Raw genomic sequence first — 115,343 nt, 5'->3', positions numbered from 1 at the left:
TTTTCGTTCCAGTTCGTGTGACGGACGGCGCCGCCTGTTCTTTAATAAGCTGCGGAGAAGCGGCTTGAGCTGGAGAAGAGGAAACACCGCTTAAAATCGTGATCGATAGCGCACCGGTCATAACATATGACATTGTTTTCTTCTTCATAATCCTTCCTCCTGTGTATTTCCTTTACTAGATAATTTCATTTTACCCGAGAATTATGTCGAGTACATGTCAAATTGATAAATTTTTTATATTTTTTCATATCCAGTCGTGAATATTTTTTTGAAAATTTGCTTGATCTTTAAAATAACATCGCTTATTGTCTAGTTAAGCGCTTTCTTTAAAATAAAAATTCAGAAAAGTAATCGCTATGATTTCAGAAGCGAAAAACGCGGCTAAAAAACTGCTGGAGCTTCCAAAAAAGCCGACAGCTGTGTTTGCGGCGACCGATCTCATTGCCATTGTATTAATCAATGAAGCGCGAAATGCCGGTGTGAAGGTTCCAGAGGATTTATCGGTTATCGGGTTTGACAATACGATTTATGCGGAAATATCAGATCCGGGCTTAACAACGATAGAGCAGCCCATTACGGAGCTTGCTAATTATTCATTTGATCAGCTTTTGCAGTTAATTGAGCAGCCTGATCGAATCGGCCATCGCATCATGCTGTCGCCGACATTAATTGAAAGAGGATCTGTTCAAAAAGCATAGACAAACGAGCTCAATCTAAATAAAAGCACGGACTTTTCTTTCTTGAAAAGTCCGTGCTTTTTTGAATAAAAAGCGGTCTGGATTATTTATATACCTTCTCCTGGTTTTCAATCGGTGAAAATTATTTATCGCCAGCCGGTGCTGTCGGTTTGCCAAAGGGCATTTGCGCCATAAGCTTCCAATCTTCCGGAACGCACCACTCAACCGCTGCTTTTTCATCGATTAACGGACTATAGTGCTGAAATTTTGTTACATTTAGAAACATAGTTTAAAAAAATAATTTAAATAAATAAAGTTACTATGTTTTAAAAAGTGGAAAGATATCATTTTCTTTTGAAATGATGTATACTAAAAATATACAAATGAGGTGATCGAGTATGAATCTTTGTCCGAAAGTTGAAAAAGCGATGCAGCTTTTAGGAAAACGCTGGACAGGTCTTGTCATTAAGCAGCTTCTTGAAGGCCCGCAGCGTTTTTCTGAAATTAAAGCTGGATTTCCGATCAGCGGCAAGCTGTTGACAGAAAGACTGAAAGAGTTGGAAGACGAAGGCATTGTCACAAGAAAAGTATATGCAGAAGTGCCCGTCCGGGTTGAATATACGTTGACTGAAAAAGGAAGTGCGCTGAAAGCGGTCATTAGTGAAATAGAACATTGGGCGTCTGACTGGATGGAAGTCGAAGAACAAGTGCAATAATTGAGACCTTTGTCTCGTTTTAGCTGGCAGCATGGCGGGAATGGGACAGATAATATGATTAAAGGAGAAACAATATGTCCCGTGAACAGCAAAAACTGCTTGAAGTCATGCAGGAAGCATATTTGCATGGTGAACAACGAGATACAGAATTAACAGCATTATTGACGCTTATTACCGAGAAATTGTCATCAGTCGTGAAGCCCGAGTAAGCAGGAGAGAGAACTCCTGCTTTTTGTTTTGGCAAAAAGAGAAGAAATGTGTAGAATAAAGAGGGTGCATTAAATCGGAATTGTTTTGATTTAAGGGAGGTTTGAAATGATGAAGACAGAACTTTATATTATTGGCGGTTTTCTCGGCAGCGGGAAAACAACTTTATTGCTTCAATTACTGGAGCAGGAAAAAAAAGCCGGCCGAAAAGTGGCTGTATTAATGAATGAAATTGGTGCCATGTCCGTCGATTCAGCCCTGCTTGGGGAAGATACAGCAGTGCGTGATATGCTGAATGGCTGCATTTGCTGCACGATTAAAGATGAAATCGAAGTTGAGCTGCTGACGCTTTATAAAGATCACCGGCCGGACGTTATTTATATTGAAACGACAGGCGCTGCGCATCCGATGGAAGTGCTGGATGCATGCATGTCGCCGGTTATTGCCATGCAAATTGATGTAAAAGGTATTTTAACACTTGTTGACTGCGCCCGCTGGATGGAACGAAACCGTCTGCCAATCGCGCATCGGAAGCTGATGGAAGACCAGGCGCGCTGGAGTGATGTTGTCGCACTCACGAAAACAGATCTCGTGACTGAAGAAGCATTGGCTGAGATTAAACAAGATATTCGGTCGCTTAATGAAAAAGTGGATATTCGTGAAATGAAGTATGGGAAAATAGAAGGCGGCGCCATGTTTGGCGGCGGCAGCCGGTCGGAAGAAGGGCACCACGTCCACCAGCACTTGCACGTTAGAACATTTGCCTATGAGTTTGTTAATCATGTGCCGCGCGCTGCCTTTATAAAGTGGGTCGAGCAGCTGCCAGATTCGGTGCTGCGGATAAAAGGATTTGTGAAATTTGAAGACACTGGTGAACGGCCTGAGCTGTTTCAATATGCATACGGTGTCCCATTTTTTCAGCCGCAGCCGATGAAGCGGCGGGCGGTCATCGTTGTCATCGGGGATGGGCTTGATAAAGAAGCCTTGCGAAATGGATTAAACAAGCTGGAAGGAGTTTTTTAAAAAAGCCGGTTCGCGTATGAACGCGAACCGGCTTTTCGTTAGACAGGGAGACTTTTCAAGTAGTCGCGCACTTCTTCCGGGGACTTGGCATTGGCGCTATGCAAATGCGCGAGTTTTTCACCGTCTTGAAATAGGAGCAGGCTTGGTATGCCCATCACGTCATATTTTTGCGCTGCATCAGGGAAATCATCACGGTTCAATTCAAACCATCGATACTGTCCGTAATCAGCGATAATGTCATCGATAAACATATCCATTCTTGTACAGTCCGGGCACCAGCCGGCGTAAAATTTAATGATGACCGGCTCACTTCCGGCAATGATTTCTTCAAATTGTTCATTCGTTTTGATCGCTTCCATGTTACAACTTCCTTTCTATAATAGCCTGTCCACGTATTTTATCATGATCACGCACAGATTTCTCGTTTCTGAATCGTTTGGCTGTTGTAGAATCATATAATAACGTTATAATAAGAATCGGTCTATTTTTAGGAGAAAGAGGAATTTACATGAATTCTCAACAACAATCAAGCCGCATTGATTACGGGTTGATGTTAATTTTGTTTATGCTGTTTGTTGTCAGCTGTGTCGCGATTTACAGTGCACAGACGACCGGTCAATATGGTACAAACTTTGTCATCCGGCAAGTTGTCTGGTATGTGGTTGGAATTGGCATTATTACTTTATTTATCCGCTTTGATTCAGATCAATTTCATGGCATGTCTTGGTATTTGTACGGCATTGGGATCTTTCTGCTTGTTTTTTTAATTATTGCACCGTCATCCATTGCGCCGACAATTAATGGCGCAAAAAGCTGGTATCGGTTTCCCGGAATAGGACAAATCCAGCCATCCGAGTTTTTTAAAATTTTTCTTGTTTTAACGCTGTCTCGGATTATGGTGAATCACCATTTGAAAAATCCGATTAAAACGATTCAAAGTGATTTACTTCTTCTGGTAAAGCTTGGAGCCACAACTGGAGTGCCGCTTCTCTTAATTATGCAGCAGCCGGATCTCGGTACGTCGCTCGTGTTAATTTCCATTTTGCTCGGGATGATTTTTGTCTCTGGTATCACCTGGAAAATTTTGCTTCCGCTGTTTGGTAGTGCATCGGCGCTCATTGCGCTTATTTTTTACATGGTTTTGTGGCACCCGGCCATTCTCGAAAAATACTTGGGCGTGAAGCAGTATCAGTTCGGTCGTATATACTCCTGGCTGGACCCTTACAATTATGAAAGCTCGACTGGCTTCCATTTAACAAGGTCGCTCCTTGCGATTGGTTCCGGACAGACAATGGGCAAAGGATTTGGTTATAGGGAAGTCTATCTCCCTGAAAGCCATACTGACTTTATTTTTAGTATTATCGGAGAAGAGTATGGATTCATTGGCGCATCGATCGTCGTCAGTCTCTTTTTTGTGCTGATCTACCACATTACAAAACTCTCATTAACGACAAAAGTACCTTATTATTCTTACATGTGTGCGGGTGTGATTGCGATGATTACTTTTCACGCGTTTCAAAACATCGGCATGACGATTGGCCTTCTGCCGATTACTGGGATTCCGCTTCCGTTTATCAGCTACGGGGGCAGCTCGCTGATGGGGAATATGCTGGCGCTGGCACTTGTTTTTTCGATTACGTACAATGAACGTCACTATATGTTTTCATCTGATCAATCGTAACCCGCTCATGCAGCGGGTTTTTTGTCTTTTTGTTACTATGGTAACAGTCTATAATGAAAATACGGAATTGAAAGGGAGGACACGTATGAAATGGGCCTTGAAATCTGGTATTCGGCGCCAGTATTTGCTTTTATCACTATCTATTTTATTTGTTTTAACAGCGGCAGGGGTGGGTGCCTTTGTTTATATGAAACAGTCACAAGAAGAATTGATGTCAAAGCGAGAAGCGTTATATGATAAGCAGGTGAAATTGGAGACACTGCGGGATTCGCTAAATGATATGTTTTTTCGGGCAAGAGGGTATGTGGCTTTTCGCAATAATGAAGAGCTTGAGCAGGTGTATATAGATATTAAACAAGTAAACGATGCACTCACTGAATTAAAAAACATTCATTTAAATGTGGAAGAAAAACAATTAACACAAGAGCTTACTGAATTTATGGCTGCCTATGAAAATGAATCACTGCCTGCTGTGATTGAAATGGTAGAAAGAGATGATTACGAGGCACTTCGCGTGTTTTCCGACAATGGCATAACCGATTCCGTGAATCGTTTTATGACTTATGCAAAGCAATACAAAACAGATATAGATGACGATCTGGAAGCGTTGTCGAAAGAAACGCTTCAGCAGGCCAATCAATTCACACTGGTGATGATTGTCTTTATCTTTCTATTATTCTTGTTTATTTCCTATTTAATTTGGCGCATGATGAAAGAGATTGTAAGACCGCTTGAACATATGAGAAAAGTGGCGGATGATTTCACGTCCGGAAAAAACTTTTCCTTGCTGCCGGTCAATCGAAATGATGAGATAGGTGTGTTGTTTTCTTCGTTCGGGTCCATGATCCGGACTATAAGAGAAAAAGAAGAGGAATTAATGGCGCAAAATGAAGAGCTTATTATGCAGCAGCAAGAATTGCAGGAGCATCAAACGAAAATTGAAGATTCGCTTCGTGAAACAAAACAAACGAAAGAACGGCTGGAGCGCTACAACGAGTTAAATCATGTTCTTTCCTTTTCGCTTAACAAGCAGGAGCTTGCGGACAGTGTGCTGGAGTATTTAGATAATGTCTATCAGCTGGACCTGGGGATGTTTTGGCTTCGGGATAGTGGAGAGCATGCACTTAAAGGCATGACGACAACGATGTTTGAGGAGTTTTCAGCCAGCCGGACGGAATATATAGACCAGCGTTTAAAGGAAAAACCGTTCTTTGCGTTAACAAGAGAAGCCCTTCATGAAAAAGGACTTGCTTCGGAAACCGTCTACGTAAATGACTATTTTGCAGGCGTGCACAATGCAGACGGACAAATGGCCGCTTTATTCGGCGGTTCAAGAATTGGGCGTGCTTTTTCCTTGGAAGAGCAGAAAGACTTGCTTGGTTTGTTAAATCGAATTTATTTAGCGATTGAACGCATTCAGTTATATGATCGTAATGTAGGGGAACGGATATTAAATGAACGGATTGTGAACAACATTAACGAGGGCATTCAATTTGTTGGGATCGATGGCATGATGCTGCAGCGAAATGAAGCGCTTTGCTCGATTCTTAATTGCGGCAATGTGCCGCTTGATGCAGCGGTCGAAAAAGAACAGTGGATTGATCGGCTGGCCAGTCAAACCGATGATCCGCCAAAAATGAGAGAATTTTTGGAAAAATGTATATCTAAACATGAGCACGGTGTCTATGAATATCGGTATAGAGTTTTAGAACCTTCAGAACAGGTCATTGATGTATACAGTGCCCCGGTTTTAATTGAAGGAGAAAAGACGGGAACTATTTTTGTTCATCGTGATATTACGAAAGAATATGAAGTGGATCAAATGAAAACGGAGCTGGTCAGCACTGTCAGCCATGAACTCCGCACACCCCTTTCAAGTGTTCTCGGTTTTACAGAACTGCTGCTTCATAAGCAGTTAAAGCCGGAAAAACAAAAAAAATACTTAGAAACGATTTACAAAGAAGCGAAAAGACTGACAAACTTAATCAATGACTTCCTTGATTTACAGCGAATGGAGGCGGGCAGTCAAGCTTATCAAATGGAAGAATTGCAGATCAATGAGATAGCGGTTGAAGCTGTAGCCCGTTTCCGTTTAGAAAGCAGTCACCCGATTGTCGTAGTAGATGAAGCGGCAAATGTCCGGGTTGAAGGTGATAAAGAGCGTCTCGCCCAAGTGCTGACCAATCTTCTTGGCAACGCAATGAAGTTTTCACCAGATGGCGGCCATGTGACGGTGACTCTTTCAAATGAAGAGAATGAGGTCATTGTATCAATACAGGATGAAGGTATTGGTATTCCAGCCGAAGCTTTACCGAAGCTGTTTAATAAATTCCAGCGCATTGATAATAGCGCACGCAGAAAAATTGGCGGAACAGGGCTGGGGCTGGCGATTTGCCGCGAGATTATCGAAAGGCACAATGGAATGATTACAATCGAGTCAGAAGAGGGAAAAGGAACAACAGTCCGTTTTTCATTGCCGATTCTTTCATCAGGAAAGAGCCGGGTGATTCGTGAGGAAGGAAGAGAAAACAGTCCGTCTGTTATGATAGTTGAGGATGATGTGAGCCTGGCTCTTCTTTTATCAGAAGAGCTAAAAATGAATGGCTTTACGGTTATCTATCACTTGAATCCGTCAGAAGCCTTTGAAGAAGCAAAACGAACGCGGCTTGTGGGCATTGTCATTGATATAATGCTCGGTGACGATTTGAATGGATGGGATTTAGTAGGACTTTTAAAAGAAGAAAAAGAAACCAGGGACATTCCGATCATTATTTCTTCTGCACTTGACCAGAGCGAAGAAGCAGAAAAACTAAATCAAATTGATCATTATTTAACGAAACCGTATCCGCCTAACCAGTTGTCCGAAGCCGTCCTTGGGTTTTTAACTGAGCCAATGCAGCAGGGTATTATTTTCTATCCGGAGAGAGGTTCTGATTAAATGCAAATAAATAAAAAGTGGATGATACTGCCGGGCATCCTTCTTCTGCTTTTCCTGCCCCGAATGATATGGGAGCTTAGCGATACAAGAGAAGAAAAAGTTGTCATTTTAGATAAGACGGTTCCCACGGATAACAAGAGAGAGCACCGGGCCCTCGCCTGGGTGCTAAAGCATTTGCGCTTTGACACTTTTGGCGGGGAGAACGACTATTATGGCTACTTTCCCGAAAAAGAAATAAAAGAAAGAGCGCTGCCTGAAAGCCTTCAAGACGCCGACGTTATTTATGTAGCCGACACATACGGTGTGTACGACAAGAATGAAGATTTAGTGTATGGCGGCCTCCAAATGAAAGAGTGGGAAGCGATCAAGCAGCAAACAGCCGATCATTCGACGACGCTTGTGATGGAATTCAATACATTCGCTTCTCCGACAAAAGCGGATGTAAAAAACAACATGGCTTCTTTTCTTCATACAAAGCCAACTGGCTGGACCGGCCGTGTTTTTAAGGATTTGAACAGAGAAAACGAGGAGCTGGCCAGTGTATTACCGCTTTATGAATCTGGCGGGGAAAAATGGGCGTTTCAAGGAGCCGGTTTTGTTCTCGTAAACGAAGAAAAAGAAAAAGTGATTGTGCTTTCAGATGAAGCGGGAGAGGTAAACGATACGCAATTAACGATGAATTTTACGGAGGAAGGAAAACGCATAACGGGTCTTGATAAAGGAGCCCCGTACACGTATTGGTTTGATATAACCATACCGGACAACGAAAATGATATTCTAGCAAACTACCAATGGGATTTATCAGAAAAGGGAAAAGCGGCAGTAGAAAAAGAAGGCATTCCGCTGTCATTCCCGGCGGTGATTCACCATTCCTATGAACAGTCCGATTTATTTTATTTCGCAGGAGATTTTGCGGATACAGCAGAAGTCTCTTTCGTTTATAAATATGCCGGTTTTGCTTCTATGCGTGCGCTGATTACACCATCCTCTCTTTATCCGGAGCAGGCATTTTTCTGGAAAACGTATGTGCCGCTTATGAAAGGCGTATTGGCTATGGAGAAAAGGGCAGAAAAAGAAGCGGCGGCAGTTCCGGTGGAAGAGAAAAACGGCCTTTCTTACACAGCACGTTTAAATGGCGATCGGTTTGATGTGTTTGAAGACGGCAAATGGAAAACGATAACGGCCAAAGGCGTAAACATCGGTATGGGCAAGCCGGGCGCTTTTCCGGGAGAAGCCGCCATTTCAGAATCGGAGTACTATGACTGGCTGATCCAGATAGGTGAAATGAATGCCAATGTAATTCGCGTTTATACAATTCATCCACCCGGTTTTTACAACGCATTAAAGAGATATAATGAGGAACACGACAAGCCGATTTATGTGCTGCATGGTGTCTGGGTCGACGAAGAGCCTTTAGAGGAAACTCTTGATGCGTTCACGCCAGAAATTACGGAGGAGTTTCAGTCTGAAATGAAACGAGTTGCCGATGTGATTCACGGCAATGGGGATATTGAACAGCGAACAGGTCATGCGTCAGGTGTGTACCGGGCGGATATATCGCCTTATGTGATCGGATGGGTGCTCGGAATCGAATGGTATCCGTATATGGTTGATAATATGAAAACAAAATATGCGGGCCTTGCTCAATACGAAGGGGAGTTTGTCCGGACAGAACAAGCCGAACCGATGGAAATTTGGCTGGCCGAACAAATGGATTCAATGATGAAATACGAGGCCGATACGTACAAGTGGACAAGGCCGATGAGCTTTACAAACTGGGTAACGACGGATTTGCTGGAACACCCTGCTGAGCCGCAGGAGCAGGAAGATTTAGTATCAGTTAATCCGAATACGATCAAGCCGAAAAGGGATACCGAGATGTTTGCTTCTTACCATGTGTATCCGTATTATCCTGACTTTTTAAATTTAGAAGAAAAGTATTTAACATACAAAGATTCACGCGGTGAAAACAACAGCTATGCCGGATACTTGCATGATCTTCGCGCAGCGCATAACATGCCGGTGCTGATTGCAGAGTTTGGCATCCCTGCTTCCCGCGGCATGACCCATCGAAATGCGTTCGGCTTAAATCAAGGCTTTATGAGCGAAAAGCAGCAGGGTGAAGGACTGATTCACCTGTATGATGATATTTTAGCGGAAAAGATGATGGGTGGTCTTGTATTTACATGGCAGGATGAGTGGTTTAAGCGAACATGGAACACAATGGATCTCGATGATCCGGACCGGCGTCCATTTTGGTCAAATGCCCAGACGAATGAGCAGCAGTTTGGCTTGATGAGCTTTGACCGGCTGCTTGTGAAAACAGACGGAAACGTCAACGACTGGGAAGAGGTTAAGCCGTTCTATGAGAAGGAAGATAATCTTTATGTGACGCACGATGAACGCTACCTTTATATCCGATCGAAAGAAGTGAATGGGCGGATGCCAACACTTTATTTTGATGTTCATCCGACTATCGGAAGCAAGAAGTTTGGCGATCTATCGTTCCAGTCAAACGAACCGGAATTTGTTCTATCATTCGACAGCCGGGAAAAAGGAACACTGCAGGTCGATGCCTATTATGATACTTTTATGTATCAGTACGGATTTAGTGTACCAATGTTAAAACCAGCGCCGCAAAGACCGATGAATAACAGCGGCAAGCTAAACCCGATCCGATTGGCGTTAAATAAAGAAATTACCCGTCCTGATACAGGGGAAGTGCTGCCGTTTGATTACTATGAAACAGGTGTTATGCGGTTTGGCAACAGTAATCCAAAATCACCTGATTATGACTCTCTAGCTGATTATTATGTCGACCAAAAATCAGGAAACATTGAAATCCGTATTCCATGGCTGTTATTGAATGTGAAAGATCCAAGCAGCTTAAAAGCTACAGGGGATATTTTCAAAGAAGGAATGGAAGCAGAAGAAACAATTGAAGGTATTGGCATTGCAGCTTCTTTTGCAGGAGAATTCACAGTGCCCGATTCCTCAGAGAACGCTATTCCAGAGATGAATATGTACGAATGGGAATCATGGGAAAATGAGACCTTATCAAGGGAACGGCTGAAGCCATCGTACTACATGCTTCAAAAGCGCTTCGAACAAGAAGATTAATAACTAGAAAAACGGACAGCTCCTCAACAGAGCTGTCCGTTTTTTAGTCAAGAATGCTTTGAACAAGTGACATTAATTCAATCGGGCTAAAGGGCTTTGCCATAAAATAATCGGCTCCGCGCGACATCGCCAGTTCCCGGTCTGCTTCCTGGGCTTTAGCCGTTAACATTAAAACGGGTGTGGAAACTCCGTTTTTGCGAATGGTTTCCAGCACTTCCATTCCTGTAAAGTGTGGCATCATGTAATCCAGGATGATCAAGTCATGTGCTTGTGTCTGAATATGATGCAATGCTTCTTGTCCGTCTTCTGCTTCTGTAATGTCAAAATCGTCTTCCAGTGTATCCACAATTAGCATGCGTAAAATTTCTTCATCATCCGCTACTAAAATCTTTTTCAATTCAGCCCACCTCCATGTGGTTTAAGTTGAGATTCCTTTTCGTTTCATATCGCCCCAATGCTGCTTCTTTCGGAAAGCCGCAAAAATGCCCTGGATCCGCCAAATGACCATAAGCGGCCGGTACCAAAATGTCTCTGTCAGCGCCCAGCCGTATAACCGAACCAAATGAGAAACTTTTGGATATTTATGAAGCGTCAATTCTTCCAAAAGTACGGCAAGCGCAGAAATAAGAGACCCGTAAAAAATAGTCACTAAAAACAGAAGGCCGGCAATTTTCGGATCAATCAGTGAAAAAAAGAAGCCGCCGAAAATAATAAAATAACCGCAAAACTCAAAAATGGCCCCAAGCAATTCAACGAATAAAAAATAAGGCATCGATACCAGCCCGATCGATCCATAGGAAGGATTGAGCATCATTTTTTTATGCGTCCAGAGCGTTTCAGACAGACCGCGCTGCCAGCGGATGCGCTGCGACCGTAAAACCTCGAGCGATTCCGGTGCTTCTGTCCAGCAAACAGGGTCCGGTATGTACTCAATTCGCTGCTTTGATTTTTCTTCTTTCAGCAATCTGTGCAGACGAACAACAAGTTCCATGTCTTCGCCAACTGTTTTCTTATTGTAGCCGCCGGCGCGGATGACCCGCTCTTTATGAAAAACACCGAAAGCACCGGAAACAATCAGCAAAATGTTCAGCCGGCTTAGCGCCAGCCGGCCAATCAAAAAGGCACGGAAATACTCAATAATCTGCATAAGGACAAGCGGATGACTTGGCAGATTAATCGTTTCCACTTTACTTCTTGAAATGGTCGATCCGTTTGCAATCCGCACAGAACCACCTGTTACAATAACCTGGCCATCTGATTCAATAATCGGCTTCATTGTTTTTAAAAGCGCATCATTTTCAAGGATTGAATCGCCGTCAATGGCGCAAAAGTAAGGGTACGATGATAGATTAATGCCTGCATTCAGTGCATCTGCTTTTCCGCCATTGGCCTTTTTGATAAGGCGGATATAGGGGAAAACAGACGATTGGTAAATGGCTTTAATATCAGCAGTCTGCAAATAAGTTCGGACAGCATAGGGAATCTCTATCATTTGAAATTCCTCAATCATCCGAGCTGAAGTTTGATCCTTGGACCCATCATCAATCACAATAATCTCTTTTTCAGGATATTCAAGAGCGAGCAGGGAGCGCACTGTACTGACAACCCCGACTTCTTCATTATAAGCAGGAACAAGCACGGAGACGGGAAATGTCCGGTCGTTTCCTGCTATGTCCTCTGTTGCTTCATGGGGATCTAATTCACTTTCACGATACACTTTCCGAAAGGCCAGTAAAAAAAGAGTAATATAACTTAAGCTGGAAAACAGCATATAAGCAATAATTACATAAGAAAGAACAAGGAAAAATACATTCATTAATTGGCACCCCCCGGTCGATAGATCTGCCACTGTGCAGCCATATCCCGCCCGTAACGATCAGAGTGGTTTTCGGACAAATGAGCAAGAATGACATCGCCATCTGAAAAGTGGGTAAATGCTTCAGCCGCAGAATAACGGACCCACCAAACAGAATCTCCCAGCAGCGTGCTCAATATTTTTTTATAGCGGGAAAACTGCAAAATGCCAGCTATACGTGCAGCAAACATGCGCTCCGTCCAAATCGATGATTCAAAAAAGGGTGCAAGCAAATCAGGATCTGACATATACTCCAGCCGGAACAGCGTTTTGAGAGCTTGAATCCTTGTCTCAGCATGAGAACTTTCCAGCTCTTTTTCAACAGCTGGGAGAAAAGACATGGCACCGGACTGTCCGATAAAGACAAGTGCAGCATATTTCAATGTCACATCTGTGCCGTCAAGAGCAGACTGGATTTCCTTCACGGTGCCTTCTTTCTGCAAGCGGTTAAAGACATCGACATACAGCCGGATTGGCACATTTGGAAACCGGCTTAACTCTTTACTAACCTTTGTTTCATCTAGTGAAGCAAGCGTCCGAATGAGCTGCTGTGTTTCAACGTCTAGTTTATTGGCAGCGGTAAGCCGCTCGAATAAAACAGGAGACAGGGAAGCCATATGGAAATCTTCAATGTAATGCAGTGTGTTTATTCGTCTCGCCCAATTACGCTGGCCAAGTATTCGGCTGTAGGGTTCTGTTAAAAATTCTTCAGACAATTGTTTGACTAAAGGTGAAATATTCGCTTCTTTTGTGAACGCAACATAGCCATTTAATAATCGTTCCAATACGACTGCCTGATGTCGGGTAGACCGGATGGCATATAGAAAGCGCACGTCGGAAGGTTCGATAATATAGGAACTGAAAGGTTCGGTTAAATGGTTATACTGGCTTTCTATTTCTTCTTCATAGCGCTGCCGCTTTTTTTTGCGAATGACTAGATAGAAAAGAAGCGCAATTTGGAAAAGAAAAAGAAACGCGATCATCAGAAGAAAAAAATAAATGGTCATTTAAACATCCTCTTTGTGAGGCGCTGCACCCGCGCGACAACTTCCTGCGGATGAAATGGCTTTACAATATAATCATCAGCTCCACTTTTTAAAGCCAATACAATATCCGCTTCATTTGTCCGTGCCGTCAACATCGATACGACAATGTTGTCATCCGGAAATTGTTTGCGAATATTGGTAAGCACTTCCATACCATCCATTTTTGGCATAATGCCGTCTAAAAGAATCATGTAATTTTCATCCGACTTGTACCAGTCGGACTCTAAAAAGGAGATGCCATCCGGGTACTCATGAATCACGACATCAATTTCATTCGGTTTCCAGCCTGAGAATTGTTTCGACAACATTTTTCGCACGAGCAAATCGTCATCGACAATCATAATATTCAAATGGCGCTTTACATCACCGCTGTCGATTTCGTATATAACCGACTGATTCCGGCCATTTCGCTTTGCTTTATACAGTGCTTGGTCCGCTTCATTTAAAACCGTCGCTTCATTAATGCGATATTCGGACGCTCCCGCAGAAAACGTTACAGAAAACGGGTCAAAGGGCGGCACAGTAAAAGTAATCTCAGCCATTTTTGAGCGAATCCGCTCAATTAAAACGACAGCCTCTTGCGGCGTTGTATCAACGAGAATTAAAGCGAATTCTTCTCCGCCATACCGAAAGAAATAATCGGTTTCCCGTTTCATTTTTAAAACAAGCGAGCTGAAGATCCGGAGAACGTCATCGCCGGCAGGATGCCCATACCGATCGTTCACTTTTTTAAAGTAATCCAAATCCAGCATGACAAGCGTATAGGTGTGCCGCTTTCGTTCGGCTAAAGAAGACATTTGTGAAAGAGTTTGCGTGAATTGCCGCCGATTTCCTGCACCGGTTAGTTCATCTGTTAAGGCAGACTGCCAAATCGCAAATTTATTTTTCAGCCGGTTTAAAATGTACGGAACAAAAACTGTTATATCAAGCGGCTTTGGAATAAAATCCATGGCGCCCATTTCAAGCGCCCGTATTTGATTTTCAATTTTTCCGTCAACACTAATCAATGTAACAGGTACATACCGGCTTCTGGCAATATCACCGATTTGTGTTAATATATCAAAGCCGCTCATATCCGGCAGCTGCACATCCACAATGACCATATGAGGCTGAAGGGTGTAAAACAACTCTACGCCCCGTTTGCCGGTCAACGCAATGACCACTTGAACCCCATTTTCTTCGAGTGTTTCTTTTATGAATGAAGCAAACTCTACATCATCGTCAATCACTAAAATAAAAGAGCTGTTTTCTTCAATCGAAACAGGGACTTCCTCAATCTGCTCCACTTCTAAAATAGCAGCGTCTTCTTCTTCACGAAAAAAATTTCGCATCAGCAAAATAAAGTTTTTTAACGAACGAACTGAAATTAAGATATTGCTTGTTTCAGAAAGGTTTTCCAGCTGCGTGGTACAAAAAGAAGACATCTCGTTCATTCCGATTGTACCGGCGGTTCCTTTCATCGTATGTAAAAAGCGGTACAAATCCCGTTCTTGGATATGCTCCTGATCAAACCAGCTGGAAAAATCCTTTTCCATCCGCTTAGAAAGCATTGCTCGGTAATCATTTCGAGACATAATAAGTCAATCCCCTCAAAAGTAGTGAAAAGGTTCTATTTTTATTCTATCCTATTATACTATATGTAGCACTACGTCGAACACATTGAACATGATTCGTTTGAATAAGAAAAAGATCGGGAAATGTGTTAAAAAATGAACAGAAAACAAAGGAGACGAAAACATGAGCTCAATCGGTACAGCAATCATTGGATATGGTTTTTCAGGCTCTACTTTTCATGCGCCTTTTTTAGACGAGATGGAGGAGTTTACCGTTGTATGCGTTCTGTCTTCTAATGAAGAAAAAGTGAAAAAGGATTTGCCGAATGCCGATGTGGCAGGGGAAATAGAGGATATCATGGCGCGGACAGATGTAGAGCTGGTCGTTGTGACGACCCCGAGCAGCCTGCATTTTGATCTGGCGAAAAAAGCACTTGAAGCAGGGAAACATGTCATTGTGGAAAAACCGATGGTACCGACATTAAAGGAAGCAGAGGAACTTGCAGCCTGCGCAAAAGAACACAACGTGGTGCTGAGCGTTTTTCAAAACCGTCGTTATGACGGAAACTTTTTAACGGTTAAAAAGTTAATGGATGAAGGAAGGCTTGGCGACATTTATGTGTATGAAGCACATTACGACCGCTTTGAACCAATCATCTCAAATGGCTGGCGAGAGGAAAACAAACCTGCTTCCGGAATCCTTTACGATCTCGGCGCTCATTTAATCGACCAGGCATTGTCATTGTTCGGTATGCCGGACAGTATCACAGCGGACATCCAAAAGCAGCGTCCGAATGCAGTGGTTGATGATTATTTTCATCTTATCCTCGCATATGGATCCAAACGGGTGATTTTGCATAGTAGCATGATCACTTTTGAACAAGGATCGAAATACAAAGTACACGGCACCCTCGGCACGTTTATGAAAAAAGGAGAAGACCCGCAGGAGGATGAATTGTTAGAAGGGCGTCGGCCGGATGGCGCCGATTGGGGCATGGATCCACTTGATCAATATGGAACGCTTTATACGAGCAGCGGAAGCGAAAAAATCGTGACCCTTCCAGGCGATTACCGTCATTACTATAAAGGTATCTATGAATGTGTTCGCCATGGGAAGCCGTGCCCGGTGGCAGGCGAAGAAGGAGTCATGACGATTCGGATCATTGAGGCGGCTCTCGCAAGCAGCCGGGAAAAGCGGACAATTGAAATATAAGAAGGAAAGGTGTCTCTTATGAGGAGACATCTTTTTTATCGATTTTGGGCGAGAAGACTCCCGCCTCAGGGAATGAAAAAGGCTTTGCCCGATGAGCAGGCACGCACCAGAACCATTGAGGTGCCGGCTGCGACAAAGTATCGGAAAGAAGGGAAAAAAGAGAGAATGCACGAGCAAACATTCAAGATTCATAGATCGAATAACAGCCGCTCCAGGCTGCCTTTTGTTTGTGAAAAAGAGAGCAATCGTTTGCGCGAAAAATCCGCATAACTCTTTGTATATACAAGGAAAACAAATACTGTCATAACAGTAATGAAAGGCTTTACAAAAAAATGTGCAAACGATTTCTTAAAAAGTGTTGACGTTTGCATGAAAGCGGTGTTATAGTATGTTCAGAAGTTGAAAACGGTTACCGCTTTCAACCTAAATAAAAGACTGCAAAGGGGTAGATGACGTGTTTAAGAAGAAAGCATTTTTACTTTCATCCGCATTGTTTTTAGGTCTTGCTGGCTGTTCAACAGCTGAAAAAGAAGAAGAATCATCAGGCGGTTCAGGCGGCGGCAGCGGCGACAAAACAGTGGTTGATGTTTTTCAATTTAAAGTCGAGTTCAAAGAACAGTTTGAAGAAATTGCAAAACAATATGAAGAAGAAAATCCGGATGTAGATATTAACGTGGAAACAGTCGGAGGCGGTAACGATTACGCATCAGCTCTAAAAGCGAAATTCTCATCTGGTGATGAGCCGGCGATTTTTAACATTGGCGGTCCAACGGCTGTTGCAGAATACCGTGATCGTTTAACAGATGTGAGCGATACAAAAGCGGCTGGCGCAGCGCTTGAAGGAACACTTGACACAGTAAAGGATGGCGAAGAAGTATTAGGTCTTCCATTTAACCAAGAAGGTTACGGATTCGTTTACAATAAAACAGTCTTTGAAAAAGCGGGCGTTGACCCAGAATCCATTCAGTCGATTGAAGATTTAACAAAAGCGGCCCAAACGATTGACAGCAAAAAGGACGAGCTTGGTCTTGACGGTGTCTTCGCGATGGCAGCAAAAGAAAAATGGGTAGACGGAAACCACGGTTCCAATGCATTTACATCGGCTGACTTCAATGATAGCGCTTTAGATGCTTATAACTCCAAAGAACTTCCATTTACAAAAGCAGATCAATTCAAAACATATATTGATCTTCAAAACAAATACTCTGTGCAGCCGGTTGTAAGCCTTGACTACTCACAGCAAGTGGAAGAGTTATTCTCAACAGGACGCGTAGCAATGATCCAGCAAGGGAACTGGGTATACCCAACAATTGAGCAAATGGATCCTGAGCTTGCCAAAAACGTAGGCATCATGCCAATTCCGGTTGACGGTGAAATGAAAATGCCGGTTGGTGTTCCGCAGTACTGGACAGTTAATGCAAAAGCAGACGAAGCAGAACAAGAAGCAGCAAAAGCATTCTTAGATTGGTTGTACACATCAGACGCTGGGAAAGAAGCAGTTTTGACACAGTTCAAATTTATCCCTGCTTACGACGGCTACGACACAGATAAAATCTCTGATCCGTTGTCTAAAACAATTTACGAATACGCACAAGAAGGCAACACACGCGGCTGGACATTCCTTGGCTATCCAACTGGATGGGGCGATGTGCTAGGCGCAAACTTGCAGAAGTACCTTGCAGGTGAAGCATCATGGGATGAAGCGATTCAAGCATCAAAAGACGAATGGGCGAAACTTGCCAAGTAACCAACGAGCCATCTGAAAACGGAAAAGATAACAGGCTCTATCACGCTGTTATCTTTTTCTTTACACAAATTCACCTGAAATGAGGTTTTACAGGAATGAAAAATAAAGATCTTTCCTTCTGGCTTTTTCTCGCACCCGTATTATTCGCTCTCGGAACCGTCGTTCTCCTTCCCCTTCTATATGGCATTTATTACTCATTTACCGATTGGAATGGAGTCAGCTACACTCAGTTTCTCGGACTTGACAACTATGTAACCTTATTAAAAGATGAAGGGTTCCGGGACGCGCTTTGGTTTACCGTGAAATTCTCGGTTGCATCGGTTATTGTCGTCAACATTTTAGGGCTTGCACTAGCAATGCTCGTCACATCAAAAATTAAATCACGCAACCTGCTTCGGACGGTTTTCTTTATGCCGAACTTGATCGGTGGTTTAATTCTCGGGTTTATCTGGCAGTTTATTTTCACAAAAGTATTTGACTCAATCGGCCGCGCAACAGGCATTGAATGGATGCAAGGCTGGCTGTCTGATTCTGCAACAGGTTTCTGGGGCATGGTCATTCTCATGAGCTGGCAAATGGCTGGGTACATTATGGTTATTTACATCGCTTATTTGGAAAATGTACCAGGCGACTTGTTGGAAGCAGCGGAAATTGACGGTGCGAATCCGTGGCAGAAATTCCGTAACATTACCTTCCCGCTTGTAATGCCCGCATTCACTGTCAGTATGTTCTTGACGCTTTCCGGCGCATTTAAAATTTACGACCAAAACTTGTCACTCACAAATGGAGGTCCATTTAACTCAACGAAAATGGTCGCGATGGACATTGTCGATACAGCATTTAAATTCAATATGATGGCAACTGCGCAGGCAAAAGCCGTTATCTTCTTTATCATCGTGGCGATTATTTCATTAACACAAGTATACATTAACAAAAAACGGGAGGTGGAGATGTAATGGAAAAGAAAAAATCCAGACAGCGATTAATCATCGAGGTTTTAGGGATTCTCTTCGGTCTTCTCTGGCTCTCCCCATTTTATTTGATGATTGTCAATGCCTTTAAAACAAAATTAGAAATTTTCCAAAATACATTAAAGCTGCCAGCAGAATGGACAGTTGATAACTTCACGCAGGCGTTTGAAGAACTTGCCTTCTTGCAGACATTTATGAATTCACTTTTCATGTCTGTCGCCAGTATTGTGATTATCCTCTTTTTCTCGGCGATGGCAGCTTATGCATTGTCACGTAATGGAAGCAAGCTGTCTGGAGCAATTTTCTTCCTCTTTGTTGCTGCGATGCTGATTCCGTTTCAATCCGTTATGATTCCGCTCGTTGCTCTGTTCGGGAAAGCGGATGCGCTAAATTTTTACGGATTGATTTTTATGTATCTTGGATTTGGGTGCAGCTTGTCCATTTTCTTATACCACGGGGCATTAAAAGGGATTTCAAAGTCGCTTGATGAGGCTGCAACAATCGATGGCTGTAACCGATTCCAGGTATTTTGGTACATTATTCTGCCAATGCTGAAGCCGATTTCAATTACGGTTGCAATCTTGAATATTATCTGGATTTGGAACGATTATCTCCTGCCATCACTTGTGATTAGCGGTGCAGGCACTGATACGATTCCATTGAAATTATTCCTATTCTTCGGCCAGTATACGAAACAATGGCATTTGGCGCTTGCCGGATTAACCATTTCGATTATCCCAGTAATCATTGCGTACTTGTTTGCCCAAAAACAAATCATTAAAGGGGTATCTGATGGCGCGGTAAAATAAGAAATGCGCAAGGTGCCTGCTTATCGGCGACAAGCATAAGAGGAGCACTGGCGGAGGCGCTTTTTGCCTTCAGAAGGGCTTGGCTTATGACCTCGAGCCGATGGCGCCTGAAGCTGGACACTGTCCAAGGAAATATACTTTCTTATTTTTTGAAAAATGGCACTATAAACAAGAAAAGGGAGGAACCGGTCATGGCTGTAACAATTAAAGATGTCGCAAAAAAGGCGCAGGTTGCACCGTCGACCGTCTCCCGTGTAATTGCGGATCATCCAAAAATCACACAGGAAACGAAAGAAAAAGTAAGAAAAGTGATGCAGGAACTTGGCTATCACCCGAACTTGCTGGCCAGAAAGCTTGTGACACAGTCTTCACAAACCATTGGCATTATCCGAAAAACATCATCAAAGCATTCACTTTCTGATCCGTTTTTTCCGGCAGCGCTTCAAGGCATGAGTGATTTGCTGCACCAGAAAGAGTACAGTATTTTAATGACGAGCGGCGAGTCGGATGAAGATATTTACCGTGAAGTGGTCAATATGGTTCAAGGGAAAAGCGTCGACGGCATGATCATGCTTTATTCGCAGGATGATGACCCAGTACTGCGGCTGCTCTTGGATCAGAAATTTCCATTTGTGATGATTGGCAAACCGACGGATCATATAGATAAAGTGATGTATGTGGATAATGATAACGTCAAGGCAGCGCGCAATATTACTGAATATTTAATCCGGGCTGGTCACGAGCATATCGCGTATGTCGGAGGCGATCCGAGGTTTGAAGTGCACAAAGATCGTGAACAAGGATATAAACAGGCGTTAAAGCTTGCGAATATTCAGTCAAAAATGCTTTTCCGGAAAGAAATATCCAGAGATACGGCCAGTGAAACGATTGCGGAGATGATGAACATGTCTCCACGGCCGACGGCGATTGTCACAACAGATGAATTAATGGCTATGAGCCTGCTATCCGCCTTGTACGAGCGAGGGATCCGTGTACCTGATGATATGGCGATTACAACGTTTATGGATTCAATGTTATCTGAGCTTTCAAGTCCGCCGATGACAACGGTTGATATTCATGCGTTTCAGCTTGGTTTTGAGGCAGCAAAAACGCTTGTTGATCTTTTAGAAAATCCAAGTATGATGAAGCGGAATATTCTTGTTCCGACATCCATTGTCGAACGGGAGTCATGCAAAAAAAACAAAGAGGAATGAGGCGATTATTATGAATATTACAGTATGGAACGAATTTCGTCATGAAAAAAAGAATGAAACGGTTAAGGACATTTATCCGGACGGTATTCATGAAGTCATTGCCGGTTTTCTAAAAGAAGAAGGCCGGACTGTTAAAACAGCGACATTGGATGAAGCGGAACACGGGTTGACGGATGACGTATTAAATAATACAGATGTACTTCTCTGGTGGGGGCACGTTGCACATGAAGAAGTTGACGATGAAATTGTAAAAAAAGTACAACAGCGTGTGCTCGATGGAATGGGATTAATCGTTCTTCATTCCGGTCATTTTTCTAAAATATTCAAAACAATGATGGGTACGTCATGTGACTTGAAATGGCGCGAAGCAGGCGAAAAAGAGCGCCTATGGGTCATTGATCCTGCGCACCCGATTGCAGAAGGCATCGGCGAATATTTTGAACTCGAGCATGAAGAAATGTACGGCGAGCATTTTGATATTCCGGCACCGGATGAGCTTGTCTTTATGAGCTGGTTTGAAGGTGGCGAAGTATTCCGCAGCGGCGTAACATACAAACGCGGAAACGGTAAAATCTTTTATTTCCGCCCTGGACATGAAACACACCCTACATACTATAACGAAAACGTCCAGAAAGTGATTCGAAACGCAGTAAAATGGGCCGCGCCTGTGAAACGGGAGCGTCCTGTATACGGAAACGCACAACCAATTGAAACGTTAAAAGGAGAATAAATAAAATGACAAGAATTAAAGTAGGTATTATTGGATGCGGAAGCATCGCAAAGCACCGTCACATTCCTGAATATGCAATGAACGACAATGTAGATATCGTCGCTTTTTGTGATATTATTGCAGCGCGTGCGCATGCCTTTGCGGATCAATACAATGCAAAAGCGTATGTCGATTACACTGAACTTTTAGAAAATGAAGAGATCGATGCAGTGAGTGTATGCACACCAAACTCTCTTCATGCACCGGTTTCCATTGCCGCACTGAAAGCTGGCAAACATGTTCTTTGCGAAAAACCAATGGCCACATCAAATGAAGAAGCAGAAGCAATGATTGCAGCAGCGAATGAAAGCGGAAAAAAACTAATGATCGGCCACAATCAGCGTTTCGTTGCTTCTCACGCAAAAGCGCGCAGCATCATTGAAAGCGGCGAGCTTGGCAAAATATACAGCTTCCGCACTGCATTTGGCCACGGTGGCCCGGAACAGTGGAGTGCAGACGGAGAGCACAGCTGGTTTTTTGATAAAGAGCGTGCGTTTATTGGCGCAATGGGTGATCTTGGTGTTCATAAAACCGATTTGCTCCGCTTTTTAATCGGCGAAGAATTTGTGGAAGCAGCAGCATTCGTGGAAACATCTGCAAAAGCAAATTCCACAGTGGATGACAATGCCGTATGCATCTTAAAATCAGAAAGCGGCATTATCGGTACGCTGGCTGCAAGCTGGTCTTACAACGGCGGCGAAGACAATTCAACTGTCTTTTATGCGGAAAAAGGCATAATGCGTTTAGAAGATGACCCGGATTATTCGCTTATTATCGATTATAAAAACGGCAACAGCGAGCGCCACAGCTTAGGGGCGATCCAGTCAAACGAAGAAGACCAGCAAACAGATACACACGTTGTGGAACATTTTATTAACAGTATTGTAGAAGACAAAACCCCGCCTGTATGCGGAAATGAAGGCAAAAAATCACTCGAAGTTATTTTAGCAGCACTGGAGTCAAGTGAAACAAAACAAATCGTCCGTATTTAATCAATGAGGTGACCAACATGACAAAACTGAGAATCGGCGTTTTAGGCACAGGCGGCATTGCGACAGAACGACATATTCCCGCTTTTAAACACGTGAAAGAAGCAGAGATTACAGCCGTTATGGATGTAAATACGGAGCGGGCAAAGGAAACAGCCAAAAAATTTGGCGTCGAGCATGTGTGCACGAGTCTTGACGACATGCTTGAAAAAATTGATGCTCTTTTAATTACTACGCCAAATAAATTTCATGCACCTGCTGCTGTACAGGCACTAAATGCCGGTGTCCATGTCATGTGTGAAAAACCGATGGCATTGAATACGAAAGAATGCGAAGAGATGGTGCTTGCTGCTGAAAAGTCCGGCAAGGTACTGCTCATTGCCTACCATTGGCGCTTTATGAAAGAATCACGGGCAGCAAAGCGGCTGATTGATAGTGGTGAAATTGGCCAGCCGCTCGTTATTCGGATAAAGTCGATGCGGCGCCGGAAAGTACCGGGCTGGGGAGTTTTTACAAACCGTGACCTGCAAGGCGGGGGCGCCCTTATTGACTACGGCTGTCACTTGCTCGATTTAGCTATGTGGCTGACAGGCAGCCCGAAACCTTATGAAGTAAGCGGAACAACCTTTAACCATTTAAGTATGCAAAAAGATATGGTGAATGAATGGGGAACAATCAATCCGGCGACATTTGAAGTGGAAGACCACGCGACTGCGTTCATCCGGCTTGAAAACGGCGCAGTCGTTATGCTTGAAACGTCATGGGCGGCGAACATTCCAAAAGACGAAGAGACGATCAGCATTTCCGGTACAAAAGGTGGTATTGAGGTGTTCCCGCTTCGTGTGAATAAGGCGGAAAACGGTGTTCTGGTTAATTCCGACATTGCTTGGATTCCAGAAGAAAAACCATTTGCAATCCTGCAGGCGGAACATTTTGTTTCTTGCTGCTTTGGTGAAAGCATACCAATGTCGAGCCCGGAAGAATCCATGTATGTGTCAAGCATTATTGAATCTGTTTATGAAAGTGCTAAAATTGGAAATAGCGTTAAAATTAGATAAAAAGAAAAGCGCAAGGTGCTCGTCTTTCGGCTTAGAACAAAGTCTAAGAGTGCGGCATCACGCCGCAACGACTTTGTGACTCACATCCTGTGAGTCCTCGAGCCGATGGCGCCTGGAGCAAGACATTAAAAAAGGAGCGATTAACTTGAAACTAGGTGTATTTGCAGTTCTTTTCAGCAACAAATCATTTGAAGACATGCTTGATCATGTAAAAGCATCGGGCTTGGATGCTGTTGAAATTGGTACAGGCGGCTATCCTGGCAACGCGCATTGTCCACTTGATGAATTACTTGAAGATGAAGAGAAGAGGGCGGACTATCTTGAAGCAGTGACATCACGAGGCCTCTCGATTAGTGCATTCAGCTGTCACGGTAATCCCCTTACACCTGACAAAGTATTTGCGGAAGAATCCGATTCGGTGCTCCGCAAAACGATCAAGCTGGCATCGCTCCTCGGCGTACCGGTTGTCAACACTTTCTCTGGGACAGCGGGTGATTCTGACGATGCGAAGCAGCCGAACTGGCCGGTAGTGCCATGGCCGGCAGAATACGGCGACATCCTTTCGTGGCAATGGGAAAACAAATTAATTCCGTATTGGAAAGAAATCGGTGAGCTCGCGAAAAGCCATAATGTGAAAATCGGCCTGGAGCTGCACGGAGGCTTTCTCGTGCATACACCATATACAATGCTGAAGCTTCGCGAAGAAACGTGCGATGCTATCGGTGCCAACCTTGATCCGAGCCATATGTGGTGGCAGGGGATCGATCCGGTTGCCGCGATTAAAATTCTTGGTAAAGCGGGTGCAATTCATCATTTCCACGCGAAAGACACGTACATTGATCAGGACAATGTCAATATGTACGGCTTGACGGATATGCAGCCGTACGGAAACATACAGTCACGCGCATGGACGTTCCGCAGTGTCGGATGTGGCCACAGCCTGCAGGAATGGTCAGACATGATGAGTGCACTTCGCATGTACAACTATGACTACGTCGTCAGCATTGAGCATGAAGATGCGCTCATGTCGATTGATGAAGGTTTCAGCCGTGCAGTTAAAAACTTAAACGAAGTCCTCATTCGCGATTCTGCGGGCGAGATGTGGTGGGCGTAAAAAGAAAAGGTTCTTGTCTCAGAAATTTGAGGCAGGAACCCTTTTTAGTATCCAAATAGAAAACGCTTGCAAAGCAAAGTGAAAAAAGATAAAATAGCCATATAAATGTAATCGTTTACATTTTAAGGAGAAAAAATATGACGAAAATGAGTGATGTAGCTGAGCTTGCCGGTGTGTCAACCGCAACCGTTTCAAGAGTGCTGCGAAGTCCGGAAGAGGTAAAAGAAGCCACGCAAAAAAAGGTATACGATGCGATTCGCAAGCTCGACTATCAGCCGAACATGCTTGCCCGAAATTTACGTATCAATAAAACGGGCACGCTGCTTGTCGTAGCGCCCGATTTAAATAACCTCGTTTTTTCGGAGATGATTGCCGGAATTGATGAAGAAGCAGGGAAATGCGGCTATCAGGTGCTGCTAGGCAATGCAAATGGCGATTCAAAAAAAACAGAAGGCTACATCGATCAGCTGAAACAAAAACAGGTCGACGGTTTAATTTTGCTTTCTGTTCAGCTGGATGAAAAAGTATGGCAGGATATTGCCGACCATTATCCGGTCGTCATTGCATCTGACTATGTAGAAGGCATTCAGGTGCCGACTATTTCAATTGATAATGTGGCTTGCGGAAAACAGATAACGAACCATTTTATTCAAATGGGACATTCAAACATCGGCTTTATCGGCGGGACACTCCGGGCATCGGTCAGCCGCGACCGCTTAAATGGCTATAAGCTGGCCTTGACTGAAGCGGGAGTCACAATACAGGATTCATTTATTGAGGAAGGAGATTACTCCATTCAATCCGGCTACGATCTTTGTATGAAAATGATGAATCAGCCAAATGCGCCGACCGCTCTTTTTTGTGGAAGTGATGAAATGGCTTTTGGCGCGATCCAGGCATTGAGAGAAAACGGATACCGTGTACCGGAGGATGTGGCGGTAGCGGGTTTTGATGATATTAAGTTTTCAGCCGTTATGAACCCGGCGCTCACGACGATTGCCCAGCCGCTTCAAAAAATGGGCAAAAAAGCGATGGAAGTGCTGTATCAGCTTATCAATGGACATATGTCTTCTCAGCAGCAATATGTAATTGAAAGTGAATTTAAAATTAGGGAATCATGCGGGTATCATCAAAAATGAACCGCATTTATTCATAAAATGTAATCGATTACAAAATGGGGGGTAAGAAAAATGAAAACTATTCCAGTAGCTGTACAACTATTTACATTGCGTGAAGAAAGCGAAAAAGATTTTTCCGGAACGTTAAAAAAAGTAGCAGAGCTTGGTTATGATGGGGTTGAGTTTGCGGGATTCGGCGGATTAAGTGCACAAGAGGTAAAAGCGCTGCTTGATGAATATGGATTAAAAGCGGCTTCAAGCCATATTCCGCTTGATGACATAAAAAATAACCTTAATCAGGTCATTGAAGAACAAAAAGTGATCGGCAGCCGTTACGTTGTCTGCCCGTACCTGTTTCCTGAACAGCGCAGTGAAGCGGATTATCAGGAACTTCTTTTAACCTTAAAAGAAGCGGAGGAAGTGTGCCAAAAAGAAGGGATTACGCTTTGCTACCACAATCATGATTTTGAACTGAAAAAACTCGCAGATGGACGGACAGCGCTCCATACGATTTTAGATGAAACAAATGCGGCGGCTGAATTTGATATTTACTGGCTGACAAAAGCAGGCGAGCAGCCCGTTGACTGGATCAAGCGATACGCGGGCCGGACACCTCTTATCCACTTAAAAGACATGACAATGGACGATGAACAATTTTTCGCGGAGCTTGGGACAGGCGGCGTTAACATCGAAGCAGTGCTTGAAGCGGCGGAGCAGACAAATGTAGAATGGTGGGTCGTCGAGCAGGATGTCTCGAGACGGACACCGTTTGAAAGCATTGAAATCAGCTTGAATTATTTAAAAACAAAACTGCCGCATGTGGCTGCGAAGTAAGGAGAGAGACCGGATGACACTAAATGTTGGACTCATCGGCTGCGGCAATATAAGCGGTATTTATTTGGAAAACAGCAGGCATTACAAGTCATTTAACATAGTGGCATGTGCGGATCTTGACCGTGCGAAAGCGGAAGAAGCAGCAGCCAAGCATGGTGTGCCGAATGTGATGGAAGTTGATGAATTAATTGAGTCACCGGACATTGACATTGTCCTGAATTTAACGGTTCCGCATGCACATGCCGATGTAGCAGTCCGGGCGGTTGAACAGAAAAAACATGTCTATTCGGAAAAACCGCTCGCTATTACACTCGAAGACGGTAAACGAATCATTGAAAAAGCGGCAGAGTATAACGTGATAGCCGGGTCAGCGCCCGATACTTTTTTAGGAAGCAGCATCCAGCTCGCCGGACATTTAATAGAAGATGGAGCAATCGGCAAAATTGTTGGTGCGACCGCTTTTATGATGTCACGTGGACCAGAGTCCTGGCACCCTAATCCAGAATTTTTTTATCATGCAGGAGGCGGACCTATGTATGACATGGGACCATATTATTTAACGGCGCTTGTCAGCCTGCTCGGTCCGGTGAAGCGTCTGACCGGATCAGCCCGCATCACCTATCCGGAGCGAATGATTACGAGTGAACCGAAATACGGGGAGAAAATCGTCGTGCAGGTGCCGACGCACGTGACCGGCATTCTTGATTTTGAGCAGGGTGCCACCGCGACCATCACAACGAGTTTTGACGTCGCTGCCGCTCGTACGCCGTTTATTGAAATTTACGGGGAAGAAGGCACGATCAGTCTGCCAGACCCGAACTGCTTTCATTTGCCGGTGCTCATGAAAAAGCATGGGGAAGAGGAATGGAAAGAAATAAAACCTGAAACGAAGCTGCCAGAAAATGCGCGGGGCATTGGCCTAGCTGAAATGGCGGAAGCAATTGAATCAGGAGAAACGCCGCGTGCGAACGGTGATATGGCCTATCACGTGCTTGAAATCATGCATGGCATTCATCATTCTTCAGATTACGGGCAGCATTACCAGATGGATAGCACATGTGAAAAGCCAAACTTAGTAGAAAAATCCGCATCGTTTTAAAAATAAATGATAAACCATAAGAGTCCCTAGAGTCCCTTGCTGTGCAGGGGCTCTTTTCTGCAACTATATAAGTTGACCTGATCATTTTTTCTTCTGCCACACGGTGACTGATCAACTCCTCTAACGAGTGGCCTGCATCACAAAAAACAACTTCATAACACTTTTTACAGTTACTTTTGTGTGAGAGCCGTTTTGGCTTGCTGCTTTTGACGGGAGCCGAAATGGCAGCGGGCGCATGGCTTCGCGTTCCGTGGGGCAGGCGCTGAGCCCGCTAGTCCCACAGCAGTCTCCGCCCCGCGTCCACCGCCTCTGCGTTTTGACGGGTAAGTGGAAAGCAGAAAAGTGCTGGACTAGCAGGCTTCGGCTTAAAACGAAACGATGCCCGATTTAAAGAGCAAAACGTACGAGCTTGAACACGCACTGCTTTTCAAAAACCACTTGGTGAAGCCTGCGGGACGTACAGTGAATCGGCAGATCCCGCAGGCGCAGCTAAGGAATGCCGCACTGCCCGTGGAACGCGAAGTCCGGCCGGCTTCACCTGTCGGCTCCTGTTCAAAATCGGCAGGCATTCCTCACAAGATAGCCCAATGCCTGCGCACATAAGGAATTGATGGTCAGGATGGATTCCAAAACAAATCGGTGATCATCCCTGCACCGATACGAAACGCAATAGCCCAAACAGCCATTGTTTTCTAGAGGAAGAATCTTTATTCAACTTATATAGTCGGAAATATTCATCAAAACAACGGATCTGTCCACTTACTAATTCAAAATAGATGTGCTACTCGTTCACATCATTGTCGATTAATAAAATTTCTTTCAAATAAAGGAGAGAAAAAAATGAACCATTACAAAGCAGTCGTTGCCGGATGCGGCAGTATGGCTAATACATGGATTGACTATATAAAAACGCGTGAAAATGCAGACATTATCGCGCTTGTTGATGTGAATGTTGAAGCGGCGCAGTCTATGGCCGATCGGCAAGGGCTGGAAGTGCCGTGTTACATGGATTTATCTCAGGCACTGGCGGATACAGGCGGGAATTTGGTCATTGATGTGACCATCCCGGCTGCGCATAAGCAAGTCGTCACAACCGCTTTGCGGTCAGGGTATCATGTAATAGGGGAAAAGCCGATTGCTGAAACTCTTGAAGATGCAAAAGAAGTAGTCGAAACAGCAGAGAAAACGGGAAAGAACTATTCCATCATGCAAAATCGACGGTATACGAAGCAGATCCGGACGCTTCGGCAATTGCTGGCTGACAATAAAATTGGCAAAATTGGTTCGATTCATGCTGACTTTTTTATAGGTCCGCGTTTTGGTGGATTCCGTGAAGAGATGGACAGCCCGCTGCTCGTTGATATGGCCATTCATACGTTTGATCAGGCCCGGTTTTTAACAGGAGCGGACGGGGTGTTCGTTTATTGTCATGAATACAATCCACCGGGATCGTGGTACGAGGGAAATGCGTCAGCTATCTGCATTTTTGAAATGAGTGACGGCTCGGTGTTTTCATACCGCGGTTCATGGTGCGCAGATGGTCATAAAACATCGTGGGATGCCGATTGGCGGATTACGGGAACAAAGGGCAGCGCCATATGGGACGGAGAAACGTCACCAGTGCTGGAAATAAAAGATCCCTCAAAACCAGCAGAGTTTATTCATCCAGTGCAGATAGAAACAGCAGAGAACCTTTGGACAGGAAAGGAAGGACATGCGGGCTGCCTGGATGAAATGTTTGCAGCGCTTGAGGAAAATCGATTCGCTGAGACGGATTGCCGGGATAACATTAAAAGCATGGAAATGGTGTTTGGTGCGTTGGAAAGCGCGAAAACAGGCAAAAAAGTGATGCTTTCCCACTGAAAAGAATAGAGTTTCTCATACAGGAGCTTTTGTCGAAAATTCGGTATACTAATAGAAGAGAATCGTGAACGTCATCTGCACGATACAGATGGGGTTGCTTGTTGAAAAGAGGCAGCGGGAATGAATAACATTGAAGAAATATACGAAAGAGCTGTGATCACGGAGAGACCCGGGGCGGATGAGTCACGCCATCACTATTACGATAAAGGACAAAATCGTTACATTTCGATCCCGAAAGAAGATGTAACAAATAAAGAACAACAGCTGCTTTCTCATTTTTTTATGCCCATTGAGCGTGAGCAGCGGCAAAGCCAGCTGTCTGCCCGTGAACAGGCATGGTGGGATTTTCTCCTGAACGGCGCAGAATGCCCAGCGGTGAAGGAAGAGCGGGTGCGGTTTTTATATGTCAAGCTGTCAGAGAACGACCGCAGCGGTTTTTTTGAAGCAGTCGATACATTTTTTGATCATGCACTCCTCGTCGTTTGGACTGGAGAAAAAGACTGCATATTAATAGAAGAAGAATCCGATTACCCGATTCAAAAAGAAGATGCACAGACGTTTTTAGATGTACTTGCCGGTGACTTTTACATGGCAGGGCGGTTATTTGCCGGCCGTTTTTCAACGGTCAAAGATTCATTGAAAACTGTCTATGAGAATGAAATGGAAGCGGCTCGTAAAGCGGCGCTATTTATCCCAGGGCAAAAAGTGACAACGATCGAAATGGTAGTGCCGCATTTATTTTTATCGCAATGCGGTGAAGAACTAGGTCGTTTTTTTGCCAGAGAACAGGAATTGTTTCATGAAGATGATGATTTGCGGAACACGCTTCAATTATTTATTCAAAATCACTTAAATGTAAGTCAAACGGCCAAACAGCTGCATCTGCACCGCAACAGTCTCCAGTACCGGATCGACAAGTTTATTGACCGGACCGGCATCGATGTTCGTTCGTACGAAGGTGCGCTGCTCATTTATATGATTTGTTTAATGAGCACGAAAAAATGACAACGTGCACAATATGATAGAGTTATCTTTGTGCACCCTGTCCATTTTCATTTCCCTTGTAAGCGAATACAATGAAAATAAGAAAACGGTTACAGGAGGAATGAAAAATGGCAGAACTTCAATTAAATAATATTTATAAAGTATATGATGGAGATGTAACAGCGGTTGAGGATTTCAACCTTCACATTCAAGATAAAGAGTTTATCGTCTTTGTTGGCCCATCTGGCTGTGGGAAATCTACCACACTTCGAATGATTGCCGGTCTTGAAGAAATTTCAAAAGGTGATTTCTACATTGACGACCGCCGTGTAAATGATGTGGCACCAAAAGACCGCGATATCGCAATGGTGTTCCAGAACTACGCACTTTACCCGCACATGACAGTTTATGATAACATGGCATTCGGCTTAAAGCTTCGTAAAATGCCGAAAGAAGAAATTAAGCAGCGCGTTGATAACGCAGCTCAAATTCTTGGTTTGACAGATTATTTGAAACGGAAACCGAAAGCATTATCCGGCGGTCAGCGTCAGCGTGTTGCCCTCGGTCGTGCGATTGTCCGTGATGCAAAAGTATTCTTAATGGATGAGCCGCTTTCCAACTTGGATGCGAAACTTCGCGTACAAATGCGTTCTGAAATTATTAAACTTCATCAGCGTTTGCAGACGACGACAATTTACGTAACGCATGACCAAACGGAAGCATTGACGATGGCAACACGTATCGTTGTTATGAAAGCCGGCAAGATCATGCAGATCGGTTCACCGAAAGAAGTATACGAGAATCCAGAAAACGCGTTTGTAGCCGGCTTTATCGGTTCACCGCCAATGAACTTCTTTAACGCAGAGCTTGGCGATGGATTTGTGAAAATCGGTTCGAAATCACTTGACGTGCCAGAAGGAAAAATGCGCTACCTGCGTGACCAAGGGTATGTAGGCAAACAAATTCTTCTCGGTGTTCGGCCGGAAGATATTCATGATGAATTGATTTTCCTGGAAGCGTCCCAACATACGTCGTTTGATGCGGAAGTTTCTGTATCTGAACTTCTCGGTGCAGAAATCATGGTCTATTCTGAAATTGAAGGTCAAAGCTTTGTAGCACGCCTTGATTCACGTCTCGACATTATGGCAGGCGAAAAAATTCAGCTTGCATTCGATTTAAACAAAGCGCATTTCTTTGACGCTACATCAGAAGTGCGGATTCGCCCATAATCGATTTTAGGCAGGAAGTGACTACCGCTTCCTGCTTTTCTACTTTGGAGGATATACATATGAAAAAACAGCCGGTTTTGTTTCTCAGCCTGTTTTTATTCTTTTTTCACTCATCTGTGGCGATGACCGCTACCTTTTTACCGTCTTATTTTCAGGAAAAAGGACTGTCTGCTTCAGAAATTGGCTGGCTCATGGCCATCGGTCCGTTTACCGCCCTTTTTTCGCAGCCATTTTGGGGATATATGAGCGATAAATATAAAACGGTCAAGCGCATGGTGATGGTTTGTTCGGGCGGCTTGATTTTCATGAGTTTCTTTTTGTTTCAAGCAGACTCGTTTTGGATGCTCCTCTTTATTGCAGCGATTTTCTTTTCATTTCAGTCACCCATTGGTGCGCTTGGAGACAGTTTATCGCAAAAAACAGCCGTTCTGCACCACGTTCAATTTGGCCAGATCCGGATGTGGGGATCAGTAGGGTTTGCGTTGACATCCCTGCTCGGCGGATTTATTTTAGGACAGCTGGGTCTTGGATATTTATTTTATTTATTCCTTACATACGCCATTATAACGTTTGTTGTCATACAAAAAATTAGCGATGTAACTGCATCCGCTAAAATTATTAATATGAAAGAAGCCGCCAAAATCGTTAGCCGGCCGTCATTTTTATGGTTTTTGCTGATCATTATGCTCGTGACGATCACACACCGGGCAAATGATATGTTCATTGGTTTATATTTGACGGAACTCGGTGGCACCGAATCACAAATCGGGCTCGCCTGGTTTATGGGCGTCGCGTCGGAAGCGATGATTTTTATGTTCAGTGCCTATTGGATCCGCTGGTTTAAACGGAATATGACCTTTGTTATTATTGCGGCTGCTTTGTATGGTGTGCGCTGGATGCTGTACGCTTTGGCAACAGAGCCAATTCACATCATTTTGCTCCAGCCGCTGCATGGTTTGACGTTCGGTGTGTTTTATTTATGTACATTTCAAATTGTCACAAAAATCATGCCGGATGAATTTCTCGCGACCGGGCAAATGGTATTCATTTCCGCCTTTTTCGGCTTATCCGGTATCATTGGCTCGCTCGGAGGCGGCTGGATTATTGATTGGACAGGCGGCGCGGCCGCCATGTATCAGCTTCTTGGCTGGTTCGCATTCGCTGGCTGTATTGGGCTTGTTCTCTATGATCAATCCGGCAGAAAAAAAGATGAAGAATTATTGAAAAAAGTTTAAAAAAAACGGTTTCATTCTGAGTGAAGCGGGTAGTTAATAAGTACAGAGGCATCCAAAAGGAAGCCGCAAAGGCAAATGCAGCATCCAGATTAAGTAATCGGATGAAAAAGTTATTTAACCGCCTTTGTTCCATCAAGTTTGAAATGAATTTCAACAGCATTTCAACATTTTATGGACTGTACAGGATGAATGATTTGCTTAAAGCGGCGAAGTGTAAAAACCCGCCGACTGAATCCATTTAGCGGTTCCTGCGATTAGGCAGAGTTGACTGCTGAATAAGTAAGCAGATCTTCTCCAGCAATTCCCGCTTCACAAGGGGAATGAGAGAAGCCTATGCCGGAATCTGGCACAGGCTTTTTTCATTTTAACTGTAAGGCTGCGATAGACAACGGTTCAGGATATGCCTAAACGTTTATTTTTTTGGATGAGAGCTTTCTTTGTCCTTTTTCTTCATTTCTTTCTTGCCCTCTTTTATTTTCTTTATCTCTTCCTGGTACTCCTCCTCAACTTCAGAAGTGGAGGGGTGAAAAGGCTCTTGATTGTAGTCGATCCGCTTTCCATACCGCAGCATTTCATAAATGATAAAGCCGTTATTGGGCATACCATTTACGGTTTTCATTGGCACAATATCAAATAAAACAAAGTAAAAAGCATAAAATACAAATCGATCCCAGAACGTCCGGTACTCTTCTAATAATCCATTTGCAAGCATTGTATTAATCGTCAATGCCGCTATTGTATTGACCAAGATGGGTCCGGCATAGAGCAAGACATACGCAGCCCTTCCTTCTCTTTTTAAGGAATCATAGGAATACCAGCTAGATAAATGATAATATTTCCGGACATCAAATATACCGAGTTGAAACAACCGGGGCCCTGAACCAATTGTCACACGGGGATTTTTCACTCCAAATACAATACTTACAATCAGATAGCCCATTTCGCGTAAAAAAACGACTGTGGGTAATATGATAAATGCCGAGATGACTAATGAGAATAAGTCGGCTAAGCCGAACATCCAATTCCTCCTAAACATTATCTGCAGATGTACCCATTTAGAATGCCCGAGTTGCCGATGAACAAATCAGATTTATACAAATTAACTGGAAACAGTACAAGCGACAGAAGAAATTCGACCGCTTTTGTTGTATAGTTATTTAAAATATTACCTGCTTAGTTATCCTTTCCGAAATGAAGTAGAAAGCATATTCAAAACAAGCAAGATGAAAGTAGATGGAGGCGTTTACAAGATAATGATTGTAAATTGATGGCGGGATTCGTGGCGGAATTTTTAAGTATGATGGCTAGTTTACCCTGTTATTAGGAGTTATTCTGCCGTTATTATACTTATTCCCGCCAATATAAAAATGATTTGGAGTGGAAATGAATGGCGCATATCATAATGGATATCGGTGTTTCAAATGGCCGGCTTGTGGTAAAAAACAGCAAGAATGAAAACCTTAGAAAGTTATTGGTAAAAATGCAGCGAAAACCAATTCCAATTTCTGACATATATCGGTTTTCTTTGCATATATCTATCTGAAAAGGGAATAGTGGTATTGGATTGAAAAAATAGGATTGGAGTGAAGAATGATGAAAAAAAGAACATTAGGATTACAAGGTCTGGAAGTTTCTTCTCTTGGTTTAGGCTGCATGGGGATGTCGGATTTTTACAGTGGGCGTGATGATGAGGAATCAATCAAAACCATTAAGCATGCATTGGAGCTTGGTGTGACTTTTTTGGATACAGCTGATATGTACGGAGTCGGACAAAACGAAGAACTGCTTGGACAGGCAATAAAAGGCCGACGGGATCAGGTCATTATCGCCACAAAGTTTGGAAATGTGCGCGGTGAAGACGGTGCCTTTTTAGGTGTAAATGGAAGACCGGAGTACGTAAAAGAAGCATGTGAAAAAAGTCTGCGCCGTTTGGGAACAGATTATATCGATTTGTATTATCAGCATCGTGTCGATCCGAATACCCCAATTGAAGAAACAGTGGGTGCGATGGCAGACCTTGTAAAAGAAGGCAAAGTGAGATATTTAGGTCTTTCTGAAGCATCGTCTGATACGATTCGAAAAGCACACGATGTACATCCTATTTCTGCCCTTCAAACAGAATATTCTTTATGGAGCCGTGATGTGGAGGATGATATTTTACCGGCAGTTCGGGAGCTGGGAATCGGATTTGTTCCATACAGCCCGCTTGGCAGAGGTTTTCTGACAGGCCAGATTCGAACATTTGATGATTTGGCAGAAGATGATTATCGCCGCTTTTCACCAAGATTTCAGGGAGAGAACTTTGACAAAAATATTGAACTTGTGAAAAAAATCGAAGAGATGGCAAAAGAAAAAGGATGCACGACTTCACAATTAGCACTTGCCTGGCTGCTTGCCCAAGGGAATGATATTGTGCCGATCCCAGGAACGAAAAAACGCAAGTATTTAGAAGAAAACGTAGAAGCTGTAAATGTGGCACTCTCAAAACAGGAGCTTGCTGCAATTAATGATATTGCGCCAAAAGGAGCGGCTGCCGGCCTTCGTTATCCGGAAAGCGGAATGAAAGGTGTTAATTTATAAAAGCCGATATTTCAATTAAAGATAGTATGAGATCACAAGAGAAGGGAAAGATAAGCTTGAATATGTACGAACACTTAGTAACGTTTAAGTTTAACGAGCACATCACAGATGGAAAGCAGCAGGAGCTTCTTCAGCAGCTGTTAGCATTTAAAGAGAAGATCGATGGAATCGTCGAACTGACGGCTGGTTTAAATACCACCGAAGAAGTGGAGCAAATTCAAGGATACACGCTTGGACTGCGTGTCACGTTTGAAAGTAAGAAAGCGCTTGATAACTATTTGCCGCATCCGCTTCACCAGGCGTTTATTTCCTCGCTGGATGGTGTCATTGAGAATGTTATTGTTGTGGATTATGAGATTTTATAAGTCTGTTTAATCTTGATCAGCACTTAAAGAAATGGGATGAGATTGAGAAAATTCAAGTGAAGAAGCGTGAAAATATAAATGATACTGACATTTATGAACTAAAAAAAGAAGAAGCTGTCTCCGTTTCGGAGGCAGCCTCTTTTGTATTTCAACGTTCACTTGAGTCGGATGAATATAAGGCGGCCAAACTCAAATGACGACGTATGGCACATTGAGTAAAAGAGCGACTTTCTTAAACATTGACGGTACAAATTACAGAGTATTTTCTTCTATAGTAATATCGCTTTTCGCTCGTTCAATTCTGCGTTGTTTCAGTGTGCCAGCGAGCAAAATGCCGGCAACAACAACAAGTTCGAACCCATACTTTACAAATGGATTGGTGAAATAATCATGCATAAACGGTTCTCCGACGATCATTTTAGACGCTGTCCAGCCGAGAATGCCGGCACCGATTGTGATGATAATTGGATACCGTTCGATCATTTTTAAAATAATGGTGCTGCCCCACATAACAATAGGGATTGAAACAAGCAGGCCGATCATGACAAGCAGGAAGTTTCCGTGAGAAGCGCCTGCAACAGCAAGAACATTATCAAGCCCCATTAATGCATCTGCAATAATGATTGTTTTAATGGCGCCCCATAATGAATCAGCGGCTGTTACTTCATGCTCTTCTTCCTCAACAAGAAGTTTGTAGGCAATCCAGATAAGCAGGATGCCGCCGACTAAACGCAGGCCGGGAATTTCTAATAAATAAACAACCAACAGTGTGGCGATCATGCGGATGATGATCGCACCGACTGCTCCCCAAAAAATCACCTTTTTTTGCTGTTCTTTTGGGAGTTTCCGCGCAGCGAGACCAATTAAAATGGCATTGTCACCGGCGAGAACGAGGTCAATCATTATAATGGCTAATAAAGCGGTTAAAAATTCTGTTTCCATTCTCCCAGCTCCTTTTTTTCTCCAAAATAAAAGAGACCTCTGCCACATGAAATATGGCAAAGGTCTCGCTAAACACTAAATAAATTAGGTCAATAAAGCCGGCGGAAAGTATCCCACGTAATGACGACTTTATTTCAGTTCTCTGACGCTACTCCCCTTTACGGATGAAGGCGATATTCAGTTGGTTATGCTTTATCTGTTTTATTATAGCAGGTGAGGGACAGGAAAAAAAGTATCCTTTTATTTGTTTTTATGTCTGGTGCTCATAAATTTACTGCTTTTTACAGCTGTTGCTTGACTTCTTGTATAATTTATTTTTATAATAAGTTACATAAAGTAACTAAAATAAAAAAGGTAACAAAAAAGGAGAATCAAGCATGGATCGTTTTCATGAAAAACCGAATGGATTTGTTGGAGAAGTGAATATAAACGTGACGGATTTGGCACGTTCAATTGATTTTTATACAAACGTCATTGGATTAAATATATTAAACCAATCGGAGCGGCAGGCTGTGTTGACCGCGGATGGACAAACGGCACTTGTAACGCTGGAGCAGCCGCACAGCGTTCTGCCGAAGCAGGGACGGACAGCCGGCTTGTATCACTTTGCAATTTTGCTGCCGGAACGGAAAGATTTGGCTGTCTTTTTGCGCCATTTGCTGCAAACGGGCCAGCGATTTGGCGCGGCGGATCATTACGTGAGTGAAGCGATTTACATTGATGATCCCGACGGCAATGGTATTGAAATTTATCGCGACCGGCCGTCTTCGGAATGGACGTGGAACGATGGATTTGTGGATATGGCAACGGTTCAGCTTGATGGGGACAGCCTTTTAGCGGAAAGCGACGAAGAATTTACCGGTCTTCCGGGGGGTACAATCATCGGGCATATTCATCTGCACGTCTCGAACATTTCAGAAGCGGAAAACTTTTATATAAAGGGGCTTGGGTTTCAAGTGGTCAGCCACTATCCGCAGGCGATTTTCACGTCAACGGGCGGCTACCATCATCACATTGCCTTGAATACGTGGCAAGGCGTCGGTGCTCCGCGTCCGGCCCAAAACAGCGTTGGACTGAATTGGTACACGCTTGTGTTTCCGAGTGAAGAAGCAAGAGAAGAAGCGGTGGCAAGGCTCAAAGGAATAGGAGCAGCCGTGACCGATTATGTTACGGAAGATCCATCCGGCAACCAAATTCACCTGATTGTGTAAGAAAAAGGTTCCTCCCAGCGGAGGAACCTTTTTATAAGGAAAGCAAGCATGTGCCATTAGACTTACCAGGAAAGACAAGTTTATAATGGGGAAAATAAAATAATAAGGAGTCTAATTAAGTTGGCTGGAAAAGTACATGGAAGACTGAATTTAGATTATATTCTTTTAACGATCAGGGAGAGAAATAAATGAAGAATTCTGGATATGTTTCACAGGCAGGCTTTCAGGATACAGGTATGATTTTTAAGTTTATACGTAAAAATAACGAATTTATTCATACGTTTTCTGAAGGTGAATTACTTTATAAAATAGATTTTCATCCAGAAGGTCTTATTGGAAAAACATTATATGAATTGTATTCAGACAACATTGACATTGCCAATTCATTAATTACATATTACAAAAAAGCTTGGAAGGGTCACTTTGTCGAATATGAAAGTAACTACAAAGAGATACAGTACGTGACATATTTGAGGCCTTTGTTTTCAGAAGGAAAAGTCATTGAAGTAGTTGGAACTTGTATTGATATTACGAAAAGAAAAAAGATGGAAGAAGACATTCGCCAAAAAGAAAATTTATATCGCACAGTGCTTGAAACGATGTCTGAAGCGGTACTGATCGAAACAGGCGGCAAAATCACTACACTCAATGAAAGCGCAAACAAAATATTCGGGATTGAAATAGGTGATTTTACTGAAGCTTCTATGGCAGGATTAGAGCGGGAGTATATAAAAGAAAATGGCATTCCGATTCCTTATGTAGAGCTGCTAGATGTCATTACTCAGAAAGATGGCATTCCTGTTAAAAATTTTGTATTAGGAGTGAAAGATGAAAATAATGGAACACAGTGGTTTTCTGTCAATTCAAACCCGCTTAAATTACCGGATAAGTACGAGGAAGCAGCTCTTGTGACACTTTCCGAAATTACACTTCAAAAAGAACAGGAAAGAAAGTTAATAGATTCGTACGCTTTTCAGCGCAATTTGATTGATCAGCTGGACAGAGGAGTCATTGTGACAGATCGGGATAAAAAGATTAGCCTCATGAACAAAAAGTTTTATGAACTGTTCAGGTTAGAAGGCGGGATTGATTTATATATTGGACAGTATGCTCCGGATTTACATTCTCTTTTTGACAAAGAAATGGAAGAGGTGGAAATTGAAAAGCGCGGGGATCAGCCAAGAATAACAAAAGAAATTGAAATCAACAAAAATACCATACTGTGCTACAACTGTGTTCCACTTAATGAGGGAAACGGGAATGGTGGATACTTGTGGGATTTTGAAGATATAACTGAGAGTAATAAAATGGAAAAAATGATTATCCATGCAAAAGAAGAAGCCGAAAAAGCAAATGCAGCAAAATCGGACTTCCTGTCTAAAATGAGCCATGAGCTTCGTACGCCGCTAAATGGCATTCTTGGCTTTGCGCAGCTTCTGGAAATGGAAGAGGACTTGACCGAAACACAGCATGACTTTGTACAGGAAATTTTGAACGGAGGAAGACATTTATTACAGTTAGTAAACGAAGTATTGGATGTATCGAGAATCGAAACAGGAAATTTGAAAGTTTCTATAGAAGAGGTTAACCTTCTTGCCGTTATGAACGAATGTATCAATATTGTCCAGCCGCTGGCAAAGAAAAAGAACATAAGTATAGATAACCAAATAAATCCCTTTCAAAACACCTTAGTTCATGCTGATCCGATTCGTCTTAAACAAATCCTTCTTAACCTTCTGGACAATGCCATTAAATATAATAAGGATTATGGAGAAATAAGCATCGCCTGCTGGCAGGAAGGCAGCGAGCAGGTTGTGCATATCGTGGATACAGGTATAGGGATTTCAAAAGAAGAATATCAAAAAGTATTTGTCCCATTTTATCGAATTCGAGACACAAAGGAAGCAGGTACAGGTATCGGCTTGTCTCTCGTTAAACAGCTCGTACACTTAATGGGAGGAGAAATCAGCGTGACAAGCACAAAAGGAAAAGGCAGTGACTTTTCTTTTTGTCTGCCTGTTCCCCCTAATTTAAAAGCTGTTATGCGGTGGGATGAACAGGTGGAACCTCCTGCAGCGAAAGATGAGAAGACAGATCACTATCGCTTGCTCTATATTGAAGATAACGAGGCCAATTTTCAGTTAGTGAGCAACATCATAAAATCGCAGCCTACCTTTACGCTCCTATCAGCCCGTACTGGAAAAAAAGGAGTAGAAATGGCAGCGAAGGAAAAAGTGGATCTGGTTTTGATGGATATTAACCTCCCTGATATTCATGGGTACGAAATTTTTGATAAGCTAAAAAAGAATGAACAAACAAAAGATATTGCCGTTATTGCTGTAAGTGCCAATGCAATGCCGCAGGATATTCAATATGCGTTAGCTAAGGGATTCGATAACTATGTGACGAAGCCTATAAATATAAAAGAGTTTTTGACAGTCATACGGGAAACGTTAAATAAAACAATTTATCAAAATATCCCGGATCATAAAATTTTAAGCACTGGACCGTATGGAGAAGAGGCTGTCTCAGCAAAAACACTTCAATTATCTTTAGAAGACTTGAAAAAAATTAAGGAAAAGAAATACAAGGCAGCCATCGCCATGCACTATGCCCGAAGTGACTGGTCAAGGTCTCAAGTGGAAGGGGTAAAAGCCACTTTTGAAAAAATGGGGATTGAGATTACAGCTGTGACGGATGCGCAGTTTAATTGGGAACAGCAAGTAGCTGATATTGAAAACATTTTAACCGAAAAGCCGGATATTCTTGTGAGTATTCCTGTAAACCCGGCACGGATGGCAGGCATATATAAAAAAGCAGCTCAAGCCGATATAAAGCTGGTGTTCATGGACAATATACCAAAGAACCTGCAGCATGGAAAAGATTACGTTAGTGTTGTGTCCGCTGACAACTATGGAAACGGCATTGAATCGGCTCATGTTATGGCTGGAAAATTAGGTGAAAAAGGAACTGTTGGGGTTATTTACCATAAATCTGATTTTTTTGCAACCAAACAAAGAACCGAAGCATTTGAAAAAACGATACAAGAAAAATATCCCGAAATTCAGATTGTGGAGCGTGTCGGAATTGAGGGGCCGAATGATGGGCAAAAAGCGGCTTCTGCCATGATTGTTAAACATAAGGATTTGAATGGTATCTTTGCTGTGTGGGATGTACCAGCGGAAGGAGCTTTAGCAGCGGCCCGTGCTGCAGGAAGAAATGATTTGGTCATCACGACGGTCGATTTGGGCCTAAGGGTGGCAGCAGAAATTGCTCGCGACGGACTAATCAAGGGATTGGGTGCGCAGCTTCCATACCAGCAGGGAGTCGCTGAAGCCATCCTTGCAGGGTATGCGCTTATTGGAAAAAAAGCGCCGTCCTATGTGGCAGTACCATCTTTAAGAGTAACGAAAGAAAATGTTTTGGACGCCTGGAAACTAGTTTATAACGAAGAGGCGCCACATATCATTCAAAAAGCTGCGGATCAAGGAAATGCTTAAGAAAAAGGGGATTACCAGATGAAAGTATTAATCGCTGACGATGATGCTGCCTCCAGAAAACTGTTAAGGTATTTTATCGGCAGTTTACCTAATTATAAAATTATTGGAGAAGCCGCGAACGGTGAAGAGTTAATAAAGTATGTGACGAAAGAAAAACCGGATGTCGCTTTAGTGGATATTGGAATGCCTTTATTGAATGGGATGGAGGCAGTGAAAGCATGTAAAGAACTTTTTCCATCCTTGCAGGTTATTTTTATTACCGGCCATGATGATTATGCACTCGAAGCATTTAGTGTAAGGGCTGTTGATTATATTTTAAAGCCAATTGAGCGAAATCGTTTATATAGTGCTTTAGAGAGGGCCGCACAAGCTGGGAATATAAAAGCTGATAAAGAGCAGTCTGTTAAAAAGAATTTAATGATTAAACAACAGAAAAATATCCTTTTTATTCCGCTTGATGACATTATTTTTATAGAAAGAATAGACCGTAAATCTGTCATTCATACAAAGAACAATAATTTTGAAACAAATGAAGCGTTAGCCAGCCTGGAAGGGGCCCTTGACTCCAGATTTATCGCATCTCATAGATCCTATATCATTAACGTGGGGCTTTTAACCAAAATTGAAGCAGCGGGTCAAATGTATAAAGCATATTTTCAAGATTATAACAATACGGCAAGGGTTTCAAAGCACAAAATCGATGAATTGCAACGATATAAGTCATTATGAACCAATCAACTCAGCACACGCTGCTGGGTTTTTTTATTTTTTTAAATTTTTTGCTTTTTTTGTTTAAAAGGATAATTTTTAAGTCTGAAACTAGAAAATATCTTGTCGAGTGGAAGGAAATCATGTCTGAAAGCGGTTAGACACTAAATTTGAATGCGGTTACAATTCGGTTATAGCTAAATAAACAGCAACAAAAAAGAAAAGAGAATCCTAATATGTCAGGAATAAAAGAGGTAGCTAAACAGGCAAATGTTTCAATTGCGACTGTCTCAAGGGTGTTAAGCAAGCCAGAATCGGTAGCGGAAGAGACGATCAAAAAAGTATTAGAAGTCATTGAAGATTTAAACTATCAGCCTAATGCAGCAGCCCGCCAGCTAAGAATGTCCGAAACAACAACGATTCTAGTGGTTGTCCCGGATATTACGAATACATTCTTTTCCGATGTGCTGAGAGGGATAGAGTGTGTAGCTCTTGAAAATGGTTACCAGGTTTTGCTTGGTGATGCAGGCAATAATCTTGAACAGGAAAAAGGGTATTTGAACATACTTCGTCAAAAGAAGGCAGCAGGAATGATTTTACTGACCGCAGGAATTGAAGCGAACATCGTGGAAGAGATAGCCGCCCAATATCCGGTCGTTCTTGCATGCGAATACTTAGAGGGCGTCAATGTTCCGACAGTTTCAATTGACAATGTCAGCAGTGCACGAAAAGCAACCGAGTATTTGATTAATCTCGGGCATAAGAGAATAGGCTTTATCTCAGGTCCTATGAATAGCGTACTGGGCAGAGACAGGCTAAAGGGATTTTATCAGGCGATGGCACAATATAATTTGAAGGTTGAGCCCGACTTAGTGCAGGAAGGCAATTTTTCTTATAGAAGCGGCTTTAATATGATGCTCAAACTTTTAGCGTACAGCCACACACCTACAGCAGTGTTTGCGGCAAATGATGAGATGGCCTTTGGTGCCATCAATGCAATTGAACAAAAAGGATTAACTGTTCCGCAGGACATATCGGTTATCGGGTTTGACAATATAAAGTTTTCATCCATCTTCAAACCGGCACTAACGACGATCTCACAGCCCACTTTTGACATAGGCACAAAAGCGATGGAATTGCTGATAGGTCTCATGACAAAGCAGGAAATGGAGAAAACACAGTTCATTTTAGAAAACAAGCTTGTTCTCCGAGATTCATGCTATAAATGCAGCCGTTAAAAAATGAATTTTCAAAAGATGATGTAAACGTTTACGGAACGGATAAAAGAGCGTCAGTCATTGTTTTGCTTATAAGAGCTTTGATATACAGAAAAGCAGTAAAGCTGCAAATAAACTTTACAGATGATGTAAACGTTTACGGTGTGAGTAAAGCTTGAAAATAATTTACCCACAAGTTAGTTCAAAGTGAAAGGTTAAAAGAAAAGCAGAATTTAAAAAAGCAGACGATATGTAAACGTTTACGAGAGATTTTTTAATGAAAATTCTTGGTAATCCCGGGTTGCTCACTTTAAGGAGGTGGTGGAGCCACATTCGCAATCGATGTTGTACTTTTGAAAAATATTTCAAAACGGGGGAGAAACAATGAAACTTGGATATCAAACAAATACGTGGGGCGGGGTTGTAGGTCATCCTGCCGGAGTCACTTCGATAAAAGATCTTTATTACCTGGCGAACGGCTCAACCGAGGAAGCCTTAAAAGACATTGCGGAAGCAGGTTATGAAGGCTTTGAAATTTTCGACGGCAACCTAATGCAATATAAAAGCAATAAAGAAGAATTTAAGGAATTGCTGAAAACGTACAAGTTAACATTGATTGGTGTCTACACGGGAGGAAACTTTATTTATCCAGATGTTTTGCAGGAAGAATTAGCGAAAATTGAGGAAGTCGCTGCCTTTGCTGCTGAACTTGGCGCCCGCCACCTCGTGATTGGCGGAGGAGCTGTCCGTTCGGCGGGTATTTTAGAAAGCGATTTCGAAGATTTAGGAAAAGCATTGGATCAAGTAAAGGAGATTGCGGAAAAACACGGATTGATCCCAACGTATCACCCGCATCTTGGAACGACTGTTGAAGCGCCGGAGCAATTAGATAAGCTGATGCCGCTCACAACAATTGGTTTGTGTCCCGATACAGCCCATATTGAAGCAGGCGGCGGTGATCCGGTAGAAGTTGTTCGCAAATATGCGGACCGGATTAAATATATTCACTTTAAAGATTATGCGGATGGTGAGTTTCTTCCATTAGGAAAAGGCCATCAGAAGTTTGATGAAATGATCAGCCTTTTAAATGAAGCCGGTTACGATGATTGGATTACGGTTGAGCTTGATAGTTATGATGTGCCAAAACAAGGAGCGGAAATAAGCCGCAGCTTCTTATCGTCATTTGAAAAATAATTGATGCCAGATTGAATGTAGAGGGGACAGGATGATGAAAAGAAAAGCTCCATTATTAACACAGGTATGTTATTGAGCGGAAGCCTTTTGCTGGCAGCGTGTGGGGGACAGCAGGCTGCGACAGATAAAGAACCAGCGAATAAAAAAGTGGAAATGCCGGACACAGGTTCTTTAACGATTAATCCTGAAATTGAAGATAAAGAGATCCTGGGCAAAGGTCCTTTTGGTGAACAAGCTGTTTCAGCAAAAACATTGGAATTAACGGAAGAAGATATTGCGAAAATTAAAGAGGGCAGTTACACAGTAGCACTCGTCATGCATTACTCTGGCACTGACTACATGACTGCACAGACAGATGCCTTAAAAGCAAGCTTTGAACGTATGGGTGTTGAAGTCATTGCAGTAACAGATGCTCAATTTAAAGCAGAAAAGCAGGTTTCTGATATTGAAACAGTCACTGCGAAAAAACCGGATATCATTGTCAGTGTGCCTGTAGACCCTGTATCGACAGCAGCCGCTTACAAAAAAGCAGCTGACGCGGGCATTAAATTAGTCTTTATGGATGGTACCGCACAAGGACTGGAGCCAGGAAAGGATTTTGTCAGTATTGTATCAGGAGATAACTATGGAAATGGTGTAGAAGCTGCAGAGGTAATGGCGGAAGAACTTGATGGCAAGGGCAAGATCGGCGTAGTTTTCCACGATGCGGATTTCTTTGTCACAAAGCAGCGTCAAACCGCTTTTGAAGAAACAATAAAAGAGAAATACCCGGATATTGAAATTGTCGCACATGGCGGCATTACAGGTCCGAATGATGGTGAAAAAGTGGCAGCGGCCATGCTGACACAGCATCAGGATTTAGATGGAATCTTTGCCATCTGGGATGTACCGGGAGAAGGGGTTGTTTCAGCAGCGCGTACAGCTGGAAGAGATGATCTTGTTATTACGACAACGGACTTGGGTACAAATGTTGGATTGGAAATGGCATCCGGCGGAACGGTAAAAGGACTTGGTGCACAGCTCCCATACGATCAGGGAATTGCTGAAGCGATTTTAGCCGGGTATGCTTTACTCGACAAGGAAGCGCCTTCATATGTAACAACACCAGCAGTGCAAGTAACAAAAGAGAATTTGGAAGAGTCTTGGAAGCTAGTATACCGCCAGGATGTTCCAGAATTAATTCAAAGCGCGATTCAATAATACAGTACTCAAAAAATGGAGGAATATACAATGAAAAAACTTAATGTAGGTATGATTGGCGGAGGATTTATGGGGAAAGCGCATGCACTTGCTTATGCAGGTATGCCAATGTTTTTTTGGCCGGCACCGGTTATTCCGCATCGCCACACTGTAGTAGATGTAACAGATGAGCTTGCGAAAGATGCAGCTGCCCGCCTTGGGTTTGAACACTATTCGACTGACTGGAGAAAAGTAGTGGAAGATCCGGAAATCGATATTATCGATATTGTCACACCAAATGATTCTCATGCGGAGATTGCCATCGCAGCCGCAAAAGCCGGCAAGCATATTATTTCTGAAAAGCCGCTTGCGCGTGATGCAGCTGAAGCGAAAACAATGCTTGATGCAGTAAGAGAAGCAGGCGTAAAGCATATGGTTGCGTTCAACTATCGCAGAACACCAGCTGTTGCGCTGGCGAAAAAATACATCGAAGAAGGCAAGCTTGGGAAAATCCTGAATTTCCGCGGCACGTATTTGCAGGACTGGTCGGCTGATCCGAATTCACCACTTTCATGGCGCTTTCAAAAAGACCGTGCCGGCTCTGGCGCTTTAGGCGATATCGGCACACATGTGATTGACTTTGCACGCTACCTTGTTGGAGAGATCTCTGATGTAAATGCGGTCGCGAAAACGTGGATTGGCGAACGCCCGATTCAAAGCGGCGGTGTCGATAAGCTTGGAACAGTAAAAGCAGATGTCGATGTACCAAAAGCGGAAGTTGATGTGGATGATGAATTTATGACACTCGTTAAATTTGAAAATGGTGCTGTTGGAAGTATTGAAGCAACACGCAACGCCTGGGGCCGCAACAACTTCTTAACATTTGAAATTCATGGTGAAAAAGGGTCTCTCGTCTTTAACTATGAACGCCGTGACGAACTGCAGGTGTGCTTCTCAGATGATCCAGGCGACAGCCGCGGATTCAGAACTGTGTACACAGGCCCTGCTCATCCGTACGGTGAAGGCTTGTGGCCAATCCCGGCGCTCGGAATTGGCTATGGCGAAACGAAAATTATTGAAACATATGACTTTATGAAGTCTATTGCGGAAGATACAAAGGTTTCACCTGACTTTGAAGACGGCTACCAAATCGCCGTTATTTCAGATGCGATTCTGGAATCAGCCGAAAAAGGCGAATGGGTGAATCTTTCAAAACAAGGTGAAATGGCGAATCTTTCGAAATAAGGAACTTGAAAAAATAGATGGAGGCCGCAGCCGCGGCCTCTGTTATAAAGAAGGTGAACGAGATTGGAAAAGCCAATGCTTTCAATGAAAAATATCTCAAAAGCGTTTAATGGAATTACGGTACTGGATTCAGTCGATTTCTCTGTTAAAAAAGGTGAAGTTCATGCGCTCATGGGCGGAAATGGAGCCGGGAAATCAACATTGATGAAAATTTTAACCGGTGTTTACTCAGCCGATCAAGGTGAAATTTACATTGATGACCAGCTTGTTGAAATTAAAAATACAGATGATGCAAGAAAAAATTATATCTCCATGATTTTTCAGGAGTTTAGCTTAATTCCTACGTTAACAGTCGCACAAAATATTTTTCTTACGAGAGAAGATAAAACGTCATTCGGATTATTGAACGATAAAGAATGTGTTGAAAAAACGAGAAAGCTGCTTCAAGAGCTGGAGGTCGATATTGACCCGGACGAACTTGTCGGAAACCTCGGTGTAGGGTACTGGCAAATGACCGAAATCGCCAAAGCATTATCACAGGAAACAAAAATTCTCGTCATGGACGAGCCAACCGCTTCTTTAACAAAAAAAGAAACAAAAATATTATTTTCCTTTATTAATCAATTGAAATCAAAAGGCTACGCGATTATTTATATTTCACATCGCATGGATGAGATTCTTGAAGTTTGTGACCGCGTTACCATTTTACGCGACGGAAAACATGTCGCTACTGAAGATTGCAAACAAATCGATCTCGATATGGTTATTCAGTATATTGTCGGATCGAGTATGGATAAAGCGTTTGAATGGAAAGAACGGGAGTATGCGACAGACGTTGCACCCGTACTGGAAGTAAAGAATCTATCACTTGGATCAAAAGTGCAGGATGTGAATTTTAATCTGTATCCGGGTGAGATTGTTGGCATCGCGGGATTAATGGGAAGCGGCCGGACTGAAACGGTAAGCGCTATCTTCGGGACAGGTCCAAAAGACAGTGGCGATATTAGTGTAAATGGCCAGCCTGTAACGATTAAAACTGCAACGGATGCGATAAAAGCTGGATTGGCTCTTATTCCGGAAGACCGGCGTGTGCAGGGTCTTGTCCTGGAGCATAGTGTGAAAGACAACATTATTCTGCCAATTTTATCGAAAATGCAGAAAGGTTTCTTTGTTGATAATAAAAAAGCCGATAAAGTGGCCAATGATTTTGTGAAAAAGCTAAACATTAAAACAGATGATATTTATAAAACAACGAATCTATTGTCTGGGGGAAATCAGCAAAAGATCGTTTTGGCGAAGTGGCTGGCGAATGACCCGGCTGTCCTTATGCTTGATGAACCGACCATTGGTGTTGATATTGGAGCTAAAACAGAAATTGTTGATGTCGTACGCGAACTCGCGGACAGCGGAAAAGCCATTCTGGTCATTTCTTCGGAACTTCCTGAGCTTCTTGCATTGAGTGACCGTATACTGGTTATGCATGAAGGGCGAATTATCAGAGAAATGCAAAGACGTGAGATTCATACAGAGGAGGAATTACAACATGCAATCCAAGGATTCTAATCTAGACGGAACAGTTGCAGTAGGAAGCCATACGGTTTCACGCAAGAAAACGTTTGATTGGCGCAACTATATTGTTTATTTTGCTTTTATCGGCGTGATCATTTATTTCTCGGTTACTTTACATGACCAGGGGTTTGTTTCAACGGACAACTTGCTTAATATCATTCGCCAAACAGCGATGATTTCTTTAATGGGTCTTGCGATGACATTTGTTATCAGTACTGGGGAAATTGACTTGTCTGTCGGTTCGATTGCGGCGCTATCTTCTTTAACAGCAGCGCTTGCACTGCAGGCGGGATATGGAATGATCGGCGGCGTAGCTGTTGGCCTTGGAACAGGCCTTCTAGTTGGTTTAGTTAACGGATTACTATTAACAAAGTTAGGGATCCCATCCTTCCTGGTGACACTTGCTACGTTAGGAACTGTCGGTGGTCTCGCGATGTGGATTACCGATACAGCACCGGTACCGATTGTGGATGCAACGTTTAACTTCGTTTTTGGTTCAGGGGATATCGGCCCGATTCCGATCTTGTTAATCTGGACGATTGTGGCAACTGTTATTGCCCACCTGTTATTGCGTAAAACATCATTCGGAAGACAGACACTCGCAACAGGCGGGAATGAAAGTGCTGCACGATTCTCAGGTGTTAATACACAGCGTATTAAGCTTCTTGTTTTCCTTGGTTCAGGTTTCATGGCCGGTTTTGCAGGCTTGCTTTACGCGGGCCGTATGCACGCAGGCCGTTTCACATTTGGTCAGGGTGATGAGCTTTCGGTTATTGCCGCGGTTATTCTCGGCGGAACGAGCCTTTTTGGGGGCGTAGGGACTGTAATTGGAACAGTTATCGGTTCATTAATGATTGGAACAATTAACAATGGATTGATCATCATGGGGCTGGATGTCAGCCAGCAAATGATGATTAAAGGATTAATTATCATTTTGGCTGTCGCATTCGGCAGAAAAGCAATTAAGCGATAAGTCAGGCAGGAGGGACACGGATGAAGAGAATAAAAGTGGGCGTGATTGGCACCGGCTTTATTGGACCCACTCATATCGAGGCTGTTAGACGGCTTGGTTTTGTCGATGTGGTCGCGATTGCCGCACACGGACAGAAGTCGGCCGAACAAAAAGCCGCAGAGCTCGGGATTCCAAAAGCATACGGTGACTATCGCGATATGCTAAGAGACGATGAAGTGGACGTAGTGCATAACTGTACACCGAACCAGCTTCATTTTTCGATTAATAAAGAGATCATTTTAGCTGGAAAGCATGTGTTGTCGGAAAAGCCGCTGGCAATGTCCAGTGCGGAATCGGCAGAACTTCTTGCTTTGGCAAGAAAACATAATGTTGTCCATGGTGTTAATTTTAATTACCGCCAGTTTCCAATTGTGAAGCAGCTTAATTCGATGATTCAAAAAGAAGAACTGGGCAAAATCAATCTGGTCCATGGCAGCTATTTGCAGGATTGGATGTTATATGAGACAGACTTCAACTGGCGTTTAGCTCCGGAAGTGGGCGGGAAATCACGTGCAGTTGCGGATATCGGGTCGCATTGGTGCGACACAGTTCAATATGTAACAGGCAAAAAAATCGTCGAAGTGTTTGCAGATTTAGCGACGGTTATTCCGGTCAGAAAAAAGCCTTCTTCAGCGCCAGAAACATTTGGCGGGCAGGCATCAAAAGAAGTCGAATATGAAGATGTCCCGATCAACACAGAAGATTATGCTTCAGTACTTATCCGTTTTGAAGATGGCACCAGAGGTGTTTTCACCGTTTCACAAGTAAGTGCTGGCAGAAAAAACAGGTTAAGTTTCGAAGTGAATGGGAGCAGGCACTCCGCTCAATGGAATCAGGAAGAACCTGAGAAACTTTGGATTGGCCACCGTGATAAACCGAATGAATTGATGCTGGCAGATCCCGCATTATTTACATCGGAAGCAAAATCAGCTATACACCATCCGGGCGGGCATAATGAAGGATGGCCGGACGCAATGAAAAATATGATGATTAATTTTTACAGCTTTATCCGTGATGGAAAAGATCCTCACCGTGATGAAACACAATTTGCCACATTTGAAGATGGCCATATCTCCATGTGCATTACCGATGCAATTTTGCAAAGTCATGAACAGCAAAAATGGATGAAAGTAGAGTCACTTAGGGAGGTTTCATTGTGAAGCTAGGTGTGTTTACCGTTTTATATCAACAGCTGCCTTTTGAGAAGATGCTCGATAAATTAAATGAAATGGGCGTTGAAGCAGTGGAGTTGGGAACCGGAAATTATCCAGGAAACAGCCACTGCGATCCAGATGAGCTTTTAAGCAGTCCAGAAAAAATAAAGGCATTTAAAAAAGCCGTAGAAAGCCGGGGAATGACAATAAGCGGGTTAAGCTGTCACGGCAACCCGCTTCACCCGGACAAAAAATTCGCGACAGAATCTCATGCCGTTTGGCAGAAAACCGTGAAACTTGCAGAACGTCTGGAAATCCCGGTTGTGAATGGGTTTTCCGGCTGTCCCGGAGATCATGCAGAGGCTAAATTTCCAAACTGGGTGACTTGTTCATGGCCGCCAGAGTACGCGGAAATGCTGGACTGGCAGTGGAATGAAGTCGTTATTCCATATTGGAAAGAAGAAGTGAAATTTGCGCAGTCGCACGGAATCAATCAAATTGCACTTGAAATGCATCCGGGTTTTGTTGTTTATAATCCGGACACTTTACTGAAGCTGAGAGAGCATGCAGGAGAAGCAATTGGTGCCAACTTTGACCCGAGTCATCTTCTCTGGCAGGGAATTAATCCGGTAGAAGCGATTAAAAAGCTTGGAAAGGAAAATGCAATCTATCACTTCCATGCAAAAGATACGTATTTAGACCAAGCGAATATTGATGTAAATGGTGTTCTTGATACAAAGCATTACAGCGACATTTTAAACCGAGCATGGACATTCCGTTCTGTCGGATATGGACAAAACGAGAAAATGTGGAAAGATATCATGAGTACTCTGCGAGCGGTTGGTTATGATTATGTCGTTTCGATTGAACACGAAGACATGCTTGCTTCCGTTGATGAAGGTTTGGGAAAAGCGATTTCTTTATTAAAAGATGTCATGTTTAAGGAGCCCGTCGGCGAGATGTGGTGGGCGTAATCTTTATAAAGTAAGTGGAGGGATATTAATGACAATGCAAGCGGTTATATTTCCAGGAGATAAAAAAGTAGAAATCCAGCAGGTTGATATCCCAACACCCGGTCAAGGCGAAGTACTTATTCAATTAAAAGCGTCCGCTATTTGCCGAAGTGATATGAGCTTGTATTATGGAACATCGGTTTTTGGCGACGGCAATAAAAAAGCATCTATTATTCCGGGCCATGAACCGGCTGGCGTGATTACAGAAGTTGGAGATGGCGTTACAACATATAAAGCGGGCGATCGCGTTGCTGTTTATTTAGCACTTGGGTGTGGTGAATGTGCACACTGTAAAAGCGGCTATAAAATGTTTTGTAAAGAATTTAAATGCATTGGCTTTGATGCCCACGGCGGAGACGCGGATTACATGGTGGCACCGGCTGAAAACTGCATGAGACTGCCGGATGAGATGGACTTTGTGACAGCGGCTGTTTCTACAGATGCAGTTGGAACACTGTACCATGCTCAAAAACGTTTAAATATTTCTGGAAGAGATACACTCGTTATGTTTGGTCTCGGACCGATGGGCAATGCCGGGGTCATGATTGCAAAAGGTCTTGGGGCAACAGTTATTGCGGTCGACATGCTGGATGAGCGTTTAGAAATGGCAAAAGAATTAGGTGCTGACTACACAATTAACGGGAAAGATGCCAATGTATTAGAAGAAATTGCCCGTATTACAAACGGTCAGGGTGCAGATGCAGCCATTGATTGTTCAGGAAGTCCTTATGCAGAAAATGATGCGTTAAGCTGCGTAAGACCTCACGGGCGTGTAGCATTCATTGGTGAAAGTAAAGAAACAACGATTAAACCGAGTGAACAATTGATTCGTAAACAAATTACGGTAATGGGCTCATGGTATTTCCCAATCCATGAATATGATGAAATTGCGGATTTTATCGTGAAAAAGAATCTGCCTGTTGATAAGCTGGTTACACATACATTTCCACTGACAGAGGCAGAAACAGCGTTCCGTTTGTTTGACGAAAGAAAAACGGAAAAAGCCGTATTTATTTGGGAATAAAGAAAAAGGAGCGAGATAAGATGAAAGGCATTTCTTTTAACACGTGGCCATATAGCGGTTTTCCGGTTTGGGTACCTTCCTATCCGCTGGATGACGTCATTAACCGAATCTCATCATTTGGTTATGATGCGATTGAAATCGGATGTGCAAGTCCGCATGCTTGGCCGGACTATTTGTCTCAAGAAAGAAGAAAAGAAATTGGCGCGCTGCTTAAGCAAAAGAATTTAGCTGTATCCGCTATGCTTCCTGCACCGGGTGGCGGACCGGGTGTGAATGCAAGTTCTCCTCTTGCTGAAGAACGTGCATTTACGGTCAACCATTATAAAGAAGTTGTCCGGCTGGCGAGTGAATGGGAATGCCCGACAGTAATCTGGGTAGCTGGATGGGTCGTTCACGGAACATCGCAGCAAGATGCATGGAACTACAGCCTTGAAGGTTTGGGGAATGTAGCAAAATATGCAAAAGAACTTGGCGTTACAATGGTCGTTGAACCAACGCCTGCTGACAGTAATTTAATTGAAACAGCAGATGACGCATTACTTCTAAGTGAGCAAACGGGTGCATCAAACGTGAAAGTAATGTTTGATACATTCCATGCCCTATATCGAAATGAAGTGGCAAGCGACTATGTGTACCGTATGGCGGATAAACTGCACCATGTTCATATTGCTGATAGTGACCGGCTGCCTCCTGGACAGGGCAGATGTGATTTCCCGGCGTTCTTAAAGGCACTAAAAGAGATTAAGTACGACGGCTATTTATCAATGGAAGTTGGTTTCCATACACGCCAGGCTGAGCCAGATTGGTATGCGAGAACGTCTATTGAATATTTGAAAGCAGAATTAGCAAAGCTCGATTAAATTGGTTTTAATCAGAAGAGTGATGCCATGGGCGGCCATGGCGGCTCTTTTAGATAAAATAGAAAACGGTTACAAAATGGGAAATGGAGGAATTAAAATGAAAAAAACGTTTTTATTGTTCATCACAGTACTGTTAGGTACTTTTCTTGCTCTGGCGGGATGTGGAAATCAAAGCACGGGTACAGGCGAGGGAGAAACAAAACAAAAAGCAGCGGAGATTCCAGATTCAGGTGCTTTAACAATTAGTGAAGATATTCCAAGCGGCACGACGATTTTAAGTAAAGGACCGAATGGCGAAGAAGCGATTTCAGCCAAAACACTTAATTTATCAGAAGAAGATATTGCAAAAGTGAAAGAAGGAAAGTATAAAGCCGCAATCGTTATGCACTATGCGGGCAATGACTGGTCTAAAGCACAAATTGACGGGTTAGAGGCCGCGTTTAAACGGATGGGAATCGAAGTTATTGCCGTGACAGATGGTCAATTTAAAGCTGAAAAGCAAGTGTCTGATATTGAAACAGTTTTAGCGAAAGATCCCGATATTATCGTAAGTATTCCAGTAGATCCTGTTTCAACAGCCGAAGCGTATAAAAAAGCAGCGGCAGCAGGCGTGAAATTAGTCTTCATGGATAACGCACCACAGGGATTAGTAGCAGGAAAAGATTATGTCAGCGTTGTATCTGCTGATAACTACGGCAACGGTGTAGAAGCGGCAGAAATTATGGCTGCTCAGCTTGAAGAAAAAGGAAAAATTGGTGTTGTATTTCATGACGCAGATTTCTTTGTTACACGCCAGCGTACAGATGCATTTGAAAAAACGATTAAAGAGAAATATCCAAACATTGAAATTATTGCACGCAGCGGAATTACAGATCCAAACACAGGTGAAAAAATCGCATCTGCTATGTTAACAAAAAATCCTGACTTAGATGGGATTTTCGCTGTCTGGGATGTGCCGGCTGAAGGGGTGCTTTCTGCAGCCCGTACAGCAGGAAGAGATGATCTTGTTATCACAACCATTGATCTTGGGACAAACGTTGCGCTTGATATTGCGCAGGGTGGAATTGTAAAAGGACTTGGTGCACAGCTTCCATACGACCAAGGGATTGCTGAAGCGATTTTAGCAGGGCACGCATTACTTGGAAAAGAAACACCGCCATATGTGGCAGTACCTTCATTGAATGTAACACAGGAAAACATCTTGGAATCTTGGAAAATGGTTTACCATGCAGATGCACCAGATGTTATTCAAGAAGCAGCACAATAAATTTTAAAACAAAACAGGACCGACCCAAAGTCTATTCTCACTGCCTTTGGGTCGGTCCTTTGCTTTTCATCCTTTTATTTTTCAATCTTTACCCTGAAAATACAGGGATTTAAATATTAGGATGCATAGTTGTAGTTACCAGGCTAATACGCTTACATTTATATTGGGTATTATGATATAATACAAAAAGACTACAATGTGTGGATGGTGAAAACATGCCGAAGAAAAAAACACGCTTGCCCCGCAAGGAAAAAGAAGTAAAGGTACGAACAAAGAAAGGTGTTTCTTTTTTTAAAAATAAACGCATCAGCCAAAAATACGGTTCCGTTCTTGCAATCGTTATTTTACTATTTATTACTGCGACCGCTATCACATCATTTATTTTAAACGATTTGACGAACAAACTGGACGAGCTCGATCAAAAAGGAAACAATGCTCTTGCCCTCAGTGAAATGGCATCGTTATTTCGCCAAAAAGATATTCGGATAAGCGACTATATTTTATTGGAGGATCAAACGGCCATTGATCAGTATAATGAACAGAGCGAACAGTTAAATACATTAATAGAACAAGCAAGAGAGGCAGCGCCCGCCTCAGCGCGCAGCACATTGGACCAGGTTAAAGCGAATGACAGTGAAATGAATCGTATTTTTCTCGATCTGATTATTCCTTCTGTTCAACTGGGCAATGAAGAAGAAACGTTTTCTTCAAAACAACTGTCGGCTTATCTGCGGTCTCAGACAATTGACCATATTGACAGCCTTCAAGAAGATTTAGAAAATGATTATTCAGCTTCTGTTCAAGAAGCAAAAGAAGCGGCAAGACAATCCCTTGTTCTGCTCATTCTATCTGTAATCGTTGCATCCCTCGTGAGCATCATTTTCTCTAAATGGATCAGCCGTGTTGTTGAATTAAATTTGAAAAAAGTCGTACATGTCAGCACAAGTATTGCCCAGGGCAAATTAAATGTTGAACCGATCGATTACGACGGCAAAGACGATATTGGACAGCTTACGTATGCAGTGAACACAATGGCTGATAATTTACGATTGATTGTTTCAGAGCTCCTTACCGTTTCACAGCATGTGGATACACAGAGCGGTACATTAAATTCAACAGCAGTTGAAGTAAAAGATGGCAGCGAGCAAATTGCGAGCTCAATGAATGAATTAGCTCAAGGAGCAGAACAGCAGGCTGATGCCGCATCCTCCATCAGTGAACTCATTGAATCCCTGAATCACCAAATTGCGGATACCCATAGAAGCGGCATTCAGCTTTCCGAGACATCAAACAGTGTACTCCGTGTTTCGGAGGAAGGCCGGATTCAAATGGAACAAACCGCCGGACAGATGCAGCATATTACTTCCCTCGTATCAGAGTCTGTTGAAAAAGTACAAGGACTTGAAAAAAGGACTCTTGAAATCTCTCATTTGGCAAATGTCATTCAGTCCATTTCAGCTCAAACAAACCTGCTGGCTTTAAATGCGGCCATCGAAGCAGCACGTGCAGGAGAACATGGCAGAGGTTTTGCGGTTGTTGCGGATGAGGTGCGAAAACTCGCTGTGCAAGTAGATGAATCCGTTACAGAAATTACCGGCATCATTAATGGTGTACAAAGTGAAACAGCCGATGTTGTTACATCACTTAATAATGGGTTTAATGAAGTACAAAAAGGCAGCCAGGCAATGCAGCGTACGACGAAAACATTTGCGGATATTATTCAGTTTGTCAACGAAATGTCGGGAAGTATTCAAACCATCTCCTTACGCCTTGATTCGATCAGCGAAGGAAGCGATAAAATCAGCTCCTCCAGCCAGGAAGTTGCTTCTGTCTCTGAGGAGTCTTCCGCAGGTGTAGTAGAAACGGCAGCGGCTTCTCGCCAATTAAATGCATCGATGGAAGAAATCAGTGAAAGTGCGCAGTCACTCGCTAAATTATCGAAAGACCTTGAACAATCCGTCAAACAATTTACACTGGCATAAAGAAGACTATCTTCGAAAGTACATGGGCTTTGTTTTTGGTATATTATGTATATGGATGACAGGCGTCTTGCCGGGATGATACGGCGCGCCGATTATTACCGCAAGCTGCCGGTCGTTGGGAAAAAGCAGTGGAAGTGGATGGCCCGGCTTGTTTATTTTACGGTGTACGGAATTGAGAGTAATGTACGCGAACAGACAGCGCATGTGACGGTGGGAAATTCCGATCGATCTGCACGTTGTCGAAGCGAAAGCAGTCGATGTCTTTTCACCACGATCCATCCTATGAACAAAAGCTAGTGTCATTCATCCGAAAAGGGAGCGTTCGTAAAGTGAAAAAAATCGTTCAGACCGGCCCGGAAGATGGCGGGGTTCATCTGGAAATGGCGTATACGCTTAGCGATGTGTACATTCAGCGTCTAGAAGAATTGTCTGAAGTAATACAGTGGAGCACCTGCTTCAAGATGCACTCTGCGCGTTTACAGAACGGGTGCAGCGGGCGAAAACACCATCTCTCTCGCCAATAATCGTCAAGTGTCAGCGTTATATTATCCAGCATGTTTACGATGGACTCAGTCTTGAGCGAATCGCTCACTATATAAAATTGTCTTCTTCATATGTCTCAATCCTTTTTAAAAGTGAAACGGGAATTGCGATCAACGAAGCCATTCAAAGAGCGCGCATAGAGGAAGCGGAAAGTTTACTGCTGCTTTCTTCTCATCCGATCGCCGTTATTAGCGCCTGTCTGCACTTTACCGACCAAAGTCATTTTACGAAAGTATTTAAAAAGCATACCGGCCTGACGCCGAAGCAGTACCGCCAGTCTATTCGCACTAAGTAGACTGTTTTTTTGTATTTTCATTTGAAATACAGGGAAAATAGTCTTGAAATGTGCTTTATTTTTTAAAAAATGCCAAAATGATAGACCTGAAATGATTTATCGAAATAGACGATATGGAGCTTGATCACGTACGATGAAATAATGAGGAAATAAAGTAATTTCACTAATAAATGAAAGTTTTTTTCCATCATTTATCCTCATCGTTTCACGCTCAACCGGAGTAAAATGAAAGGAAATGTTTCGGATGGAGAGGGGCCTTTGGGTGTGACTTCATTTTCATTGTTAATTGCGGATGCCAATGAAGCATCGCTGAGTCTGCTTCAGTCGTATATAACCGATCATCCGGATTTTCGGATCGTGTCGGTCTGTACAACAGAGCAAGATATTATCAAACAAACAGCCATAACTAAACCGGACGCTATTATTATGTCGATTTACATGCGGGAGTGGAGCGGGCTTGACATAATTGCGGCCTGTCAGCAATTTCATTCGAATGTGAGCGTCATTTTTATGGCGGATAACCGTGATTTTGCGGCAGATGCTTTTACGCTGTCAGCCGCGAACTACATCATCAAGCCGATTCAGCCGGAACGTCTGTATATGGCACTTGAAAAAGTGAAAAAAATGCTTTGCACAAGAACGGTTACAAACAAAAAGCTGCCGCTTAAATTTAACGGAACGAGCTGCTACGTGCCGTTTCAAGATATTTTATTTATTGAAAAAAGCGGCAAGAAATGTTTCGTTTATACGAAGGAAGAAACATATGAAACGTATGAAAAGCTGACGGATTTGTTTGCCTGCTTGGATCAGTCATTTTATTTGGCACACCGTTCCAATATCATTAATTTGGATAATGTGTTTTCCATTAAACTGAAAAACGAGACGTATTTAGCGTATTTTTTAGACTTTCCTAAACATGCACATATTTCTAGATTAAAAATAAAAGAAGTACAAAGAGGGATTGAGCAGTTATGTTAACCAATAATTTAAGAAAAATTTGGTGATAAATGATGGCAATCGTGATTGTGTGCAGCTTGCCTGCGGCACTGGCATATATGTTTTATTTACATAAGTCGATTGTGAGAATGGAAAAGCAGCTTCGAAAAGAATCTCTTTACCACCTGGCAGCGTCATTTACGCATGAAATGCGCCAGCCGCTCACAGTCATCAGGGGAATGCTGCAGCTAATTCAGGAAGAAACGATCGATAAACAGCAGCGGGAATATATTGAAACAGCAATGGCTGAGTTGGAACGATCGGAACGAATGATCCGTGACTACCAATTGTACGCAAATCCATTTGGGGGGGAAATGGAGCCTGTACTGATTCGGGCAGAAATTCAAGATGTGCTCAGCCGGATGCAGCCGCTTATGGAACGGAATAATGTAGAGACACGTCTGCAGCTTGAATATGGTGCTGTTCCTGGAGAGCGCCTGCGGTTGAATCAGTGCTTCTGGAATATTTGTGAAAATGCAGTAGAATCAATGAAGAACGGCGGGACATTGGACATTTCCGTGCAGATGAAGACAAAAAGAATGGTTGTCACATTCTCAGATTCCGGTGAGGGGATGACAGAGGAGCAGCTCAAGCGTCTTGGGGATCCATATTTTAATTTAACGGAAAGTAAAGGAACCGGGCTCGGAATGATGACAGCCTGCCGCACCGTCGAAGGGATGGGAGGGCGCGTGCTTACTACAAGTGAAAAAGGAAAAGGGACGGTTGTGAAAGTCATGCTGCCGTCTAATGGGCCTGTCGGATGATTTTATCATGCGGCAGGCTTTTTTCGTGATATGATTGAACAAATTGTGAAAAGAGCCCAAAAAAGACCGGATGAAGAGAGCAGATGAAGAGCATTTTAGATGAGACTATTTTATACTAAAAAGACATTGTGAATATTTTCACGTTTTGAAAGGTGGATATAATAAATTCATGAATGAGCTTCGAAAATGGGCATCTGAACAAAAAGGAATCATGGCAGCGCTTTTGGGCTTATCAGTATTAATGGGAGCGGTGATCGTGGGCCAGGCGTACTTTTTGGTCAACGTTGTGGATAGGGTTTTTTTGCAAAATCAATCGTTTGGGGCGGTTGTGCCGATGCTTGGTTTTCTCTTTGGGCTGATGGTTATCCGAGCAGGCATTACATATGCTAATGCCCGACTCGGTGTTAACATGGCGTCAAAGGTGAAGCAGCGCGTCCGTTCAATTTTGCTCCAAAAGTGGACGCAGAACCCAATCCAGACAGCCATTCAAGGCCAGTCCGGCGGAAAAGTGACGGTCATGATGGAAGCGGTCGACGGCATTGACAGCTATTACCGCGAGTATATGCCGCAAGTGATGAAAGCATCTATTGTACCGCTCATTGTCTTAGCGGCTGTATCGTATACACACATTTGGAGCGGGTTGATTATGATGGTGACCGCGCCGTTTATTCCGCTTTTTTATATTATTATCGGAATAAAAACACAGAAAAAATCGGAAGAACAGCTCGATAAGCTGGCAGCGTTCTCAGGACAATTTTTGGATACGTTGCAGGGACTTCAAACGCTAAAGTTATTTGGCCGGGCGGGACGGCAGCGGGACGTGATCCAAAAAAGCAGCCTCGGCTTTCGGGTAGCGACGATGGATATATTGAAAATCGCGTTTACATCAACGCTGATGCTCGAGTTTATTTCGACGCTCAGTATTGGGCTGATTGCACTTGAAATCGGCCTGCGTCTCGTTGTATTTGACAGCATTTCGTTCGTATCGGCGTTTTTCGTGCTCGTTTTGGCACCGGAATATTATACGGCACTGAAAGAGCTCGGCGCCGCGTTTCATACCGGAAGGGGAAGCCTCGGGGCGGCGGAAAAGATTAAAGCAGAGCTTGCAGCAGATGAGCAGCCGGTAAAGTGGGGCGATAGAGAAGTGCCGGCGCGGCCGTCTGTGGAACTGAAAAACGTGCACTTTCAATATGGAGAAGGTTTTTCATTGAAAAACGTGGATGTTCACATCCCATCCGGTGCACGTACGGCGATTGTCGGCGCGACCGGATCCGGCAAAACAACGCTGTTAAATGTGGCGGCAGGACTGTTTGATCCGCAGGAAGGAGACGTGCTCATTGACGGCCGTCCACGTGCTTCGTTCAGTGAATCGTCCTGGTTCGGGGAAGTGAGCTACATTTCGCAGCATCCTTATTTGTTTTCTGGAACGATTGAAGAAAACATCCGTCTTGGCGCGCCTGGTCATCCGGCGCGTGCGGAAGTCGAAGCAGCGGCAGAAAAAGCTGGATTGACGGAGTTGATTCGTGAGCTTGAAGACGGGCTGGATACAAAAGTCGGCGAGTCTGGACGCGGTCTTTCAGGCGGGGAAAAACAGCGTGTGGCGCTCGCTCGTGCGTTTTTAAAGAAGCCATCGTTTGTCCTGTTTGACGAGCCGACGACCGGGCTTGATTTAAAAACGGAACAGATTTTGCAGCGGTCGATCAATGAACTGGCCCAAACGGCTTCGGTCATGACTGTCGCCCACCGCCTGCATACGATTCAACAGGCGGACGTCATTTTCTTGATGAACAACGGGGAAGTCGAAGCCGCGGGTACACACATGGAATTAATGAAATCGAGCGAGTCGTACCGCGCGATGGTGCAAGGGGGTGCAGCAGGGTGAAGAGGCTTGTGTCCATTATGATGGAAGAAAAGCGGGATATTTGGTTGTCCGTGCTGTTCGGCGTCTTTGCCGGATTAACGTCAGTAGCGCTGTTTGGTCTTAGCGGGTTTATGATCTCAAAATCTGCCCTGCAGCCTCCACTGTACATTATTACGATTATGACGGCGCTGTTGAAATTGTTCGGTGCGGCGAAAGCAGGGAGTCGCTATGCGGAGCGGTACGTTTCCCACCGGGCGACGTTTACGATATTAAGCAATTTGCGCGTGTCGTTTTATGAAAAACTAGAACCGCTCGCGCCGCAGATTTTCGGGAAATACCGAAGCGGGGACTTGCTGGCACGCATCGTTGGGGATGTCGAAACGCTGCAAAACTTCTTTTTGCGTGTTTTTTATCCGCCACTTGTGCTCGTTATTGTGTTTTTAAGCACCATCTTTTTTACGCTCTTTTACTCTGTCTGGATCGCGCTTGTGCTATTGGGTGGATTAGTACTGACCGGTTTTGTCATTCCTGGGTTACTTGCACTGCAGCAGCGGAAAGTAAAGCAGGGTGTCCGGGAACAACGCGCCGGTTTGTCAACGGAAGTGACCGAGCTATTATATGGATTTCGAGATTTAAAGCTGCACCAAAAGCTGGTTGAAAAAGAAGAAAAGCTTTTGCAAATAGCCGACGCTTATGTACAAGAGCAAGAAAAAGAAGGCGTGCAGGCGGCTGCGAGCCAGTCGTTGAATGCCGCAGCTGCCTTGAGTGTTGCGTTTGTTGTGCTCGCACTCGGCGCCTATTTTGTCACGATTGGAGAGCTTAATGGCTTGTTTTTAGCGATGCTCGTGATGATTTCTTTAACAATCTTTGACAACGCGGTGCCGATGGCGGTTTTCCCGGCGCATCTCGAAGACACGAGACAAGCAGCAGGCCGGCTGTTTTCCGTTGTCGATGAAGAACCGCCAGCGCCAAAAATGGGCATGATCGAGCGGGATGACGCCTTTTCGATTGAATTGAAAGACGTGACATTTAGGTACCCTGGTGAAACGCGTCCAGCGCTTCAAAACGTCTCAATTTCCATTTCTGCCGGTTCGAAAACGGCAATTGTCGGGCCGAGCGGTTCAGGAAAATCGACCGTCATGCAGCTGCTTTTGGATATGTATACGGTGAATGCCGGAACAATTTTGCTTGATGGAAATTCGATGGGTAAGATTCAGGCGGAAAACATATGGTCGAAAACGAATGTCGTGCTGCAGGAGAACCACTTTTTCTATGGCACAGTGCGGGACAATTTGAAGATCGCAGGTGATGGTTTGACGGATCGCGAAATGGAAGACACACTGCGGCTCGTTGAACTGCCGTTTTCATTGGATGATCCGGTGCTTGAAAAAGCAGAAAACCTGTCGGGCGGCGAAAAGCAGCGGCTCGCGATTGCACGGGTATTATTAAAGCGGGCGCCATTCTGGCTGCTCGATGAACCGTCATCGTCACTCGATGTGCTGACCGAAAAACGGATCTTTGGCCATTTGCATGAGGCAGCACAAAAAGATACGCTTGTGCTGATCAGCCACCGGTTGACCGGGCTTGAAAAAATGGACCAAATTGTCGTTATGGAGCGTGGAAATGTGGTCGAAGCTGGAACGTTTAATGAATTGATGGAGAGAAAAGAATATTTTTATGAAATGAAGCAAATTGAAAAAAATGTGTTAGCGTAACGATAAAAGCAGAACCAAATAGCGAAAGAATGTTTGGTTCTGCTTTTTTACACCATTTTAGGCAGACTTGAATATTGTAAGGGTGAAGTTAAAATGTGAGGGAGGCTTTTGTGTTGATCGATCAGCCTGCAAACAATGAAGAGCAGTTGGGAATGCCTTTGGAACAAGGTTATGATGATACATTAGAAGTGCAGCATCCGTATCCATTTTACCCGTATTACCCGTATATGAGACCGCCATTTTCACCATTCTTGCCGTTATTTCCATTTTTTCCGTATCCTCCGTTCCATCCATATTTTCGCTACTATTGATGTGAGAGATAGGAGTGGGTCTCATGATTCAAAGGGCTGCCGGAAACAACGGCAGCCCTTTTTTAAAAACATTACGGCGACTTTAAAAGTGTTGAGATACTTTCTAAGCAAGCCTGCTTATAGAAATCATGCAAATCATCCTGACCGCACATGAGCCATTGTATCAAGCAGCCGTCAATCACGGCGCGCATCATTTTGGCTGATTTTTCAACGTCCAGATCGCAAGAAAAGATGCCTTCTTTTTTGCCAAGCGTAATAATTTCACGCCCAATTCCCCAGCAGTTTTCGTAAAAATGATAGTTGATCTCCTGATAGAGAGGATTCCTGCTTGCCTGCGCTAAAAAATCCACGTAGACCCGGTAAAATTTCTTGTTTTTCTCCGGTGAAAGAAAAACAGAATGAACGTAGGCAGTTAATTTTTCAAGGGCTGTTTGTTTTTCGGTAATCGCCCGATGTTCTGCTTCATAAATTTTCGCTGTAATCGACTGCAATAATTGAGACAAGATCGTTTCTTTGTTTTGAAAATAATAATGAACGACCCCTTTGCTGACACCGGCCTGATCCGCAATATGCTGCAGGGTGACCGCATCAAAGCCATGGTCGGCCACTGCCTGAAAGGCCGCTTTTAATACTTGATCCTTTCGTTCTTCCGCTTTCTTTTTCATAAAAACCCTCCGCTTTTTGATTTAAATAAGTATACAACAAACGAAAGATTCGTTAAAATTATTCTGACCGGTCAGAATAATTTTTTTGAGCATACTACATAAAAAGGGGATGTTGGCATGAACGAACAGTTTCACGCATTAATCGTGGATAAAACGGAAGATGATTTTTCAGTGGGTGTAAAAAAAATAGGGCTGGAAGAGCTGCCTCAAGGGGAAGTGTTGATTAAAACCGCTTATTCAGGGATTAATTACAAAGATGGTTTGGCCAGTATTCCAGATGGGAAAATCGTTCGGTCATATCCGTTTATTCCCGGAATTGATTTGGCAGGCGTCGTTGTCTCCTCATCGGATACCCGTTTTCAAGAAGGAGACGAGGTCATTGCGACAAGCTATGAAATCGGCGTTTCGCACTTTGGCGGATATAGTGAATACGCGCGCATTCCGGCTGATTGGGTCGTTCCGCTGCCGAAAGGTCTCACATTGAAAGAAGCAATGATCTTTGGCACAGCCGGCTTTACAGCAGCTTTGTCTGTGCAGCGCCTGGAGGAAAACGGACTGCAGCCTGATCAGGGAAATGTTCTTGTAACGGGTGCGACAGGCGGCGTCGGCAGTTTTGCCGTCTCGATGCTGGCCGGACGCGGGTACAATGTTGTGGCAAGTACGGGAAAAGATTCAGAAAAAAACTATTTGACAAAACTGGGCGCGAAAGAAATCGTCTCCCGGGAAGACGTCTACAACGGCAAATTAAAAGCACTAGATAAAGAACAGTGGGCGGGAGCTGTTGATCCGGTCGGCGGCGAGACGTTAGCCGCTATATTAAGCAAAATCAGCTATAAAGGCTCCGTTGCGGTCAGTGGATTAACAGGTGGGACAAATGTGCCGACGAGTGTGTTTCCTTTCATCCTCCGCGGGGTCAACTTGCTTGGTATTGACTCTGTGAATTGCCCGATGGAAACGAGACAGAAAACGTGGGAGCGCATGGCAACAGACTTAAAGCCGGAAGATCTCTCCACATTTGTACAGCAGACGGCGTCTCTTGAAGAACTTCCTGACATTCTCCCAACTATATTACAAGGGAAGATGCGGGGAAGGGTGATCGTAAGCCTTTAAATAGGTGAACAACTGAGTATATAGAGACAAATTCAAGAGAGTGTTTGTGAAAGCAGTCACCGCTGTTTTCGATACAGTACAGTAAGATTTTGTAAAAGCTGAGGCGCTGTAATGGCCTCAGCTTTTTGTCTGTAAACAAAAAGAAAAAAACGTAATCATATGACGTACACATCGTATAAAGCTAAGAAAATTTAGAATTGTTTAACTGGATATATGGATGGTATTATCTCTTTTAATGTTAACCTAAATATATTTTTTGTTAACATTTAAAGAGTGGGAGTGTGAAGACAGATGTAAAAAGAAAAGCTAAGTTATGAAGAGTTAGCGGAAAAGAACAAGAAATATGTATGGCATCTCTTTACACAAATGAAAGAGTACGTGGAGGATGACCCGATTATTATTGCCAGTGGCAGCGGAAGGAAACTTCAAGATGCCCGCGGCAACGAATATTGGGATGGCGTATCGTCCATTTGGCTGAATGTCCATGGCCACCGCGTACCTGAATTAGATCAGGCAATCCACGATCAATTGGATCAAATCGCCCACTCGACATTGCTCGGAATGGCAAATATACCTGCGATCCTGCTGGCAGAAAAACTCATTTAATTAATGCCTTTAGGCTTAGCAAAAGTGTTTTATTCTGATTCTGGTGCAACGGCTGTTGAAATCGCAGTTAAAATGGCGTTTCAATATTGGCAGCATAAAGGAAAGCCTGAGAAGCAACGATTTATTACGATGAAAGGTTGCAAATGCTCCATTTGTACGGGCTGAACTTTGCTGGTCAGAGGATCCGGAATATACGGCAGGTTACGTTTCCTGCTTTGAGAAGGGGTATGTTCGAATTCCTCATTTAAAAGAAAAAGGAGATTTTAACGGAGGACGGGTGTTTTTTGTTTCAGAAGATATTGAGATCAATCAGCTTTTTCATTTTTCAGAGCAGAAATCGGTATTATTAGTATAAAAGTATGGTACATAACGCTTGGCATCGTCAAGCAATTGGAATGCATTCAATTTAATTGCTTAAACAAGAAAAACCTATACCAAATCTTGTATAGGTTTTATTTCGATTCACTAATAGGAAGGTGAATGGAGAAGCATGTTCCTTATGCCTGGACACCAGCATAATGGCAATAAATAAAAAGGAGTAGGAAATAAAGGGAATAATCAGTCCGTCACCGCCCGTAAAGAAGCGTGCGGTCAAAATCATTGACAGCAAAAAAATGCTTAATACCGGACCACCATATAACATGCCGAGTATTAATGGGATGCGCCGAAGATCCCGAATGAAATCGTTTTCTAGCGAAGCCGGAAATAGCATACAAAGAGCCACTGAGAGAATCGGGAAAATAGCAAACATCCAGTCTTCCAATTCTTTGAAGCGGTACGTATATTTCAGCAAGTAAAGAAGCTGTAGCAAACTGAGAGGAAGCAAGATAAACAAAAAGTTAATAAGCAGATCTTTTATTAAAAGGTTTATATACAGGCACCGAGCTTTCAATGGGCGTTTTCTTTCTATCTTAACGAATGCCTATCATTTCGACTATCTTTTTAAAAAGATAGTTCAAGCTTGATTTTTATCAATAATTATATTATTATCAAAATTAATAATAAAGAGGTGAGAGCAGATGAGGGAATCGAAACTGAAGGTAATATTGCATCCAGTGAGAATGAAAATTATTCAATCGTTTGTGAATAAAAAAGAGCTGACGGTTCAACAACTGGCAGAGCGGATGACCGATGTACCGGCGCCTTCACTATACCGCCATATGAATACACTTCTTGACGCTGGATTTATCGAAGTCGTACAGGAAAATCCCATTCGTGGGACAGTCGAAAAAGTGTATGCATTAAAAAAACAGTCACCTGACGATATTTTGAATTTATCCAAAGAAGAACACCTTGAATTATTTACCGCTTTTTCGGTGCAGTTGATTGGCATGTTTGACCAGTATTTAAGTGGAAATCATGTCGATTTACAAAAAGGCGGTGTGAGCTATCGGATGGCTGAATTGCATGTCTCCGATGAAGAATTCAAGGAGCTGGCCTTGAAAATGAGTGCGCTTATTATGGAAGCAGCCCGCAATGAGCCGTCGCCGGAGCGGAAAATAAAGCATTTAGCAACAATCATTATTCCTGAGGGGGCGAAGTCATGATTGAAAAAGAAGTCGTATTGGAGAAAGAGTTGTACGGAACGCTAGCAGCACCGGATCAGGAAGGAACGCATCCCGCCATTTTGCTGATAGCGGGATCGGGTCCGCTTGACCGTAACGGCAACGGGCCAAAAGGAAAGTACCAAACCAATTTGTACAAGGACCTGGCTCACTTTTTCACAAGTCTTGGTTTTATGACGCTTCGTTATGACAAGCGCGGCACGGGGAAGCGGGGAGGAAGCTGGATGGACGCGGGCTTGTCAGATTTATTGGATGATGCAAAAAGGGCGGTTGCGTTTTTGCAGGCGCAGCCGAATGTGGATCGTGTCATCGTCTGCGGCCATAGTGAAGGGACGATTATTGCGACAGAACTTGCCGCAACGATGGACGTAGATGGGTGTATGCTTCTGTCCGGCGGCGTTGATAACTTAATGGATGCGCTCCACCATCAGCGCCAGCAGGCATATCGTGAGCTGTTCGCGATGCCTGGCTGGAAAGGCTGGGTAAACCGGAAGCTGAAAATTGATGTGAAAAATGAAAAGAAGACTGAAAAAATGATGGGGAAAATGAAAGCATCTGACCGGGATACCATTCGTATTCAAGGGATGAAGCAGCCGGCGAAATGGTTTCGCGAGCACGATGCCTATAATACGAGAGCCGCTTTAGGCGAGGTAACGTGCCCGGTATTTGCGCTGCACGGCAATAAAGACCCGCTTGTCGAAAGTTCGGTTTTGGAAGAATTAGCTGGGCTTGTACAGGGAGAGAGTGAATATCATATTGTCGCGGATATGGAGCATGGACTGCGCGTGCAAACGGAACCGAAAAGTATTTTAAAACAGAAGAAATTAATGAATGTCGTGCTGAAGCGGCCGCTTCATGAAGAAGGACTCGAGAGGATGGAAGCCTGGCTGCAGCAATTCGCTGCAAGTGGACATAAATCCGCTTGAATGGACCCAAATTCGGATGAGTGGTCATAAATACCCCCAACTGGACACAAATTTTCAGGAATGGACATCATTCAATAAAAGTGGGCATAAACACGGGTTTGTGGACACAAGTCGTCAATAAGCGGACATAAAAAATTCGCCAGACCAAGAAGTCCGGCGCTCATTTTTATGGATTTGTTGACCAAAGACCCGCTGATTTAATGAAAGTACGGCTGTTTAATTTCAGCTGCGCGACAATAAATTCTGCAAGATCTTCCGGCTGCATCACTTTGTCTGGATTGCCATCTGTTAAATTGTTTTCTACTGCAAGATCAGTTGCGACAGTACTTGGCGTCAATGCAGTAACACGGATGTTGTGCTTCCGTACTTCAAGCGCCAGTGACTCTGTTAAGCCAAGCACACCGAATTTTGAGGCGCTGTATGCGCTTGTCACCGGTGCGCCTCTTTGTCCGGCTGAAGAGGAAATGTTAATAATATCGCCTGATTTTTGCTCGATCAAGTCCGGCAAAACGGCGCGTGTGACGTTATACACACCCATCAGGTTTACATCGATGATTTTTTTCCATTCTTCTGGATCGAGGTCCAGAAAGCTGCCAAACTTCGCAATTCCGGCGTTGTTAATTAAAATGTCTACACCGCCGAGCTCGTTTTTCACTTTTTCAACAGCCGCTGCCACTTCGTCCAAATTGGACACGTCCGCTGCAGCGTATGCTGTTTTAATGTCAGCTGGATTTGGAGACAAATCTTCCGCTACCGACCGTACGTTCTCTTCTGTCCGTCCGATTAAGCCAATATGAACGCCTTCCGCGGCGAGTGCTTCTGCAACCGCGCGACCAATGCCGCGGCCGCCGCCGGTGATAATGGCTTTTTTGCCTTGCAATGATTGTGCCAAAATAAAGTCCCCCTTTTTTGAACTAACTACGCTTTATCATATCAGCATGAAAGGCGGCTCACAATTTATTTGCTCTATTCAAAAGTTGGGGTACTGTTTAGACACTTGTTCGTATAAATTAGTTTTTTTCAAATATGTTTCCGGAGCTAGAAATGTGACAGTAACAACACCAGGATGGCGGCCGATTTCAATCGAGCCGGTAATCGTGGCGCGATTCATGATTTCCGGTACAGTGACGGAAAAGAAACGGGCAGCCCTTTCCATTCCATTCATTGTTGCTTCGTTTAATGTGGGGCCTGTACCAACAAAGGAAACAGGCAGTGAAACTTCCGGTTCTGTAACGTGCCACTTTTCGGCTAAACGCTTAGCAGCGGCTTTTTCTTTATCCGACAGCGGACGGGCTGTGTAAGGGAGGTCTTCTTCATTTGGCAAAAGAATGGGTCCTTCTATTTTGATTCCTTTTAACAAGTGAACTTGAAGATGAACGATACCGGATACGTCTGTCGTATGACCAGCAATTTCTCCGTCTCCCTGCATCGCGTGCATGTCGCCAAGATAGATGCCGCCGCCTGGCACTTTAACCGGGCAAATAAGCGTTGCGCCTGCACGGACCCGGCTGATGTCCATATGACCGTCTGTCCGGTGCTCATCGAGTTCATCTTGCGTCACCACGTAGTCATGCGGCGCACTGACCAGAAAAGAACCAAAGTCACCAGCATTATGTGAATCCGGGAGTGCTTTGGAAGGAGTGGTGCCGAGTTGTCCTAAAAATGGCCGCATTCGTGCAACGACACCAGTCAAATCGTGCGGCATAAACGTTACAATTGGATTTTGTACAGAGTTTTCAGGTGTATTCATGTAAAATTTTCCGTTTTCCGCAACTTGTTCGGCTTGTTCTTTCGGAAGCGTAATGCCTAACTGATCTTGTGCGCTGAATGCCATTGTGTAGCCATTTGTAAAAATAAATGGCGTTACATCTTCGCCACATTCCGCACAGCGGATTGCTTCAGGACCGGTTCCTTTAATAACGGTATCCGGATACATCGTGCCGCAGCCAGGACATTTAACCGCGACGAACGGATCGCCTAAAAAGCGTCCATCTACTGCTTGATCGTTCCCTGAAGAAGTGGCGAGTGACGTCACTTGTATAGAATGAATCGTCACCGCAATTGCATCTCCAGGCTCCGCGCCTTCTACATAAACAGGCTTCGTCACCTCGTGTCCGCCGCGCAGACAAGGCGTAATCATTGGGCCCCAGCAGCCGGGTGCTGTATTCGCTAAAATATGGCCGCCGTCTTGTATAGGACCCAGCATATCCTCTGATGGATCCAAAATCCCGTTTGTAAACGTATTGACCATGATCGTTTGCTTTGCATCCATTTTCCACACTCTCCTTTTCTGAATATTCAATTCTATTATACTGCATTCGGTGTAAAGTTCGAAATCAAAGTGTTTTCTGCTGGAATTTGATACAATAAAAAAATTCATGTTAAAAGAGGGGATGCAGATGAGCGGTAAACGAGTGCTTCAGCTAAGGAAGTGACAGGCTCATCGGCTGGATGTTACCCCATAGTCAAAAGTTGTCTCACCGCCAGAATTAGCAGAGGCAGTGCGGAACGAGGCGTGGAAACTGGCCGGTGTGTATCAGCAGAAGCCGTTCAACAAAAAGTCTCAAGGTTGCGTGAATGTCCGTCCTTCGTTAAAGTAAAAGCAATGAGACTAATGGAGGAAACTGAATGCAATTTGTGGAGTATTCGCTTGTTTTTATTGCGGCCGCCATCCCGTGGATGGAAATTGCCCTCGTTATTCCGATCGGGATTGTACGTGGGCTGTCGCCTTTTTGGGTCATGGTGCTTGCCTTTACAGGTAATATGCTGACGGTGCTTATGCTGATCGCGGGTTTTACAAAAGTGGAAGAATGGATGAAAAAAAAGTTCGAGCATAAAGGCATCAAGCAGACGAAACAAATGGAGCGGGCCAGGCGGATTATGAGTAAATACGGGCTGCCGGGACTCGCGATGCTGGGTCCTTTATTTATCGGGACCCATATTGCCGCGTTTATCGGGCTGTCGTTTGGGGCGAGTAAAAAGTGGACAACTCTTTGGCTGACGATCAGTATTGGCCTGTGGACACTTATTATCGGTATTGCAACGATGCTTGGCTTTGACTTTTTTCTACAACAAACGAAAGGATGATCTTACATGCTTGAATTATTGAAATCACATGCGTCCGTCAGAAAATATACAGATGAACCGGTCACAGACGAGCAGCTTCATGAATTAATCGAAGCGGCTCAAAGTGCAGCTTCGTCTCACTTCGTCCAGGCGTATTCCATTATCGATGTAACGGATGCAGACAAGCGCGAGCAGCTTGCCGAGCTGTCGAAAAATCCGGTGCAGATCAAAGGAGCGGCGCGTGCACTTGTTTTTTGCGCGGATTTAAAACGGCTTGATTATGCGGCGAAAAAACACGGAAAAACGATTGAAGCCGGGACAACAGAAAACTTTATGGTGACCGTTATTGATACAGCGCTTCTCGCGCAAAATTTTGTCGTGGCAGCAGAATCAAAAGGTTACGGCATTTGCTATATTGGCGGTGTCCGCAACAATCCAGAACCAATCAGCAAGCTCTTACACTTGCCGGAACATGTGATCCCGATGTTCGGTTTGACATTTGGCGTGCCGGCGCAGACGAATGAAGTAAAGCCGCGTCTGCCGGTTGGAGCCATTTTGCACACGAATGAATACAATGAAACAAAGTATGAAACGCTGCTTGACGAATACGACGATGTAATCCGGGACTATTACGCGAGCCGTTCAACGAACAATAAATCGGCCGGCTGGACAGAAGGCATGGCGGATTATTTGTCAGAGCCGCGCCGCGCGTATATGCTCGATTTCATCAAATCAAAAGGTTTTTTGCAAAAGTGACCGGAGGAACAGACGATGAATGAACAATTACAGCAATGGGCAGACATGATTCAAGAGAAGTTTGGCCTTGAAGATTATACGTGCTTTGATATCGTAACGGCGTATGAAAAAAATGACTGGAACGAAACGGATTACCGTTTTACGACAGAATGGCTTCCGCCGGGCCATACGAGCCGGACAGAAAATGAATCCAACCCAAAAGGCACGGCGGTTATCGAGGTTGATGTGAAAACCGGCCGGCTGAAAAGCGCGATTTTTGTTGGCGGCACGGCACCGATACGGGGTCTTTCATTTTTAACCGGCGATCGGGATGAAGTGATCCGCTGGGTGGAGCAGGAAACAGGCTGGACGTACGGCGATCAGTTTATTGACGCTGAATCTGACTATACGTTTTCCTTTCGGACAGCGTATAAAGGCGTCCCCGTTATGCCAGATGGATATATTAACGTATCATTAGATGAACAAAAAAGGCTGACCTTTTTCTCTGTACAGGGTCTTGTGCCGGACAAAGCAAAAGAGTCTGCCTTTCAGTTAACGGTTGAATCTGTCAAAAATTTGGCTAACGAACGGCTCGAGTTTGTGGAATATCCATCCAAAGAAGAAGAGAAATGGCTGTCCCTTTTTATGATCGATGAGGTACTTGTGGATAATGAAACAGGGAAAGGCGTCGAAGAAAACCAGGAAATTCTGACATGGAAAACGGCTAAAAATAAAAAAGTAAGGCGGAAGCTTGTGCAAATGGCGCCTGCGGAATTAGATGAAAGCCGGCTGTTTGATTTCCCGCCTCATCCGGATACGCTGCCAATTACGAAAAAAGGCTATGCGAAAATTCGTGAAGCGAGTACGGAATTTTTACAGACGTACGTGCCGAAAGAAAGCGGCGAGTGGTCGCTCTCAAGCGTACGCAGAACAAATGGTATGATTGCAGCGAGACTCATGAATGTGAATGATGTCTCGGTTATCCCACGGATGTGGAAACTCTTCTTTGATAAAGATTCCTATACCGTGGTCAGTTATGTGGATGACAGCAGCTGGATGAATGAAACATATGAAGATTATGAAAAAGCGGCCAAACCGTTGCTTTCAAAAAGTGAAGCATTTGAAAAAATAAAGCCGTATTTAGAAGTAACGCCTGTTTACGTATATGATGGAAACACGTATCGCTTAAACGGAAAACTCGATTCTAATGTGGCAGTCCATGCTGTAACCGGCGAAATAGTACGTTTTTAATAGAAAAGCAAAGCCCGATTCGACAGGGCTTTGCTTTTTCTTATTTCATTCAGATCACATTTATTAAAATATGCTTATGAAATGTTTATAAAAAATGAATATGTTCGTTTTTGCTGGATTCCTGATATATAATGACGATATTAATAGATGATCAGGGGGAAAAGACATGACGAGGTGGGCATTTGTTTCTGATTTTGACGGCACGATTTCCAAAAGGGATTTTTACTGGCTCATCATTGATACATATTTTCCAGAAGGGCGCGATCTGTATCCGAAATGGAAAAGCGGCGAATGGAAAGACATTGATTTTTTGGCAAAAGTGTTTGCGTCCATTCACCAAAGCGAAGAGCAGATCGCGGAAGACATTTTATCGATTCCGATTGATGAGGATGTGCCGCATTTTGTCCGTGCCGTGCAGGAAGCAGGCGGCGACTTCTACATTTTAAGTGCCGGAACGGATTATTACATTAAGCCGATCGTGGCAAACCGCGGCTTGGAGAATGTCACGATTTTATCCAACAAAGGCGTATACCGTGATCAAAACATTCACCTCGACATTGACCCGGCACATTGGAGCTACTCTGAACGGTATGGCATTGACAAAGCAACTGTGATCAAGCGGCTGAAAGAAGAGTATGACGTTGTTTATTTTGCGGGGGACAGCGAGCCGGATTCGCATCCGGCGGCGTTTGCGGATCGGACGTATGCAAAAGAAGCACTCCCGGAGATTTTAGATGAAAAAGGCGTTCCATATATCAAATTTGACCGCTTCAATGAGATTAAAGAGGATTTGATGAAAGAAGGAAGACTTGCGCAATGAACAGCGCTGTGACGAACATTCGGATCCGATCTTAAAAACGATCCTGCATTCATAGGACAAAAACGGTTGTTTTTTCGACAAAGATTATCTATAGTGATGGAGTAATAACATCTGTAAAGACAGGAGATTAAATCAATGTCAGAAAAAACACTTTCGCAGAAAAAGCTGCTCGGTGTCGCGGGCCTCGGCTGGATGTTTGACGCGATGGACGTCGGGATGCTGTCGTTTATTATCGCGGCGCTGAAAGCGGAATGGGAGTTAACACCGGAGCAGATGGGCTGGATTGGCAGTGTCAATTCAATCGGCATGGCGGTCGGAGCGCTTGTTTTTGGCATTTACGCGGACCGGATCGGCCGAAAAAATATTTTCATTATCACGCTGCTTCTTTTTTCACTGGCCAGCGGCTTGTCCGCCTTTACGACGACACTTACTGCTTTTTTAATTTTACGTTTTTTCGTTGGAATGGGACTGGGCGGCGAATTGCCGGTTGCCTCAACACTTGTGTCGGAAAGTGTGCCGGCAAAGGACCGTGGCCGGGTTGTTGTACTGCTTGAAAGCTTTTGGGCGTTCGGCTGGCTGCTCGCCGCTGTTATCTCGTATTTTGTCATTCCATCGTACGGCTGGCAAATGGCGGTCATTATCGGCGCATTGCCGGCATTTTATGCGCTGTATTTGCGGCTGAAGCTGCCGGATTCGCCGGCGTTTTCACCGAAAAAAGCGTCCAAGCGCACGATTGGACAAAACATTCGTGACGTTTGGTCAAAAAAATACGCGCGTTCGACCCTTGTGCTTTGGACGGTCTGGTTCACGGTCGTGTTTTCGTATTACGGCATGTTTCTTTGGCTTCCGAGTGTGATGGTAATGAAAGGGTTCAACCTCATTCAAAGCTTTGAATACGTGCTCATTATGACACTTGCCCAGCTGCCAGGGTATTTTACGGCGGCGTGGCTTATTGAACGAGCCGGACGGAAATTTGTGCTCGTGACGTATTTACTTGGAACCGCGGCATCCGCCCTTGTTTTCGGAAATGCGGAATCAACGGCAATGTTGATCGGGTCGGGTATGTTTCTATCATTCTTCAATCTTGGGGCGTGGGGCGCGCTATACGCCTACACACCTGAGCAATATCCGGCGGTCATTCGCGGAACGGGGGCTGGTATGGCGGCATCCGTCGGGCGGATTGGCGGGGTTTTAGGACCGCTGCTCGTCGGCTCGCTTATTGCGTCCGGCCAGTCGATCGGCTTTATTTTCAGCCTATTCTGTGTAAGCATTGTGATCGGTGTTGTTGTTCTGGCATTGCTTGGCCGTGAAACGAAGCAAATAGAACTTGAGTAGAAGAGAAGTTGCTGCCTTTACAAAAGAAAGGCAGCTCAGGCTGTCGACAAAGTCGTCAGTCTTTTTTTGAAAGGGCCGATAGGTGAAGCAAAAAGGACTTCGCTTTCCGCGGGCAGTGCGTGAGCCTCCTCGTCGCTCCAGCTCCTGCGGGGTCTCACGTTCCCTGCTGTTCCCGCAGGAGTCTGCGTCCTTTTTGCTTCACCCCGTTTTTTGGCTGGTGTTTATTCGTGAAAAATGATTGGGCATCGTAACGGTCCCGCTTCGGCACTGCCGCCAGCGGAGCATGTTCGCATGAACCGGCTCTTTCATGCACTGCTCTTATAGAAACAGCGGCGGCGGGCTTGCGGCGAAGACTCCTGCGGGATTAGCAGGCCAGGTGAGATCGGTGGAGGCGCGCAGCGACGGAAACGAGCTCAGCGCCTGCCCGCGGAACGCGAAGCCGCGAGCCTGCCGCATTTCGGCTCCAATCAGAAAGCCATAAACCACCCTAACCAAAGAACAATGGTACATAAGAAAAAACAGATGTGCTGACAAAAGGTTTTATTTGTCTACAATCTGTGCTGCCTTTATAAAAGAAAGGCAGCTTTTTTCTTGTAGAAAAAATGGCGCAAACCGCGTAAAATGGAGAAAAAAATGAAAGAAGGCTTTTTCATGTTTTCATATATTGGACTTGCGGCGCTTTTGATTGTCGCGGCTGTATTTATCACCAGCCGGCCAAAGCGGCCATGAACAAATTTATTATCATGGGTATTGTCGTCCTGGCTATCTTTTTTTCAGTAATTGGCACAGCGCTATATTTCACCCTTTAATCAAATCGTAATGTAACTTAATCCCATTGTCATATGAGTGTAACCGCCCGGCGCTATACTAGTCTCATAAGATTACGTGAGAGGGGCATATGCGAAAAATGGACTTTTTTCTTTTCATGTTCGTAACATTTGTTGTTGCCATTGCGATCGCCAGCGGCGGGCTTCATTTGCTGTTTAAGCAGCTGAACCACTATTTAAACGAGAACGAAAGATAAAACAAAAACCGCCTTCACCAGGCGGTTTTTTTATGCTAAAAAAACAAAATAAAATGTCATAAAAAACGTAAGCGCGAATAAAATGACAAAGATGATACGCTGTGTCTTGCCCGCTTTTTTCATTAACACATCTTCAATAGTCATAAAGATTGCAATGACCGCAATAAGCAGCGCAAACCGGCTCCACCCATCCGGATAAGCTGCGACGCCGTAGACGAGTGCAAACATAATAAGAATAATCCGGTACATCATCCGGAACTTGGAAGCTTTCAATCGATCACATCCTTTTCTGTCATTATTTTAATTGAAAAGCTTGAGTGTGTATAGGTTTTAGGCATAAAGGCTTATATATACGGAAGAAAATGTACATGATACAATAAAATTAAAAAATGAATATTCAAAATGAGGGATCCCTTGTGGAATTAACCAATGACATTATGCATCCAAAAGTTGCACTAACGAAAAATACGGAATTAATAAGTGGAACACACATTTTATATTTGTATTCAAATTGGGACAAGTACTGGGATAATATTCTTTCTTTTGTCACGGCAGGTTTGAAGCTTCAGCATCAGGTCATTTTATTGGAATCGTCAGATATGCTTGCTGAAATGAGAAAACGCCTTTTTATAAGAGGATTTGGTCAGGAACAGATAGAATCAATTGTGTTTGTGGATCACCGTTTATTTTATGGAGCTCATCAATCCTTCGATATGGAAACTGTTTTAAAAACGCTGAAGAACTCAATTCAACATTATGTGGAAAAAGGTCTTCCCACTCGGGTATGGAGCCATGTGTTTTGGCATAAGGATGCCTGCTGCGAGAAAGAACTGAAACTCTACGAACAAAAAGCCGATGCGATCTTGAAGCCGCTTAATGCGTTCACTGTTTGTTCGTATAATGCCGATGAAATTTCGGCAAGTTTATCAATGGGGTTAATGAAAGGCCATTCGCATGTTATGACTGATGACGAGTTAGCTGCTTCGATGTATTATAAAAGCGAATTGAAAACACCCTCATTGTTCATAGAAGACCGTCTGCAAGAAAAAGTGCGTCACTATAAACATTTAATCAATGAAATGCCTGATGCTGTTTTTTTTGTGTCCGATTATCAAATCGTTTATGGAAATCACGCAGCTGCGAAAATGCTGAAATGCGAAACAGGTGACCTATCCAATGTATCAGCCTGGACAATTTTTTGCGAAGAATACCATGACGTCATACGACAGCGTGTTAAAAAGCTTCAACTAAAAGAAAAACTTTCACTGGTGGAAATGAAAATGAAGACGTATGAAGGAGATATTTTGGATGTTGAGATAGGCGTTTTTCCTTTTTCGCTCGATATAGAAAAAGACTCTACGGCGATTTTAATTATTCGGAGTATTCAAGAGCGAAAAGCGCATCAGCAGCTGACCATTAAGACTGAAAAACTGAGTTTAGCCGGGCAGCTTGCCGCTTCTATTGCTCATGAAGTACGCAATCCGCTTACGTCGATCAAGGGCTTCATCAAGCTCGCACGAGAAGACGTTATGCAAGACGCGTATTATACGATTATCGAAGAAGAAATTGACCGGATTGAAACCATTGCGAGTGAATTGCTCGTTCTCGGCAAGCCGATGTCAGTTGAAGTTGATGTATGTGACGTGGGAAAAATGCTGCGTGATGTCTGTATATTGCTGCAGTCGCAGGCGGTTATGCGAAAAATTGATATTCAGTTTCATAGTGCAGAGCCCGGCTGCTTTATCCGATGCAATGCCGGTCAGGTTAAGCAGGTGTTTATTAATATCATTAAAAATGCAACGGAAGCGATGGAAGATGGCGGGATCATCCGCGCGTCTGTCCGACCTGACGGTGAAACGGTTCAGGTGATAATAGAGGATGAAGGAAAAGGGATGCCGGAACATATCCTGCAGAAGCTTGGCGAACCCTTTTATTCAACAAAAGAAGATGGAACCGGTCTCGGCTTGATGGTTTGTTTTAATATTGTCGAGCAATACGGGGGAACGATTCGTATTGAGTCAATAGTGGATGAAGGCACGGTATTTACAATTCAGCTGCCGGCCGAGTCTAGTTAAAGGCGTCTTTTACAGGCGTCTTTTTTTTCGGTAGGAAAGTATAGACTTTGGACATTTCCAGCTCCAGGCGCCATCGGCTCGAAGGCTCACAGGATGTGAGTCACGAAGGCGTGGCAGCAGGATGCTGCGCTCTTGGGCCTACATGATGTAGGTCACAAAAGCGTTGCGGCACGATGCCGTGTTCTTAGCTTTTGTTCCATTTATCCAGCCAAGCCCTTCTGGAGGCAAAAAGCGCCTCGGCCAGTGCTCGTCTTATGCTTGTCGCCGAAAGACGGGCGCCTTGCGCTTTCTTTCACTCTTTTTTCATTAAAACATGATATAACAGAAGAAGTGAAAGGGTGGGGACCGGATGAATATACTGCTTGCGGAAGACGATTTGCAGCTGGGGGAATTGGTCAGCTTTATGCTGAAGAAAAAAGGCGGCTATCAGGTAGAATGGGTGAAAACGGGAGAAGATGCATACGATTATTCATCTTCTGCTCATTACGACGTGCTGATCTTAGATTGGATGATGCCGAACGGGAACGGTGTTGATGTGTGCCGCGATCTTCGGAAAGAAGGCTACGGCGGGGCGATTTTAATGCTGACAGCAAAAGACGCGGTAGAAGACCGGGTTGTCGGACTTGATGCCGGCGCGGATGACTATTTAGTCAAACCGTTTGAAATTGATGAGCTCCTTGCGCGGCTGCGGGCGCTTACCCGCCGCAATTACGCGCCGATTGTCGAAGAAACGATCGCGATTCAAGGCGTTGAATTAAACCGGAACGGCCAGACGATTCAAAAGGACGGCAAATCGATTCAATTAAGCCCGCGTGAGTTTCAACTGCTTGACTTGCTTGTCCAAAATAAAGGACAGGTGCTGACGCGGGATGTAATGCTGGACCGGATTTGGGGGTATGACGCCGACGTGACCGCGAAAACAATTGATGCGACAGTGAAGCTGCTGCGCAAAAAGCTCGATGTGTTCGGCCGCCAGGATATCGTGCAAAGCGTGCGGGGAGTCGGGTATAAAGTTGAAGACTAAATGGTTTAAAAAAGGCGGCAGTGACCTGTTTCAAAAAACGCAGCGGCGGTTGACGATGCAGTACAGCAGCCTGCTTATGCTGTTTCTCGTCTTGTTTATTGTGGTCGTGTATACGTTGTTATATGTAGTGATTTTGCGCGATCAGCATAGGGAGCTTGAACATTTAACCCGGCAGGAAACGCGGATTATCAGTGATTATTTAGCGGAAAGCGCCCGGAACGAATTGCAGGGGCTCGACAGCCAGGAGCTTGTACTGGCGGGGGTGGATCAGTTTTTTTATTACGTGACGGATGCGAACGGGAACTTTGTGATGGGCAGCGAAACGATGCCGCACATGCGTGAGGAACTGTTTGATCTTGTGTCAGGCTGGATGCCGGAACGAAACCAGATTCGCGAAGAAACATTTAAAGTGACGTTTGACGAGCGGCGGATTGGCGGGCGGGAAATTGACGAGGCGCCAAAATCAGATACCGTCCGGCTCATGATTGACGGCAACCCGGTTTTCTACAACAATCAATTTGTCGGCATGATTTACATTGGCAAAGATATATCATTTGCTTATCAGTTATTCCAGTGGCTGCTCATCGTTCTTGTCAGCTTGACGGTTTTGTTTGCGGGTGTAGCGATTTTCATGAGTTATATGATGTCGAAAAAAGCGATGGGGCCGATTTCAACCGCGTTTCACCGGCAAAAAGAATTTGTCGGCGACGCGTCGCATGAACTGCGGACACCGCTCAGTGTGATGCTGTCATCGATCGATGCGATGGAAATGACAGATGGCGTCGAGGAAGACCCATTTGCGCAAAAATTGCTGCGAAACATGAAGTCAGAAGTTAAAAGAATGACCGGACTTGTCAGTGACCTACTGGTGCTGGCCCGTGCGGATTCCGGCAGTGTGGAGCGGACGCTTGAGAACATAGATGTCCGGGCTGAAGCTGCGAATGTAATCGAATCGCTGACGCCGCATGCGGAATCAAATGGCGTTTCACTTTATTTGGACGCCACAGAGGACCTGCTTGTGACCGGAGATCGAGCGCGCTTAAAGCAGCTCATGTATATTTTATTGGACAATGCAGTGAAATATTCACCAGACGGCGGGCGTGTAGAGATGCGGCTGTCCAAAAGTGATCGTCACTGGACGGTGAGCGTGTCGGATGAAGGCATTGGCATTGATCCTGCTGATCAGTCCCGTATTTTTGACCGGTTTTTCCGATCCGACAAATCCCGCACCCGCACCGTTGGCGGGCATGGTCTCGGGCTGTCGATCGCCAAATGGATCGCCGGCATTCATGGCGGCACCATTACGGTCGAAAGCGAGCTCGGTAAAGGCAGTACATTCATTGTGCAGATTCCAAATGAACAGGTCGTTTCCACCTAACGTGGAGGCGGCTTTTTTTATGTAGATAAACACGGTAAATCTTCATTTTGCGTGACCAATTAATATCAAAATATCCGTCGTTTAGCAAAAAAACATGCTTTCCACTTCTTTTCACCGTCTTTTCACTTTTCTTTTTTACAATAAGGTTAATCAAGTAAACCATTACTCAAAAGGAGCGATTATATATGGAAACAGAAGAACGGTACACACCATCACCACAGCCTGAGAAAAAAGGAAAAGGCGGTCTCATGAAAGTAGCAGCCGCGTCATTCACAGGTGTGCTTGCCGGCGGGACGATGATGTTTTACATGGCGCCGTCATTGCTTGAAACGAATGCGACGACAGTGGAGACAACAGCATCGGATTCATCAAGTGAAATAACCGTGCAGCCAACGTCGACAACAGCATCGTCCCAAACAGATCTTGTATCCGCGATTGATTCGATTGACGAAGCGGTCGTCGGTGTTGTGAACTTGCAGGCGCAGGAACAATTCAATCCTTTTGGCGGGCAGCCAATGGAAACAGCCGATGAAGCGGGGGAAGAAACGGAAGCCGGAACAGGATCGGGTGTTATTTTCAAAAAAGGCGAGGATGTCAGCTACATTGTTACAAACAACCACGTTGTAGAAGGAGCGGATACAGTCGAAGTAGCGCTTGCAAGTGGCGAACGTGTTGATGCGGATGTCGTCGGGACCGATGCACTGACGGATTTAGCCGTGCTGAAAATTTCCAGTGATCATGTAACAGAAGTGGCCGATTTTGGCGATTCAAGCGCGTTAAAACTCGGCGAACAAGTGGCGGCGATCGGCAATCCGCTCGGGCTTGATTTATCAAGCTCAGTCACAGAAGGCATTGTCAGCGGGATTGACCGGAGTGTGCCGGTGACAACATCCGCCGGTGAATGGGAACTAAACGTCATACAAACAGATGCTGCAATCAACCCGGGTAACAGCGGCGGCGCGCTTATGAATAGCGCCGGGCAGGTCATTGGCATAAACAGCTTGAAAATTGCCGAAGACGGAGTAGAAGGACTCGGGTTTGCCATTCCGGCAGAAGATGCAATTCCGGTTATTGAGGAATTGATGGCAAGCGGAGAAGTGAAGCGTCCGTATCTCGGTATCGGGCTTGAAGATATCAGCGCATTATCGAGCCAAGTCGTACAGAATCAGTTAAACTTGCCGGAGGATGTGACAGAAGGAACCGTTATTTCGCAAGTAGAAACGGGCTCTGCTGCAGCCAAAGCTGGTTTTGAAACAGGGGATGTCATTGTGAAAGTCGATGATACTGAAGTCACAAGCACAGCGGATTTCCGCAAATATTTGTACAATGAAGCGGAAATTGGCGATAAGGTAACGACGACTATTTACCGTGATGGCCAGCAGCAAAACGTTTCGATGACATTATCTACGCAAAGTGAATAACTGTAACCGGTTTTTCACCAAAGCCGGTTACAGTACAAACAGGGCAGGAAAATGCCCACAACTATTGAGAAGGAAAATAAATGAAAAAAACAGTATTTAATTTTGTGATGACTGGAGCTCTTCACTAGGCGTACTTGGTGCAGCCAGCCTGCCGGCGCTTGACAGCGAGACAAAAGCAAAAGTGGGAACAATTATGGATAACTTACGGACAAAGCTTGAAGGCATTGGCGTCGATCTCCAGGAGCGTGGCGATATGTTTGCGAATTTAGATGACGAAACAAAAGCAAAAGCGGAAGCGATTATGAAACAAAAAGAAGCCGTGAAATTACCGAAGAAGAAGCGAAGACGCAGCTTGAAGCGCTTGGTGTGACGATGCCGGAACGCGGTGCAGGCAAAGGCGGCGATCATTTGGCGCAGGATGTAGAAAATGCGGACTTGGATGAAGCCACACAGGCAAAAGCGGATGCCATTCTCGCAAAAGTGGAAGCTGGCACGGTTACACATGATGAAGCGGAAGAGCAGTTAACAGCGCTCGGCATTGAGATCAATGAACGCGGCGGCAAAGGCGGACCGGGCCGTGGCGGCGATATACTGCAAGGATTGGATGACGAAACAAAAACAGAAGCGGAAAGCCTCATTGAAGATGCGGAAACACTGCTTGAAGACCTTGGCGTTGACAAAATGCTGTTTCATTAATAAATTGAATGATAAACAAAAAAGTCCTGGATACACCGGGGCTTTTTAATTATGGAAAAAACTTGTACAATAAAGAAAAAAGTGGAGGTTTTCTTATGAGTGACATCAATGCCGGTGACATTTTCTTTCAACTGGTGATGCTGCTTTTTTTAATTGTTCCGGCTGTATTAATTTTCTATGGCGTCCGATCGTGGCGGAAGCGGACGAAGCAGTTAGAGCGAATTGAACGGAAATTGGATGAACGGCGATGATTGTTGAAGGGTTTTACACAATGGGACTTGGTCTGTTGCTGGGGGTCCCACTCATTATTCTTATCGCAGCGCTTGTGAAAGTTGGACGAAAAAGAAGCTGATGATATCGGCTTCTTTTTTATCTTGTTTTTGAACGTGTGCAATTCGGGTAGATAAGTGGAAGAAAGGTGGCGGAATCATGAATGTGACATCAGTCAGCCAGACGCCGGACCGAATTTCGTTCAGCTGGGCGGGCGCGGGACCGGTACGTATTTTAAAAGATGGCCAAGAAGTATACAGTGGCAGTGATGATTCGTTTACGGATACAGGTCTTGAGCCTGGCACGATGTATTCTTATGTCGTCAAGGGCGATCAAACGCTAAAAATACAAACCCCAACAGCGGTGGAGCGCGAAGAAAAAAATGAAGATATCCCGCTTCAAGAGCTGATCATCACGACAGTCATTGCATCAGGAAAAGTCGCGATGGCCTGGGAGCCGATCCGTGGGGTGAAAGAGTATGAAATTTATCGAAACGGTGATTATGCTGGCACGGTAACAGAACCGGGTTTTCAAGACAAAAGTGTGGACACAAACGAGTCATACATGTATCAAATAAAAGGCATCCGTCCACTGGAGCTGGGAAGTGAAGAGGGAACGGAAAAATCGTCTCCGCTGGCCAAAGTAATTGATTTTCTTAAGGTCAAAAAAGATGAAGATGACATGCTGGTTGAAACATTTCTGATTGATAAAGACATCGGCCGGCCGGCCGATCATCTGAATGATGGTGTATCGTCACGCCCGTTGGAATACGTTCTGCGCTACACAACGTTTTTGGAAGATGAATGGGCGGAGAACCCGAATGTATTATCGAAAATGCGCTATTTTACTGGCGATGGACGTTCATTTGATGCGGAAGCGGACCGGTACCGGACACGTGCGGAAATAAAAGTGAACAGCCGTGAAGTCGTATTGACCCGTGATGTTGGTGCGTCAGAAGGTTACACGCGCGATAAAGAACTTGTTAAGCGGGAAGCAGCATCTGATGAAGGTATTGTCGTAAAAAGTGTTCAGACAGATGAAGAAAAAGTATCGTTTTTGCTCTATCATTCTGTCGGAAATCCACTTATGCCGTCACCGGATATTGTATACGAAGTGTACGCAGCCTTTTATCCGAACGGATTCATTGATATTAGCGGTGAGCATGATGAAGCGCCGCATCATGAAATTTATTTAAAGCACGGGAACGGAGAATGGAAGCCGCTGCATCGTTCCAAAACTCGGGGCTTGGAGCGTCTTGCACCCCAAACAGCCAACCGGTTTTGGCGATATTCGAATGTGAACTAAAGGAATGGACATAACGAATGGCGAGTAGACACATTTAATCTGGCAGCTTTCTTTAGAAGAAGGCTGCTTTTTGCCTTGAATTTGAAACAAGCTTGCTGAAATGGCGATGGAAGAAAAAATCAAGTTATCATAGGCGATGCAATATGAAAGCGAATATCAAAACCGACACACAGCATATTATGCCAATGAAAAAAGTAGTGCTAGGCAAACAAGTTAACGCTTCACCGGAAGAGCCGGCAGCAGGCGTAAACCCCCACCATTCATGCCCTATTTGTGCCGGGAATGTAGTATAATGGCATAAATAGGGCAGGGGGAGCAGTTTATATTATGACAGAACAAAAAAGGACGGGAAGAAGAAAGCAGCGCCACCTGAAGCGCTGGGTACGGCTGACGCTTTTCGGCTTGTTTTTAGCAGCTGCTGCAGCATTTGCGGCGAATTTAGTTGTGACAGAAGAGGCGCCGGAAGACGTAATGAAACAAATAATAGAGCCTGAAAAAGAGCCAGTTCGTACATCCATTACGATAAGTGCTGCGGGTGACTTTACACTCGGAACCGATGAGACATTTACATACGCAGGATCGTTCCCGGATGAAGGGGAGCGAAGCGGCTTGGCGCATTTTACGAAAGGGCTGGATGGCATTTTTGAAAACGATGATGTGTCGACCGTGAACCTGGAGACAACGCTGACCGAAGCCACGGAAAAAGCCGTGAAAAAGTTCCGCTTTAAAGGCGATCCCGCGTACACACAAATTTTGAATGATGCCGGCATTGAATCCGTGAATTTAGCGAATAATCATATTTTTGATTATTTGGAGCAAGGGTATGAGGATACAAAAGCAAATTTGAAATCGGCAAACATCGGGTATTTCGGCTATGATGATCAATATGTAACCGAGGTGAAAGGTGTTAAAGTCGGGGCGCTCGGCTACGAAGGCTGGGAAGACACAGCGGAAATCCGTGCTCAGGTAGAAACAGATATTGATAGACTGCGTGAAGAGGGTATGTCGATCATTGTTGTTCATTTCCACTGGGGAGTTGAACGCAGCTATGTGCCCGAAGAATCACAGCGCACCCTCGCCCAGTTTACGGTCGATGCGGGCGCGGACCTTGTTGTCGGACATCATCCGCATGTCGTGCAGGGCATTGAAGAATACAACGGCAAGTTTATCGTCTACAGTCTCGGAAACTTTATGTTTGGCGGCAACAGGAATCCGGCAGATAAAGACACATACGTATTCCAGCAGACGTTTCATTTAGAGGAAGGAAAATTGACGGATAAAAAAGACCTTAACGTCGTGCCGTTTTCCATCTCGTCGCGGACGGACCGGAACGATTATCAGCCGACACGGCTTACTGGATCAGAAAAAGAGCGTGTGATGGATAAAATTATCGATGTATCCGACCAAATTGAAGAATCGGATTGGGTGCAGTATATGAACAGCGAGCCGTCCAGCTAATGGGCGGTTTTTTTATGACAGGAAGTTTGAAAAAACGCATAAAAAGGTATACTTCCTTTTAGAACAGGAGGAAGACACCAACGATGAGAGAACAAACCGATCAATTCATTTTAGAGGCGTACAAAAAAGCAATTGAACTCAACCTGGAATCTGATTTTCTTCTCTTGCTTAAAGAAGAGCTGGAGCGGAGGAATTTGACCATAGAGGAAAAAAAAGTAAGCTAAAAAAAGGGTATCTCAAAACGGGACAACCCTTTTCTGCTTTTTTGAAGCGAATCGGCTGAATAGACGTATGAGACTGCTAAGATTCATTACGTTTTATTGAGGCGTCCCGTACAACAGTCTGACTGTCAGAAATGTCATCTGTGTGCGCCGAACGGTTCAGTGGAAAGTCAGCCCGATGCACAACATTAAGCAGACACGCTTGTTTTTCTTTTTCTTCAAGCGCTGCATGAACATCCGGATAGTCCGCTTCGACATGCCACGTTACGAAGGGCAGCTTTTTTTGTGCGTGCTGCGACCGTTTGTTGACGAGGCGCGCTCCGATGAAAACCCGCTCGAGATGCAGTTCTTCAAAAGCAATCTGTAAAATCGCGTATTTTGAGGCGATATTGTAGCCCTGTCCCCAATAGCTGTGCCCGATCCATGTTCCGAGGCTGCATGACTTTTTCTCCTTATCAATAAACATGAGCGTGGTAATGCCAATCAAGTCATCGAATTCATTGAAAATCGCCCGTGACACCGTTTTGCCTTCCATTTCTTCCTGCATCACTGCCTGCAAAAAATCAATCGTGTTGTCCACCGTATCTACATACAGGCCGAGCGCATTCTTTACTTCAGGGGCAGAGGTTAAGGCGAAAATACGGTCAGCGTAGGTGAGGCTATGTGGTTTTAATTGAATTTTTTTCAATAGCTCCATACCTCCTGTAATGTGCGGCGGAATAATTGGTTTAGCTGCTCAGTCGGATCGTCTATATGATGATAGTGAAGCTTATCGGCGTACAGGCGAAGCTGCTTTAGTTCTGTTTCGAGAAAGTGATCAATGACCGGGATGTTGAGGCCTTTGTTTCCTTCATCTCCCGCTATTTTTTGTTCCAAAAGCCGTTGAATGGCATCAAATAAGTCGTGGTCCTGCACCACTTGGGTCAGCAGCGCATGAAAAGAAAGCGGCGGAATTTCCTGCCGCTGTGCAATCCATTTCGCGGCCAGTACCGGACGCAGGGCGTTAAAATACGTTTTAAGTTTGACCTCGTTTTTGCCGTCAATGGCACGATAATTGTTCGCGGCCATATTAGTGTAATGATGAATGCATGAAGATGGAGAAAAGATATTTCGGCTCAGCTCTCTCATTTGTTCGGCCGCCCCATACGTTTCCTCATAGATAATATCCGAATAAAGCCATTCTAAAAGAGGCGGATTCGATTTGCGAAACAGCTTCAGCGCTTTCGTCAAATCCCAGCCGCTCACATCAAGCAGGTCGTGAATCGGCCGCTCAATCACATCGCGTTTTTTGCCTACGCCAACAGGGTCAATGCTTAAATAAACATCCGGCCGGTGCACGTAGAAAAAGCGGACGTCGTAATCACTGTCTTTGGACGAAAATCCCCATGCGCGGCTGCCTGATTCACAGGCATAAAGCACCTTCACGTCATTTTCTTGTTCCATGTCTCTTAATGACCGCAAAATCTCTTTATCCATTGGAAAAAACCTCCGTTTACGGTAGTTTACTCAGTTTTCTGATTATTGTAAATCGTGAATGAGGGGAAAGTGACGTTTTATTGGAATTGCACGTTATTTCAAATTTAGCCTCTATCCATTACATTCGTCAAAAAGAACCGCTTGGCCTCGGACACGCGGTTCTCTTGCGAAAGCATTGAATTAGCGCTTGCCCAGCCGGAAATGCGTGGGGAAGTACTGAGTTGATTGGAAGGTCTTCGGGGAAAAACCGCTGTCCAATCACTTGTTGAAATATAGCATGCAATGCTCCCGCTCAAAATATAATTCTTAAAGACTGGGCTTCATCGGGCAAGTCTTTTTGTCGGTAAATAAAGAATATCAATGTTTTTACATTATAATAAACAAGAGACATTTTCCTTTTTTTAAAAATTAAAATGGCAGAAAAGCGAAAGCTTTTCTGCCGGATGCGATTAAGAGGACATCGCCATGCCGCCGTTAATGTGGATACATTGCCCGGTAATGTAGGCTCCTTCATCTGAAGCAAGCAGCACGTACGCGCCTGCATGATCTGCCGGCTGTCCGGGACGGCCGAGTGGTGTGTTTGTGCCAAATTTTGCTACTTTTTCGCCTTCAAATGTAGCTGGAATCAGCGGCGTCCAAATAGGTCCCGGGGCTACCATATTGACGCGGATTCCTTTTTTTGCTAGATTTTGGGCCAGGCTGCGCGTGAAGCCGACGATGGCGCCTTTTGTCGCCGTGTAATCCATCAGCGTTGGGTTGCCGATGTATGGGTTAATGGATGTTGTACTAATAATCGCGCTGCCCTGTTTTAAGTGAGGGACCGCATGCTTGCTCATATAAAAAACAGAGTACATGTTGGTGCGGAATGTTTTGTCCCACTGTTCCGCAGTAATGTCTTCAATATTTTCGGTCGGGAATTGAATCGCCGCGTTGTTGACGAGAATATCCAGTTTGCCGAATTCACCCACGGTTTTTTCAACAAGCTCTTTGCATGTGGCTTCCTCTGAAACATCTCCCGGGAGCAGGAGGCAGCGGACACCTTCCGCTTCGATCAGCTGTTTCGTTTCTTCGGCATCGCTGTGCTCTTCCAAGTAATTGACAGCAACATTTGCGCCTTCTTTCGCATACGCGATGGCCACCGCGCGCCCGATACCAGAATCGCCGCCTGTAATAAGAGCGGCCCGGTTTTTTAGCTTTCCGCTTCCAATATAATCAGTCGGCTGAACCGGACGGGGATCCATTTTTGATTCAATTCCGGGCTGTGTGGGCTGTGATTGGGCAGGCTGTCCATCTTTTTGGCGGTCATAAATATTCAATTCTGTTTCCTCCTCCTATTATTTTCATATTAATAACTTAACCTGTGTGCAGGAGAACTAAACGTTTTATTTTGATTCTCTCTTTCTTAAGTAAGTTAGGGAGGAAATGGTACGATTCTAGCGTTCCATTACATAATTTGGTACAATAAGCCCAGAATTTTAACGAATGCCTGCAGGGCAGGGAAGGATGAAGAAAAGTGGATCGAAGTGAAATAATATCATGGATTAAATCGATTGCCTTGGCTATTATCATCTCGGCAGGGGCCCGGTACTTTTTCTTTACGGGTGTGGTCGTACACGGGGAATCGATGGCACCGACGTTTGCAGATGCAGATAAGGTCATTATGACCAAAACAACAGAGATTGAGCGGTTTGACCAAATTGTGTTTGATGCGCCGGATACCGATGAGAAGTATATTAAACGGGTGATCGGGGTGCCGGGTGATTCGATTGAAGTAAAAAACGACGTCCTGTACGTGAATGGAGAAAAGTCAGAGGAGCCTTATTTGAATGGAAATCGGGCATCGTTATTGCCGGGTGAAAAGCTGATGGGCGATTTTACGCTCGCAGAAAATACAGGCTATGATGCAGTGCCGGACGGTTATTTATTTGTGTTGGGAGACAACCGGCTCGTGAGTAAAGACAGCCGCTCGTTTGGGCTGATTCATGAAGACAGCGTTATCGGTGAAGTACAGCTGCGGTTTTATCCGTTCTTTTCAATTGAAACATATTAAAAAATCGTCGCCAGCAGTGACACTGGCGATGGTTTTTTATGCTTTAAACTGCTGTGTCAGCCGCTGAAGCTCGGTCGCCATTTGGGACAAGGATTCAGCGGATGAAGAAATTTCCTCCATCGATGCCATTTGTTCTTCGGAAGCGGCGGACACGTTTTGGGTGCCGGCTGCAGCGGTTTCTGAGATGTCGTTGATGACGGACATGTTTTGCACAATTTGGTTGGTACCGTTGGCCATTTTCTGGACAGCAGCGGACACTTCTTGAATTTGGGTGGTCACGTCGTTGATCGACTGATTGATTTGGGCGAATGTGCCGCCCGCTGCATTCACGACGTCAATTCCTTGTGATACTTCTGTTGTGGCCGTTTCCATCGACTGAACCACGCTGTTTGTTTCGGTTTGAATCGCTGCGATTAAATCACCAATTTGATTCGCAGAACGAGCGGATTCTTCAGCGAGCTTGCGGACTTCGTCAGCAACGACCGCGAAACCACGTCCGTGTTCACCGGCACGAGCCGCTTCAATGGCTGCATTGAGTGCAAGTAAATTTGTCTGTGCGGCAATCGATGTGATCGAGTCAATGATTTGGCCGATCTCATCGCTTCGATAGCCGAGCCCTTGAATGACAGTAGACAATCCACTGACGGTTTTGTTAATAGACTGCATTTGTGAAACCGCTTCATGGATGGATTTGTTTCCGACAGTGGCTTTTTCGCTGGCATCCGCTGCGGTTTCGGCTACTTGCTGGGCGCTCTGCGCAATTTGCTGCACGCCACTGGACAGCTCATAGACCGTCTCTGATGTGCGGGACACCTGCTGTAGCTGCTGGTCCGACCCGGTTGCCATTCCTTCCATTGTACTGGCGATCAATTCCGTTGCTTTGCTCGTTTCTTCCGCGTTTGCATTTAATTCTTCTGAGGAAGCTGCGACTTGTTCAGCAGTTTCGCTTACTTGCCGGATAACGGTGCGAAGGCCGTCTGTCATTTTGTTGAAAGAAGTGGTCAGCTGGCCAAGTTCGTCACGTGATTTGTAACGGCCCGATACAGTTAAATCGCCTTTTTCCGCTTGCGACATAAGTGACTGCATTTCTTTAAGCGGTTTTGTAATCATACGTGTCAGAAGTACGCTTAAAAAAATGAAAATTAAAATGGATACAACGGCTAAAATAGTCGACAGCCTGCTTGCCTGGACTGCTTGTTTTTCGCTTGCATTACGCAGTTCCTGTGCCGTCGTATTATTGAATTCCGTAAGTGCTGATGCTTTTTCAGTCATTGCCTGACGTGCTTTCTTTACATCATTTATATAAAACTCGTATGTTTCTTGATCACGTGCGGTTTCGGAAAGGCTTTGTGCTGTGAAAACGTTTGTCAAATAATCTTTATATAAGGCCATCAATTCGTTTAACATTTTTTTCTCTTCCGGATTGTCGGCAAGCTCTGTATATTTTTTGAGCAGTGTGGTGCTTTCCTCAGCCGTATCTAGCAATGAATCTTCCAGTTCCGCTTTCAGTTCCTCTTCTTCAGCAAAAACCATTTCCAGCAAATACGAATCAATCGCGCGGTTATTCGTCCGGATCTGGCCTAAGTATTGAATTGGCTGCAATTTTGTATCATACAATTCAGTTGAGTTGTCTGATAAATCCTTCATGTTTACGTACGTATTGACGCCCATTAATGAAAGAAAAAGGATAGAAGAAAGAATAAGGACGAGCATTTTTTTACGAATAGACAAATGACGCAGCATACAATGTAACCCCTTTCAATATTTGACATTCCTATTATTTCATAAGTCATGGGAAAATAATAGTGGAAAATCGTTTGCATTGAAAATTTTCTTGTTAAATAAAAAAACGTGATCAAAAAGGATCATGTGTTTAAACGAATGATGCTTTAAATTGATGGGTCATCTCTTGAAGCTGTGTCGCCATACCAGATGAGGAACGGGCAAATGCAGCCATCTCTCCCATCGCTTCCATTTGTTCTTCGGATGCGGCTGCTGTACTTTCGGTGTTAGGCGCAGCGTTTTCAGAAAGCGAGTTGACTTGGTCCATGCTGGCAGCAGCTTGTTCCATCTTTATAGCGATTCCGATATCTTTTTGTTTATTATGAAATATTGGTTAGTTTAAAATTATTAATTTTTTGTTTAATTTTAAAAGTAGGGAGCCAAATGATATACTACGGTCATGAAAAAAAGAAAAGAGGCGTAACATGCTTACATTTGAAGAAAAAAAAGCGATTATTGATACATTCCCGCAGCTAACTGCGAAAGAGGTATCAATGAAGCGCGTGAACTATCATTTTGAGGAAAGCTTATATGAAAAAACGGTTGTCGTGTACCACTTGCATCCGAATGGAAATGGATTCGTGTTCGTTGGGGATTTGCCGGGCTACACGGTGGATTCAAAAGGACTTGTGAACATCCGGGATTTTTCGGAAACGGACTTGCGTGCTGTGATCGCTGATTCGATTCGGTTTTTATCGGATAAGCCTGAAGATGAAGTGATTGAGCAGGAAGAGCTTGTGAAGGAAACCGAGTGGCGCAACCGTGAAGGGCAGACGCTTGTGCTCGCGAATGAAGACGAGCTTTGGAACGTGTACATCGGTATGAATTTGGAAGAAAGCTTTGAGTCGTTTAAAGAAGCGGAACGTTATTTAACAGAAGAAGGATTCCGCCCGCAGTCGTAATAAGGAAGAGCCGCTCTCATCACGCAGAGCGGCTTTTTTATTGATTGGTGGCTGGATTCGCTACGAAATGTAAACGTTGTTCATGGAAATGGCAACGAAGCGATGGATCAACTGAGCTTGTAATAGTCTTTTAAAACGTGCATAAACTCATGAAGTCCGGGTTCTTCGGCAAGATTGCGGAGCATACCGCGCAGGACAGCGGCACGCGGTGTACCGCTGGTGATTTCCTGCTCAATGACGTCGAGCGACACGTGAACATCCTCTGTCCAGCTGCCTGCTTTCAAATCGGTCAGCCATAAAGTGATCATGTCTTCGTTTAGTTTTTCTTTAAACAGTCCGTTCATGGCGACAGGATCGATGATCGGCTGTTTGGCGCGTCTCTGGAATCCGGCCTCCATGTCATCGGCGCAGTCGAGCATAAATTCGGCAAACTGGCGGTAGTCGATTTCTACTTTATCCATCATGGACATGTGCAAAAACGAGTGTTCAATGCCTTGGAGCGAAATTGCCATATCCCAAAAGTACGGCTTGATCCGCTCGCCGTAAATGGCGAACAAGCGGTTATGGTAAAACCGATGCGTTTCCGTACGCATTTTGAAAATAAATGCTTCAATTTCATCATTAAATGGGATAGCATTTTCACGCGCCTGCATAATGAGAAACTCTTTATGCTTATGAATCTCGCGTACTTGGCATTCGATTTGTTTGACGAACTTTTCGCGTGGCGGAAGCGATTCTATCTCGATCGTATTTAATTTTTCAAAAAGCAGGTCAAAGTAATAATGCAAAATAGCTAGCAGCAGCGCTTCTTTTGATTTGAAATGTAAATAAAAAGCGCCTTTCGAGATGCCGCATGCCGTAGCGATTTCTTGTATGGATGTAGCAGTGAAGCCTTTTTGGGCAAACAATTTCATGGATGTTTTAATAATCATTTTTGCTTTTTCGTTCATAGTCTGTCACCTCTTCTTTCTATTATGACCCACTGGTCACGATTTTGAAACATTAAATTGATTGACGGCTGACCAGCTAGTCATATATATTTAAGTTAAAAATGACCAGTTGGTCAAAAAGGGGACTATGAATGAACGGGTTAATTAATTTCGTCTTGAAAAATAAGTTTGCTGTCTGGCTGATGACGATCATCATTACGACAGCGGGCCTCTATTCTGGGCTTTCGATGAAGCTTGAGACGATTCCAAATATTACGCCACCGATTGTAACCGTCATGACGGTATATCCGGGCGCAACGCCAGAAGAAGTAGCGGACAACGTAACGGAGCCAATCGAAAAGCAGCTTCAAAATTTAAATGGTGTAAAAGTGGTCAGCTCGACTTCTTATCAAAACGCGTCGTCTGTGCAGGTGGAGTATACATTCTCGACTGACATGGAAGAAGCGGAACAGGAAGCGGCGGAAGCATTAGCAGACGTTGAATTTCCTGAAAACGTGCAGGAGCCGGACGTATCCCGTCTGAGCATTAACGCATTTCCAGTCATGGCGCTCAGTCTGTCAGATGAAAATTTGACACTTGCGGAACTGACGACGCTTGTGGAAGATGAGATTTTACCGGAAATTGAAGGGGTAGAAGGCGTTGCATCGGTGCAAATTTCCGGCCAGCAGGTGGAAGAAGCAACGGTTGTGTTTGACCAGGAAAAGCTCGCGCAGCTTAAATTGACGGAAGAAATGGTCACCCAAATGATTCAGGGCTCTGATGTGACAGCGCCGCTTGGGCTGTTTACATTCGGTGATACGGAAAAATCGGTCATGATTGATGGAAACATCACAACATTGGACGATTTGAAAAATATACAAATTGGACCGGTAAAGCTGTCGGATTTAGCCGAAATTGAGTTAACGGGCAAAGCCGAATCGATTTCACGGACGAATGGCCAGGAATCAATCGGTCTGCAGATTGTCAAATCGGCGGATGCCAATACAGTGGATGTCGTGAACGCGGTAAAAGAAAAAGTGGATGAATTTGAAAGCGATATTGATGGGCTGACGATTACGTCGACATTTGACCAGGGCGGCCCGATTGAAGAATCGGTGAAAACGATGCTGAGCAAAGCGTTGTTTGGCGCGATTTTTGCGGTTATTATCATTATGCTGTTTTTACGCGATGTGCGCTCGACGGTTATTTCGGTTATTTCGATTCCGCTGTCGATTTTAATTGCGCTTATTTTGCTGAAACAGATGGATATTACGCTGAATGTGATGACGCTTGGCGCGATGACTGTCGCGATTGGACGGGTTATTGATGACTCGATCGTCGTGGTGGAAAACATTTACCGCCGGCTTTCGCTTGACGGGGAAACGCTGCGCGGCAAAGAATTAATTCGGGAAGCGACGAAAGAAATGTTTGTGCCGATTATGTCGTCAACGATCGTCACAATTGCCGTCTTTTTGCCGCTCGGTTTGGTGGAAGGACCGGTTGGCGAACTGTTCTTGCCATTTGCGTTAACGGTGGTGTTTGCACTTTTGGCATCATTATTGGTTGCGGTCACGATTGTGCCAATGCTGGCGCATACGATGTTTAAAAAAGGTGTTAAAGCAAAAACGCACGAAGAAAAGCCGGGTAAACTATCGGCTTGGTACCGTTCTGTATTGAACTGGACGCTTAATCATAAGATCATTACCTTTGTAACAGCGATACTGCTCTTAGTCGGAAGCTTTTTCTTAGTGCCGAAAATTGGCGTCAGCTTCCTGCCGGGTGAGGAAGAAAAAATGGTCATCGTGACGTATGCGCCAGAACCGGGCCAGACACAGGAAGACGTCGCAAACATTGCGACGGATGCGGAAAGCTACTTTATGGACATTGATGACGTAGAGACGGTTCAGTATTCTGTCGGAAGTGAAAATCCGATGAACCCTGGACAGACGAACAGCGCGATGTTCTATGTGATGTATAATGAGGATACTGAGGACTTTGAAAAGAAAAAAGAAGAAGCTATTGCGGATTTGCAAGACTCTGTTTCAAACGGAGAATGGGCTTCGCAGGACTTCTCGGCAAGTGCCGGAAGCAATGCAGTTGCGGTTAATATTTATGGGGAAACGGTAGAAGACATTGAGCCGGTGGTCGCGGACGTGGAAGCGATCATGAACGACAGCGGCGATTTTAAAAAGGTTGAAACAGCTCTTGCCGATTCGTATGAAGAATACACGCTTGTCGCGGATCAGGAAAAACTTGCCGCAGCTGGACTCACGACCGGTCAAATTGCGATGGAGCTAAGCCCGATGCGGGAACGCCCGGTGCTGACAACCGTTGAAAAAGACGGAGAAGATGTCAATGTGTACGTAGATGTTCCGGTACAGACGTATGACTCGATTGAAGATGTGACCGGTCGTTCTGTCAAAACAATGACAGGAGAATCGGTGGCCATTGGCGACGTGATGGCGGTGGAAGAAGGCGAAACATCCGATACGGTTTCCCGCCGCGATGGCAAAGTATTTGTCGATGTGAGTGGAGAGCTTGAAGGCGACGACGTATCCGCCGCATCTGCTTCGCTTCAGACGGAACTTGATAAGCTCGATTTGCCAACAGGCGTTGATGTGGAAATGGGCGGCGTGACGCAGGACATTAACGAATCGTTTAAACAGCTTGGCCTTGCCATGCTTGCGGCGATTGCGATCGTGTATCTTGTGCTCGTCGTCACGTTTGGCGGCGGCCTTGCGCCACTTGCCATCTTGTTTTCATTGCCGTTTACGATTATCGGCGCGCTTGTGGCACTTTTGATTGCCGGTGAAACAATCAGTATTTCGTCCATGATCGGCGCGTTGATGCTGATCGGGATTGTCGTGACAAATGCGATCGTCTTAATTGACCGCGTCATTCATAAAGAACGCGAAGGACTGTCAACACGTGACGCCTTGCTTGAAGCGGGCTCAACACGTCTTCGCCCAATCTTGATGACGGCGCTCGCCACAATCGGCGCGCTGTTCCCGCTTGCGCTTGGACTTGAGGGCGGCGGCTTGATTTCAAAAGGACTCGGCGTAACGGTGATTGGCGGATTGACCAGCTCGACCTTGCTGACACTTGTCATCGTACCGATTGTGTATGAAGTGTTGTCGAAATGGATGAAGAAAAAAGCATAACTTTAAGCAGCTTCCTAATGGGGAGCTGCTTTTTTGTGTGAAGAGATTGGTCACGAAATACTGCGTTTGGCCACGAAACAAATGCGACATACAAAAGAACACCCGCAGCCGAGTGCGGGCGTTCTTTTATTCTATTAATGGCGTTCTTTTGACTCGCCGATTCGTTCCTGTACTTCGCCTTTTACTTTGTCTTTTTTACCGTCAGCCTGCATTCTGGCGTTGTTTGTCGCGTTGCCCACCTGATCTTTCACTTCACCTTTTGCTTTGTTGACAGCGCCTTTTAGTTTATCGCTGAGACCGTTGTTGTCGTGTGCCATGTTCCAAAACATCTCCTTTTTATATGTGTAGTAAATGTTTACCCAGCACACAATAGATTAAACAAGGTCGTCGTTTTCAAGGACCGCGTACTGGTCATCTGCTTTTTCGGAAAAGCGGTTATAACGTGCTTTAAATAAGCCAAACATATACGTCACGAACACTTTTATGAGTGCGTATGTCGGCAGGCCGATCAACACGCCGACAACCCCATACAAGTGAGCGGCGGTCAGCAGGACAAAGATAATCGTCACGGGATGAATTTGCAGCGATTTTCCCATGATTTGCGGGGAAATGAATTTGCCTTCGAGCAGCTGCACAACCGTCCAGACAATAGCCAATTTCAGTACCATAAACGGTGATGTGACAATGGCAATAATGATGGCTGGTGTAATCGCGATCACGGGACCAAGATATGGCACGACGCTTGTCACGCTGGCAATCGCAGCCAGTAGAAGCGCATAGTCGAGACCGATGATTAAAAACCCGATATACATCATAATCCCGATGCACAGACTAACCAGCATCTGCCCTTGAATGTAGGAACGAAGCTGCTCATCCATTTCAATAAGCATCGCACCTGTACGCCCACGCACTTTTGGCGGCAGCACATGCAAAAAGCCGCTGTATAATCTGTGGCCGTCTTTTAATAAATAAAACAAGATAAAGGGAACGGTGACAAGGGAGACGATAAAGTTTGTGAGCGTCGCGATCAGACCGGTCACACTGTCCAGCGTTTGGCCTGCCACATTGGAAAAGTTTTCCGTAATGGAACCGAGAAATTGTTCTGCATCGGTCTGCATATTTTTTGAGACTTCCATATATTGTGTTTCAAACGGTGAATTACGTGCCCACATGTCAATGTCCATGCCAAGCTGGCGTGCATAACCCGGGAATGAAGCAATGAGCGCTTCCGTCTGATCCCGCAAAAATGGCAAAATGGTTGAAACGAGAATGGTAATGATACCGGACAGCGCAATAAACACGATTAAAATGCCCCAGCCGCGCTTCACTTTATAGCGCTGCAGTACGTTCACAAGCGGGCTCAATAAATAATAGCCGACAATGGATAAAATAACCGGGAGTGCGACGGTGCCAATAAATCCAATGATCGGATCAAAAATAAAGGAAACCCGGGAAAAAACCATAATAATGAGCCCGATCAAAAGTACAATGCTTAAGACAAAAAGGGCGGTGCGTCCGCCTAAAAATCGGACGAGCGGGGATTGCTCATTCATTCACGATCACTCCTCTAGCAAATCATAAGGGCGGAGTAAGCCGCCTTTGGTTCCTTTCATTATACAATAAGAAGAAAAAAAACATGCATTTTCCGCTTTTCTGAAAACACTATTTTTTAAGAAACTGCCAGTTGTTCTCTTATAATGAAGAAAAAAGGGGGAGGCCATTTTATGCACATTTTGCTCATCTTAGCGGGCGCGATGCTTGTTGCCGTCGCTTACAACTTCTTTTTAATTCCACATGAAATTTTGAGCAGCGGCTTAAGCGGCATTGCGATTATGCTCGGTATTGTGTCACCGCTTAACACGGGGGTGCTGAACTTTTTATTGAACCTTCCTCTTCTCGTGCTTGGTGTTATGAAACTTGGAAAAAAATTCATTGCTTACACCATTTTATCGGTCGTTTCTTTATCTATTTTTCTTTATATTATTCCTGTCATGGAGCTTTCGACTGAACCGATTTTGTCTTCCTTGTTCGGCGGCGTGTTAACAGGGGCCGGTGTTGGCTTGACGTTTCGCGCCTCCGCATCATCCGGCGGCTTTGACATTATCGCCATGCTGCTCGCCCGCAAGCGTGACTTTCCGCTCGGCACGCTCCTGTCGATGATGAACGCGGTCGTTATTATTGCAGCCGGCTTCCTATTCAGCTGGGATGCCGCACTCAGCACACTGATTGCCATTTACGCGACCGGCAAAGTCGTCGATACAATCCACACAAAGCACATTAAACTGACGTTAAATATTGTTACGTCAAAAGGCGATGAGCTATGCGAAAAAATGCTGAAAAACTTATACCGCGGCATTACGGTGATGGACGCAAAAGGAGCATATTCCGGCGAAAGCCGTTCCGTGCTCATGACTGTCATTACCCGCTACCAGTTAAATGAAGTCAAACAGATGATCCACGAAGTCGACCCGCATGCGTTTGTGAATATCACACAGACGGTGGAAGTGATGGGGCTGTTTCATCGCGAATGATAAAAAACCGATCCGTTTTTATGCGGATCGGTTTTTAGGTTTATCGATTCTCAACGACCGGATTTTCAATAATTCGGTCGTTTCAGCCTGTTTTTCAGTCGATTTGAAAAAAACCGGTCGATGAACAATAACAAAAAGACCGCCCGACGAATCGGACGGTCTTCATTATTAAAAAATCTCGGTTACTTCACGGTCGATCAGGCTGGCGCCTTTTGCGGTAACAAATGAGCCGGTTGTAGCGATGAAAACATTGGATGCGATAATCGCGTCCATTGCCTGCTGGACCGCTGCAGCATTGACCGGTTCGACGGGCGCATCAACGGTAATGCTTGACGTGCCGCCGCCTGCTGTTGTGAATTGAAGCTGCAATGTTTTGGCCATGCAAAACTCCTCCTTATTTAAATGGGATGTTTTGACCTCTGCGTTGTGCACAGGACGTGCACGTTCTTAGCAGAAGATCCTTGCTTGAACAGGATGTTTTGACTTCTGCGTTGTGCACAGGACGTGCACGTTCTTAGCAGAAGATCCTTAATCATGAATCGTTAATGTGTCGTTTCGTTCAATTGATGCGAGCGGTATAGATGACAGTGTGGCGATGGCGGCGGCTGCAGTGCTGAATTGATCCGGTGTTGCGGCCGATTTTACGTTTGAATACGATTTCGATTTGAAAACCTGCTTGCCATTTTCGTCAACCCCGTTGTCAAACACGAGGCGAAGCGATGAGTTCATTAACGTTGCTTGAGGCATTTTTTTCCCCCTCCTTTCACTCCTTATGTACAGGAGAGAGGAGAAAATCGATACTCCTGTTTCAAAAAACTTTTTCTGCATAAAAAAGAGGCTTCTTAGAGGTCATCAATGCACCCTTTTAAGACAGCCTCTTCTTTTTTATTTTCGTTTCACGTAATCCCGCCATTGATGAACAGGCTGCCAGTTTAACAGCTTTTTAGCTTTTTCGTTACTTAACAGGGTGCCGTATTCGGCCAGATCCCCCCGGATGTCAACGTTTGGATAAACGGTTTTCATGAGCTCACGGCTCGGAATGTCCATGCTTGTCTCATCAGATGCAATGTTGAGCGCGACGGAGCCGAGGCCGTTTGTCTCAATGGCTTTCATACAGGCAGCCGCAACGTCACGTGTATCGATGTAGCTCCACAAAATGGTTGTGCGCTGCATCGGATCGTGAATGAAATCAGGGAAGTTCGCATACATTTCAGGCGCGATGACGTTGCCGAGCCGAAGCGAAACAACCTGCATGCCAGTGCGGCGGTGTATCATGTCGGCTGTCTGTTCATTAACGATTTTCGACAAACCGTAGCTTTCTTCCGGCAGCTGCGGGTGTTCTTCGTCAATTGGTACGTACTGTGGCTCGAGATTCTGCTTGGAAAAACAAATGCCGTATGACGATTCACTGGACGCGATGACGGCTTTTTGGATTCCAAGTCCAGCCGCTGCTTCAAGAATATTGTAGGTGGTCATGACATTGTTTTCAAACGTCACTTCATTCGGGAAAATATACGCCTGTGGAATAGCGGCTAAATGAACGACCGCGTCTGCCCCTTGCAGCACACCGTACGCTTCGCCTAAATTGGTTAAATCGGCGGTCACATTTTGCGCATCCGGCTGCGACGGTTTCACGCGGTCCACATTGACGACAGTATAGCCTGCCTCCACAAATTCATGGACGACCGACCGGCCGAGTAAACCGGTGCCGCCTGTGATCACGACTTTTTTCATTGTACTTCACCCGCTAAAATGGACTCGATTTGGGCCAATTCCCCGTCGGAAAAGTCGAGATTGTCGAGTGCTTTGACGTTTTCTTCAATTTGGCTTACCTTGCTTGCGCCGATTAATGCAGAGGTTACACGTTCGCCGCGCAGTACCCAGGCGAGTGCCATTTGGGCCAAAGACTGCCCGCGTTCTGCCGCCACACCGTTCAATGCGCGGATTTGCGCCCGGACGTTATCGTTAATGCGGTCTTCCTGCAGGGCGCCGGTTTCTTTTGCAGCACGGGAATCTTTCGGCACGTCATTTAAATATTTATTTGTTAACAGTCCTTGCGCAAGCGGGCAAAAGGCGATGGAGCCGACACCGTTTTCATCGAGTACATCCTGGAGGCCGTCTTCAATCCAGCGTTCAAACATCGAGTACATCGGCTGGTGAATGAGAATCGGCGTGCCAAGGTCTTTGGCGATTTTTACCGCTTCTGCTGTTTGTTCGGCTGAATAGCTGGAAATGCCGACATACAGCGCTTTTCCCTGGCGGACGAATAAATCAAGCGCGCCAATCGTTTCTTCAAGCGGCGTATCCGGATCCGGACGGTGCGAATAAAAGATATCGATATAGTCCAGGTTCATCCGTTTTAAGCTTTGGTCGAGGCTGGCCGTTAAATATTTTTTCGAACCCCATTCGCCGTACGGTCCTTCCCACATGTAATAGCCGGCTTTGGATGAAATAATCATTTCGTCGCGGTACGGGGCAAAATCGGTGCGCATCATGTCGCCAAACATCGATTCTGCGGAGCCTGCCGGCGGGCCGTAGTTGTTGGCAAGGTCAAAGTGAGTGATGCCAAGGTCAAATGCGCGGCGCAGCATCGCACGGCCATTTTCAACCGTGTCGACGCCGCCAAAATTGTGCCAGAGGCCGAGAGAAATCACGGGCAGCAAAAGCCCGGATTTTCCGGTTCTGCGGTATTGCATACTGCCTTTGTATCGATCGGGATTCGCTAAATAGGTCATCTGAAATCTCCTTTTTGTGAAAGTCTATCTTTAGTGTAACGCTTTCATTTTTGAATGGAAAGTAGTGAATTTTTTAAAAGGTAGTATGGTACGATATAGGTACTATAAAAAAGATACTAAGGGGGACCTAGATTGAAAAACAAAGAAATCGTCATTGAATGCTCCATTGAAAAAGCACTGAACATTATCGGATCGAAGTGGTCATTTTTAATTTTACGAGAATTGTTTTGCGGCACAAAGCGATTTGGGGAGCTTGAACGCGCCGTACAGGGCATCAGCCCGAAAGCATTAACCGACACGCTGCGCCACATGGAAGCGAATGACATCGTTGTGCGGGAAGTCTATCCGACGGTCCCGCTTCGGGTTGAATACACATTGACCGAAAAAGGACAGGATTTTCATAAGATTATTAAAGAAATGAAGATTTGGGGATCGAAGTGGGGCTAGAATGACGATCGGAAAAAAAGTGTAATGGTCGAATTCCGCACCGTGGCGGCCGGAAAAATCATTTATCGACCGTGGCGTAAAAGAATTCGGCCGTCAGCGACATGTATTTGATCGTCAGCAAGACAAAAAGCTGTCTCTGCAAAAACCAAGACAGCTTTTTTTGTTGTTATTCTTTCATTTTTTCAGGCAGATTCTGAATGGACTGAATGACGCCATCGAGTTTCGTTTCAATCCGATACAGCAGGTAAAATGTGACAGCAATCGGAAATCCAACATCTTGAATAAGCGGCAAAATCGTTTCCATAAAGCAATCCCTCCTTTCTAGTTGTTATATACAGTGAATGCGCTGAAATCGAAACCGGACCGGGCAGATCAGTAGAAATAGTATGCATTCGTATAGAATCTATGAAGCGGTTCCGCTGCTGAAAAAGAAATTCAACGACTCGATCTCTATGGATAAACACCAAAAATGCGAAAAGACACCGTGAAGCAGCTGTTCACGGTGTAATTGATTCATAGACTGTGGTCCGGGCACGTCCTTTTCGCTTCGAATAATAAAGTGCTTCGTCCGCTTTACGGATTAAAAGGGCCGGGTCGTCACCAAGATTCGGTATCAGTGTCGCGCCGCCGATGCTGACGGTGATGACCTTATCTTTCGCATCTTCGTGCAAAAGAGCGAGATTTTCCACAGCGCAGCGGATTTTTTCAGCGAGTCCGAAGCTTTCCACAGGCACGCCGGGCGGCAAAATAACGGCCAGCTCTTCACCACCGTAGCGCGCGGCCACGGTACCGGTTTCTTTCGCAATCATGTCAACAGTTTCCGACACACGCCGCAGCGCTTTATCGCCAGCATCATGGCCATACCGATCGTTGTATTTTTTAAAGAAGTCGATATCCAGCAAAAGCAGGGACATCGGCTTTTTTTGTGTAATCGCTTCTTCCCATGTCAGCCCCAGTACATCATCAAAATAACGCCGGTTGCCGATGCCGGTCAAACTGTCACTAAGCGACAGCCGCGTGAGCATTTCATTTGCCTGCCGCAAATTTTTTTCCGCTTGCTTTCGCAGCGAGAATTCTTGTTCAAGCGACTGGGCCATTTGATTGTAAGCGCCATTCAATGCTTTAAATTCGTCAAGGGACTTGGCCGCTGCACCTTCAGAGATTCGGTGCTTATAGTTGCCGAGACGGATGATAACCGTTGCTTCAAGCAGCCGGTGAATCGGAAACATAATTTGCTGCACCAAAAGATTAATGACACAGTACGCCAAAATAAATATAAACAATAAAATAGCACCCATCATCCAGATTGTACGCCAAAACGCCCCATTGATTTCTTTTGTGGCTACTTCGCCGATGAGAAGCCACTGACTGCCATGAAGCCATCGGTATTGACCGATTACATTTTCACCTGCCGCACTTTTGTAGGATCGGTCTATCGATTCACCGTTTTCTGCGAGACGGAATATGATGGCTTCCGCGAGTGAATATGGATCAGCTTCCGTTCTGCGTGACAAAACAATGCCGGTTTCATCCGTTAAATAAAAACGGCCCGTTTCTCCGTAGGATGTTTTATTGACGATAGACGCGATGGCCTCAAGTGTAACCGTTCCCGCCAGTACGCCGTCTGTTACGCCTTGTTCATTAAAAAGCGGGGCTGAAAAGACAATCACTGGCTCTTGGTCGCTGCGCCGTCGGATGGAACTGCTCGTAAAAGATTCACCGGCAAGCGCAGCCTGGAAATACTCACGATGCGCAGCATTCACTGTGTCAATCGCTTTCAGGTCATTGGTCGCATAAATAATTTGCCCGTCCATATTCAAAACAGACATATTATCAAACACCTGGTTATGACGATCCGTAAAATGCTGGATTTGCTTATAAAGGGATGAGCGTGACTGGGGGAGGGAAGCCATCGCAGCTGCTTCTTCGGATCGTTCGTTCAGCCAGTTGTCCATCGCCTGCTGCTGCATATCGAGCACTTCATTCAAATGTTTATACGTTTCTTGTTTACGATCGTCGTAGACAAACGCGGCGAGCGGCAAAACAGCCAGCAGCCCGCCGACCAACAGCAAAAAGACAGTAATAACTAAAAAGCGGCCCTTAATTGTATTAGTGGACTGTAAATGAAACCGCCTCGCCAGCTCCAACACGCGCCATCCTCCTTCTTTATACCTCTTTTTATTTTACAATTATCATGAAAATTTATCTATTATATTTCCAAAATATTTATTTAAATAAGAAAAAAGAGCCACTAAAAAAGAATCAGGGCTCTAAAGAATTGATCGTTATTTTTCCGTGGCCGAGCTGTTTAGATTTGTACAATGCTTTATCAGCGTACTGAATAAGCAGCCGCGGGGACAGAATGGGAGATGGAGTCATTGTGGCGATGCCGACACTGACTGATAAAACGCCTGTCGGTGATGATATATGCGGGATGTTCAGCTGTTGAATCGCGGCTAAAAGATCCACACCAATTGTATGTACGTCCTTTTGGGATCCAGGTGGAAGAATCATTGCTAATTCCTCGCCGCCATAACGCGCAGTGAATAAGCCGTATTTTTGCGCTGTTTCATCCAGTGCCGCCGCCACAAGCTGAAGAGCACGGTCGCCAGTATCATAGCCGTAATGATCGTTATACATTTTAAAAAAATCTATGTCGAGCAGGAAAAGTGACAGGGGCTGTCCAGATTTAGATGCGGTATGAAACAGCGAAGCCAGCTTCTCGTCAAAATAGCGCCGTTTGCCGATGCCGGTCAGTCCATCGCTTAAAGACAAACGCCGCAGCTGTTCATTTGTCTAGCGCGTGTCTTCTTCAGCGTGCAAGCGGAGATCTTGTTCTTTTTGAAGATCACTTGCCATGTCATTATACGCTCTGCCCAGCTCACTGAACTCTTTTGCCGAATGGGTCATCGCGTTTTCGTCAATCCGATGATCATAATGACCTTTGCACAAAATAGACGTTCCTTGGCAAAATAGACAGCAGTCCACCGAACAAAATTAAAAACGCAATGCCGGTAAAAAAACGTCCTTTGAGCGTCGTTGACATCCAATCATACATGCGTGAAACTAGCCTCATTTTTTCTCCTCCTCCACCGCGTTTCTCTTTTTTATTGTAACAAATTCACTGAAAAGGTATCGTTTTCTCTTCATTTTCTGTATATGAAAAATAAAAGGGGTTTTCCTTATGTCAAAACTCATCCAACACGAACGGCCGCTCCTTATTTTACCGGAGCTTGCGGCTGAAATTGGGTTAAATGAAGCCATTATTTTGCAGCAAATTCACTACTGGATCGATAAAAAGAAACACGTTATTGAAGGAAAGAGCTGGGTGTACAATACATACGAAGACTGGCAGAAGCAGTTTCCCTTTTGGAGTGTGACGACCATTAGCCGGACGCTTAAAAGCCTGGAGAAGCAGGGGCTTATTTTAACCGGAAATTTCAATATAATGACATTTGATAAAACGAAATGGTACACGATTCAGTACGACGCAATCGGTCAATTTGACCGGACGAATGAGCCAGAACGGCCAGACGATGCAGCCACATTGGACAGCCCTATACCAGAGAAGAACAAACAAAAGACTTCAACAGCAGATTCTTCTTTATCGGAACGCGCCAAATTTGAACAATCACTTGGAAAAGAAAAGGTGACCGAAGCGATTAGTATCGCCAAAGCAAAAGGGATTACAGCATGGGCATACGTACGCAAAATTTTGTGCAATTGGGAAAACGATCGTCAACGCACAAAAAAACCAGTCCGGCAAGAAAAGCTGCCAGGCTGGTTTAAAAAACAAGAAACAATGGACATGCCGGATATGGATTTTGAAAAAGACCGTGAAGCGTTAAGGCGCGAGCTCGCCGCACGCTTCGAGCAAAAGGTCGACAATATGGACGGCACGGACGCTGTCTGATAAGCCTTCTCGTTCAATGCCAAGCTTCATTTGCAGCAGGCAGCCCGGATTGGCGGTGACAATGGTATGCGCATTTGTTGCTTTTGCTTTGTCCATTTTATGGTCGAGAATTTGCATCGACATCTCGCTTTCGACAATGTTGTAGATGCCGGCGGACCCGCAGCACGAGTCGGCATTGTCCATTTCGCGGTACTCTGCGCCCGTGATCGACTGCATTAACACACGCGGGGCGATATGGGTGTGCATGACGTTGCGCAAATGACACGAATCCTGGTACGTAATGACCTGTGGATTTACGTTTAGCCCAACGCGTTCATGGAAATTCAGTTCAAACAAAATTTGCGTAATGTCTTTAATCTTCGCTGTAAACGCTTTGGCGCGTTCGCTGTAGTCAGGATCGTCTTTTAGGAGATGATCGTAGTCGATTAAAAACGCTCCGCAGCCGCCGGCGTTTGTAATAATAAAGTCCGCATTTGTTTGTTCAAACGCGTCGATGTTACGCTTGGCAAGTTCTTTGGCGCCATCCTTTTCGCCACTATGGCCGTGAAGCGCGCCGCAGCAATTCTGCCCGTCTGGAATAACGATGTCGCAGCCCGCTTTTTGCAAAAGCTTCACGGTGGCATTGTTTGTATCTAAAAACATGGTGTCCATTAAGCAGCCGGAGAAAAAAGCGACTGTTGCTTTTTTTTCAGCCAATGCAGTAAAAGAACGTTCGCGCTTTTTCATGTCGCTTCGCTTCGGTACAGCAGGAAGGGCGCGCTCCATCGCCTGCATGCTATCTGGAAACAGCTTCATAAAGCCGAGTTTTCGCGCTGTTTTTTGCAAGCCGCTCCGCTGGTAAATGCCGAGCAGGGTAACCGCGTGTTCCATCCGGTTTTGGTGTGGGAACAAGCCTTCAAACACCGTTTTACGGATTGCTTTTGTCTGCGGCTTAAATTCATTATGATCGGCGAAAATATCACGTGCTTCTTCAAGCAAATGGCCATAGTTGACGCCTGCCGGACAAACGGGCTCACACGCCCGGCAGCCGAGGCATAAGTTCAGTGACCTTTCGACTTCTTCGTCTGGTGCGATCAGTCCGTCATGGACCGCTTTCATGAGTGCGATCCGTCCACGCGGCGACTGGCTTTCATCAAAGCCGGTTTCGATGTATGTCGGACAAGAGGGGAGGCAGAAGCCGCACCGCATGCAGTTGAGGAGCTCGCCTTCGTCCATGCGCAGGCTGAATTGTTCTTGAATGGCTTTTTCGCGTACTGTCATCGTTGTCATTGTGTCACCACCACCCGTTTTCTCGTTTCTTTTGCAAACATTTTGCCCGGGTTCATGATGTTGTCCGGATCAAACGAATGCTTGATTGCTTTCATAATGGCAATGCCTTCCGGGCCCATTTTCCATTCCAAGTACGGTGCTTTCATCATGCCGACACCGTGCTCGCCGGTAATCGTGCCGCCGAGTTCAATCGCTTTTGCGAAAATATCCGCAAATGCCGCTTCGACCCGTTCCATTTCATCATGGTCGCGTGCGTCAGTCGGACACGTCGGATGCAGGTTTCCGTCGCCGGCGTGGCCGAACGTGGCAATGCGTACGTTATGTTTTTCCGCAATCTCATTGATTGCTTTCACCATGTTGGCGATTTCCGAACGTGGCACGGTCGCATCTTCTAAAATCGTTGTTGGCTTTAGCCGGGCGAGAGCGGAAAGAGCGGCTCGCCTTGCGGTTGTAAGCGCCAGCGCTTCCGCTTCGGTTGCAGCAATCTGCACCGAAACGGCCTGCTCGCGTGTGCAGATCGCAGCCATCTTTTCTATGTCACGTGCGACAATTTCCGGCGGACCGTCTTGTTCAATGAGCAGCACGGCTTCAACATCCGTCGGTAAGCCGATTTGAGCAAAATCTTCAACGGCAATGAGTGTCGGCCGGTCCAAAAACTCAAGCGTCGCCGGAATAATTTTCGCCGCGATGATTTCACTGACGGACTTTGCCGCCGCATCCATGCTGTTATACAGAGCCAGCATCGTTTGTTTCGTTTCCGGCATCGGAATAAGCTTCAGCGTCGCTTCCGTAATGACGGCAAGCGTGCCTTCTGAGCCGACGAGCAGCCTCGTTAAATCGTAACCGGCCACGTCTTTGGCGAGCTTGCCGCCGGTCCGGATGATGTCCCCGTTTGGCAAAACCGCCTGGAGCGCCATCACGTAATCGCGTGTTACACCGTATTTTAAGCCGCGCAGGCCGCCTGAATTTTCGTTAATATTGCCGCCCATCGTCGAAATTTTCATTGAGCTCGGGTCCGGCGGATAAAACAAGCCTTTTTGTTCCACAGCTTTGATCATGTCGAGCGTGACGACACCCGGCTGCACCGTCACGGTTAAATTTTCTTCATCAATCTCTAAAATATTGTTCATATGTTTAAACAGAAGAACGATGCCGCCTTCAGAAGGAACCGTCCCGGCCGCGAGATTGGTGCCGGAGCCACGCGGGACAATCGGAATTTTTTTGTCGCGGCAAACGGTTACAATTTGCGCAACTTCTGCCGTGTTTCGCGGTGCGATAACGGCTTCTGGCATCGATTGGAAGTTCGGCGTCGCGTCGTATGAATACACAAGCCGGCCAGCGGATGACGTGATCACATTTTCCGCGCCGACGATTGTCTTGAATGTGTTAATCGTTTGAGTAGAAATCATGGAATTCGCTCCTTTTTTACTATCATAAGAGCTTTTTATAGCGATTCCTATAGAGATAAATGAAAAAAAAGCATTTTTTCTCGCTGTTATTTTGTGCGTTCATCCAAAAATTGCAGCGCGAGGTACGTAGAAACGGCGTCTTCTGTTTTTCGCACATTCTGATTAGTCAAGTCCTGCCATTTTTTCAGCCGGTAATGAAGGGTATTAATATGAATGTTCAGCGTCTCGGCCGTTTGTTTCAGTGACATATTTTGATCGAAAAAGGTCCGCACTGTGTGAATTAATTCATCATGTCCATCCGCTTTCTGCAAAATTCGTTTAATAAATTCCGCTTTCGTTTCAGGACGGATGTCATGGAGGCAAAGGGAAAGGCGGAGGTCTTGTTCATACACAATACAGCCAGGCTTCGCTGTAAGAAGCGCCCGTTCTGCCTGAGTAAATCCGATCGCTGCTGTTTCAGGCGTTACGAGTTGCCCAACACCGATCCGTCCGCCGGTGAATCCGAGTAATTTTTCCAGCTTAAACCGAAGCACTGCCGCATCATCATGAACAGTATGAACGAGGAGTATACGGTCATGACCACGGTGGATGAAAAAATCCAGTCCGCGCCCATCATCCCATAAACGTGTCAGCTCGGTCACGCTGCTGTATGTAAAAGAGGACTTGATCAAAATAAACTGCTTGTCCCGCATGAGATCCACTCCGAAAATAGCTGCTCGCTCACGCAAAGGAGACGACAGTTCATCTGCTTTCAGCCAGTCATACACAAACGATTCCAGCCCGCGCATGCGCCACTGCCGTTCTTCAGAATAATAGCTTTCCTGCACCAATAGCTCGGTCATTTTTCGCAGCAGCTCCCCGTATGGCAAAATGGCTTTCGGATCACCGGTAATGCCGATGACGCCAATGACGCGCTTATCGAAAAAAATTGGCAGGTTGAGCCCGTTTTTGACTCCTTTCAGCCGTTTTTCATCTTCCTTATAAATAATCATTGTCCGGCGTTCTTTTGCACAAAGCAGCGCGCCCTCATGAAACGTGCCGACGCGCGATTCATCAGAACTCGCGATAATGATGCCGTCGATGGATACGATAATGATATCCTCATGAATAAACTTTTTCACATCCGTAATGATGTTCCGGGCCAAAAACGTTGAAAGCATGTGCTCACCTGCTTTTTCTTCCTAGTGTAGCACACCGAAATGTTCAAAAGAAAAGGAGGGATAAAAGCGGGCGTCATCATGTTTTGTCAAATATGCGAAAGGTGCTTCGTATCGTTTATGCGTATAAAAACAGCCTTCTCTTGTTCGAGGGCTGCTTTCGGACATTAACCATTGCGTGTTTCTTTAACGATTGTGCCAGCAAACGTATCATGCGGGAACTGAGCGCCGTTTTGCGCTTCAAAGCGGTCCCGGTCCTTGAAATAAACAAGTCCGCTGACGGAATCGCGGTACAGAATGCGCTTGATAATCTGGCTGGAGGTCAGCGGTGAGCCGTCTTCACTTTCAAGGACAAGCCCCATTTTTTTATAGCCGGTTGTCTGCCCGGTCTTGCGCAGCTGAATGTATTCCATTCCCCACATTACCATCGTCGGGACGATGACAGAAGAGAGAAACTCGCTTTTAACCTGTTTTTTTCGGCGGAACGCCGCTCCAGCACCGGTAAAGGCCAGGTTGTAAATCAGTTGGTCAATGAGTACTGCTTTTGTGCGCTTTTTCGTTACTTCCTTCATTTTTCTCCTCCTTTTCCAATTTATTTCCCTTTTTCAAAACAAAAAAACGCATACTGATTTATGAAAAAAAGTGTCCCGCCGGAAGCGGAACACTTTGATTACATGCGCCGGTTTTCGACGCTTTTCATTCGGTTTTGGTCGTCCGGTTCGCGGCTTTTGTCTTTAATGCGCTCGTTTGTTTCGATTTGTATTTGTTTAGTGTTTTTCACAAATGTTTCATCATATTTTTTTTCATCCATTAGGGATCACTCCTTTTCAGCAGTGTCCCCGTTTCCTGAAATCGTATGCGCGATATGCCGGCCATTTTGAATGCAGGCGCCGATGCCCACGCCAAAATACGAGCAGCCGGCAAGGTGGACGTTTGGATAAAACTTGTTCATTTTTTCTACGAGTCCTGCAACTGCCTGGCCGTGTCCTAAATGGTAATTCGGCATCATGTTCGTCCACGGTGTCACTTCAACAGTCTTTGGCTTTTCCGTGATACCGAGGCTTTTTTCAAGATCTGCGAGAGCGGCTTTCACAAGCTCCGATTCGGTCATGCCGGCAAGTGCCGCGTAATGCGGATTCGAGCTTTTGTAAAATAACCGGACGAGCAGGTTTCGGTTTGCCGACGTGTGTGTCCATTTTCGGCTCGTCCACGTACACGCGTCACACGTTAAATCGGTGCCGTCCGTGACGATAAAACCGGTGCCGTCTGCAGGAAGCTGTTCATCCGGAATATCAAAGCCGAGATAAATACTGATGAGCGACGAATTTTTCAGTTCATTAAAATGTTCATCCAGCGCGGGTTCTGCCAGCATTTTTTGCGCCGCGTCATGCGGGATGGCGAGAATGACTTCATCCGCTTCAATGGATTCTCCATGTTCGAAAGAAATCGAATAAGCCTCGCCCGCCTTTTCCAGCTTCGTAACAGTAGTGCCTTTTAGCACTCGTGCAGACGGCGACTTTTCCGCGAGCCGGTCAATGAGCGTGCTGAGTCCGCCTTCAAATGAAAGAAACTTTTTGCGGGCTTTGTCGCCAAGAAACGTTTCCTTGTTTGCCGAGAAACCTTTAATAATGCTGCCGTATTTGTTTTTGTAGTCAAGCAAATAAGGAAGCGTCGACTTCATCGTCAAATTGTTTAGCTTGCCAGAGTAGACGCCGGACAGAACAGGGGCAATTTGCTTTTCAACAATTTCACTGCCTAAATAATATGTTAAAAAGTCGCCGACAGAATCATTCGGGCCAAACGGATTTTCTGTTCTTTCAAAATCAGCCAAAGCAGCCTGTTTTCCTTCGTCAGATAAAAGAGTGCTCTCATGCAGCGATTCCTCGCTTGTCGGAATGCCAAAAACCGTTTCTTCCGGTATTTTATGGAGCTCGTTATCCGTATACAAATACGACACGCCCGTTTCGTTATACACCAGTTTGTTCATTAGCCCGAGTTCTTCTACAAGCGGCAGCACACCAGCATTCCGAGCGACAATTGAATCCGCACCCGTTTCAATCGTAAAGCCGTCATGGGTCACGGTCCGGATTTTACCGCCAAGCTGTTCGTTTTGCTCCGCAAGCACGATATTCCAGTCCGGTTTTTCATTGGACAGGTAGTACATGGCAGACATCCCCGTGATGCCGCCGCCGATTATAACAACTGTTTTCATCTTGTCATCTCCTCAAGACGATGATAGCATTTTTTCGATAGATGCCTTCAACTCAATTTCGACATTTCCTTTAACAGCGCGGCTGATCATGCAGGATGATTCTGCTTTTTCCACCAGTTTATGGACTTTTTGAATCTCTTTTTCGGTCGCATCCGCTTTTAATACGATGCGCGGCTTGTGAATAATTTTTTGATAGGTGATAACCCCATTTGTCACATCCACCAGTCCCTCTGATGTCATGGTCAGTGATTCCTTTTGTACATTACTTCGTTCCAGCATCGCAGCGAGCGTAATAATATAGCAGGCCGCCGCCGCCCCGAGCAGCATTTCATCCGGATTCGTTCCAATGCCGGGACCGTCCATTTGCGGCGGGATTGACACCGTCGTGTTTAAATTTCCTGTTTTAATCGTGCCGGTATCATTGCGGCCGCCGGGCCAATCGGCATATAAGGTAAAAATATGCTCTGCCATTTTGAACCATCTCCTTTTCGTACAGTGTAAATCATTTCGGAGAAAATAGCGGAGATGACGCTTTTATTTCCTTATTATGTTATATTTTGATTAATTGGTGCCAGTCCACCGGCTGAGGAGGCGGACATATTGAAAAAATGGATATTCGCTTCATGTCTTTTTGCGTTTTTAACGGGATGTGCAGAGGGCAATCAAGCAAAGTTTGACGGTGAATTTGCCCGGGAAAAACAGGCAGCATGGGCTTTTTTGCAGGAACAGGATTGGACTGTAAAGGCGGAAGAGATGGCCGCTGTGAATGTGACAAAAGAGAGGCAGGATGTGGAATGGATTCGTTCCTCTGATTCAAAGAAGTGGGTGGCGGTGTCGTTTGCAGAGGAAAAAAGAAGTGTAACAGGGATACCTATCATCCTTATCGAGCCGGAAACGAAAGAAGTTGTCGGATATATACCAGGAGAGTGATAAACATGATTTTAGTCAGTTCTTGTCTTGCAGGAATGAAGGTGCGATACAACGGGACGGATCGGCTGGATGAACACATTTGCCAGCTGGTCGAAGCGAAAAAAGCGGTGATGGTTTGCCCGGAGCTTTTGGGCGGATTTCAAACACCGCGGCCGCCGGCGGAAATTATTGGCGGGACCGGCGAAGATGTACTCGACGGACGGGCAAAAGTGATGGATCAGCTTGGCCGAGACGTTACCGATATGTATGTGGCCGGCGCCATGCAAACACTCCAGACAGCAAGTGAAGTAGGCGCAACAATGGTCGTCCTGAAGGAAAACAGTCCGTCATGCGGAAGCAGCGAGATTTACAATGGAGCCTTTTCTGGGGAGAAAATCGCCGGCGCCGGTGTCACAACGGCACTTTTGCGGCGGAATGGAATGACAGTTTTATCGGAAGAAGAATTTTCGGCTAAACAGGCGGAGAAACGACATACATAAAAAGAGGAGAGATATTAATGAAAAAATGAGTTTCTCTTTTGTTTTTGCTTGCTGCAGCGCGGATATTCCATCCATACACAAAAATATATAGAATCATTCAGCTCGCATATTGAAAAACTAGAACAAAAAGAAATGGTTGCTATTCAAAGGAAAAAAGGCGAGGTCCAGGAGCTGCAGTCTGCTTTCATTAACACGACACCGTATAAAGGAAAAGAAGCTGAAGTGACAACCTATTTGTTAAAAGAAAAGCAGCTTCATGGCGACCGCGCATTCAGCGCCCTTTATAAAGTGGAAGGAAAGGTTGTTGGTGGTATTGGTCTACTTGAAAATTGATCGACAAATGAAAGAAATGGTTCTCGTTCTGCTAACCGTGTTCTTTCTAGCCGGCTGTTCGGCCCAAACGAAGCCCCTTGTCACCACGACTACTGAAAATCCAACCGCCAAAGAGGTGCTGGAACTCGATCCATCCGCTGACATATTCCAGCTGGAAGGTGTGATTTATAAAGCGAATGTAGACTGGGTTGACCAGCTGTCGCTGACAAAAGGAGAAAAAGCGGGCGAAATTGAGCAAAACGTAACCGTTCCAGAAGATTTTGGAGACGGTTCTGCGACTCATTTACCGAATGGAACCGTTATTTTCAAAGCGGCTGAACAGCAGGATGTGCTCATCGTGGATGTAGATGGAGAAGAACAGTATTATTTGGCTCAAATGGAGGGATAAAAGCGAAATGGGGGAAATTAAACAAGCTGGATTACGGGATCTGCCAGAGATTGCTTTATTGAAATTCGCCATGTTTACAGAAGTGGGCATGAACCACATTTTGCGTGATGACTTTCTTTTGGCAGTGGAGAAAACGTATCTATCGCTTTATGCAGAAGAAAAGGCGATTCACTTTGTTATCCGAAAAAACAATGTCATCATTGCGTGCGCGGGTGCTTTTTTAAAGGAAGATATCCCCTATTGTTTTTATAGGAACAGTGAGTACGGTTTTATCGGGGACGTATACGTTCATCCTGACTTCCGTAAAAAAGGGTATGCCCGGTCTTTGACGAACGCTGCGCTGGATTGGTTTGCAGAAAAAGGGATTCAAACGATTCGCCTGCTGGCAAGTGACCAGGCGAAACCCTTATATGAATCAATGGGATTTAAAGGGACAGATCAAATGATGTTAAATCGCTAAGGAGGAAAAGGATTGGATCGGATTATTGGGACATACGAAACGGACGGTCATATGACGGAATATTCGATCATTGGGGATGGGACGCCAGTGCTGGTCATGCATGGCGGTCATTCTAATTGCTATGAGGAATTTGGCTACCAGCACTTGGTCGATCATGGCTGTAAACTCATTACCCCATCGCGGGCGGGCTACGGTCTTTCCGCAGCCGGGTCACTCGATGACGCAGTCTGCGGGTATGTGAGGCTGCTGGATCATTTAGG

General features: G+C 44.8%; 117 protein-coding genes and 4 pseudogenes (2 of these 121 only partly in view). 82 read left to right on the top strand and 39 right to left on the bottom strand.

The genetic code is table 11. The features are described from left to right. On the bottom strand, positions 1 to 148 hold the start of the coding sequence (locus NLX67_RS01515) for a hypothetical protein (RefSeq protein WP_046178263.1). 311 nt of this gene lie to the left of the window's left edge; 148 of the gene's 459 nt are visible here — the first part of the coding sequence; it begins with the start codon at positions 146 to 148; the stop codon falls past the left edge of the window. A gap of 208 nt (positions 149 to 356) precedes the next feature. Between NLX67_RS01515 and NLX67_RS01510 the strand changes: the two genes are divergently transcribed. Beyond that, positions 357 to 698 carry a substrate-binding domain-containing protein gene (locus NLX67_RS01510; protein WP_046178264.1) on the top strand — a complete coding sequence of 114 codons (342 nt, stop codon included), beginning with the start codon at positions 357 to 359 and terminating at the stop codon, positions 696 to 698. A 121-nt stretch (positions 699 to 819) separates the two neighbouring features. Here the strand turns inward: NLX67_RS01510 and NLX67_RS01505 are convergent. Further along, a pseudogene (locus tag NLX67_RS01505) lies at positions 820 to 939 on the bottom strand (nitroreductase family protein); the annotation flags it as partial. 136 nt (positions 940 to 1,075) lie between these two features. Here NLX67_RS01505 and NLX67_RS01500 point away from each other — a divergent pair. The 3 genes from NLX67_RS01500 (at position 1,076) to NLX67_RS01495 (ending at position 2,623) form a co-directional block, all read left to right on the top strand. Continuing rightward, positions 1,076 to 1,393 carry a winged helix-turn-helix transcriptional regulator gene (locus NLX67_RS01500; RefSeq protein WP_046178265.1) on the top strand — a complete coding sequence of 106 codons (318 nt, stop codon included), beginning with the start codon at positions 1,076 to 1,078 and terminating at the stop codon, positions 1,391 to 1,393. A 74-nt stretch (positions 1,394 to 1,467) separates the two neighbouring features. Continuing rightward, positions 1,468 to 1,602, top strand: coding sequence for a hypothetical protein (locus tag NLX67_RS22690; protein WP_256519501.1), 135 nt, complete (start codon positions 1,468 to 1,470; stop codon positions 1,600 to 1,602). Between the two features lie 106 nt (positions 1,603 to 1,708). Beyond that, a complete protein-coding gene (locus NLX67_RS01495; RefSeq protein WP_254310102.1) occupies positions 1,709 to 2,623 on the top strand; it encodes a CobW family GTP-binding protein in 915 nt (304 codons plus the stop codon). 38 nt (positions 2,624 to 2,661) lie between these two features. Here NLX67_RS01495 and NLX67_RS01490 read toward each other — a convergent pair whose 3' ends face one another. After that, positions 2,662 to 2,982 (bottom strand): thioredoxin family protein, encoded by a 321-nt coding sequence (locus tag NLX67_RS01490; protein WP_046178267.1) that lies wholly within the window; start codon positions 2,980 to 2,982, stop codon positions 2,662 to 2,664. 149 nt (positions 2,983 to 3,131) lie between these two features. On the opposite strand from NLX67_RS01490, the gene NLX67_RS01485 reads away from it, so the two are divergent. The 3 genes from NLX67_RS01485 to NLX67_RS01475 all read left to right on the top strand — a co-directional run bounded on the left by NLX67_RS01485 (position 3,132) and on the right by NLX67_RS01475 (position 10,362). Further along, positions 3,132 to 4,304 (top strand): FtsW/RodA/SpoVE family cell cycle protein, encoded by a 1,173-nt coding sequence (locus NLX67_RS01485; protein WP_046178268.1) that lies wholly within the window; start codon positions 3,132 to 3,134, stop codon positions 4,302 to 4,304. An 85-nt stretch (positions 4,305 to 4,389) separates the two neighbouring features. Continuing rightward, the gene (locus tag NLX67_RS01480) at positions 4,390 to 7,242 is read left to right on the top strand and encodes an ATP-binding protein (protein WP_254310101.1); all 2,853 of its coding nucleotides are present in this window, start codon (positions 4,390 to 4,392) and stop codon (positions 7,240 to 7,242) included. Next, the gene (locus tag NLX67_RS01475; protein WP_254310100.1) at positions 7,243 to 10,362 is read left to right on the top strand and encodes a hypothetical protein; all 3,120 of its coding nucleotides are present in this window, start codon (positions 7,243 to 7,245) and stop codon (positions 10,360 to 10,362) included. A gap of 43 nt (positions 10,363 to 10,405) precedes the next feature. On the opposite strand, the gene NLX67_RS01470 is transcribed toward NLX67_RS01475, so the two are convergent. From NLX67_RS01470 to NLX67_RS01455, 4 genes are read right to left on the bottom strand one after another with little or no spacing between them, the layout of a single operon-like run. Beyond that, a complete protein-coding gene (locus NLX67_RS01470; RefSeq protein ID WP_046178270.1) occupies positions 10,406 to 10,759 on the bottom strand; it encodes a response regulator transcription factor in 354 nt (117 codons plus the stop codon). Positions 10,760 to 10,780: 21 nt separating this feature from the next. Beyond that, positions 10,781 to 12,178 carry a glycosyltransferase family 2 protein gene (locus tag NLX67_RS01465; protein WP_254310099.1) on the bottom strand — a complete coding sequence of 466 codons (1,398 nt, stop codon included), beginning with the start codon at positions 12,176 to 12,178 and terminating at the stop codon, positions 10,781 to 10,783. Continuing rightward, positions 12,178 to 13,224 carry a HEAT repeat domain-containing protein gene (locus tag NLX67_RS01460; RefSeq protein WP_046178272.1) on the bottom strand — a complete coding sequence of 349 codons (1,047 nt, stop codon included), beginning with the start codon at positions 13,222 to 13,224 and terminating at the stop codon, positions 12,178 to 12,180. Before NLX67_RS01460 ends, NLX67_RS01465 begins: the two co-directional genes overlap by 1 nt. Continuing rightward, positions 13,221 to 14,837: a diguanylate cyclase gene (locus NLX67_RS01455; protein ID WP_254310098.1), complete on the bottom strand. Its 1,617-nt coding sequence runs from the start codon at positions 14,835 to 14,837 to the stop codon at positions 13,221 to 13,223. The genes NLX67_RS01460 and NLX67_RS01455 overlap by 4 nt, the downstream gene beginning before the upstream one ends. A 163-nt stretch (positions 14,838 to 15,000) precedes the next feature. Between NLX67_RS01455 and NLX67_RS01450 the strand changes: the two genes are divergently transcribed. The 16 genes from NLX67_RS01450 (at position 15,001) to NLX67_RS01375 (ending at position 33,062) form a co-directional block, all read left to right on the top strand. Further along, entirely contained in the window at positions 15,001 to 16,029 is a 1,029-nt protein-coding gene (locus NLX67_RS01450) for an oxidoreductase (RefSeq protein ID WP_254310097.1), read from the top strand. Positions 16,030 to 16,483: 454 nt separating this feature from the next. Beyond that, positions 16,484 to 17,776 carry an ABC transporter substrate-binding protein gene (locus NLX67_RS01445; RefSeq protein WP_254310096.1) on the top strand — a complete coding sequence of 431 codons (1,293 nt, stop codon included), beginning with the start codon at positions 16,484 to 16,486 and terminating at the stop codon, positions 17,774 to 17,776. Between the two features lie 95 nt (positions 17,777 to 17,871). Further along, a complete protein-coding gene (locus tag NLX67_RS01440; RefSeq protein ID WP_046178277.1) occupies positions 17,872 to 18,732 on the top strand; it encodes a carbohydrate ABC transporter permease in 861 nt (286 codons plus the stop codon). Then, positions 18,732 to 19,556 (top strand): carbohydrate ABC transporter permease, encoded by an 825-nt coding sequence (locus tag NLX67_RS01435; RefSeq protein ID WP_254310095.1) that lies wholly within the window; start codon positions 18,732 to 18,734, stop codon positions 19,554 to 19,556. The genes NLX67_RS01440 and NLX67_RS01435 overlap by 1 nt, the downstream gene beginning before the upstream one ends. A 191-nt stretch (positions 19,557 to 19,747) precedes the next feature. Continuing rightward, positions 19,748 to 20,770 (top strand): LacI family DNA-binding transcriptional regulator, encoded by a 1,023-nt coding sequence (locus tag NLX67_RS01430; protein WP_254310094.1) that lies wholly within the window; start codon positions 19,748 to 19,750, stop codon positions 20,768 to 20,770. A gap of 10 nt (positions 20,771 to 20,780) precedes the next feature. Beyond that, a complete protein-coding gene (locus NLX67_RS01425) occupies positions 20,781 to 21,500 on the top strand; it encodes a ThuA domain-containing protein (RefSeq protein ID WP_254310093.1) in 720 nt (239 codons plus the stop codon). Positions 21,501 to 21,505: 5 nt separating this feature from the next. Further along, positions 21,506 to 22,531, top strand: coding sequence for a Gfo/Idh/MocA family protein (locus tag NLX67_RS01420; protein ID WP_254310092.1), 1,026 nt, complete (start codon positions 21,506 to 21,508; stop codon positions 22,529 to 22,531). A gap of 17 nt (positions 22,532 to 22,548) precedes the next feature. Beyond that, positions 22,549 to 23,586, top strand: coding sequence for a Gfo/Idh/MocA family protein (locus tag NLX67_RS01415; protein ID WP_254310091.1), 1,038 nt, complete (start codon positions 22,549 to 22,551; stop codon positions 23,584 to 23,586). A 145-nt stretch (positions 23,587 to 23,731) separates the two neighbouring features. After that, a complete protein-coding gene (locus NLX67_RS01410; protein ID WP_254310090.1) occupies positions 23,732 to 24,700 on the top strand; it encodes a sugar phosphate isomerase/epimerase family protein in 969 nt (322 codons plus the stop codon). A gap of 137 nt (positions 24,701 to 24,837) precedes the next feature. After that, complete coding sequence (locus NLX67_RS01405; RefSeq protein ID WP_254310089.1) at positions 24,838 to 25,839, top strand: LacI family DNA-binding transcriptional regulator; 1,002 nt, start codon at positions 24,838 to 24,840, stop codon at positions 25,837 to 25,839. Between the two features lie 51 nt (positions 25,840 to 25,890). After that, on the top strand, positions 25,891 to 26,652 hold the full coding sequence (locus tag NLX67_RS01400) for a sugar phosphate isomerase/epimerase family protein (protein ID WP_254310088.1): 762 nt from the start codon (positions 25,891 to 25,893) through the stop codon (positions 26,650 to 26,652). 13 nt (positions 26,653 to 26,665) lie between these two features. Beyond that, positions 26,666 to 27,751, top strand: a complete 1,086-nt coding sequence (locus NLX67_RS01395) for a Gfo/Idh/MocA family protein (RefSeq protein WP_254310087.1) — start codon at positions 26,666 to 26,668, stop codon at positions 27,749 to 27,751. Between the two features lie 840 nt (positions 27,752 to 28,591). Beyond that, positions 28,592 to 29,614, top strand: coding sequence for a Gfo/Idh/MocA family protein (locus NLX67_RS01390; RefSeq protein WP_254310086.1), 1,023 nt, complete (start codon positions 28,592 to 28,594; stop codon positions 29,612 to 29,614). A gap of 120 nt (positions 29,615 to 29,734) precedes the next feature. Next, positions 29,735 to 30,619, top strand: a complete 885-nt coding sequence (locus NLX67_RS01385) for a PucR family transcriptional regulator (protein ID WP_254310085.1) — start codon at positions 29,735 to 29,737, stop codon at positions 30,617 to 30,619. Positions 30,620 to 30,726: 107 nt separating this feature from the next. Continuing rightward, on the top strand, positions 30,727 to 31,827 hold the full coding sequence (locus tag NLX67_RS01380) for an ABC transporter ATP-binding protein (protein ID WP_046178290.1): 1,101 nt from the start codon (positions 30,727 to 30,729) through the stop codon (positions 31,825 to 31,827). A gap of 59 nt (positions 31,828 to 31,886) precedes the next feature. Further along, positions 31,887 to 33,062 carry an MFS transporter gene (locus NLX67_RS01375; RefSeq protein ID WP_254310084.1) on the top strand — a complete coding sequence of 392 codons (1,176 nt, stop codon included), beginning with the start codon at positions 31,887 to 31,889 and terminating at the stop codon, positions 33,060 to 33,062. A 412-nt stretch (positions 33,063 to 33,474) separates the two neighbouring features. Here NLX67_RS01375 and NLX67_RS01370 read toward each other — a convergent pair whose 3' ends face one another. Beyond that, on the bottom strand, positions 33,475 to 34,080 hold the full coding sequence (locus tag NLX67_RS01370; protein ID WP_254310083.1) for a hypothetical protein: 606 nt from the start codon (positions 34,078 to 34,080) through the stop codon (positions 33,475 to 33,477). A gap of 575 nt (positions 34,081 to 34,655) precedes the next feature. Between NLX67_RS01370 and NLX67_RS01365 the strand changes: the two genes are divergently transcribed. From NLX67_RS01365 to NLX67_RS01355, 3 genes are all read left to right on the top strand, one after another. Next, entirely contained in the window at positions 34,656 to 35,642 is a 987-nt protein-coding gene (locus NLX67_RS01365; protein ID WP_254310478.1) for an aldo/keto reductase, read from the top strand. A 62-nt stretch (positions 35,643 to 35,704) separates the two neighbouring features. Next, positions 35,705 to 36,007 carry a Dabb family protein gene (locus tag NLX67_RS01360; protein WP_254310477.1) on the top strand — a complete coding sequence of 101 codons (303 nt, stop codon included), beginning with the start codon at positions 35,705 to 35,707 and terminating at the stop codon, positions 36,005 to 36,007. Positions 36,008 to 36,063: 56 nt separating this feature from the next. Continuing rightward, positions 36,064 to 36,204: a hypothetical protein gene (locus NLX67_RS01355; RefSeq protein ID WP_254310082.1), complete on the top strand. Its 141-nt coding sequence runs from the start codon at positions 36,064 to 36,066 to the stop codon at positions 36,202 to 36,204. Positions 36,205 to 36,259: 55 nt separating this feature from the next. On the opposite strand, the gene NLX67_RS01350 is transcribed toward NLX67_RS01355, so the two are convergent. After that, a complete protein-coding gene (locus NLX67_RS01350) occupies positions 36,260 to 36,949 on the bottom strand; it encodes a TerC family protein (protein WP_254310081.1) in 690 nt (229 codons plus the stop codon). A 377-nt stretch (positions 36,950 to 37,326) separates the two neighbouring features. On the opposite strand from NLX67_RS01350, the gene NLX67_RS01345 reads away from it, so the two are divergent. The 22 genes from NLX67_RS01345 to NLX67_RS01240 all read left to right on the top strand — a co-directional run bounded on the left by NLX67_RS01345 (position 37,327) and on the right by NLX67_RS01240 (position 63,569). Further along, entirely contained in the window at positions 37,327 to 38,160 is an 834-nt protein-coding gene (locus NLX67_RS01345) for a VOC family protein (RefSeq protein ID WP_254310080.1), read from the top strand. Positions 38,161 to 38,348: 188 nt separating this feature from the next. After that, entirely contained in the window at positions 38,349 to 41,660 is a 3,312-nt protein-coding gene (locus tag NLX67_RS01340; protein ID WP_254310079.1) for a substrate-binding domain-containing protein, read from the top strand. Positions 41,661 to 41,678: 18 nt separating this feature from the next. Beyond that, positions 41,679 to 42,389, top strand: a complete 711-nt coding sequence (locus NLX67_RS01335) for a LytR/AlgR family response regulator transcription factor (protein WP_046178297.1) — start codon at positions 41,679 to 41,681, stop codon at positions 42,387 to 42,389. Positions 42,390 to 42,604: 215 nt separating this feature from the next. Then, positions 42,605 to 43,606, top strand: coding sequence for a LacI family DNA-binding transcriptional regulator (locus NLX67_RS01330; RefSeq protein ID WP_046178298.1), 1,002 nt, complete (start codon positions 42,605 to 42,607; stop codon positions 43,604 to 43,606). Positions 43,607 to 43,969: 363 nt separating this feature from the next. Continuing rightward, a complete protein-coding gene (locus tag NLX67_RS01325; RefSeq protein ID WP_254310078.1) occupies positions 43,970 to 44,779 on the top strand; it encodes a sugar phosphate isomerase/epimerase family protein in 810 nt (269 codons plus the stop codon). 66 nt (positions 44,780 to 44,845) lie between these two features. Then, positions 44,846 to 45,979 carry a substrate-binding domain-containing protein gene (locus tag NLX67_RS01320; protein ID WP_254310077.1) on the top strand — a complete coding sequence of 378 codons (1,134 nt, stop codon included), beginning with the start codon at positions 44,846 to 44,848 and terminating at the stop codon, positions 45,977 to 45,979. 30 nt (positions 45,980 to 46,009) lie between these two features. Continuing rightward, a complete protein-coding gene (locus NLX67_RS01315; protein ID WP_254310076.1) occupies positions 46,010 to 47,203 on the top strand; it encodes a levoglucosan dehydrogenase in 1,194 nt (397 codons plus the stop codon). A gap of 63 nt (positions 47,204 to 47,266) precedes the next feature. Beyond that, positions 47,267 to 48,766: a sugar ABC transporter ATP-binding protein gene (locus NLX67_RS01310; RefSeq protein WP_254310075.1), complete on the top strand. Its 1,500-nt coding sequence runs from the start codon at positions 47,267 to 47,269 to the stop codon at positions 48,764 to 48,766. After that, positions 48,747 to 49,745 carry an ABC transporter permease gene (locus tag NLX67_RS01305; RefSeq protein WP_254310074.1) on the top strand — a complete coding sequence of 333 codons (999 nt, stop codon included), beginning with the start codon at positions 48,747 to 48,749 and terminating at the stop codon, positions 49,743 to 49,745. The genes NLX67_RS01310 and NLX67_RS01305 overlap by 20 nt, the downstream gene beginning before the upstream one ends. Before the next feature lie 20 nt (positions 49,746 to 49,765). After that, a complete protein-coding gene (locus NLX67_RS01300; protein WP_254310073.1) occupies positions 49,766 to 50,944 on the top strand; it encodes a Gfo/Idh/MocA family protein in 1,179 nt (392 codons plus the stop codon). Continuing rightward, on the top strand, positions 50,941 to 51,912 hold the full coding sequence (locus NLX67_RS01295) for a sugar phosphate isomerase/epimerase family protein (protein WP_254310072.1): 972 nt from the start codon (positions 50,941 to 50,943) through the stop codon (positions 51,910 to 51,912). The genes NLX67_RS01300 and NLX67_RS01295 overlap by 4 nt, the downstream gene beginning before the upstream one ends. A 28-nt stretch (positions 51,913 to 51,940) precedes the next feature. Beyond that, positions 51,941 to 52,975: a zinc-dependent alcohol dehydrogenase family protein gene (locus NLX67_RS01290; RefSeq protein WP_254310071.1), complete on the top strand. Its 1,035-nt coding sequence runs from the start codon at positions 51,941 to 51,943 to the stop codon at positions 52,973 to 52,975. A gap of 20 nt (positions 52,976 to 52,995) precedes the next feature. Beyond that, on the top strand, positions 52,996 to 53,835 hold the full coding sequence (locus NLX67_RS01285; RefSeq protein WP_254310070.1) for a sugar phosphate isomerase/epimerase family protein: 840 nt from the start codon (positions 52,996 to 52,998) through the stop codon (positions 53,833 to 53,835). Positions 53,836 to 53,932: 97 nt separating this feature from the next. Beyond that, a complete protein-coding gene (locus NLX67_RS01280) occupies positions 53,933 to 55,102 on the top strand; it encodes a substrate-binding domain-containing protein (RefSeq protein ID WP_046178883.1) in 1,170 nt (389 codons plus the stop codon). Positions 55,103 to 55,317: 215 nt separating this feature from the next. Further along, on the top strand, positions 55,318 to 57,084 hold the full coding sequence (locus NLX67_RS01275; protein ID WP_254310069.1) for a methyl-accepting chemotaxis protein: 1,767 nt from the start codon (positions 55,318 to 55,320) through the stop codon (positions 57,082 to 57,084). A gap of 51 nt (positions 57,085 to 57,135) precedes the next feature. Then, a complete protein-coding gene (locus NLX67_RS01270; RefSeq protein ID WP_254310068.1) occupies positions 57,136 to 57,381 on the top strand; it encodes a hypothetical protein in 246 nt (81 codons plus the stop codon). Positions 57,382 to 57,526: 145 nt separating this feature from the next. Further along, entirely contained in the window at positions 57,527 to 57,922 is a 396-nt protein-coding gene (locus NLX67_RS01265) for a helix-turn-helix domain-containing protein (RefSeq protein ID WP_254310067.1), read from the top strand. Between the two features lie 264 nt (positions 57,923 to 58,186). Continuing rightward, a complete protein-coding gene (locus NLX67_RS01260; RefSeq protein WP_254310066.1) occupies positions 58,187 to 58,900 on the top strand; it encodes a LytR/AlgR family response regulator transcription factor in 714 nt (237 codons plus the stop codon). A 29-nt stretch (positions 58,901 to 58,929) separates the two neighbouring features. Next, the gene (locus tag NLX67_RS01255) at positions 58,930 to 59,682 is read left to right on the top strand and encodes a sensor histidine kinase (RefSeq protein WP_254310065.1); all 753 of its coding nucleotides are present in this window, start codon (positions 58,930 to 58,932) and stop codon (positions 59,680 to 59,682) included. Between the two features lie 169 nt (positions 59,683 to 59,851). Then, positions 59,852 to 61,564 carry a thiol reductant ABC exporter subunit CydD gene (gene cydD, locus NLX67_RS01250; RefSeq protein ID WP_254310064.1) on the top strand — a complete coding sequence of 571 codons (1,713 nt, stop codon included), beginning with the start codon at positions 59,852 to 59,854 and terminating at the stop codon, positions 61,562 to 61,564. Then, positions 61,561 to 63,258, top strand: a complete 1,698-nt coding sequence (gene cydC / locus NLX67_RS01245) for a thiol reductant ABC exporter subunit CydC (protein ID WP_309143099.1) — start codon at positions 61,561 to 61,563, stop codon at positions 63,256 to 63,258. Before cydD ends, cydC begins: the two co-directional genes overlap by 4 nt. A gap of 113 nt (positions 63,259 to 63,371) precedes the next feature. Beyond that, positions 63,372 to 63,569, top strand: a complete 198-nt coding sequence (locus tag NLX67_RS01240; RefSeq protein WP_254310063.1) for a hypothetical protein — start codon at positions 63,372 to 63,374, stop codon at positions 63,567 to 63,569. 71 nt (positions 63,570 to 63,640) lie between these two features. On the opposite strand, the gene NLX67_RS01235 is transcribed toward NLX67_RS01240, so the two are convergent. After that, complete coding sequence (locus NLX67_RS01235; protein WP_254310062.1) at positions 63,641 to 64,234, bottom strand: TetR/AcrR family transcriptional regulator; 594 nt, start codon at positions 64,232 to 64,234, stop codon at positions 63,641 to 63,643. Between the two features lie 117 nt (positions 64,235 to 64,351). On the opposite strand from NLX67_RS01235, the gene NLX67_RS01230 reads away from it, so the two are divergent. From NLX67_RS01230 to NLX67_RS23150, 3 genes and pseudogenes are all read left to right on the top strand, one after another. Further along, on the top strand, positions 64,352 to 65,344 hold the full coding sequence (locus NLX67_RS01230) for an NADPH:quinone oxidoreductase family protein (protein WP_254310061.1): 993 nt from the start codon (positions 64,352 to 64,354) through the stop codon (positions 65,342 to 65,344). Between the two features lie 297 nt (positions 65,345 to 65,641). Beyond that, positions 65,642 to 66,085, top strand: a pseudogene (locus tag NLX67_RS01225) (aminotransferase class III-fold pyridoxal phosphate-dependent enzyme); the annotation flags it as partial. A gap of 58 nt (positions 66,086 to 66,143) precedes the next feature. Further along, positions 66,144 to 66,305: pseudogene (locus tag NLX67_RS23150) on the top strand (6-carboxyhexanoate--CoA ligase); the annotation flags it as partial. Between the two features lie 51 nt (positions 66,306 to 66,356). On the opposite strand, the gene NLX67_RS01220 reads toward NLX67_RS23150, so the two are convergent. Further along, positions 66,357 to 66,701 (bottom strand): LytS/YhcK type 5TM receptor domain-containing protein, encoded by a 345-nt coding sequence (locus NLX67_RS01220; protein WP_254310060.1) that lies wholly within the window; start codon positions 66,699 to 66,701, stop codon positions 66,357 to 66,359. Between the two features lie 268 nt (positions 66,702 to 66,969). Between NLX67_RS01220 and NLX67_RS01215 the strand changes: the two genes are divergently transcribed. Further along, positions 66,970 to 67,497 (top strand): helix-turn-helix domain-containing protein, encoded by a 528-nt coding sequence (locus NLX67_RS01215; RefSeq protein WP_254310059.1) that lies wholly within the window; start codon positions 66,970 to 66,972, stop codon positions 67,495 to 67,497. Continuing rightward, positions 67,494 to 68,441 carry an alpha/beta hydrolase family protein gene (locus NLX67_RS01210; protein WP_254310058.1) on the top strand — a complete coding sequence of 316 codons (948 nt, stop codon included), beginning with the start codon at positions 67,494 to 67,496 and terminating at the stop codon, positions 68,439 to 68,441. The genes NLX67_RS01215 and NLX67_RS01210 overlap by 4 nt, the downstream gene beginning before the upstream one ends. Before the next feature lie 166 nt (positions 68,442 to 68,607). On the opposite strand, the gene NLX67_RS01205 is transcribed toward NLX67_RS01210, so the two are convergent. After that, positions 68,608 to 69,333, bottom strand: coding sequence for a 3-ketoacyl-ACP reductase (locus NLX67_RS01205; protein WP_254310057.1), 726 nt, complete (start codon positions 69,331 to 69,333; stop codon positions 68,608 to 68,610). Positions 69,334 to 69,411: 78 nt separating this feature from the next. After that, positions 69,412 to 70,713 carry an acetamidase/formamidase family protein gene (locus NLX67_RS01200; protein WP_254310056.1) on the bottom strand — a complete coding sequence of 434 codons (1,302 nt, stop codon included), beginning with the start codon at positions 70,711 to 70,713 and terminating at the stop codon, positions 69,412 to 69,414. A 356-nt stretch (positions 70,714 to 71,069) separates the two neighbouring features. Here NLX67_RS01200 and NLX67_RS01195 point away from each other — a divergent pair, with 356 nt between their 5' ends. The 5 genes from NLX67_RS01195 (at position 71,070) to NLX67_RS01175 (ending at position 75,648) form a co-directional block, all read left to right on the top strand. Beyond that, on the top strand, positions 71,070 to 71,528 hold the full coding sequence (locus tag NLX67_RS01195; RefSeq protein ID WP_254310055.1) for a small multi-drug export protein: 459 nt from the start codon (positions 71,070 to 71,072) through the stop codon (positions 71,526 to 71,528). Between the two features lie 6 nt (positions 71,529 to 71,534). Next, the gene (gene nfsA / locus NLX67_RS01190) at positions 71,535 to 72,263 is read left to right on the top strand and encodes an oxygen-insensitive NADPH nitroreductase (RefSeq protein WP_254310054.1); all 729 of its coding nucleotides are present in this window, start codon (positions 71,535 to 71,537) and stop codon (positions 72,261 to 72,263) included. 15 nt (positions 72,264 to 72,278) lie between these two features. Then, the gene (locus NLX67_RS01185; protein ID WP_254310053.1) at positions 72,279 to 73,493 is read left to right on the top strand and encodes a hypothetical protein; all 1,215 of its coding nucleotides are present in this window, start codon (positions 72,279 to 72,281) and stop codon (positions 73,491 to 73,493) included. 166 nt (positions 73,494 to 73,659) lie between these two features. Continuing rightward, positions 73,660 to 74,313 (top strand): MtnX-like HAD-IB family phosphatase, encoded by a 654-nt coding sequence (locus NLX67_RS01180; protein WP_254310052.1) that lies wholly within the window; start codon positions 73,660 to 73,662, stop codon positions 74,311 to 74,313. Between the two features lie 135 nt (positions 74,314 to 74,448). Next, positions 74,449 to 75,648 carry an MFS transporter gene (locus NLX67_RS01175; protein WP_254310051.1) on the top strand — a complete coding sequence of 400 codons (1,200 nt, stop codon included), beginning with the start codon at positions 74,449 to 74,451 and terminating at the stop codon, positions 75,646 to 75,648. A gap of 154 nt (positions 75,649 to 75,802) precedes the next feature. Here NLX67_RS01175 and NLX67_RS01170 read toward each other — a convergent pair whose 3' ends face one another. Beyond that, positions 75,803 to 75,961: a hypothetical protein gene (locus NLX67_RS01170; protein WP_254310050.1), complete on the bottom strand. Its 159-nt coding sequence runs from the start codon at positions 75,959 to 75,961 to the stop codon at positions 75,803 to 75,805. A gap of 741 nt (positions 75,962 to 76,702) precedes the next feature. Continuing rightward, complete coding sequence (locus NLX67_RS01165) at positions 76,703 to 76,945, bottom strand: hypothetical protein (protein WP_254310049.1); 243 nt, start codon at positions 76,943 to 76,945, stop codon at positions 76,703 to 76,705. Between the two features lie 143 nt (positions 76,946 to 77,088). Here NLX67_RS01165 and NLX67_RS01160 point away from each other — a divergent pair, with 143 nt between their 5' ends. The 11 genes from NLX67_RS01160 (at position 77,089) to sda (ending at position 86,523) form a co-directional block, all read left to right on the top strand. Then, positions 77,089 to 78,747, top strand: a complete 1,659-nt coding sequence (locus NLX67_RS01160; protein ID WP_254310048.1) for an ATP-binding protein — start codon at positions 77,089 to 77,091, stop codon at positions 78,745 to 78,747. 349 nt (positions 78,748 to 79,096) lie between these two features. Beyond that, entirely contained in the window at positions 79,097 to 79,771 is a 675-nt protein-coding gene (locus NLX67_RS01155) for a response regulator transcription factor (RefSeq protein ID WP_046178323.1), read from the top strand. Next, positions 79,761 to 81,149, top strand: coding sequence for a sensor histidine kinase (locus NLX67_RS01150; RefSeq protein WP_254310047.1), 1,389 nt, complete (start codon positions 79,761 to 79,763; stop codon positions 81,147 to 81,149). The genes NLX67_RS01155 and NLX67_RS01150 overlap by 11 nt, the downstream gene beginning before the upstream one ends. 185 nt (positions 81,150 to 81,334) lie before the next feature. Further along, the gene (locus NLX67_RS01145) at positions 81,335 to 82,570 is read left to right on the top strand and encodes a S1C family serine protease (protein ID WP_254310046.1); all 1,236 of its coding nucleotides are present in this window, start codon (positions 81,335 to 81,337) and stop codon (positions 82,568 to 82,570) included. A gap of 193 nt (positions 82,571 to 82,763) precedes the next feature. Further along, positions 82,764 to 82,940, top strand: a complete 177-nt coding sequence (locus NLX67_RS01140) for a hypothetical protein (RefSeq protein ID WP_254310045.1) — start codon at positions 82,764 to 82,766, stop codon at positions 82,938 to 82,940. Further along, a complete protein-coding gene (locus NLX67_RS01135; RefSeq protein WP_254310044.1) occupies positions 82,937 to 83,266 on the top strand; it encodes a hypothetical protein in 330 nt (109 codons plus the stop codon). Before NLX67_RS01140 ends, NLX67_RS01135 begins: the two co-directional genes overlap by 4 nt. Before the next feature lie 95 nt (positions 83,267 to 83,361). Next, positions 83,362 to 83,517 (top strand): hypothetical protein, encoded by a 156-nt coding sequence (locus NLX67_RS01130; protein ID WP_254310043.1) that lies wholly within the window; start codon positions 83,362 to 83,364, stop codon positions 83,515 to 83,517. Positions 83,518 to 83,695: 178 nt separating this feature from the next. Next, the gene (locus NLX67_RS01125; protein ID WP_254310042.1) at positions 83,696 to 84,841 is read left to right on the top strand and encodes a DUF3238 domain-containing protein; all 1,146 of its coding nucleotides are present in this window, start codon (positions 83,696 to 83,698) and stop codon (positions 84,839 to 84,841) included. A 143-nt stretch (positions 84,842 to 84,984) separates the two neighbouring features. Further along, positions 84,985 to 85,134, top strand: coding sequence for a hypothetical protein (locus NLX67_RS01120; protein WP_254310041.1), 150 nt, complete (start codon positions 84,985 to 84,987; stop codon positions 85,132 to 85,134). A gap of 34 nt (positions 85,135 to 85,168) precedes the next feature. Next, positions 85,169 to 86,299, top strand: coding sequence for a CapA family protein (locus tag NLX67_RS01115; RefSeq protein ID WP_254310040.1), 1,131 nt, complete (start codon positions 85,169 to 85,171; stop codon positions 86,297 to 86,299). Between the two features lie 83 nt (positions 86,300 to 86,382). Beyond that, positions 86,383 to 86,523 carry a sporulation histidine kinase inhibitor Sda gene (gene sda, locus NLX67_RS01110; protein WP_082091421.1) on the top strand — a complete coding sequence of 47 codons (141 nt, stop codon included), beginning with the start codon at positions 86,383 to 86,385 and terminating at the stop codon, positions 86,521 to 86,523. Between the two features lie 76 nt (positions 86,524 to 86,599). On the opposite strand, the gene NLX67_RS01105 is transcribed toward sda, so the two are convergent. Next, complete coding sequence (locus NLX67_RS01105; protein WP_254310039.1) at positions 86,600 to 87,208, bottom strand: GNAT family N-acetyltransferase; 609 nt, start codon at positions 87,206 to 87,208, stop codon at positions 86,600 to 86,602. Beyond that, positions 87,205 to 87,996: a nucleotidyltransferase domain-containing protein gene (locus NLX67_RS01100; protein WP_254310038.1), complete on the bottom strand. Its 792-nt coding sequence runs from the start codon at positions 87,994 to 87,996 to the stop codon at positions 87,205 to 87,207. Before NLX67_RS01100 ends, NLX67_RS01105 begins: the two co-directional genes overlap by 4 nt. Before the next feature lie 95 nt (positions 87,997 to 88,091). Between NLX67_RS01100 and NLX67_RS01095 the strand changes: the two are divergent. Next, positions 88,092 to 88,172, top strand: a pseudogene (locus tag NLX67_RS01095) (hypothetical protein); the annotation flags it as partial. Between the two features lie 273 nt (positions 88,173 to 88,445). Here the strand turns inward: NLX67_RS01095 and NLX67_RS01090 are convergent. Beyond that, positions 88,446 to 89,312, bottom strand: coding sequence for an SDR family oxidoreductase (locus tag NLX67_RS01090; protein WP_254310037.1), 867 nt, complete (start codon positions 89,310 to 89,312; stop codon positions 88,446 to 88,448). 197 nt (positions 89,313 to 89,509) lie between these two features. Here NLX67_RS01090 and lepB point away from each other — a divergent pair, with 197 nt between their 5' ends. Beyond that, a complete protein-coding gene (gene lepB / locus NLX67_RS01085) occupies positions 89,510 to 90,046 on the top strand; it encodes a signal peptidase I (protein ID WP_254310036.1) in 537 nt (178 codons plus the stop codon). Between the two features lie 36 nt (positions 90,047 to 90,082). On the opposite strand, the gene NLX67_RS01080 is transcribed toward lepB, so the two are convergent. Together NLX67_RS01080 and NLX67_RS01075 are read right to left on the bottom strand one after the other, a co-directional pair. Then, positions 90,083 to 91,789 carry a methyl-accepting chemotaxis protein gene (locus tag NLX67_RS01080; protein ID WP_254310035.1) on the bottom strand — a complete coding sequence of 569 codons (1,707 nt, stop codon included), beginning with the start codon at positions 91,787 to 91,789 and terminating at the stop codon, positions 90,083 to 90,085. Positions 91,790 to 91,919: 130 nt separating this feature from the next. Beyond that, positions 91,920 to 92,117, bottom strand: coding sequence for a hypothetical protein (locus NLX67_RS01075; protein ID WP_254310034.1), 198 nt, complete (start codon positions 92,115 to 92,117; stop codon positions 91,920 to 91,922). A gap of 136 nt (positions 92,118 to 92,253) precedes the next feature. Here NLX67_RS01075 and NLX67_RS01070 point away from each other — a divergent pair, with 136 nt between their 5' ends. Next, positions 92,254 to 92,730 (top strand): hypothetical protein, encoded by a 477-nt coding sequence (locus tag NLX67_RS01070; protein ID WP_254310033.1) that lies wholly within the window; start codon positions 92,254 to 92,256, stop codon positions 92,728 to 92,730. Between the two features lie 107 nt (positions 92,731 to 92,837). Here NLX67_RS01070 and NLX67_RS01065 read toward each other — a convergent pair whose 3' ends face one another. Then, entirely contained in the window at positions 92,838 to 93,680 is an 843-nt protein-coding gene (locus NLX67_RS01065; protein ID WP_254310032.1) for a TetR/AcrR family transcriptional regulator, read from the bottom strand. A 131-nt stretch (positions 93,681 to 93,811) separates the two neighbouring features. On the opposite strand from NLX67_RS01065, the gene NLX67_RS01060 reads away from it, so the two are divergent. Next, positions 93,812 to 96,820, top strand: a complete 3,009-nt coding sequence (locus NLX67_RS01060) for an efflux RND transporter permease subunit (protein ID WP_254310031.1) — start codon at positions 93,812 to 93,814, stop codon at positions 96,818 to 96,820. Positions 96,821 to 96,954: 134 nt separating this feature from the next. On the opposite strand, the gene NLX67_RS01055 is transcribed toward NLX67_RS01060, so the two are convergent. After that, on the bottom strand, positions 96,955 to 97,137 hold the full coding sequence (locus tag NLX67_RS01055) for a CsbD family protein (RefSeq protein ID WP_046178333.1): 183 nt from the start codon (positions 97,135 to 97,137) through the stop codon (positions 96,955 to 96,957). Positions 97,138 to 97,194: 57 nt separating this feature from the next. Beyond that, the gene (locus NLX67_RS01050; protein ID WP_046178334.1) at positions 97,195 to 98,373 is read right to left on the bottom strand and encodes an AI-2E family transporter; all 1,179 of its coding nucleotides are present in this window, start codon (positions 98,371 to 98,373) and stop codon (positions 97,195 to 97,197) included. A gap of 171 nt (positions 98,374 to 98,544) precedes the next feature. Between NLX67_RS01050 and NLX67_RS01045 the strand changes: the two genes are divergently transcribed. Continuing rightward, complete coding sequence (locus tag NLX67_RS01045; protein ID WP_254310030.1) at positions 98,545 to 99,351, top strand: YitT family protein; 807 nt, start codon at positions 98,545 to 98,547, stop codon at positions 99,349 to 99,351. Positions 99,352 to 99,519: 168 nt separating this feature from the next. On the opposite strand, the gene NLX67_RS01040 is transcribed toward NLX67_RS01045, so the two are convergent. The 4 genes from NLX67_RS01040 to mgrA form a co-directional block, all read right to left on the bottom strand. After that, entirely contained in the window at positions 99,520 to 99,732 is a 213-nt protein-coding gene (locus NLX67_RS01040; protein ID WP_046178336.1) for a DUF2922 domain-containing protein, read from the bottom strand. Positions 99,733 to 99,879: 147 nt separating this feature from the next. Next, positions 99,880 to 100,098 carry a DUF1659 domain-containing protein gene (locus NLX67_RS01035; RefSeq protein ID WP_254310029.1) on the bottom strand — a complete coding sequence of 73 codons (219 nt, stop codon included), beginning with the start codon at positions 100,096 to 100,098 and terminating at the stop codon, positions 99,880 to 99,882. 138 nt (positions 100,099 to 100,236) lie between these two features. Then, on the bottom strand, positions 100,237 to 101,085 hold the full coding sequence (locus NLX67_RS01030; protein ID WP_046178338.1) for an NAD-dependent epimerase/dehydratase family protein: 849 nt from the start codon (positions 101,083 to 101,085) through the stop codon (positions 100,237 to 100,239). Next, positions 101,082 to 102,086, bottom strand: coding sequence for an L-glyceraldehyde 3-phosphate reductase (mgrA, locus tag NLX67_RS01025; RefSeq protein ID WP_254310028.1), 1,005 nt, complete (start codon positions 102,084 to 102,086; stop codon positions 101,082 to 101,084). The genes NLX67_RS01030 and mgrA overlap by 4 nt, the downstream gene beginning before the upstream one ends. 132 nt (positions 102,087 to 102,218) lie before the next feature. Between mgrA and NLX67_RS01020 the strand changes: the two genes are divergently transcribed. Then, positions 102,219 to 102,533 carry a winged helix-turn-helix transcriptional regulator gene (locus tag NLX67_RS01020; RefSeq protein WP_046178340.1) on the top strand — a complete coding sequence of 105 codons (315 nt, stop codon included), beginning with the start codon at positions 102,219 to 102,221 and terminating at the stop codon, positions 102,531 to 102,533. Between the two features lie 166 nt (positions 102,534 to 102,699). On the opposite strand, the gene NLX67_RS01015 is transcribed toward NLX67_RS01020, so the two are convergent. The 5 genes from NLX67_RS01015 to NLX67_RS00995 form a co-directional block, all read right to left on the bottom strand. Further along, a complete protein-coding gene (locus tag NLX67_RS01015) occupies positions 102,700 to 102,837 on the bottom strand; it encodes a YvrJ family protein (RefSeq protein WP_046178342.1) in 138 nt (45 codons plus the stop codon). Positions 102,838 to 103,030: 193 nt separating this feature from the next. Next, a complete protein-coding gene (locus NLX67_RS01010) occupies positions 103,031 to 104,683 on the bottom strand; it encodes a sensor domain-containing diguanylate cyclase (protein ID WP_254310027.1) in 1,653 nt (550 codons plus the stop codon). Between the two features lie 112 nt (positions 104,684 to 104,795). After that, entirely contained in the window at positions 104,796 to 105,308 is a 513-nt protein-coding gene (locus NLX67_RS01005; RefSeq protein ID WP_254310026.1) for a GGDEF domain-containing protein, read from the bottom strand. Positions 105,309 to 105,329: 21 nt separating this feature from the next. Beyond that, complete coding sequence (locus tag NLX67_RS01000) at positions 105,330 to 105,485, bottom strand: hypothetical protein (protein ID WP_254310025.1); 156 nt, start codon at positions 105,483 to 105,485, stop codon at positions 105,330 to 105,332. Then, a complete protein-coding gene (locus tag NLX67_RS00995) occupies positions 105,466 to 105,609 on the bottom strand; it encodes a hypothetical protein (protein ID WP_254310024.1) in 144 nt (47 codons plus the stop codon). The genes NLX67_RS01000 and NLX67_RS00995 overlap by 20 nt, the downstream gene beginning before the upstream one ends. A gap of 108 nt (positions 105,610 to 105,717) precedes the next feature. On the opposite strand from NLX67_RS00995, the gene NLX67_RS00990 reads away from it, so the two are divergent. Further along, the gene (locus NLX67_RS00990; RefSeq protein ID WP_254310023.1) at positions 105,718 to 106,446 is read left to right on the top strand and encodes a DnaD domain protein; all 729 of its coding nucleotides are present in this window, start codon (positions 105,718 to 105,720) and stop codon (positions 106,444 to 106,446) included. Here NLX67_RS00990 and NLX67_RS00985 read toward each other — a convergent pair. The 7 genes from NLX67_RS00985 to NLX67_RS00955 all read right to left on the bottom strand — a co-directional run bounded on the left by NLX67_RS00985 (position 106,378) and on the right by NLX67_RS00955 (position 112,964). Next, positions 106,378 to 107,715 carry a (Fe-S)-binding protein gene (locus tag NLX67_RS00985; RefSeq protein WP_254310022.1) on the bottom strand — a complete coding sequence of 446 codons (1,338 nt, stop codon included), beginning with the start codon at positions 107,713 to 107,715 and terminating at the stop codon, positions 106,378 to 106,380. The genes NLX67_RS00990 and NLX67_RS00985 overlap by 69 nt on opposite strands. Beyond that, positions 107,712 to 109,124 carry a glycolate oxidase subunit GlcD gene (gene glcD / locus NLX67_RS00980; RefSeq protein ID WP_046178345.1) on the bottom strand — a complete coding sequence of 471 codons (1,413 nt, stop codon included), beginning with the start codon at positions 109,122 to 109,124 and terminating at the stop codon, positions 107,712 to 107,714. The genes NLX67_RS00985 and glcD overlap by 4 nt, the downstream gene beginning before the upstream one ends. A gap of 86 nt (positions 109,125 to 109,210) precedes the next feature. Beyond that, on the bottom strand, positions 109,211 to 110,284 hold the full coding sequence (locus tag NLX67_RS00975) for a CdaR family transcriptional regulator (RefSeq protein ID WP_254310021.1): 1,074 nt from the start codon (positions 110,282 to 110,284) through the stop codon (positions 109,211 to 109,213). 164 nt (positions 110,285 to 110,448) lie between these two features. Beyond that, positions 110,449 to 110,853 carry an RDD family protein gene (locus NLX67_RS00970; protein WP_254310020.1) on the bottom strand — a complete coding sequence of 135 codons (405 nt, stop codon included), beginning with the start codon at positions 110,851 to 110,853 and terminating at the stop codon, positions 110,449 to 110,451. 98 nt (positions 110,854 to 110,951) lie between these two features. Then, positions 110,952 to 111,092, bottom strand: coding sequence for a hypothetical protein (locus NLX67_RS00965; protein WP_156153941.1), 141 nt, complete (start codon positions 111,090 to 111,092; stop codon positions 110,952 to 110,954). Between the two features lie 6 nt (positions 111,093 to 111,098). Further along, positions 111,099 to 112,493, bottom strand: a complete 1,395-nt coding sequence (gene hemG, locus NLX67_RS00960; RefSeq protein ID WP_254310019.1) for a protoporphyrinogen oxidase — start codon at positions 112,491 to 112,493, stop codon at positions 111,099 to 111,101. Between the two features lie 12 nt (positions 112,494 to 112,505). Continuing rightward, the gene (locus tag NLX67_RS00955; protein ID WP_254310018.1) at positions 112,506 to 112,964 is read right to left on the bottom strand and encodes an OsmC family protein; all 459 of its coding nucleotides are present in this window, start codon (positions 112,962 to 112,964) and stop codon (positions 112,506 to 112,508) included. Positions 112,965 to 113,093: 129 nt separating this feature from the next. Between NLX67_RS00955 and NLX67_RS00950 the strand changes: the two genes are divergently transcribed. From NLX67_RS00950 to NLX67_RS00925, 6 genes are all read left to right on the top strand, one after another. Next, positions 113,094 to 113,423, top strand: a complete 330-nt coding sequence (locus tag NLX67_RS00950; protein WP_254310017.1) for a hypothetical protein — start codon at positions 113,094 to 113,096, stop codon at positions 113,421 to 113,423. A 5-nt stretch (positions 113,424 to 113,428) separates the two neighbouring features. After that, complete coding sequence (locus NLX67_RS00945) at positions 113,429 to 113,902, top strand: 2-thiouracil desulfurase family protein (protein WP_254310016.1); 474 nt, start codon at positions 113,429 to 113,431, stop codon at positions 113,900 to 113,902. Between the two features lie 132 nt (positions 113,903 to 114,034). Continuing rightward, on the top strand, positions 114,035 to 114,235 hold the full coding sequence (locus NLX67_RS00940) for a hypothetical protein (RefSeq protein ID WP_375143336.1): 201 nt from the start codon (positions 114,035 to 114,037) through the stop codon (positions 114,233 to 114,235). Continuing rightward, a complete protein-coding gene (locus NLX67_RS00935) occupies positions 114,225 to 114,623 on the top strand; it encodes a hypothetical protein (RefSeq protein ID WP_254310014.1) in 399 nt (132 codons plus the stop codon). The genes NLX67_RS00940 and NLX67_RS00935 overlap by 11 nt, the downstream gene beginning before the upstream one ends. 7 nt (positions 114,624 to 114,630) lie before the next feature. Beyond that, complete coding sequence (locus tag NLX67_RS00930) at positions 114,631 to 115,083, top strand: GNAT family N-acetyltransferase (RefSeq protein ID WP_254310013.1); 453 nt, start codon at positions 114,631 to 114,633, stop codon at positions 115,081 to 115,083. Positions 115,084 to 115,095: 12 nt separating this feature from the next. Beyond that, positions 115,096 to 115,343 carry the 5' end (the start) of an alpha/beta hydrolase gene (locus NLX67_RS00925; RefSeq protein WP_375143335.1) on the top strand. The gene runs 622 nt beyond the window's last position, so only the first 248 of its 870 coding nucleotides appear in the window; it begins with the start codon at positions 115,096 to 115,098; its stop codon lies beyond the right edge, outside the window.

Origin of the sequence: Domibacillus sp. A3M-37 (genome assembly GCF_024213455.1) — a bacterium.
GTDB lineage: Bacteria > Bacillota > Bacilli > Bacillales > Domibacillaceae > Domibacillus > Domibacillus tundrae.
Note: the sequence above shows the minus strand (reverse complement) of the source record. Positions and strands in the feature narration are given on the sequence as shown.

Coding starts and splice junctions, on each gene's coding strand:
- NLX67_RS01510 (WP_046178264.1), top strand. CDS start 357: ATGATTTCAGAAGCGAAAAACGCGGCTAAAAAACTGCTGGAGCTTCCA.
- NLX67_RS01500 (WP_046178265.1), top strand. CDS start 1,076: ATGAATCTTTGTCCGAAAGTTGAAAAAGCGATGCAGCTTTTAGGAAAA.
- NLX67_RS22690 (WP_256519501.1), top strand. CDS start 1,468: ATGTCCCGTGAACAGCAAAAACTGCTTGAAGTCATGCAGGAAGCATAT.
- NLX67_RS01495 (WP_254310102.1), top strand. CDS start 1,709: ATGATGAAGACAGAACTTTATATTATTGGCGGTTTTCTCGGCAGCGGG.
- NLX67_RS01490 (WP_046178267.1), bottom strand. CDS start 2,982: ATGGAAGCGATCAAAACGAATGAACAATTTGAAGAAATCATTGCCGGA.
- NLX67_RS01485 (WP_046178268.1), top strand. CDS start 3,132: ATGAATTCTCAACAACAATCAAGCCGCATTGATTACGGGTTGATGTTA.
- NLX67_RS01480 (WP_254310101.1), top strand. CDS start 4,390: ATGAAATGGGCCTTGAAATCTGGTATTCGGCGCCAGTATTTGCTTTTA.
- NLX67_RS01475 (WP_254310100.1), top strand. CDS start 7,243: ATGCAAATAAATAAAAAGTGGATGATACTGCCGGGCATCCTTCTTCTG.
- NLX67_RS01465 (WP_254310099.1), bottom strand. CDS start 12,178: ATGAATGTATTTTTCCTTGTTCTTTCTTATGTAATTATTGCTTATATG.
- NLX67_RS01460 (WP_046178272.1), bottom strand. CDS start 13,224: ATGACCATTTATTTTTTTCTTCTGATGATCGCGTTTCTTTTTCTTTTC.
- NLX67_RS01455 (WP_254310098.1), bottom strand. CDS start 14,837: ATGTCTCGAAATGATTACCGAGCAATGCTTTCTAAGCGGATGGAAAAG.
- NLX67_RS01450 (WP_254310097.1), top strand. CDS start 15,001: ATGAGCTCAATCGGTACAGCAATCATTGGATATGGTTTTTCAGGCTCT.
- NLX67_RS01440 (WP_046178277.1), top strand. CDS start 17,872: ATGAAAAATAAAGATCTTTCCTTCTGGCTTTTTCTCGCACCCGTATTA.
- NLX67_RS01435 (WP_254310095.1), top strand. CDS start 18,732: ATGGAAAAGAAAAAATCCAGACAGCGATTAATCATCGAGGTTTTAGGG.
- NLX67_RS01430 (WP_254310094.1), top strand. CDS start 19,748: ATGGCTGTAACAATTAAAGATGTCGCAAAAAAGGCGCAGGTTGCACCG.
- NLX67_RS01425 (WP_254310093.1), top strand. CDS start 20,781: ATGAATATTACAGTATGGAACGAATTTCGTCATGAAAAAAAGAATGAA.
- NLX67_RS01420 (WP_254310092.1), top strand. CDS start 21,506: ATGACAAGAATTAAAGTAGGTATTATTGGATGCGGAAGCATCGCAAAG.
- NLX67_RS01415 (WP_254310091.1), top strand. CDS start 22,549: ATGACAAAACTGAGAATCGGCGTTTTAGGCACAGGCGGCATTGCGACA.
- NLX67_RS01405 (WP_254310089.1), top strand. CDS start 24,838: ATGACGAAAATGAGTGATGTAGCTGAGCTTGCCGGTGTGTCAACCGCA.
- NLX67_RS01400 (WP_254310088.1), top strand. CDS start 25,891: ATGAAAACTATTCCAGTAGCTGTACAACTATTTACATTGCGTGAAGAA.
- NLX67_RS01395 (WP_254310087.1), top strand. CDS start 26,666: ATGACACTAAATGTTGGACTCATCGGCTGCGGCAATATAAGCGGTATT.
- NLX67_RS01390 (WP_254310086.1), top strand. CDS start 28,592: ATGAACCATTACAAAGCAGTCGTTGCCGGATGCGGCAGTATGGCTAAT.
- NLX67_RS01385 (WP_254310085.1), top strand. CDS start 29,735: ATGAATAACATTGAAGAAATATACGAAAGAGCTGTGATCACGGAGAGA.
- NLX67_RS01380 (WP_046178290.1), top strand. CDS start 30,727: ATGGCAGAACTTCAATTAAATAATATTTATAAAGTATATGATGGAGAT.
- NLX67_RS01375 (WP_254310084.1), top strand. CDS start 31,887: ATGAAAAAACAGCCGGTTTTGTTTCTCAGCCTGTTTTTATTCTTTTTT.
- NLX67_RS01370 (WP_254310083.1), bottom strand. CDS start 34,080: ATGTTCGGCTTAGCCGACTTATTCTCATTAGTCATCTCGGCATTTATC.
- NLX67_RS01365 (WP_254310478.1), top strand. CDS start 34,656: ATGAAAAAAAGAACATTAGGATTACAAGGTCTGGAAGTTTCTTCTCTT.
- NLX67_RS01360 (WP_254310477.1), top strand. CDS start 35,705: ATGTACGAACACTTAGTAACGTTTAAGTTTAACGAGCACATCACAGAT.
- NLX67_RS01350 (WP_254310081.1), bottom strand. CDS start 36,949: ATGGAAACAGAATTTTTAACCGCTTTATTAGCCATTATAATGATTGAC.
- NLX67_RS01345 (WP_254310080.1), top strand. CDS start 37,327: ATGGATCGTTTTCATGAAAAACCGAATGGATTTGTTGGAGAAGTGAAT.
- NLX67_RS01340 (WP_254310079.1), top strand. CDS start 38,349: ATGAAGAATTCTGGATATGTTTCACAGGCAGGCTTTCAGGATACAGGT.
- NLX67_RS01335 (WP_046178297.1), top strand. CDS start 41,679: ATGAAAGTATTAATCGCTGACGATGATGCTGCCTCCAGAAAACTGTTA.
- NLX67_RS01330 (WP_046178298.1), top strand. CDS start 42,605: ATGTCAGGAATAAAAGAGGTAGCTAAACAGGCAAATGTTTCAATTGCG.
- NLX67_RS01325 (WP_254310078.1), top strand. CDS start 43,970: ATGAAACTTGGATATCAAACAAATACGTGGGGCGGGGTTGTAGGTCAT.
- NLX67_RS01320 (WP_254310077.1), top strand. CDS start 44,846: ATGTTATTGAGCGGAAGCCTTTTGCTGGCAGCGTGTGGGGGACAGCAG.
- NLX67_RS01315 (WP_254310076.1), top strand. CDS start 46,010: ATGAAAAAACTTAATGTAGGTATGATTGGCGGAGGATTTATGGGGAAA.
- NLX67_RS01305 (WP_254310074.1), top strand. CDS start 48,747: ATGCAATCCAAGGATTCTAATCTAGACGGAACAGTTGCAGTAGGAAGC.
- NLX67_RS01300 (WP_254310073.1), top strand. CDS start 49,766: ATGAAGAGAATAAAAGTGGGCGTGATTGGCACCGGCTTTATTGGACCC.
- NLX67_RS01290 (WP_254310071.1), top strand. CDS start 51,941: ATGACAATGCAAGCGGTTATATTTCCAGGAGATAAAAAAGTAGAAATC.
- NLX67_RS01285 (WP_254310070.1), top strand. CDS start 52,996: ATGAAAGGCATTTCTTTTAACACGTGGCCATATAGCGGTTTTCCGGTT.
- NLX67_RS01280 (WP_046178883.1), top strand. CDS start 53,933: ATGAAAAAAACGTTTTTATTGTTCATCACAGTACTGTTAGGTACTTTT.
- NLX67_RS01275 (WP_254310069.1), top strand. CDS start 55,318: ATGCCGAAGAAAAAAACACGCTTGCCCCGCAAGGAAAAAGAAGTAAAG.
- NLX67_RS01270 (WP_254310068.1), top strand. CDS start 57,136: ATGGATGACAGGCGTCTTGCCGGGATGATACGGCGCGCCGATTATTAC.
- NLX67_RS01255 (WP_254310065.1), top strand. CDS start 58,930: ATGATGGCAATCGTGATTGTGTGCAGCTTGCCTGCGGCACTGGCATAT.
- cydD (WP_254310064.1), top strand. CDS start 59,852: ATGAATGAGCTTCGAAAATGGGCATCTGAACAAAAAGGAATCATGGCA.
- NLX67_RS01235 (WP_254310062.1), bottom strand. CDS start 64,234: ATGAAAAAGAAAGCGGAAGAACGAAAGGATCAAGTATTAAAAGCGGCC.
- NLX67_RS01230 (WP_254310061.1), top strand. CDS start 64,352: ATGAACGAACAGTTTCACGCATTAATCGTGGATAAAACGGAAGATGAT.
- NLX67_RS01220 (WP_254310060.1), bottom strand. CDS start 66,701: ATGTTTGCTATTTTCCCGATTCTCTCAGTGGCTCTTTGTATGCTATTT.
- NLX67_RS01215 (WP_254310059.1), top strand. CDS start 66,970: ATGAGGGAATCGAAACTGAAGGTAATATTGCATCCAGTGAGAATGAAA.
- NLX67_RS01210 (WP_254310058.1), top strand. CDS start 67,494: ATGATTGAAAAAGAAGTCGTATTGGAGAAAGAGTTGTACGGAACGCTA.
- NLX67_RS01200 (WP_254310056.1), bottom strand. CDS start 70,713: ATGGATGCAAAGCAAACGATCATGGTCAATACGTTTACAAACGGGATT.
- NLX67_RS01195 (WP_254310055.1), top strand. CDS start 71,070: ATGCAATTTGTGGAGTATTCGCTTGTTTTTATTGCGGCCGCCATCCCG.
- nfsA (WP_254310054.1), top strand. CDS start 71,535: ATGCTTGAATTATTGAAATCACATGCGTCCGTCAGAAAATATACAGAT.
- NLX67_RS01185 (WP_254310053.1), top strand. CDS start 72,279: ATGAATGAACAATTACAGCAATGGGCAGACATGATTCAAGAGAAGTTT.
- NLX67_RS01180 (WP_254310052.1), top strand. CDS start 73,660: ATGACGAGGTGGGCATTTGTTTCTGATTTTGACGGCACGATTTCCAAA.
- NLX67_RS01175 (WP_254310051.1), top strand. CDS start 74,449: ATGTCAGAAAAAACACTTTCGCAGAAAAAGCTGCTCGGTGTCGCGGGC.
- NLX67_RS01155 (WP_046178323.1), top strand. CDS start 79,097: ATGAATATACTGCTTGCGGAAGACGATTTGCAGCTGGGGGAATTGGTC.
- NLX67_RS01145 (WP_254310046.1), top strand. CDS start 81,335: ATGGAAACAGAAGAACGGTACACACCATCACCACAGCCTGAGAAAAAA.
- NLX67_RS01140 (WP_254310045.1), top strand. CDS start 82,764: ATGGATAACTTACGGACAAAGCTTGAAGGCATTGGCGTCGATCTCCAG.
- NLX67_RS01130 (WP_254310043.1), top strand. CDS start 83,362: ATGAGTGACATCAATGCCGGTGACATTTTCTTTCAACTGGTGATGCTG.
- NLX67_RS01125 (WP_254310042.1), top strand. CDS start 83,696: ATGAATGTGACATCAGTCAGCCAGACGCCGGACCGAATTTCGTTCAGC.
- NLX67_RS01120 (WP_254310041.1), top strand. CDS start 84,985: ATGAAAGCGAATATCAAAACCGACACACAGCATATTATGCCAATGAAA.
- NLX67_RS01115 (WP_254310040.1), top strand. CDS start 85,169: ATGACAGAACAAAAAAGGACGGGAAGAAGAAAGCAGCGCCACCTGAAG.
- sda (WP_082091421.1), top strand. CDS start 86,383: ATGAGAGAACAAACCGATCAATTCATTTTAGAGGCGTACAAAAAAGCA.
- NLX67_RS01100 (WP_254310038.1), bottom strand. CDS start 87,996: ATGGATAAAGAGATTTTGCGGTCATTAAGAGACATGGAACAAGAAAAT.
- NLX67_RS01080 (WP_254310035.1), bottom strand. CDS start 91,789: ATGCTGCGTCATTTGTCTATTCGTAAAAAAATGCTCGTCCTTATTCTT.
- NLX67_RS01075 (WP_254310034.1), bottom strand. CDS start 92,117: ATGGAACAAGCTGCTGCCAGCATGGACCAAGTCAACTCGCTTTCTGAA.
- NLX67_RS01070 (WP_254310033.1), top strand. CDS start 92,254: ATGCTTACATTTGAAGAAAAAAAAGCGATTATTGATACATTCCCGCAG.
- NLX67_RS01065 (WP_254310032.1), bottom strand. CDS start 93,680: ATGAACGAAAAAGCAAAAATGATTATTAAAACATCCATGAAATTGTTT.
- NLX67_RS01060 (WP_254310031.1), top strand. CDS start 93,812: ATGAACGGGTTAATTAATTTCGTCTTGAAAAATAAGTTTGCTGTCTGG.
- NLX67_RS01055 (WP_046178333.1), bottom strand. CDS start 97,137: ATGGCACACGACAACAACGGTCTCAGCGATAAACTAAAAGGCGCTGTC.
- NLX67_RS01050 (WP_046178334.1), bottom strand. CDS start 98,373: ATGAATGAGCAATCCCCGCTCGTCCGATTTTTAGGCGGACGCACCGCC.
- NLX67_RS01045 (WP_254310030.1), top strand. CDS start 98,545: ATGCACATTTTGCTCATCTTAGCGGGCGCGATGCTTGTTGCCGTCGCT.
- NLX67_RS01040 (WP_046178336.1), bottom strand. CDS start 99,732: ATGGCCAAAACATTGCAGCTTCAATTCACAACAGCAGGCGGCGGCACG.
- NLX67_RS01035 (WP_254310029.1), bottom strand. CDS start 100,098: ATGCCTCAAGCAACGTTAATGAACTCATCGCTTCGCCTCGTGTTTGAC.
- NLX67_RS01030 (WP_046178338.1), bottom strand. CDS start 101,085: ATGAAAAAAGTCGTGATCACAGGCGGCACCGGTTTACTCGGCCGGTCG.
- mgrA (WP_254310028.1), bottom strand. CDS start 102,086: ATGACCTATTTAGCGAATCCCGATCGATACAAAGGCAGTATGCAATAC.
- NLX67_RS01015 (WP_046178342.1), bottom strand. CDS start 102,837: ATGGAAACGATTTTGCCGCTTATTCAAGATGTTGGATTTCCGATTGCT.
- NLX67_RS00995 (WP_254310024.1), bottom strand. CDS start 105,609: ATGAGGCTAGTTTCACGCATGTATGATTGGATGTCAACGACGCTCAAA.
- NLX67_RS00990 (WP_254310023.1), top strand. CDS start 105,718: ATGTCAAAACTCATCCAACACGAACGGCCGCTCCTTATTTTACCGGAG.
- NLX67_RS00985 (WP_254310022.1), bottom strand. CDS start 107,715: ATGACAACGATGACAGTACGCGAAAAAGCCATTCAAGAACAATTCAGC.
- glcD (WP_046178345.1), bottom strand. CDS start 109,124: ATGATTTCTACTCAAACGATTAACACATTCAAGACAATCGTCGGCGCG.
- NLX67_RS00975 (WP_254310021.1), bottom strand. CDS start 110,284: ATGCTTTCAACGTTTTTGGCCCGGAACATCATTACGGATGTGAAAAAG.
- NLX67_RS00970 (WP_254310020.1), bottom strand. CDS start 110,853: ATGAAGGAAGTAACGAAAAAGCGCACAAAAGCAGTACTCATTGACCAA.
- NLX67_RS00965 (WP_156153941.1), bottom strand. CDS start 111,092: ATGGATGAAAAAAAATATGATGAAACATTTGTGAAAAACACTAAACAA.
- hemG (WP_254310019.1), bottom strand. CDS start 112,493: ATGAAAACAGTTGTTATAATCGGCGGCGGCATCACGGGGATGTCTGCC.
- NLX67_RS00955 (WP_254310018.1), bottom strand. CDS start 112,964: ATGGCAGAGCATATTTTTACCTTATATGCCGATTGGCCCGGCGGCCGC.
- NLX67_RS00945 (WP_254310016.1), top strand. CDS start 113,429: ATGATTTTAGTCAGTTCTTGTCTTGCAGGAATGAAGGTGCGATACAAC.
- NLX67_RS00940 (WP_375143336.1), top strand. CDS start 114,035: ATGGTTGCTATTCAAAGGAAAAAAGGCGAGGTCCAGGAGCTGCAGTCT.
- NLX67_RS00930 (WP_254310013.1), top strand. CDS start 114,631: ATGGGGGAAATTAAACAAGCTGGATTACGGGATCTGCCAGAGATTGCT.